Origin of the sequence: Polaribacter sp. Q13 (assembly GCF_016858305.2) — a bacterium.
Classification (GTDB): domain Bacteria; phylum Bacteroidota; class Bacteroidia; order Flavobacteriales; family Flavobacteriaceae; genus Polaribacter.
The window spans coordinates 3,364,950-3,480,292 of record NZ_CP074436.1 but is presented as its reverse complement, the minus strand read 5'-3'; the positions used below and the strand labels follow the sequence as shown (position 1 = coordinate 3,480,292).

At 32.0% G+C, this 115,343-nt stretch carries 91 protein-coding genes, 9 tRNA genes and 5 rRNA genes (1 of these 105 only partly in view); 55 read left to right on the top strand and 50 right to left on the bottom strand.

All coding sequences use genetic code 11. The features are described from left to right. The 10 genes from JOP69_RS14695 to JOP69_RS14650 all read right to left on the bottom strand — a co-directional run. A 23S ribosomal RNA gene (locus tag JOP69_RS14695) occupies positions 1 to 2,158 on the bottom strand (it extends 727 nt beyond the left edge of the window). Between the two features lie 191 nt (positions 2,159 to 2,349). Next, positions 2,350 to 2,423, bottom strand: a tRNA-Ala gene (locus JOP69_RS14690). Positions 2,424 to 2,506: 83 nt separating this feature from the next. Continuing rightward, positions 2,507 to 2,580 (bottom strand) — tRNA-Ile (locus tag JOP69_RS14685). Between the two features lie 84 nt (positions 2,581 to 2,664). Then, a 16S ribosomal RNA gene (locus JOP69_RS14680) occupies positions 2,665 to 4,182 on the bottom strand. Together the 16S and 23S rRNA genes with 2 tRNA genes alongside form the textbook arrangement of a ribosomal RNA operon. Before the next feature lie 1,468 nt (positions 4,183 to 5,650). Further along, the gene (locus JOP69_RS14675; protein ID WP_203395275.1) at positions 5,651 to 8,626 is read right to left on the bottom strand and encodes an AAA domain-containing protein; all 2,976 of its coding nucleotides are present in this window, start codon (positions 8,624 to 8,626) and stop codon (positions 5,651 to 5,653) included. 851 nt (positions 8,627 to 9,477) lie between these two features. Then, positions 9,478 to 9,587 (bottom strand): 5S ribosomal RNA (rrf, locus tag JOP69_RS14670). 173 nt (positions 9,588 to 9,760) lie between these two features. Further along, positions 9,761 to 12,645 (bottom strand): 23S ribosomal RNA (locus JOP69_RS14665). A gap of 191 nt (positions 12,646 to 12,836) precedes the next feature. Then, a tRNA-Ala gene (locus JOP69_RS14660) sits at positions 12,837 to 12,910 on the bottom strand. An 83-nt stretch (positions 12,911 to 12,993) separates the two neighbouring features. Continuing rightward, positions 12,994 to 13,067: transfer RNA gene (locus JOP69_RS14655), tRNA-Ile, on the bottom strand. 84 nt (positions 13,068 to 13,151) lie between these two features. After that, positions 13,152 to 14,669 (bottom strand): 16S ribosomal RNA (locus JOP69_RS14650). A 1,402-nt stretch (positions 14,670 to 16,071) separates the two neighbouring features. Between JOP69_RS14650 and thrS the strand changes: the two genes are divergently transcribed. The 10 genes from thrS to JOP69_RS14600 all read left to right on the top strand — a co-directional run bounded on the left by thrS (position 16,072) and on the right by JOP69_RS14600 (position 29,376). Next, the gene (gene thrS / locus JOP69_RS14645; RefSeq protein WP_203394901.1) at positions 16,072 to 18,012 is read left to right on the top strand and encodes a threonine--tRNA ligase; all 1,941 of its coding nucleotides are present in this window, start codon (positions 16,072 to 16,074) and stop codon (positions 18,010 to 18,012) included. A gap of 115 nt (positions 18,013 to 18,127) precedes the next feature. Beyond that, a complete protein-coding gene (infC, locus tag JOP69_RS14640; protein WP_165733851.1) occupies positions 18,128 to 18,646 on the top strand; it encodes a translation initiation factor IF-3 in 519 nt (172 codons plus the stop codon). 122 nt (positions 18,647 to 18,768) lie between these two features. Beyond that, positions 18,769 to 18,966: a 50S ribosomal protein L35 gene (rpmI, locus tag JOP69_RS14635; protein WP_105050637.1), complete on the top strand. Its 198-nt coding sequence runs from the start codon at positions 18,769 to 18,771 to the stop codon at positions 18,964 to 18,966. A 94-nt stretch (positions 18,967 to 19,060) separates the two neighbouring features. Next, the gene (gene rplT, locus JOP69_RS14630) at positions 19,061 to 19,405 is read left to right on the top strand and encodes a 50S ribosomal protein L20 (protein WP_068450935.1); all 345 of its coding nucleotides are present in this window, start codon (positions 19,061 to 19,063) and stop codon (positions 19,403 to 19,405) included. Positions 19,406 to 19,489: 84 nt separating this feature from the next. Continuing rightward, positions 19,490 to 20,068, top strand: coding sequence for a hypothetical protein (locus JOP69_RS14625; RefSeq protein ID WP_203394902.1), 579 nt, complete (start codon positions 19,490 to 19,492; stop codon positions 20,066 to 20,068). Positions 20,069 to 20,280: 212 nt separating this feature from the next. Beyond that, entirely contained in the window at positions 20,281 to 21,486 is a 1,206-nt protein-coding gene (glgA, locus tag JOP69_RS14620; protein ID WP_203394903.1) for a glycogen synthase, read from the top strand. Between the two features lie 4 nt (positions 21,487 to 21,490). Then, complete coding sequence (locus tag JOP69_RS14615) at positions 21,491 to 22,756, top strand: glucose-1-phosphate adenylyltransferase (RefSeq protein WP_203394904.1); 1,266 nt, start codon at positions 21,491 to 21,493, stop codon at positions 22,754 to 22,756. A 41-nt stretch (positions 22,757 to 22,797) separates the two neighbouring features. Further along, on the top strand, positions 22,798 to 24,735 hold the full coding sequence (locus tag JOP69_RS14610) for an alpha-1,4-glucan--maltose-1-phosphate maltosyltransferase (protein WP_203394905.1): 1,938 nt from the start codon (positions 22,798 to 22,800) through the stop codon (positions 24,733 to 24,735). A 51-nt stretch (positions 24,736 to 24,786) separates the two neighbouring features. Next, entirely contained in the window at positions 24,787 to 26,694 is a 1,908-nt protein-coding gene (gene glgB, locus JOP69_RS14605; protein ID WP_203394906.1) for a 1,4-alpha-glucan branching protein GlgB, read from the top strand. Positions 26,695 to 26,970: 276 nt separating this feature from the next. Beyond that, positions 26,971 to 29,376 carry a glycoside hydrolase family 31 protein gene (locus JOP69_RS14600; protein ID WP_203394907.1) on the top strand — a complete coding sequence of 802 codons (2,406 nt, stop codon included), beginning with the start codon at positions 26,971 to 26,973 and terminating at the stop codon, positions 29,374 to 29,376. Positions 29,377 to 30,797: 1,421 nt separating this feature from the next. On the opposite strand, the gene prfA is transcribed toward JOP69_RS14600, so the two are convergent. Then, a complete protein-coding gene (gene prfA, locus JOP69_RS14595) occupies positions 30,798 to 31,874 on the bottom strand; it encodes a peptide chain release factor 1 (RefSeq protein ID WP_203394908.1) in 1,077 nt (358 codons plus the stop codon). A 69-nt stretch (positions 31,875 to 31,943) separates the two neighbouring features. Between prfA and JOP69_RS14590 the strand changes: the two genes are divergently transcribed. Then, entirely contained in the window at positions 31,944 to 32,390 is a 447-nt protein-coding gene (locus tag JOP69_RS14590) for a hypothetical protein (protein WP_203394909.1), read from the top strand. An 84-nt stretch (positions 32,391 to 32,474) separates the two neighbouring features. On the opposite strand, the gene abc-f is transcribed toward JOP69_RS14590, so the two are convergent. Continuing rightward, positions 32,475 to 34,391 carry a ribosomal protection-like ABC-F family protein gene (gene abc-f, locus JOP69_RS14585; RefSeq protein WP_203394910.1) on the bottom strand — a complete coding sequence of 639 codons (1,917 nt, stop codon included), beginning with the start codon at positions 34,389 to 34,391 and terminating at the stop codon, positions 32,475 to 32,477. 75 nt (positions 34,392 to 34,466) lie between these two features. Between abc-f and JOP69_RS14580 the strand changes: the two genes are divergently transcribed. Further along, complete coding sequence (locus JOP69_RS14580; protein ID WP_203394911.1) at positions 34,467 to 34,856, top strand: DUF983 domain-containing protein; 390 nt, start codon at positions 34,467 to 34,469, stop codon at positions 34,854 to 34,856. Positions 34,857 to 35,000: 144 nt separating this feature from the next. Here the strand turns inward: JOP69_RS14580 and JOP69_RS14575 are convergent, their stop codons facing one another. The 7 genes from JOP69_RS14575 to topA form a co-directional block, all read right to left on the bottom strand. Then, complete coding sequence (locus JOP69_RS14575) at positions 35,001 to 36,065, bottom strand: FAD-binding oxidoreductase (RefSeq protein WP_203394912.1); 1,065 nt, start codon at positions 36,063 to 36,065, stop codon at positions 35,001 to 35,003. A gap of 290 nt (positions 36,066 to 36,355) precedes the next feature. After that, positions 36,356 to 37,210: a gliding motility protein GldN gene (gene gldN, locus JOP69_RS14570; protein WP_203394913.1), complete on the bottom strand. Its 855-nt coding sequence runs from the start codon at positions 37,208 to 37,210 to the stop codon at positions 36,356 to 36,358. A gap of 17 nt (positions 37,211 to 37,227) precedes the next feature. Further along, on the bottom strand, positions 37,228 to 38,754 hold the full coding sequence (gene gldM / locus JOP69_RS14565) for a gliding motility protein GldM (protein WP_203394914.1): 1,527 nt from the start codon (positions 38,752 to 38,754) through the stop codon (positions 37,228 to 37,230). A 45-nt stretch (positions 38,755 to 38,799) separates the two neighbouring features. Continuing rightward, on the bottom strand, positions 38,800 to 39,444 hold the full coding sequence (gene gldL, locus JOP69_RS14560) for a gliding motility protein GldL (RefSeq protein ID WP_203394915.1): 645 nt from the start codon (positions 39,442 to 39,444) through the stop codon (positions 38,800 to 38,802). A 29-nt stretch (positions 39,445 to 39,473) separates the two neighbouring features. After that, entirely contained in the window at positions 39,474 to 40,850 is a 1,377-nt protein-coding gene (gene gldK, locus JOP69_RS14555) for a gliding motility lipoprotein GldK (protein ID WP_203394916.1), read from the bottom strand. A gap of 105 nt (positions 40,851 to 40,955) precedes the next feature. Then, a complete protein-coding gene (locus tag JOP69_RS14550; protein ID WP_203394917.1) occupies positions 40,956 to 42,116 on the bottom strand; it encodes a formimidoylglutamase in 1,161 nt (386 codons plus the stop codon). Positions 42,117 to 42,152: 36 nt separating this feature from the next. Beyond that, positions 42,153 to 44,666 carry a type I DNA topoisomerase gene (gene topA, locus JOP69_RS14545; protein WP_203394918.1) on the bottom strand — a complete coding sequence of 838 codons (2,514 nt, stop codon included), beginning with the start codon at positions 44,664 to 44,666 and terminating at the stop codon, positions 42,153 to 42,155. A gap of 200 nt (positions 44,667 to 44,866) precedes the next feature. Here topA and miaB point away from each other — a divergent pair, with 200 nt between their 5' ends. From miaB to groL, 7 genes are all read left to right on the top strand, one after another. After that, positions 44,867 to 46,321, top strand: coding sequence for a tRNA (N6-isopentenyl adenosine(37)-C2)-methylthiotransferase MiaB (gene miaB, locus JOP69_RS14540; protein WP_203394919.1), 1,455 nt, complete (start codon positions 44,867 to 44,869; stop codon positions 46,319 to 46,321). Between the two features lie 180 nt (positions 46,322 to 46,501). Next, entirely contained in the window at positions 46,502 to 47,725 is a 1,224-nt protein-coding gene (locus JOP69_RS14535) for a sigma 54-interacting transcriptional regulator (protein WP_203394920.1), read from the top strand. Between the two features lie 234 nt (positions 47,726 to 47,959). Beyond that, on the top strand, positions 47,960 to 48,466 hold the full coding sequence (locus tag JOP69_RS14530; RefSeq protein ID WP_203394921.1) for an LptE family protein: 507 nt from the start codon (positions 47,960 to 47,962) through the stop codon (positions 48,464 to 48,466). Between the two features lie 66 nt (positions 48,467 to 48,532). Further along, positions 48,533 to 49,306 carry a tetratricopeptide repeat protein gene (locus tag JOP69_RS14525; RefSeq protein WP_203394922.1) on the top strand — a complete coding sequence of 258 codons (774 nt, stop codon included), beginning with the start codon at positions 48,533 to 48,535 and terminating at the stop codon, positions 49,304 to 49,306. Then, positions 49,303 to 49,635, top strand: coding sequence for a preprotein translocase subunit SecG (secG, locus tag JOP69_RS14520; RefSeq protein WP_203394923.1), 333 nt, complete (start codon positions 49,303 to 49,305; stop codon positions 49,633 to 49,635). The genes JOP69_RS14525 and secG overlap by 4 nt, the downstream gene beginning before the upstream one ends. A gap of 175 nt (positions 49,636 to 49,810) precedes the next feature. Next, positions 49,811 to 50,086 carry a co-chaperone GroES gene (gene groES, locus JOP69_RS14515; RefSeq protein WP_068449432.1) on the top strand — a complete coding sequence of 92 codons (276 nt, stop codon included), beginning with the start codon at positions 49,811 to 49,813 and terminating at the stop codon, positions 50,084 to 50,086. A 113-nt stretch (positions 50,087 to 50,199) separates the two neighbouring features. Beyond that, the gene (gene groL, locus JOP69_RS14510; RefSeq protein WP_203394924.1) at positions 50,200 to 51,831 is read left to right on the top strand and encodes a chaperonin GroEL; all 1,632 of its coding nucleotides are present in this window, start codon (positions 50,200 to 50,202) and stop codon (positions 51,829 to 51,831) included. Between the two features lie 105 nt (positions 51,832 to 51,936). On the opposite strand, the gene JOP69_RS14505 is transcribed toward groL, so the two are convergent. The 6 genes from JOP69_RS14505 to xrtF all read right to left on the bottom strand — a co-directional run bounded on the left by JOP69_RS14505 (position 51,937) and on the right by xrtF (position 57,121). Next, positions 51,937 to 52,869: a family 16 glycosylhydrolase gene (locus JOP69_RS14505; RefSeq protein WP_203394925.1), complete on the bottom strand. Its 933-nt coding sequence runs from the start codon at positions 52,867 to 52,869 to the stop codon at positions 51,937 to 51,939. A 23-nt stretch (positions 52,870 to 52,892) separates the two neighbouring features. Further along, complete coding sequence (locus tag JOP69_RS14500; protein ID WP_203394926.1) at positions 52,893 to 53,303, bottom strand: heavy-metal-associated domain-containing protein; 411 nt, start codon at positions 53,301 to 53,303, stop codon at positions 52,893 to 52,895. A 46-nt stretch (positions 53,304 to 53,349) separates the two neighbouring features. Beyond that, a complete protein-coding gene (locus JOP69_RS14495; RefSeq protein ID WP_203394927.1) occupies positions 53,350 to 55,593 on the bottom strand; it encodes a TonB-dependent receptor in 2,244 nt (747 codons plus the stop codon). Between the two features lie 120 nt (positions 55,594 to 55,713). Further along, positions 55,714 to 56,112: a hypothetical protein gene (locus JOP69_RS14490; protein WP_203394928.1), complete on the bottom strand. Its 399-nt coding sequence runs from the start codon at positions 56,110 to 56,112 to the stop codon at positions 55,714 to 55,716. A gap of 44 nt (positions 56,113 to 56,156) precedes the next feature. Then, complete coding sequence (locus JOP69_RS14485) at positions 56,157 to 56,588, bottom strand: exosortase F system-associated protein (RefSeq protein WP_203394929.1); 432 nt, start codon at positions 56,586 to 56,588, stop codon at positions 56,157 to 56,159. After that, positions 56,585 to 57,121, bottom strand: coding sequence for an exosortase family protein XrtF (gene xrtF, locus JOP69_RS14480; protein ID WP_203394930.1), 537 nt, complete (start codon positions 57,119 to 57,121; stop codon positions 56,585 to 56,587). Before xrtF ends, JOP69_RS14485 begins: the two co-directional genes overlap by 4 nt. A 50-nt stretch (positions 57,122 to 57,171) precedes the next feature. Between xrtF and JOP69_RS14475 the strand changes: the two genes are divergently transcribed. The 13 genes from JOP69_RS14475 to JOP69_RS14420 all read left to right on the top strand — a co-directional run bounded on the left by JOP69_RS14475 (position 57,172) and on the right by JOP69_RS14420 (position 68,282). Continuing rightward, positions 57,172 to 57,624 (top strand): GAF domain-containing protein, encoded by a 453-nt coding sequence (locus JOP69_RS14475; protein ID WP_203394931.1) that lies wholly within the window; start codon positions 57,172 to 57,174, stop codon positions 57,622 to 57,624. Positions 57,625 to 57,699: 75 nt separating this feature from the next. Then, positions 57,700 to 57,828: a hypothetical protein gene (locus tag JOP69_RS18755; RefSeq protein WP_284041576.1), complete on the top strand. Its 129-nt coding sequence runs from the start codon at positions 57,700 to 57,702 to the stop codon at positions 57,826 to 57,828. Positions 57,829 to 57,962: 134 nt separating this feature from the next. Next, positions 57,963 to 59,489: a bifunctional phosphoribosylaminoimidazolecarboxamide formyltransferase/IMP cyclohydrolase gene (gene purH / locus JOP69_RS14470; RefSeq protein ID WP_203394932.1), complete on the top strand. Its 1,527-nt coding sequence runs from the start codon at positions 57,963 to 57,965 to the stop codon at positions 59,487 to 59,489. Positions 59,490 to 59,567: 78 nt separating this feature from the next. Beyond that, positions 59,568 to 60,596, top strand: coding sequence for a rod shape-determining protein (locus JOP69_RS14465; protein WP_203394933.1), 1,029 nt, complete (start codon positions 59,568 to 59,570; stop codon positions 60,594 to 60,596). 19 nt (positions 60,597 to 60,615) lie between these two features. After that, positions 60,616 to 61,443 (top strand): rod shape-determining protein MreC, encoded by an 828-nt coding sequence (mreC, locus tag JOP69_RS14460; protein WP_203394934.1) that lies wholly within the window; start codon positions 60,616 to 60,618, stop codon positions 61,441 to 61,443. Continuing rightward, positions 61,436 to 61,939: a rod shape-determining protein MreD gene (gene mreD, locus JOP69_RS14455; RefSeq protein ID WP_203394935.1), complete on the top strand. Its 504-nt coding sequence runs from the start codon at positions 61,436 to 61,438 to the stop codon at positions 61,937 to 61,939. The genes mreC and mreD overlap by 8 nt, the downstream gene beginning before the upstream one ends. Beyond that, positions 61,939 to 63,825 carry a penicillin-binding protein 2 gene (gene mrdA / locus JOP69_RS14450; RefSeq protein ID WP_203394936.1) on the top strand — a complete coding sequence of 629 codons (1,887 nt, stop codon included), beginning with the start codon at positions 61,939 to 61,941 and terminating at the stop codon, positions 63,823 to 63,825. Before mreD ends, mrdA begins: the two co-directional genes overlap by 1 nt. After that, positions 63,806 to 65,086 carry a rod shape-determining protein RodA gene (gene rodA, locus JOP69_RS14445; protein ID WP_203394937.1) on the top strand — a complete coding sequence of 427 codons (1,281 nt, stop codon included), beginning with the start codon at positions 63,806 to 63,808 and terminating at the stop codon, positions 65,084 to 65,086. Before mrdA ends, rodA begins: the two co-directional genes overlap by 20 nt. A gap of 250 nt (positions 65,087 to 65,336) precedes the next feature. Beyond that, positions 65,337 to 65,690 carry a transposase gene (locus JOP69_RS14440; RefSeq protein WP_203394059.1) on the top strand — a complete coding sequence of 118 codons (354 nt, stop codon included), beginning with the start codon at positions 65,337 to 65,339 and terminating at the stop codon, positions 65,688 to 65,690. 124 nt (positions 65,691 to 65,814) lie between these two features. After that, the gene (locus JOP69_RS14435; protein WP_368377976.1) at positions 65,815 to 66,696 is read left to right on the top strand and encodes a transposase; all 882 of its coding nucleotides are present in this window, start codon (positions 65,815 to 65,817) and stop codon (positions 66,694 to 66,696) included. Between the two features lie 12 nt (positions 66,697 to 66,708). After that, positions 66,709 to 67,062, top strand: coding sequence for a transposase (locus tag JOP69_RS14430; RefSeq protein ID WP_203394059.1), 354 nt, complete (start codon positions 66,709 to 66,711; stop codon positions 67,060 to 67,062). A gap of 124 nt (positions 67,063 to 67,186) precedes the next feature. Next, entirely contained in the window at positions 67,187 to 68,035 is an 849-nt protein-coding gene (locus tag JOP69_RS14425) for a transposase (RefSeq protein WP_368377975.1), read from the top strand. A 22-nt stretch (positions 68,036 to 68,057) separates the two neighbouring features. Beyond that, a complete protein-coding gene (locus tag JOP69_RS14420; protein ID WP_203393863.1) occupies positions 68,058 to 68,282 on the top strand; it encodes a transposase in 225 nt (74 codons plus the stop codon). 214 nt (positions 68,283 to 68,496) lie between these two features. On the opposite strand, the gene rpsT (JOP69_RS14415) is transcribed toward JOP69_RS14420, so the two are convergent. The 5 genes from rpsT (JOP69_RS14415) to proS all read right to left on the bottom strand — a co-directional run bounded on the left by rpsT (JOP69_RS14415) (position 68,497) and on the right by proS (position 71,159). After that, on the bottom strand, positions 68,497 to 68,748 hold the full coding sequence (gene rpsT, locus JOP69_RS14415) for a 30S ribosomal protein S20 (RefSeq protein WP_105050263.1): 252 nt from the start codon (positions 68,746 to 68,748) through the stop codon (positions 68,497 to 68,499). Positions 68,749 to 68,786: 38 nt separating this feature from the next. Further along, positions 68,787 to 68,858, bottom strand: a tRNA-Glu gene (locus JOP69_RS14410). A 371-nt stretch (positions 68,859 to 69,229) separates the two neighbouring features. Next, a complete protein-coding gene (gene rpsT / locus JOP69_RS14405; protein WP_203394847.1) occupies positions 69,230 to 69,481 on the bottom strand; it encodes a 30S ribosomal protein S20 in 252 nt (83 codons plus the stop codon). Positions 69,482 to 69,514: 33 nt separating this feature from the next. Next, a tRNA-Glu gene (locus tag JOP69_RS14400) sits at positions 69,515 to 69,586 on the bottom strand. Between the two features lie 94 nt (positions 69,587 to 69,680). Further along, positions 69,681 to 71,159 carry a proline--tRNA ligase gene (gene proS / locus JOP69_RS14395; protein WP_203394846.1) on the bottom strand — a complete coding sequence of 493 codons (1,479 nt, stop codon included), beginning with the start codon at positions 71,157 to 71,159 and terminating at the stop codon, positions 69,681 to 69,683. Positions 71,160 to 71,314: 155 nt separating this feature from the next. Here proS and JOP69_RS14390 point away from each other — a divergent pair, with 155 nt between their 5' ends. From JOP69_RS14390 to JOP69_RS14370, 5 genes are all read left to right on the top strand, one after another. Continuing rightward, on the top strand, positions 71,315 to 72,595 hold the full coding sequence (locus tag JOP69_RS14390) for a hypothetical protein (protein ID WP_203394845.1): 1,281 nt from the start codon (positions 71,315 to 71,317) through the stop codon (positions 72,593 to 72,595). Between the two features lie 45 nt (positions 72,596 to 72,640). Further along, positions 72,641 to 74,026, top strand: a complete 1,386-nt coding sequence (locus tag JOP69_RS14385; RefSeq protein ID WP_203394844.1) for an OmpP1/FadL family transporter — start codon at positions 72,641 to 72,643, stop codon at positions 74,024 to 74,026. Between the two features lie 134 nt (positions 74,027 to 74,160). Beyond that, positions 74,161 to 75,066: a NifU family protein gene (locus JOP69_RS14380; RefSeq protein ID WP_203394843.1), complete on the top strand. Its 906-nt coding sequence runs from the start codon at positions 74,161 to 74,163 to the stop codon at positions 75,064 to 75,066. Between the two features lie 150 nt (positions 75,067 to 75,216). Then, on the top strand, positions 75,217 to 75,948 hold the full coding sequence (gene ubiE / locus JOP69_RS14375; protein ID WP_203394842.1) for a bifunctional demethylmenaquinone methyltransferase/2-methoxy-6-polyprenyl-1,4-benzoquinol methylase UbiE: 732 nt from the start codon (positions 75,217 to 75,219) through the stop codon (positions 75,946 to 75,948). Continuing rightward, positions 75,948 to 76,667, top strand: coding sequence for a porin family protein (locus JOP69_RS14370; protein WP_252191121.1), 720 nt, complete (start codon positions 75,948 to 75,950; stop codon positions 76,665 to 76,667). Before ubiE ends, JOP69_RS14370 begins: the two co-directional genes overlap by 1 nt. Positions 76,668 to 76,748: 81 nt before the next feature. On the opposite strand, the gene JOP69_RS14365 is transcribed toward JOP69_RS14370, so the two are convergent. Beyond that, entirely contained in the window at positions 76,749 to 77,480 is a 732-nt protein-coding gene (locus JOP69_RS14365) for an RNA methyltransferase (protein WP_203394841.1), read from the bottom strand. A gap of 69 nt (positions 77,481 to 77,549) precedes the next feature. Here JOP69_RS14365 and JOP69_RS14360 point away from each other — a divergent pair, with 69 nt between their 5' ends. From JOP69_RS14360 to JOP69_RS14330, 7 genes are all read left to right on the top strand, one after another. Beyond that, complete coding sequence (locus JOP69_RS14360) at positions 77,550 to 80,066, top strand: BamA/TamA family outer membrane protein (protein WP_203394840.1); 2,517 nt, start codon at positions 77,550 to 77,552, stop codon at positions 80,064 to 80,066. Positions 80,067 to 80,167: 101 nt separating this feature from the next. Next, positions 80,168 to 81,235, top strand: coding sequence for a class II fructose-bisphosphate aldolase (fbaA, locus tag JOP69_RS14355; RefSeq protein ID WP_203394839.1), 1,068 nt, complete (start codon positions 80,168 to 80,170; stop codon positions 81,233 to 81,235). Between the two features lie 164 nt (positions 81,236 to 81,399). Next, the gene (gene accD, locus JOP69_RS14350; protein ID WP_203394838.1) at positions 81,400 to 82,257 is read left to right on the top strand and encodes an acetyl-CoA carboxylase, carboxyltransferase subunit beta; all 858 of its coding nucleotides are present in this window, start codon (positions 81,400 to 81,402) and stop codon (positions 82,255 to 82,257) included. A gap of 194 nt (positions 82,258 to 82,451) precedes the next feature. Beyond that, complete coding sequence (gene rpsO, locus JOP69_RS14345) at positions 82,452 to 82,721, top strand: 30S ribosomal protein S15 (protein ID WP_203394837.1); 270 nt, start codon at positions 82,452 to 82,454, stop codon at positions 82,719 to 82,721. 279 nt (positions 82,722 to 83,000) lie between these two features. Next, positions 83,001 to 85,232 (top strand): polyribonucleotide nucleotidyltransferase, encoded by a 2,232-nt coding sequence (locus JOP69_RS14340; protein ID WP_203394836.1) that lies wholly within the window; start codon positions 83,001 to 83,003, stop codon positions 85,230 to 85,232. A gap of 120 nt (positions 85,233 to 85,352) precedes the next feature. Further along, positions 85,353 to 86,477, top strand: coding sequence for a 2-amino-4-hydroxy-6-hydroxymethyldihydropteridine diphosphokinase (folK, locus tag JOP69_RS14335; protein WP_203394835.1), 1,125 nt, complete (start codon positions 85,353 to 85,355; stop codon positions 86,475 to 86,477). A gap of 68 nt (positions 86,478 to 86,545) precedes the next feature. After that, the gene (locus tag JOP69_RS14330) at positions 86,546 to 88,057 is read left to right on the top strand and encodes an OmpA family protein (protein ID WP_203394834.1); all 1,512 of its coding nucleotides are present in this window, start codon (positions 86,546 to 86,548) and stop codon (positions 88,055 to 88,057) included. A gap of 361 nt (positions 88,058 to 88,418) precedes the next feature. On the opposite strand, the gene gldC is transcribed toward JOP69_RS14330, so the two are convergent. Further along, positions 88,419 to 88,751, bottom strand: coding sequence for a gliding motility protein GldC (gene gldC, locus JOP69_RS14325; RefSeq protein WP_203394833.1), 333 nt, complete (start codon positions 88,749 to 88,751; stop codon positions 88,419 to 88,421). After that, on the bottom strand, positions 88,751 to 89,710 hold the full coding sequence (gene gldB, locus JOP69_RS14320) for a gliding motility lipoprotein GldB (RefSeq protein WP_203394832.1): 960 nt from the start codon (positions 89,708 to 89,710) through the stop codon (positions 88,751 to 88,753). The genes gldC and gldB overlap by 1 nt, the downstream gene beginning before the upstream one ends. A gap of 59 nt (positions 89,711 to 89,769) precedes the next feature. Here gldB and nadE point away from each other — a divergent pair, with 59 nt between their 5' ends. Next, complete coding sequence (nadE, locus tag JOP69_RS14315; protein ID WP_203394831.1) at positions 89,770 to 90,558, top strand: NAD(+) synthase; 789 nt, start codon at positions 89,770 to 89,772, stop codon at positions 90,556 to 90,558. Here nadE and JOP69_RS18750 read toward each other — a convergent pair. From JOP69_RS18750 to JOP69_RS14290, 7 genes are all read right to left on the bottom strand, one after another. Then, positions 90,550 to 90,681 (bottom strand): hypothetical protein, encoded by a 132-nt coding sequence (locus JOP69_RS18750; RefSeq protein ID WP_302850187.1) that lies wholly within the window; start codon positions 90,679 to 90,681, stop codon positions 90,550 to 90,552. The genes nadE and JOP69_RS18750 overlap by 9 nt on opposite strands. Before the next feature lie 95 nt (positions 90,682 to 90,776). Continuing rightward, a complete protein-coding gene (locus tag JOP69_RS18745) occupies positions 90,777 to 90,908 on the bottom strand; it encodes a hypothetical protein (protein WP_261971860.1) in 132 nt (43 codons plus the stop codon). Between the two features lie 102 nt (positions 90,909 to 91,010). Beyond that, complete coding sequence (gene dnaG / locus JOP69_RS14310; protein ID WP_203394830.1) at positions 91,011 to 93,032, bottom strand: DNA primase; 2,022 nt, start codon at positions 93,030 to 93,032, stop codon at positions 91,011 to 91,013. A gap of 224 nt (positions 93,033 to 93,256) precedes the next feature. Then, positions 93,257 to 94,495 (bottom strand): ATP-dependent Clp protease ATP-binding subunit ClpX, encoded by a 1,239-nt coding sequence (clpX, locus tag JOP69_RS14305; protein WP_203394829.1) that lies wholly within the window; start codon positions 94,493 to 94,495, stop codon positions 93,257 to 93,259. 109 nt (positions 94,496 to 94,604) lie between these two features. Continuing rightward, positions 94,605 to 95,267: an ATP-dependent Clp endopeptidase proteolytic subunit ClpP gene (gene clpP, locus JOP69_RS14300; RefSeq protein ID WP_203394828.1), complete on the bottom strand. Its 663-nt coding sequence runs from the start codon at positions 95,265 to 95,267 to the stop codon at positions 94,605 to 94,607. Positions 95,268 to 95,430: 163 nt separating this feature from the next. Next, a complete protein-coding gene (gene tig / locus JOP69_RS14295; RefSeq protein WP_203394827.1) occupies positions 95,431 to 96,753 on the bottom strand; it encodes a trigger factor in 1,323 nt (440 codons plus the stop codon). A gap of 92 nt (positions 96,754 to 96,845) precedes the next feature. Next, positions 96,846 to 97,205: a phage holin family protein gene (locus JOP69_RS14290; protein WP_203394826.1), complete on the bottom strand. Its 360-nt coding sequence runs from the start codon at positions 97,203 to 97,205 to the stop codon at positions 96,846 to 96,848. Positions 97,206 to 97,623: 418 nt separating this feature from the next. Between JOP69_RS14290 and JOP69_RS14285 the strand changes: the two genes are divergently transcribed. The 4 genes from JOP69_RS14285 to JOP69_RS14270 are packed head-to-tail and all read left to right on the top strand — an operon-like array spanning position 97,624 to position 100,900. After that, positions 97,624 to 98,064, top strand: a complete 441-nt coding sequence (locus JOP69_RS14285) for a GNAT family N-acetyltransferase (RefSeq protein WP_215602609.1) — start codon at positions 97,624 to 97,626, stop codon at positions 98,062 to 98,064. Between the two features lie 47 nt (positions 98,065 to 98,111). Then, complete coding sequence (gene proC / locus JOP69_RS14280) at positions 98,112 to 98,918, top strand: pyrroline-5-carboxylate reductase (RefSeq protein WP_166384365.1); 807 nt, start codon at positions 98,112 to 98,114, stop codon at positions 98,916 to 98,918. A 1-nt stretch (position 98,919) separates the two neighbouring features. Then, positions 98,920 to 99,690 carry a glutamate 5-kinase gene (gene proB / locus JOP69_RS14275; protein WP_203394824.1) on the top strand — a complete coding sequence of 257 codons (771 nt, stop codon included), beginning with the start codon at positions 98,920 to 98,922 and terminating at the stop codon, positions 99,688 to 99,690. 10 nt (positions 99,691 to 99,700) lie between these two features. Next, positions 99,701 to 100,900 (top strand): glutamate-5-semialdehyde dehydrogenase, encoded by a 1,200-nt coding sequence (locus tag JOP69_RS14270; RefSeq protein WP_203394823.1) that lies wholly within the window; start codon positions 99,701 to 99,703, stop codon positions 100,898 to 100,900. Between the two features lie 384 nt (positions 100,901 to 101,284). Here the strand turns inward: JOP69_RS14270 and JOP69_RS14265 are convergent, their stop codons facing one another. The 3 genes from JOP69_RS14265 to JOP69_RS14255 form a co-directional block, all read right to left on the bottom strand. Further along, positions 101,285 to 103,093 (bottom strand): lysophospholipid acyltransferase family protein, encoded by a 1,809-nt coding sequence (locus tag JOP69_RS14265; protein WP_203394822.1) that lies wholly within the window; start codon positions 103,091 to 103,093, stop codon positions 101,285 to 101,287. 316 nt (positions 103,094 to 103,409) lie between these two features. Next, the gene (locus JOP69_RS14260) at positions 103,410 to 104,663 is read right to left on the bottom strand and encodes an aspartate kinase (protein WP_203394821.1); all 1,254 of its coding nucleotides are present in this window, start codon (positions 104,661 to 104,663) and stop codon (positions 103,410 to 103,412) included. Between the two features lie 126 nt (positions 104,664 to 104,789). After that, a complete protein-coding gene (locus JOP69_RS14255; protein WP_203394820.1) occupies positions 104,790 to 105,269 on the bottom strand; it encodes a GNAT family N-acetyltransferase in 480 nt (159 codons plus the stop codon). A 174-nt stretch (positions 105,270 to 105,443) separates the two neighbouring features. On the opposite strand from JOP69_RS14255, the gene fbp reads away from it, so the two are divergent. From fbp to JOP69_RS14230, 5 genes are all read left to right on the top strand, one after another. Next, positions 105,444 to 106,454, top strand: a complete 1,011-nt coding sequence (gene fbp, locus JOP69_RS14250) for a class 1 fructose-bisphosphatase (protein WP_203394819.1) — start codon at positions 105,444 to 105,446, stop codon at positions 106,452 to 106,454. 111 nt (positions 106,455 to 106,565) lie between these two features. Next, entirely contained in the window at positions 106,566 to 107,174 is a 609-nt protein-coding gene (locus JOP69_RS14245; RefSeq protein ID WP_203394818.1) for a superoxide dismutase, read from the top strand. Between the two features lie 507 nt (positions 107,175 to 107,681). After that, positions 107,682 to 107,753, top strand: a tRNA-Gly gene (locus tag JOP69_RS14240). Positions 107,754 to 107,768: 15 nt separating this feature from the next. After that, a tRNA-Leu gene (locus tag JOP69_RS14235) sits at positions 107,769 to 107,854 on the top strand. Between the two features lie 334 nt (positions 107,855 to 108,188). Further along, positions 108,189 to 108,274 (top strand) — tRNA-Leu (locus JOP69_RS14230). Positions 108,275 to 108,449: 175 nt separating this feature from the next. Here the strand turns inward: JOP69_RS14230 and JOP69_RS14225 are convergent. The 7 genes from JOP69_RS14225 to JOP69_RS14195 form a co-directional block, all read right to left on the bottom strand. Then, positions 108,450 to 109,304: a pseudouridine synthase gene (locus tag JOP69_RS14225; RefSeq protein ID WP_203394817.1), complete on the bottom strand. Its 855-nt coding sequence runs from the start codon at positions 109,302 to 109,304 to the stop codon at positions 108,450 to 108,452. A 38-nt stretch (positions 109,305 to 109,342) separates the two neighbouring features. Next, entirely contained in the window at positions 109,343 to 110,260 is a 918-nt protein-coding gene (locus JOP69_RS14220; protein ID WP_203394816.1) for a geranylgeranylglycerol-phosphate geranylgeranyltransferase, read from the bottom strand. Positions 110,261 to 110,264: 4 nt separating this feature from the next. After that, on the bottom strand, positions 110,265 to 111,191 hold the full coding sequence (locus JOP69_RS14215) for a mevalonate kinase (protein WP_203394815.1): 927 nt from the start codon (positions 111,189 to 111,191) through the stop codon (positions 110,265 to 110,267). A 54-nt stretch (positions 111,192 to 111,245) separates the two neighbouring features. Beyond that, positions 111,246 to 111,641: a toxin-antitoxin system YwqK family antitoxin gene (locus tag JOP69_RS14210; RefSeq protein ID WP_203394814.1), complete on the bottom strand. Its 396-nt coding sequence runs from the start codon at positions 111,639 to 111,641 to the stop codon at positions 111,246 to 111,248. A 24-nt stretch (positions 111,642 to 111,665) separates the two neighbouring features. Continuing rightward, on the bottom strand, positions 111,666 to 112,766 hold the full coding sequence (locus JOP69_RS14205) for a diphosphomevalonate/mevalonate 3,5-bisphosphate decarboxylase family protein (protein ID WP_203394813.1): 1,101 nt from the start codon (positions 112,764 to 112,766) through the stop codon (positions 111,666 to 111,668). Between the two features lie 28 nt (positions 112,767 to 112,794). Further along, on the bottom strand, positions 112,795 to 113,517 hold the full coding sequence (locus tag JOP69_RS14200) for a LytTR family DNA-binding domain-containing protein (RefSeq protein WP_203394812.1): 723 nt from the start codon (positions 113,515 to 113,517) through the stop codon (positions 112,795 to 112,797). A gap of 199 nt (positions 113,518 to 113,716) precedes the next feature. Continuing rightward, entirely contained in the window at positions 113,717 to 114,760 is a 1,044-nt protein-coding gene (locus tag JOP69_RS14195; RefSeq protein ID WP_203394811.1) for a sensor histidine kinase, read from the bottom strand. 207 nt (positions 114,761 to 114,967) lie between these two features. Between JOP69_RS14195 and JOP69_RS14190 the strand changes: the two genes are divergently transcribed. Continuing rightward, positions 114,968 to 115,306 (top strand): hypothetical protein, encoded by a 339-nt coding sequence (locus JOP69_RS14190; protein ID WP_166384335.1) that lies wholly within the window; start codon positions 114,968 to 114,970, stop codon positions 115,304 to 115,306. The last annotated feature ends 37 nt before the right edge of the window (positions 115,307 to 115,343 follow it).

Below are 115,343 nucleotides of genomic sequence, written 5' to 3'. Positions count from 1 at the left end.
AGCGACGCCGCTTCAATGTCTCCCACCTATCCTACACATTACTTATCCAAAGCCAATACTAAGCTATAGTAAAGGTTCACGGGGTCTTTTCGTCCCGCTGCGGGTAATCGGCATCTTCACCGATACTACAATTTCACCGAGCTCATGGCTGAGACAGTGTCCAGATCGTTGCACCATTCGTGCAGGTCGGAACTTACCCGACAAGGAATTTCGCTACCTTAGGACCGTTATAGTTACGGCCGCCGTTTACTGGGGCTTCATTTCAGATCTTCGCCGAAGCTAAACCCTCCACTTAACCTTCCAGCACCGGGCAGGTGTCAGGCCTTATACATCATCTTTCAATTTAGCAAAGCCCTGTGTTTTTGATAAACAGTCGCCTGGACCTTTTCACTGCGGCCCATCCGAAGATGGGCGACCCTTCTCCCGAAGTTACGGGTCTATTTTGCCTAGTTCCTTAGCCATGAATCTCTCGAGCACCTTAGAATTCTCATCCCAACTACCTGTGTCGGTTTACGGTACGGGTTCTTATAATCTGAAGCTTAGAGGTTTTTCTTGGAAGCCCTTAGGCACACTATCCAATTGTCCGAAGACGCTTGGTACTATCACACTTCACCTAAACCTGCGGATTTACCTACAAGTCTAATAGCTACATGTTTCAACGAACTATTCCGTCAGTTCGCGGTGCTTTCATTACTCCGTCACCCCATCGCAATTATAAGAAGTACAGGAATATTAACCTGTTATCCATCGACTACTCCCTTCGGATTCGCCTTAGGACCCGACTAACCCTCAGCTGATTAGCATCGCTGAGGAAACCTTAGTCTTTCGGTGTGGGGGTTTCTCGCCCCCATTATCGTTACTTATGCCTACATTTTCTTTTGTAACCACTCCAGCATACCTCACAGTACACCTTCTACGCTGATTACAATGCTCCCCTACCACTAACGTGTCTTTCAACGTTAATCCATAGCTTCGGTAATATGTTTATGCCCGATTATTATCCATGCAAAATCGCTCGACTAGTGAGCTGTTACGCACTCTTTAAATGAATGGCTGCTTCCAAGCCAACATCCTAGCTGTCTAAGCAATTTCACCTCGTTTTTTCAACTTAACATATATTTGGGGACCTTAGCTGATGGTCTGGGTTCTTTCCCTCTCGGACATGGACCTTAGCACCCATGCCCTCACTGCTGAGAAACATTTTATAGCATTCGGAGTTTGTCAGGAATTGGTAGGCGGTGAAGCCCCCGCATCCAATCAGTAGCTCTACCTCTATAAAACTTTTACTCAACGCTGCACCTAAATGCATTTCGGGGAGTACGAGCTATTTCCGAGTTTGATTGGCCTTTCACCCCTACCCACAGGTCATCCAAAGACTTTTCAACGTCAACTGGTTCGGTCCTCCACTGTGTGTTACCACAGCTTCAACCTGCCCATGGGTAGATCACTCGGTTTCGCGTCTACTACTACTAACTAAAGCGCCCTATTCAGACTCGCTTTCGCTACGGCTCCTTGACTTAATCAATTAACCTTGCTAGAAACAGTAACTCGTAGGCTCATTATGCAAAAGGCACGCCGTCACACCATAAATGATGCTCCGACCGCTTGTAGGCGTACGGTTTCAGGTTCTATTTCACTCCCTTACTTAGGGTTCTTTTCACCTTTCCCTCACGGTACTAGTTCACTATCGGTCTCTCAGGAGTATTTAGCCTTACCGGATGGTCCCGGTGGATTCATACAGGATTACTCGTGTCCCGCACTACTCAGGGTACCACTATCTAAAATTCGCTTACTTTTACGGGACTATCACCCTCTATGGTCTGTCTTTCCAAACAGTTCTAATTCACTTATCTTCGAATATCGTGGCCCTACAACCCCTCTTTTGCCGTAACAAAATAGGTTTGGGCTAATCCGCGTTCGCTCGCCACTACTAACGGAATCACTATTGTTTTCTCTTCCTCCGGTTACTTAGATGTTTCAGTTCACCGGGTTTACTCCTCTTACGAGGTGCCATGTCTTCAACATGCCGGGTTGCCCCATTCGGAAATCTACGGATTAAAAGGTATGTGCCCCTCCCCGTAGCTTATCGCAGCTTATCACGTCCTTCATCGTCTCTGAGAGCCTAGGCATCCGCCATACGCCCTTACTTAACTTATTGTACTTTTTGCTACAGTGTGTTGCCACACTATAATGAACTCTTTTATATTTTTATAAAAAAATTATTTGATTAGATATTACTCTAATCGTTCTCTATCTATTTGATTCTTACGATATCATTTTACCAATATGTCAATGAACTTGTGGCGAATCGCCACTGATAATTAAATCAGCAACAACTATAAGCCGTTGTGGAGAATATCGGAGTCGAACCGATGACCTCTTGCGTGCAAGGCAAGCGCTCTAGCCAGCTGAGCTAATCCCCCATTATGAAATTCAGAATAAATTCTAAATTATGAATGTAGAATCCTCTTACTTCCAGAATTTCCTTAGTACTTTTGCTTATTTGTAGTCCCGGGCAGACTCGAACTGCCGACCTCTACATTATCAGTGTAGCGCTCTAACCAGCTGAGCTACGAGACTATAATAGCTTAAAATACTTATATTATAAAATTAACAGCAAAGAGTAAAAATGACCTTTTTTTGTAACTCACCATCTTTCTCTAGAAAGGAGGTGTTCCAGCCGCACCTTCCGGTACGGCTACCTTGTTACGACTTAGCCCTAGTTACCAGTTTTACCCTAGGCGGCTCCTCACGGTGACCGACTTCAGGCACTCCCAGCTTCCATGGCTTGACGGGCGGTGTGTACAAGGCCCGGGAACGTATTCACCGGATCATGGCTGATATCCGATTACTAGCGATTCCAGCTTCACGGAGTCGAGTTGCAGACTCCGATCCGAACTGTGATATGGTTTATAGATTCGCTCTCTGTTGCCAGATGGCTGCTCATTGTCCATACCATTGTAGCACGTGTGTGGCCCAGGACGTAAGGGCCGTGATGATTTGACGTCATCCCCACCTTCCTCACTACTTGCGTAGGCAGTCTCGTTAGAGTCCCCAACTTTACTTGCTGGCAACTAACGACAGGGGTTGCGCTCGTTATAGGACTTAACCTGACACCTCACGGCACGAGCTGACGACAACCATGCAGCACCTTGTAATATGCCCGAAGGAAAAACTATCTCTAGTCCTGTCATACTACATTTAAGCCCTGGTAAGGTTCCTCGCGTATCATCGAATTAAACCACATGCTCCACCGCTTGTGCGGGCCCCCGTCAATTCCTTTGAGTTTCAGTCTTGCGACCGTACTCCCCAGGTGGGATACTTATCACTTTCGCTTAGTCACTGAGCATACACCCAACAACTAGTATCCATCGTTTACGGCGTGGACTACCAGGGTATCTAATCCTGTTCGCTCCCCACGCTTTCGTCCCTCAGCGTCAGTACATTCGTAGTAGACTGCCTTCGCAATCGGTATTCTGTGTAATATCTATGCATTTCACCGCTACACTACACATTCTATCTACTTCCAAATGACTCAAGTCAACCAGTATCAAAGGCAGTTCCATAGTTGAGCTATGGGATTTCACCTCTGACTTAATTGACCGCCTGCGGACCCTTTAAACCCAATGATTCCGGATAACGCTCGGACCCTCCGTATTACCGCGGCTGCTGGCACGGAGTTAGCCGGTCCTTATTCTTACAGTACCGTCAAGCTGGTATACATACCAGTGTTTCTTCCTGTATAAAAGCAGTTTACAACCCATAGGGCAGTCTTCCTGCACGCGGCATGGCTGGGTCAGAGTTGCCTCCATTGCCCAATATTCCTCACTGCTGCCTCCCGTAGGAGTCTGGTCCGTGTCTCAGTACCAGTGTGGGGGATCTCCCTCTCAGGACCCCTACCTATCGATGTCATGGTAAGCCGTTACCTTACCATCTAACTAATAGGACGCATAGCCATCTTTTACCAATAAATCTTTAATTAAATCCCGATGCCGGAACTCAATACTATGGAGCATTAATCTTCATTTCTAAAGGCTATTCTCCAGTAAAAGGTAGGTTCTATACGCGTTACGCACCCGTGCGCCGGTCGTCATCTGTGCAAGCACAATGTTACCCCTCGACTTGCATGTGTTAAGCCTGCCGCTAGCGTTCATCCTGAGCCAGGATCAAACTCTTCATTGTATATTTTAAATATTTTAATGAATAAGTTTCAAAAGAATTTACATTAAATTAATAATGTGGTTATTCTACTCTTTAATTACGCTGTCAATTTCAATATTTTCAATGAACTTTTAGGCTTCGCACTCATGTTTTCAAACACTCGTTATAAATCCTAACTTGTAGAAATGTTAGACTCGAACTAACTGATAATCTTTAACTATCATTCCAAACTTTCTCTGATCGTTTTTGCTGTATTCCTTAGCGGCTGCAAACATACAAACTATTTCTAATCTGACAATAAAAAAAAGAAACTTTTTTTTATTTGTTTTTTAACCTTAAAAAACCTGAACGTTTTGCCGAAAATTTCGGACTGCAAACATACAACTCTTTTTAATTATAATCCTAAGGAAATTGTTATTTTATTTTTAAATAAAATTTTGACACTCTACTTAGTTAAACTACTAATCCTTAATCTAATTACAACTCCTCAATGAACGTTGCTAACTTTCTGATATTCCTGTTAGCGGGTGCAAACTTACAACTCATTTTTATTCTGACAACTATTTTTTTACCTTTATTTTGGTTTAATTTTACATAAGGTTTTAAGAGGCTTGTTTTTAATGGTTTATAACTGAAGTTTTTTTGAGGTTGTTTTAAAGTTATTTTTCGGGTTTTAGGTTTTGGGGTAGTTTTGGAAGTGGATGATTGTTTTAAACACATAGAAAACAGAAATTGGATAGATGCCGGGTTTTAATGGAAATAAGTCGGTTGGGGATTGTTTTCTTTAGTGATTCTGCTGCTGCTCTTGCGTGTTTTGTCTTTGAAAGGCTCTTCGCTTGTTCTGAAAACTCCTCTTTTTTTGGTATAACGGTGTTTTATTTTGAATCTTTTGAGTTAAAATGAGACCTCACCAGTTACTTGAATTATAAATTTTGGCATAAACGATCTTCTTAAAGGTATAAATATCCTCTTATATATAATGTAGCGTGATTGGAAATATACTTAAACTGTAAAAGGTTTTAACTGAAATTAGATACAGACGAGTTGAAATTTTCTTATTACCATATAGAAACATAGTCACCATAAGTTTTATGAGATTATAAATTAAGGAGATAAAATTGAGCAACAGATTGCTTCGTGCCTCGCAATGACTCTCGATTACGCGTTAAATATCTATAATAGAACGAACCAAGTACTATTTTGTTTGTTCTGCCTCTTCTATAATTATTTCGTTGTCGTTTATTACAATAAAAAACTCCGTGTTAGGGATTGAAACGGCATCCTTTTTATGGTGGTATTGAAGCGGTAGCGAAAATAATACCTTAAAAAGATATAGTGCAAAGCCCGACCGCGCCTTTTTTGGCGTGGGAACACCCAATAAAAAAATAATCCTTTGAATTATTCCTTTATTGGGTGCTCTTTAATATATTGCTTGAAATGGATACGAAGCATTGCTCCTAACCTACTCAACATTATTGAGTATGCTAATTTAAGTAGGCAACTCAAACATATTTAAGTGCTTTTTTAATATTCCGGAGGGTGTGGTTTTGGTTTCATCAAAAATTCTAGTATCTCCGAAAAGAATAAAACTGTCTCTTGCTCTGGAAACCGCTACATTTAACATGTTTGGTTTATTATCTCTATCAAAAAATAGCACACCTTCGTCTTCATTACTATATACCGAACTAAATAGCACAATATTACGCTCTGCTCCTTGTAAGGCATGCACGGTACCTAATTTTATCTCGTTTACTTTAAAGCCAGATGCGATTAAGGCTTTGGAAAGCTCTGTTTTCTGACTTGCAAAGGGTGTAATTATACCTAAAATACTTTCTATTTTTTCTACGTTATAAGCTTTTTGTATTTCTTCTTTATGCATATTTAGCCATAAAATGATTGCTTTTACTTCATTCATGTTATGACGACTGTTAAATTTTCGTTCGCTATACCCTTCTACATGATATGCCATCATAGATGCAAATATTTGATCTTTGTGCGCTTTCCCTTTCATGGGTTTTAAAATACCATCGTATGCTAACTCATTACAAAAACCAATAATTTCATCGTTACATCTTCTATGCTCTAATAATAACAGACCATTTTCTTTTTTAGTTACTAATGGCGTTTCGTATTCGCAGGCGTTTTGTGCCATTTTCATGATACTTCCGCTAGAAGCTAAAAAACCAATATTGTTTAAATATTCTTTTTGAGCTAGATCTGTAATTATATTTTGATTGGTTAAATTACCGTAATCAATTTTTGGAGGAATAGACCAAATTGGTTCTATTTGTTTTAAATCTCCCACAACAATTGCTTTTTGTGCGAGTGAAAATATTGGGATACTAACTTCTGGTGTTACCTGGCCTGCTTCATCAATAATTAATAAATCTAGAAAATTGAATAAGGGCAAGTATTCGAAAATTGGTTTTCCGTTTTCATTTTCTCCTTGAAATTGGCTGAATAAAAAATGTGTTGGTGCTGTATATAAGGTTGCCACAAAACAAGGGGTAAGCATTGCTCTTCGCTTCCATTTTGCTATAACCGTTTTTTCTCCGGTTCCTTTTTCAGTTTCATTTAACAATACATCTTCTGTTTCTAAAATCCATCTTGCCTCCCAATAATGGGTTGCTAATAAAAAGGCTTTGTGTCGTAAACTTAAATCGATTTCATCGTAAAAAAAAGAATGCGTTTTATCTTTAGCCTCCATTTTTTCATATTCGAACTCCCACATTTGCTCTTCTGAAATAAAAGGGTAGCCTACAATATCATTGTGATGTTTCCAGTTTTTTAATTTTAAGTTTGACGACAATGCTAAATTAAAATCTACAATACATTTTTTAATAAAAGTTAGTGCTGTTTTATCACTAGCTAGTGTTTCTTTACTTACAATAAAAAGATGTTCTGAATTATTGGTGTTTTCTTCGGAATCTACTTTAAAATAACGTTGTATCTCAGTGATAAAAGTCTGTTCTTTAGAAAATGATTTTATCTTAACGATAATATCTCTCCATTCTTGTAATTTTGAAATTTTTATTACATTTTTTTGAATGTAATTTTCCTTATCGAGTAATAAATTGTTTACTTTTTCTATGGATGATAAATAATTTTGAGATATCTGAACTCCCTCCATTAAATTATCTTCTATCACAGAAATTTCTTCTTGAAGATGGTTACAAGCCTCTTCTAGTGAGTTTACCTGAAAACCAAAAAAATCTGAATACCTATTATAGTAAAAGTTCTTAGCATCATGTAAATAATTTTCATTTTCTAGATCGCACAATGTACCTTCATTACCAAACATATTTCCTTTAAGGTAATTGATGTTTTTTAAAGATTTTTCACTTTTAGAGTTTGATGGTAAATACGTAGCATAGCCATTAAAACCCGGAATCCAACGTTCGGCTAAATTCCCCATAGTACTTTTAGAGTTAATGAAACTATCTATAATATTGGTTACCGCCTGATTATTTGTGGAACACGCCAAAATAACTGGTGCATCTTCTCCGTTAATTGCCGCTCTAACCACTTCTGTAGCTACCAAACTTTGTAACAAAGTAGTTTTACCGGTTCCTGGAGGTCCGTTTACGGCTGTAATTCCATTTTCTTCTGCAGTTAAATAAGACAATAAGGTTTTACGTTGACTGATAGACAATGGAAACTCATTAGACATTTGCCCTAAATGCAAATGATTGTAATCTAAAAAACCTTTATCGGTAATAGGATCTCTTCGTTCTCTATTTCTTGGGTTTATTATTTTTGAAATTAATGGAAGCTCTTCTGTTTCATTTATTAAATTCTCATACAAAAAAAGAATACTTTTTGCTGCTGAAATTTTAGAACTTCTAGTAAAGTAGGTCGTTTTATTATTCGTTGTATATCCTTCTGCCCTATAATTATCTAAGCTTGTTGATGTAATTTCTGAAAAAATTAGATTTATATACTCCCAATAAGAAGCCCAATCTAATTCTTCCTCTTCTGCGACTTCTGGTTCTTCTATTTCTCTAGCTTCTGAAATTGTTTCTATGGATGAAAAAATAAAATCGTTTCCAACCTCAGCAACAGGTGCTAAATAATTACGAACAATTAAAGGAAATATTTCTCTTGGTGCAGATAATTGCCCCAAGCGATTTACTCTAGCCGTGATCCAAAAAGGATGAATTGTTTTTTGCTTAAACTTTGGGTCATCTGTTTGAAAATCTAACTGAAAAGGTGCTATAATAATTTCGGCATCGAATACTTTATGCCAATTATCGCTTTCTTTTTTGGAGAGACCCTTTATTCTATTAATTCTTTTTTCTTCCACATCAAGCATATCTGCCGCATTCTTAGCACTTATGCTTCCAGAACTTAAATCGCAATAATTTTGAAGAAATAAATTTTTGATTCTAGATATGTCTACAGCCAAGTTTTCACTGTCCGTTAAACTGCTTTTATAATAATTTAACCAGTTTTTTACGTTGCTCATGTATGTATTTAGAATTCGTAGTTAATGGATTTGAAAAAAGGGTGTGCGAATATATACTTTTAGTTGATTGTTTTTAGTGAAATGCCAACCATTATTTATTAACAAAATAGAATTAAATCGTTAGTTACTGAAGTCTAGGTTTTTAATTATAAAAACCACCTCTTTTTGTATTGACAGAGCTAATACCAAGCTTAAATAAGAGTAGCTTACGTATATAAGTTAACTAATGTACCTAGCAATAAAATCTTCGTTTAAAATATCTTCTAGCTTCATCAGTGTGTGAAAATTTAAAATTAATAAAAAATCTCAGACTAATTAATTAGTCTGAGATTTTAAAACTTACACACTTTATGAGACAGTGCTATATTAAAATAAAAAAGGAATGAATTTCACTAATCCCCTTTTCAATAATCAAATAAAAAATTTGCCACCCCACTAAAGAATGCTCTATCAATTCTGTAATTAAAAGCAAAGGTTCTTTTAATAATTCATAGCATAATTAATTACATGTATTGTACTTATTAAAAAAGATAACTAATAATCGGTTCCCATTTCATCATCAATTAATTCTTTATTAGTCTCATAAATTACATTCAAAATAAGTCGATTGTTAAATAACTTAAGCTCAACTTTTAATACTAAAATTAAAGCACTTAGATCTGCAATATGAAATTCTTTACTTTTTTAGACTCTCAAATATTTATGCCTAATTTCTAAATCCCCCACTTTTGGACTAGATCCATATAAACAAGAAATAAAGTACACCCGTCACTGATACAAAAAAAAAATTATTATATCTCGTTAAGTTTATCACAAAAAAAAACCTCAATTCGTAAGAATTGAGGTTTAAAGAAAGGCGGCGACCTACTCTCCCACATAAATGCAGTACCATCGGCGCGATTGGGCTTAACTTCTCTGTTCGAGATGGGAAGAGGTGAGCCCCAATGCTATAACCACCCTAAGATTTTCAGTATGCAGTGTTTTAGTATTCAGTTTTCAGTCTCAGTATAAATACTGCTACTGCCAACTGCTGACTATTTTCACTGCCAACTGTATAAGTTAACATATGGTAAAATAATATCGTTTTTTTCGTAATAAATAAAGAGTCTGTGCTCCCGCCTTTCGGCGGGAAGCGTACATAAGTCTATGGGTTATTAGTATCACTTGGCTATGACATTACTGCCTTTACACCTATGACCTATCAACGTTGTAATCTCCAACGACCCTTTAAAGAAATCTCATCTTGTGGTGGGTTTCGCGCTTATATGCTTTCAGCGCTTATCCCTTCCCGACGTAGCTACCCTGCTATGCTTCTGGCGAAACAACAGGTACACTAGAGGTCAGTCCAACTCGGTCCTCTCGTACTAGAGTCAGATCCACGCAAATTTCTAACGCCCACAGCAGATAGAGACCGAACTGTCTCACGACGTTCTGAACCCAGCTCGCGTGCCACTTTAATGGGCGAACAGCCCAACCCTTGGGACCTTCTCCAGCCCCAGGATGTGACGAGCCGACATCGAGGTGCCAAACCCCCCCGTCGATATGAGCTCTTGGGGGAGATCAGCCTGTTATCCCCGGAGTACCTTTTATCCTTTGAGCGATGGCCCTTCCATGCGGAACCACCGGATCACTATGCTCTTGTTTCCAACCTGATCGACCTGTATGTCTCTCAGTCAAGCACCCTTATGCCATTGCACTCTACGTACGGTTACCAAGCGTACTGAGGGTACCTTTAGAAGCCTCCGTTACTCTTTTGGAGGCGACCACCCCAGTCAAACTACCCACCAAGCACTGTCCTCATCTCTGAGTTAGACTCTAGATAAGCAAAGGGTGGTATTTCAAGGACGACTCCACAACGCCTAGCGACGCCGCTTCAATGTCTCCCACCTATCCTACACATTACTTATCCAAAGCCAATACTAAGCTATAGTAAAGGTTCACGGGGTCTTTTCGTCCCGCTGCGGGTAATCGGCATCTTCACCGATACTACAATTTCACCGAGCTCATGGCTGAGACAGTGTCCAGATCGTTGCACCATTCGTGCAGGTCGGAACTTACCCGACAAGGAATTTCGCTACCTTAGGACCGTTATAGTTACGGCCGCCGTTTACTGGGGCTTCATTTCAGATCTTCGCCGAAGCTAAACCCTCCACTTAACCTTCCAGCACCGGGCAGGTGTCAGGCCTTATACATCATCTTTCAATTTAGCAAAGCCCTGTGTTTTTGATAAACAGTCGCCTGGACCTTTTCACTGCGGCCCATCCGAAGATGGGCGACCCTTCTCCCGAAGTTACGGGTCTATTTTGCCTAGTTCCTTAGCCATGAATCTCTCGAGCACCTTAGAATTCTCATCCCAACTACCTGTGTCGGTTTACGGTACGGGTTCTTATAATCTGAAGCTTAGAGGTTTTTCTTGGAAGCCCTTAGGCACACTATCCAATTGTCCGAAGACGCTTGGTACTATCACACTTCACCTAAACCTGCGGATTTACCTACAAGTCTAATAGCTACATGTTTCAACGAACTATTCCGTCAGTTCGCGGTGCTTTCATTACTCCGTCACCCCATCGCAATTATAAGAAGTACAGGAATATTAACCTGTTATCCATCGACTACTCCCTTCGGATTCGCCTTAGGACCCGACTAACCCTCAGCTGATTAGCATCGCTGAGGAAACCTTAGTCTTTCGGTGTGGGGGTTTCTCGCCCCCATTATCGTTACTTATGCCTACATTTTCTTTTGTAACCACTCCAGCATACCTCACAGTACACCTTCTACGCTGATTACAATGCTCCCCTACCACTAACGTGTCTTTCAACGTTAATCCATAGCTTCGGTAATATGTTTATGCCCGATTATTATCCATGCAAAATCGCTCGACTAGTGAGCTGTTACGCACTCTTTAAATGAATGGCTGCTTCCAAGCCAACATCCTAGCTGTCTAAGCAATTTCACCTCGTTTTTTCAACTTAACATATATTTGGGGACCTTAGCTGATGGTCTGGGTTCTTTCCCTCTCGGACATGGACCTTAGCACCCATGCCCTCACTGCTGAGAAACATTTTATAGCATTCGGAGTTTGTCAGGAATTGGTAGGCGGTGAAGCCCCCGCATCCAATCAGTAGCTCTACCTCTATAAAACTTTTACTCAACGCTGCACCTAAATGCATTTCGGGGAGTACGAGCTATTTCCGAGTTTGATTGGCCTTTCACCCCTACCCACAGGTCATCCAAAGACTTTTCAACGTCAACTGGTTCGGTCCTCCACTGTGTGTTACCACAGCTTCAACCTGCCCATGGGTAGATCACTCGGTTTCGCGTCTACTACTACTAACTAAAGCGCCCTATTCAGACTCGCTTTCGCTACGGCTCCTTGACTTAATCAATTAACCTTGCTAGAAACAGTAACTCGTAGGCTCATTATGCAAAAGGCACGCCGTCACACCATAAATGATGCTCCGACCGCTTGTAGGCGTACGGTTTCAGGTTCTATTTCACTCCCTTACTTAGGGTTCTTTTCACCTTTCCCTCACGGTACTAGTTCACTATCGGTCTCTCAGGAGTATTTAGCCTTACCGGATGGTCCCGGTGGATTCATACAGGATTACTCGTGTCCCGCACTACTCAGGGTACCACTATCTAAAATTCGCTTACTTTTACGGGACTATCACCCTCTATGGTCTGTCTTTCCAAACAGTTCTAATTCACTTATCTTCGAATATCGTGGCCCTACAACCCCTATTTTGCCGTAACAAAATAGGTTTGGGCTAATCCGCGTTCGCTCGCCACTACTAACGGAATCACTATTGTTTTCTCTTCCTCCGGTTACTTAGATGTTTCAGTTCACCGGGTTTACTCCTCTTACGAGGTGACATGTCTTCAACATGCCGGGTTGCCCCATTCGGAAATCTACGGATTAAAAGGTATGTGCCCCTCCCCGTAGCTTATCGCAGCTTATCACGTCCTTCATCGTCTCTGAGAGCCTAGGCATCCGCCATACGCCCTTACTTAACTTATTGTACTTTTTGCTACAGTGTGTTGCCACACTATAATGAACTCTTTTATATTTTTATAAAAAAATTATTTGATTAGATATTACTCTAATCGTTCTCTATCTATTTGATTCTTACGATATCATTTTACCAATATGTCAATGAACTTGTGGCGAATCGCCACTGATAATTAAATCAGTAACAACTATAAGCCGTTGTGGAGAATATCGGAGTCGAACCGATGACCTCTTGCGTGCAAGGCAAGCGCTCTAGCCAGCTGAGCTAATCCCCCATTATGAAATTCAGAATAAATTCTAAATTATGAATGTAGAATCCTCTTACTTCCAGAATTTCCTTAGTACTTTTGCTTATTTGTAGTCCCGGGCAGACTCGAACTGCCGACCTCTACATTATCAGTGTAGCGCTCTAACCAGCTGAGCTACGAGACTATAATAGCTTAAAATACTTATATTATAAAATTAACAGCAAAGAGTAAAAATGACCTTTTTTTGTAACTCACCATCTTTCTCTAGAAAGGAGGTGTTCCAGCCGCACCTTCCGGTACGGCTACCTTGTTACGACTTAGCCCTAGTTACCAGTTTTACCCTAGGCGGCTCCTCACGGTGACCGACTTCAGGCACTCCCAGCTTCCATGGCTTGACGGGCGGTGTGTACAAGGCCCGGGAACGTATTCACCGGATCATGGCTGATATCCGATTACTAGCGATTCCAGCTTCACGGAGTCGAGTTGCAGACTCCGATCCGAACTGTGATATGGTTTATAGATTCGCTCTCTGTTGCCAGATGGCTGCTCATTGTCCATACCATTGTAGCACGTGTGTGGCCCAGGACGTAAGGGCCGTGATGATTTGACGTCATCCCCACCTTCCTCACTACTTGCGTAGGCAGTCTCGTTAGAGTCCCCAACTTTACTTGCTGGCAACTAACGACAGGGGTTGCGCTCGTTATAGGACTTAACCTGACACCTCACGGCACGAGCTGACGACAACCATGCAGCACCTTGTAATATGCCCGAAGGAAAAACTATCTCTAGTCCTGTCATACTACATTTAAGCCCTGGTAAGGTTCCTCGCGTATCATCGAATTAAACCACATGCTCCACCGCTTGTGCGGGCCCCCGTCAATTCCTTTGAGTTTCAGTCTTGCGACCGTACTCCCCAGGTGGGATACTTATCACTTTCGCTTAGTCACTGAGCATACACCCAACAACTAGTATCCATCGTTTACGGCGTGGACTACCAGGGTATCTAATCCTGTTCGCTCCCCACGCTTTCGTCCCTCAGCGTCAGTACATTCGTAGTAGACTGCCTTCGCAATCGGTATTCTGTGTAATATCTATGCATTTCACCGCTACACTACACATTCTATCTACTTCCAAATGACTCAAGTCAACCAGTATCAAAGGCAGTTCCATAGTTGAGCTATGGGATTTCACCTCTGACTTAATTGACCGCCTGCGGACCCTTTAAACCCAATGATTCCGGATAACGCTCGGACCCTCCGTATTACCGCGGCTGCTGGCACGGAGTTAGCCGGTCCTTATTCTTACAGTACCGTCAAGCTGGTATACATACCAGTGTTTCTTCCTGTATAAAAGCAGTTTACAACCCATAGGGCAGTCTTCCTGCACGCGGCATGGCTGGGTCAGAGTTGCCTCCATTGCCCAATATTCCTCACTGCTGCCTCCCGTAGGAGTCTGGTCCGTGTCTCAGTACCAGTGTGGGGGATCTCCCTCTCAGGACCCCTACCTATCGATGTCATGGTAAGCCGTTACCTTACCATCTAACTAATAGGACGCATAGCCATCTTTTACCAATAAATCTTTAATTAAATCCCGATGCCGGAACTCAATACTATGGAGCATTAATCTTCATTTCTAAAGGCTATTCTCCAGTAAAAGGTAGGTTCTATACGCGTTACGCACCCGTGCGCCGGTCGTCATCTGTGCAAGCACAATGTTACCCCTCGACTTGCATGTGTTAAGCCTGCCGCTAGCGTTCATCCTGAGCCAGGATCAAACTCTTCATTGTATATTTTAAATATTTTAATGAATAAGTTTCAAAAGAATTTACATTAAATTAATAATGTGGTTATTCTACTCTTTAATTACGCTGTCAATTTCAATATTTTCAATGAACTTTTAGGCTTCGCACTCATGTTTTCAAACACTCGTTATAAATCCTAACTTGTAGAAATGTTAGACTCGAACTAACTGATAATCTTTAACTATCATTCCAAACTTTCTCTGATCGTTTTTGCTGTATTCCTTAGCGGCTGCAAACATACAAACTATTTCTAATCTGACAATAAAAAAAAGAAACTTTTTTTTATTTGTTTTTGCTAGCTCTTAAACTAAAAAAATACTGAACGTTTTTGTCGAAAATTTCGGACTGCAAACATACAACTCTTTTTAATTATAATCCTAAGGAAATTGTTATTTTATTTTTAAATAAAAGCTTGACACTTTACTTAGTTAAACTACTAATCCTTAATCTAATTACAACTCCTCAATGAACGTTGCTAACTCTGTGTTATTCCTGTTAGCGGGTGCAAACTTACAACTCATTTTTATTCTGACAACTATTTTTTTACCTTTATTTTGGTTTAATTTTACATACGGTTTTAAGTGGTTTGTTTTTAATGGATTACAAGAGAAGTTTTTTTACGTTTTTTTTGAGAGTCTTAAGAGGTCTGTTTCTTTTGTGAATGGTAATCTCTTTTTAACACATAGGAACATAGAAAACTAAGGTTCGTTAGATGAGCACTTAAAATACCTATAGGTATTTGATGACATTTAGATTATTCTCATAACTATTGATTATGAATAAGGTTTCTTTGATTACTTAGACTTCTTTTTAATCTTCTAAATGAAGGCTCGAAATGTTTTTTTTTATTAAAAAGAGATTGAACGGACAATTTTAACCTTCTTTTCATTTTAAATTCCACAAGAAACACGTTTCTTAATCTTATAAATGGACTTTATATATAGCACAACAACTTTCGTTTTCTAATTAAACTACCTAAAAATAGATACTTAATGAGCCCTATATTTGTTTTGAATACATAGATTTAACTTGAAGGATGATTTACGGTATAAAGAAAATGCCTTGTACCTCTCACCACTCAACATGCTATGCATCGCAATGAATAGTGAAATTTAAAAATACATATAGGATATTATATTTGTTAGTTCTACTCTTTGTTAGATTATTTACTTGAAGCTTCTTAGAATAACTGAAGCCCATGTTAGGGATTGAAGCATTTGTTTGAGCTCTTTTTTATTTTTTATAAAAAAAGCGAGTGCGGAAAGCCCGACCGCGTCTTTTTTGGAGCGGGAACACCCAAAAAAAATAGATTCTTAATAAGTACATATATATATTGTGTGAAATATTGTTTTCTAATATCTTTGTATCCTCAAATATTATACATTAAATGATTAAAATAACTTTACCTGACGGAACTATTAAGGAGTTTGCTAAGAATAGCACTCCGATGGATGTTGCAAAAAGCATTAGTGAAGGGTTTGCTAGAAACGTAATATCTGCAAATTTTAACGACGTAACTGTTGAAACCACTACCCCATTAACCACGGATGGTTCTTTAATTTTATATACGTTTAATGATGCTGGTGGTAAGAAAGCTTTTTGGCACTCCTCTGCACACGTTTTAGCAGAAGCTATTTTAAGTTTTTACCCGAAAGCAAAGTTAACGATTGGTCCCGCTATTGATAATGGCTTTTATTATGATATTGATTTAGGTGAAGATGTTATTTCTGATAAAGACTTCCCTTCTATTGAAAAGAAGTTTTTAGAGATTGCACGTGGAAAACATGAGTTTTCTTTACGTTCTGTTTCTAAAGCAGACGCTTTGTCATTATATAAAGCAGAAAATAACGAATATAAAGTTGAGTTGATAGAAAACTTAACGGATGGAGAAATTACTTTTTGTGACCATAGTACTTTTACTGATTTATGTAGAGGAGGTCACATACCTAACACTGGGATTATAAAAGCTATTAAAATAATGAGCGTTGCTGGTGCTTATTGGCGCGGTGACGAAAAGAATAATCAGTTAACACGTGTTTATGGAATTAGTTTTCCGAAACAAAAAATGTTGACTGAATATTTAGCATTATTAGAAGAGGCTAAAAAACGTGACCACAGAAAATTAGGTAAAGAGTTAGAATTGTTTGCTTTTTCTCAGAAAGTAGGTGCTGGTTTGCCTTTATGGTTACCAAAAGGTACTGCTTTACGTAATCGTTTACAAGATTTCTTAAAAATTGCACAAAAGAAAGCTGGTTACGAAGAAGTAATGACTCCACATATTGGCCAAAAAGAACTATATGTTACATCTGGTCATTATGAAAAATATGGTGCAGATAGTTTTCAGCCAATAAAAACACCTAAAATGGATGAGGAGTTTTTATTGAAACCTATGAACTGCCCACATCATTGTGAAATTTATAACTTTAAACCTTATTCTTATAAAGATTTACCAAAACGTTTTGCTGAATTTGGAACGGTTTATAGATATGAACAAAGTGGTGAATTACATGGTTTAACTCGTGTTAGAGGTTTTACGCAAGATGATGCTCATATATTTTGTACACCAGAACAATTAGATCAGGAATTTAAAGACGTTATAGATTTAGTTTTATATGTATTTGGTTCTTTAGGTTTTGAAGATTTTACTGCTCAGGTTTCTATTAGAGATAAAAGTAACCCTGACAAATATATAGGAGATCCTGAAACTTGGGAAGTTGCTGAAAATGCAATTATAAGTGCAGCAACAGATAAAGGTTTAGATTTTGTGATTGAAGAAGGTGAAGCTGCCTTTTATGGTCCGAAATTAGACTTTATGGTTAAAGACGCAATAGGCAGAAGTTGGCAACTTGGAACCATACAAGTTGACTATAATCTACCAAAACGTTTCGATTTAACCTATAAAGGAGCAGATAATCAATTGCACAGACCTGTAATGATTCATAGAGCGCCATTTGGTTCTATGGAGCGTTTTATTGCGGTATTGCTAGAGCACACGGGAGGAAACTTCCCTCTTTGGTTAACTCCTGATCAGGTTATCTTATTGCCTATCAGTGATAAATATGAGAAATATTCAGAAAAAGTTTTAAAATCGTTAGAAAATTCCGAAATTCGCGCCCTGATAGATCACCGAAGTGAAAAAACGGGTAGAAAGATTAGAGACGCAGAAGTTAGCAAAGTACCATTTATGGTAATTGTTGGAGAAAAAGAAGAAGAAGAAGGAACCGTTTCTGTAAGAAAACATGGTGAAGGAGATCTCGGTACATTTACCATTGAAGAATTTATTTCTTTAATTAAAGCAGAAGAAAGTAAAACATTGAAGAAATTTTAATTAATTTTGAATTTCATCTAGAAAATAAAAAGGTTGGAAAACAACCATTAGTTAAACTTAAAATTTATAAGTCATAGCAATTCGTAGAAGCAGGTCAAGAAGACCGTTAAGAGTAATCAAAGAAGATCAACATAGAATTAATGAGAAAATAAGATATGTTGACGAAGTTCGTCTTGTGGGCGATAACATAGAAGTTGGTGTATATCCTTTAGATAAAGCTAAAGAATTAGCCAGAGAACAGGAATTAGATTTGGTTGAAATATCACCAAAAGCTAAACCTCCTGTTTGTAAAATTATTGATTACAAGAAATTCTTGTATGAGCAAAAAAAACGTGAAAAGGTTTTAAAATCGAAAGCTACAAAAGTGACGATTAAAGAAATACGTTTTGGACCTCAAACTGATGAGCATGATTATGAGTTTAAAAAGAAACATGCTCTTAAATTCTTACAAGAAGGTGCTAAGTTAAAAGCATTTGTATTCTTTAAAGGACGTTCTATTATATTTAAAGAACAAGGTCAAATTTTATTATTAAAATTAGCCCAAGAGTTAGAAGAATATGGTAAAGTAGAACAGTTACCAAAATTAGAAGGTAAACGTATGATTATGTTTATAGCTCCTAAAAAACTAAAATAAAAGAGTTTTTAAAGTTTAAAACTTCTTAGAGATTTTAAAGTTAGGTATTACTTAACTTTAAAACTTTATGAACTAATAACTTTAATACTAAAGATAATAAGCAAGTTAAAAACGAAGGAGAGATGCCTAAAATGAAAACAAAATCTAGCGCCAAAAAACGATTTAAAGTTACTGGTACTGGGAAAATCAAAAGAAAGCACGCGTTTAAAAGTCACATCTTAACAAAGAAGTCTAAAAAACGTAAATTAAAGTTAACTCATGATGGTTTAGTACATAAAGCAGATGAGTCTAACATTAAGCAAATGTTAAACTTAAAGTAAGTTTAACCAGGGAATTTAATTATTAACCATGGAGTTAGGCAAAACATAAAAAGTATTCTTAATTGAATCGCCTACTACAAAACACATTGAAATTATGCCAAGATCAGTAAATTCAGTAGCCTCAAGAAAAAGAAGAAAAAAAATCTTGAAGGCTGCAAAAGGTTACTTCGGACGTAGAAAAAACGTTTACACAGTAGCAAAAAATGCAGTTGAAAAAGGTATGCTTTATGCATACAGAGACCGTAAAAACAATAAGAGAAACTTCCGTTCTTTATGGATTGTGCGTATTAACGCTGCAGCTCGTTTACACGGAATGTCTTACTCTCAGTTTATGGGGAAAGTGAAAGCTAACCAAATTGAATTAAACCGTAAGGTTTTAGCCGATTTAGCTGTAAACAACCCAGACGCTTTTAAGGCAGTTGTAGAAAAAATAAAATAAATAATAATACTTGCTTATATTTAAAACCCAAACATAAAGTTTGGGTTTTTTTTTTATAAATTTACAGTTACATAAAAAACAACAATGAAATCACTTATAATTACCTTATTACTACTTACCGCAACTATTTCCTTTTCACAAGAAACAATTAATGAAGACTCTTCTCTTGATGGTCAATTTAACAGAATTAATAGAGTATCTACTAACTACCAATCTTATAAAGTAATTAGTAAAGACAAGTTTTTACAACTTAAACAAAACGTATTAGACTCTGTAAAATCATTAAAAAAGAAAATTTCTGAAAAAGAAAATTTACTAATTACAGAAAGAAATGGTATCAAAGAAACTAAAACACTTTTAGATAAGACCAAATTAGATTTAGATGCGGCTTTAATAAAAGAAAATTCTATTTCAGTTCTAGGCTTACAATTAAGTAAAACAACATACAACCTATTACTTTGGAGCCTTATAGTTATATTACTTTTAGCATTGTCCTATTTTATCTTTAAATTTTCTAAAAGTAATGTTCTAACAAAAGAAGCAAAGGATAATTTAGCTGATATTGAACAAGAGTTTGAAAAGCATAGAAAGAATACTTTAGAAAAAGAACAAAAACTTAGAAGACAACTACAGGATGAGATTAATAAACAGCGTAATAATTAGTTTTTAATCTATAATCCTTAAAATATTAAATTCATATTTTAAATTCTGATACTGATTTCATAGAAAGAATATTAAATAAAGGCTTAATATTATGATATTTTGTAGTATTTATGGCTTAAAAAAAATAACTACAATTATTTAGTTCATTAAATAGTATTTTGTTAACTTAGGAATTCAAAAAAAACCTAAACAAACTTAATTACTGAAATTTTATGAAAGCCCTTTTTTATACTCGAGAATTTCCTCCTTATGTATATGGTGGTGCTGGTGTTCATGTAGAATATCTTGCCGCAGAATTAGCAAAACTTATGCAGGTTGACGTAAGGTGTTTTGGAGACCAGAATGAAACCAACACCAACCCAACTGTAAAAGGTTTTCCATATGAGAACCCGATTTTCGACAATTCTGACGATAAACTTAAAGCCATATTTCAAACTTTAAGTACAGGTCTTCATATGAATGCTGAACCTATTGATGCAGATGTTATTCATTGCCATACTTGGTACTCTCACTTTGCTGGAATAGTTGCAAAACTTTGTTATGGAATTCCTTTAGTAATTACTACACACTCTTTAGAACCGTTAAGACCCTGGAAAAGGGAACAATTAGGGCGTGGTTATGATGCCTCTTCTTGGATAGAAAAAACAGCAATTGAAATGGCAGATGCTCTTATTGCCGTTTCTGAAGAAACCAAAGAAGATGTTTTAAAACATTTTAATGTAGACGAGAAAAAAATTAAAGTAATATATAACGGTATTAACTTACAGCAATATGTTACTACTTCAGAAACTGCTACGTTAGATGAATATGGTATTGATAAAAATAAACCTTATGTACTTTTTGTTGGTAGAATAACAAGACAAAAAGGAATTATACATTTAGTTAATGCTATAAAATATATAGATCCAGATACCCAGATAGTACTTTGTGCTGGTGCACCAGATACACCTGAAATAGGTGAAGAAATGAAAGCTGCCGTTAACGAAGTTAAAAAAACTCGTGAAAACGTAATCTGGATTGATAAGATGGTCACTAAAGAAGAAATTATTCAATTATACTCTCACGCCGATGTATTTTGTTGCCCATCTATTTACGAACCTTTTGGAATTATAAATATTGAGGCAATGGCTTGTGATACCGCTGTTGTTGCAAGTGCCGTTGGTGGTATTAAAGAAGTTGTTGTTCATGGAGAAACTGGCTTTCTAATCCCAGTAGAACAGCAAGACTCTGCACCTTTTGAACCTATTAATCCAGATAAATTTGCTAGAGATTTAGCCGATGGAATTAATACCGTAATTAACGATCCGGAGTTAAGAAAATCGATGGCTCAAAAAGGTAGAAAAAGAGTAGAAGAACATTTTGATTGGATATCTATAGCAAAGCAAGTAGAAGAATTATATAAATCACTAAAAAAATAAGGCAATGATAAACAATAAAGTACTCGGAATTATTTTAGGTGGAGGCCAGGGATCAAGATTATACCCTTTAACAAAAGATAGATCTAAACCTGCTGTACCAATTGCGGGTAAATATAGATTAGTAGATATTCCTATTTCTAACTGTATCAATTCTGATATAAAAAGAATGTATGTTTTAACGCAATTTAATTCTGCTTCTTTAAATGCCCATATAAAAAATACCTACCATTTTAGTTTTTTTAGTTCTGCTTTTGTAGATGTTTTGGCTGCTGAACAAACCATGAAAAGTGACAAATGGTTTCAAGGAACTGCTGATGCCGTAAGACAAAGTATGCAACATTTTTTAGCGAACGATTTTGAATACGCTTTAATTCTTTCTGGAGATCAACTATATCAGATGGATTTTAATGATATGATTCAAAAACACGAAGAAAGTGGTGCTGAAATATCTATTGCAACGTATCCCGTAAATGCTAAAGATGCAACTTCATTCGGTTTATTAAAAACTAATGAAGAAAATATAATTACTTCATTCATAGAAAAACCAGCAGCAGAGTTATTACCAAATTGGACTTCTGACGTAGGTAGTGAAATGAAAGCACAAAACAGAGATTATTTGGCTTCAATGGGAATCTATATTTTTAATAGAGATTTATTGATTAAATTAATGGAAAATCCAGATACCAATGATTTTGGAGGTGAAATTATACCACAAGCAATAGAAGAACATAAAACATTAAGTTATCAATATGATGGTTATTGGGAAGACATTGGTACTATAGACTCTTTCTTTGAAGCAAATTTAGGTTTAACAGATGATGTGCCTCAATTTAATTTATATGATGAAAAAGGTATTTATACTAGACCAAGAATTTTACCAACTTCTAAAATTTCTGGTTCTATTTTAAATAGAGCTGTCATTGGAGATGGATGCATTATTCATGCAGAAAAAGTAGAAAGATCTGTTATTGGTATTCGTTCTAGAATTGGTAAAAATTCTTTAATATCAAACACCTACATGATGGGTAATGATTCTTATGAAACTTTAGAAGAAATAGCAGAAAATAATATTGCTATTATGATGGGGATTGGAGAAAGATGTTACATACATAACTGCATTATAGATAAAAACTGTAGAATTGGTGATGATGTTAGAATTAATGGTGGCAAACATATAGAAAATGTAGAAACAGACACTTATATGGTTAAAGACGGAATTGTAGTAATTAAAAAAGATGCTACCATACCTAAGGGAACAAATATAGGATAGAATATTTTTTACTTTTTTATTATTTAAAATTAACCATATTAATGCAAAATCAAAGTAGAATTGTAGTAGAAAATATTGCTCCTCAAATAAACCAAGGAACAGTAAATATTAAACGAGTTGTAAATGAAATTGTAAATGTAACTGCAGACGTTTTAGTGGATGGTCATGATGTACTTCAGGCAAATTTATTATTTAAACATGAAAAAGATAGTAAATGGTCGGAAATTAGAATGACGCCAACCTTTAATGATGAATATACCGCTAGTTTTCAAACCACAAAACAAGGTTATTATTCATATAAAGTAGAAGGTTGGGTAGATTATGCATTAAATTGGCAACATGGTTTAGGAAGAAAAATTGATGATTGTCAGCATGTAAATTCAGAACTTTTAGAAGGAGCAGAACTTTTATTTACAATTATAGATACCGTTTCTCCTGAGGAAAAAGACTATTTACTACATTTAATATTCATATTTAAAAATAGTGAAACTTATACTGAAGCCATTAAACAAGCTGTTTCGGAGAGGTTAACATCTATTTTAAAAAAATATCCTGAGAAATCTTTAACTGAGACTTCTCCAGAATATAAAGTATACGTAGATAGAAAAAAAGCTCGTTTTAGTACTTGGTACGAATTTTTTCCACGTTCGGCTTCTGAACAAGAGGGCAAACACGGAACTTTTAATGACTGTCACAGAATATTACCTAGAGTTGCCCAAATGGGGTTTGACACATTATACTTTCCTCCTGTTCATCCTATTGGTGAAGTAAACAGAAAAGGAAAAAATAACACTACTGTAGCACAAGATGGAGATGTTGGGTCTACTTGGGGAATTGGTTCTAAATATGGAGGTCATAAAGATTTGCATCCAGAATTAGGTTCTTTAGACGATTTTAAAAATTTAGTAGCAAAAGCAAAAGAATTAGGCATTGAAGTTGCTATGGATTATGCTTTGCAAGCTGCACCAGATCATCCTTGGGTTACAGAACACCCAGATTGGTTTAAATGGAGACCAGATGGAACCGTGCAATATGCAGAAAATCCACCTAAAAAATACCAAGATATTCTTCCAATTTATTGGGAAAGTAAAGACTTTAAAAATCTTTGGCAAGAATGTTTAGACACCTTATTATATTGGATTGATTGTGGAATTAACGTATTTAGAGTTGATAACCCACATACAAAACCTTACTTCTTTTGGGGATGGATTATTGCAGAAGTTAAAAAACAGCATCCAGATGTTTTATTTTTAGCTGAAGCCTTTACCAGACCAAAAGTAATGCAACAATTAGCAAAACAAGGTTACACACAATCCTATACTTATTTTACTTGGAGAGATTCTAAACATGAATTGATTGAGTATATGAATGATTTAACAAAAACCGATCAAAAAGAGTATATGTACCCTAATTTCTGGCCAAACACACCAGATATTAATCCCTTTCACTTACAAGGTGCTCCAGAAAGCAAATACATACAACGTTATGCTTTAGCTGCTACTTTAAGTTCTAATATTGGAATTTACGGACCTGTTTTTGAACAAATGATAAGTGAGCCTATTCCTGGAAAGGAAGAATACTATATGTCAGAGAAATTTCAGCTTTGTCATTACGATTGGTTCAAAGAAAACAAAGTAACTACTTTAATTTCTAAAATAAATCATATTAGAAAAGAGCACGAATCTTATCAGCAAACAAATAATATTCAATTTTTAGAAACCGGTAATGATCAAATTATTGCTTTCTACAAATGGAATGATAATAGAACTAATGAAACCATAACAATTATAAGTTTAGATGCTTATAATTCACAATCCGGTTCGGTACAACTTCCGCTTCATGCCTTAAAAATTAATCATGGCCAGAAAATAGAAGTTGAAGATTTGGTAACAAGAAATTGCTACAATTGGTATAATGAATGGAATTATGTTGAGTTACATCCAACATTACCATTTCATATTTTTAAAATCAATAAGTAAGACTAAAAACCAAACAATAAACTAAAAAAATACATTAAAAAAGATAAACTTATGGCACAAACAAAAGTACACAGTCTTTTTACAGAATTTGATATTAGTCTTTTTCAGGCTGGTAAACATTATCGATTATACGAAAAATTTGGTTCTCACATTATCACTGTAGATGGTGTAGGAGGTACTTATTTTGCCGTTTGGGCACCAAGCGCAAAGTCCGTTGCTGTAATTGGAGATTTTAATTTCTGGCTAGAAGGAGAACATCACTTAAACGTACGTTGGGACGGTAGTGGTATTTGGGAAGGTTTTATTCCAAATATTGGTAAAGGAGCCGTTTATAAATATAAAATAAGAAGTAGTAATAATGATATCACTACAGAAAAAGCAGATCCTTTTGCAAGAAGATGTGAGCATCCACCAAAAACGGCTTCAGAAGTTTGGGAAGATGACTATTCTTGGAATGACGAAAAATGGATGAAAACTCGTAAGAAAAACAATGCATTAGATGCACCTTTTTCTGTGTATGAAGTTCATTTAGGTTCTTGGAAAAAGCAAATTGAAGAAGGTCGTTTTTTAAGTTACAGAGAGTTAGCTGATGATTTGGTTAATTATGTTGCAGAAATGAATTTTACGCATGTAGAATTTATGCCAATTATGGAATTTCCGTATGACCCAAGTTGGGGGTATCAATTAACAGGATATTTTGCTCCTACATCTCGTTTCGGTTATCCAGATGAATTTAAATATTTAGTGGATAAATTTCATGAAAAAGGAGTTGGTGTCTTACTAGATTGGGTTCCTTCCCACTTTCCATCAGACGATCATGGATTAGGCTACTTTGATGGGTCTCATTTATATGAGCATCCAGATAGACGAAAAGGATATCACCAAGATTGGAAAAGTTTAATTTTTAACTATGGTAGAAACGAAGTAAAAGCATTTTTAATTAGTAATGCAATCTTTTGGCTAGACCAATATCATGCAGACGGATTAAGAGTAGATGCCGTTGCTTCTATGTTATTCTTAGATTATTCTAGAGAAGAAGGAGAATGGGAACCAAATGAGTTTGGCGGAAGAGAAAACTTAGATGCAATTAACTTCATTAAAGAAATGAATACGGCTGTTTATGAAGCTTTCCCTGATGTGCAAACTATTGCAGAAGAATCTACTTCGTTTCCAAAAGTATCTAAACCAATCTATGATGGCGGCTTAGGTTTTGGAATGAAATGGATGATGGGTTGGATGCATGATACCTTAGATTATTTTGCAAAAGAGCCTATTTATAGAAAACATCATCAAAACGATTTAACATTCAGTTTAAATTATGCCTTTACAGAAAACTTTATGCTACCTCTTTCTCATGATGAAGTGGTATATGGTAAAAAAGCAATTGTAGATAAAATGCCTGGTGATGAATGGCAAAAATTTGCAAATTTAAGAACGCTATATAGTTTAATGTTTACGCACCCTGGAACAAAATTATTATTTCAAGGAGCTGAATTTGGACAAACAAGCGAATGGGATTTTGACGGAAGTTTAGATTGGCATTTATTAGATTATAAAGTACACAAAGGAGCACAGAATTTAGTAAAAGACCTAAACAAATTTTACAAAAAAGAACCTGCTTTACATGAAAAACAATTTTCTCATGAAGGTTTTGAATGGATAGATCATGGAGACCACGAAAACTCTGTATTATCTTATATTAGAAAAGGGGAAAATGAAAAAGACAATATTATTGTAATCTTAAACTTAACCCCTATTCCTAGAGAAGGCTACAGAATAGGTTTACCAAAAGCAGGATCCTTAAAAGAGGTTTTTAATAGTGATGCTGCTAAATATAATGGAACGGGTAACTTTAAGAACACAAAATTAACTTCAGAGAAGAAAGTATGGAATAATAGAAAGAATTCTATTGAATTAGATTTACCTCCTTTGGGTATGATTGCTTACAAGTACAAATAAAATTATATTACAAATCCTCTTTTTTTATCAATCTAGTATTCTGATAAAAAAAGAGGTTTATTTTTTTAAACTTCACAATAAAAGACTTCATATTTAAGACTTTAAGAAAAGTATACACAAATTAAAAAAGAAAATGTATTCTAATTATTTTTAAATAAATAAGCAATATTTTTACAACTAAATTAAACGAATACGTAATAGTATAAAAACAATCTTAAACAAGACTGTTTTACAAACTTTTACGACTTTTGCAAGTCAAAATAAACAACCAAGATTATGATTGTTAATACCGAGTTAGAACAAAAAGGAAACTTATTTCCTTCAGAAATAATAAGCTACAAGAAAGATGTAGATACATTATATTTTACAACATCCAACAACGTAATTTTACAACTTACTGTTGTAAGAGATAGTGTTATAAGATTTAGATACACTACAACTGGTAAATTTGAAAATGATTTTTCTTATGGAGTTACTATTCATGCTTCTAGAGGATATTACTTTCTAGATGTTACAGAAGACGAAACTCATTATATAGTTACCACTTCAAAATTAATCTGTAGAGTAGAAAAAAGTAGTTTACAAGTTAAACTTTATGATGCCCTAGACTTAAAACTAATTAATGAAGATGAAATTGGTTTTCATTGGGAAGAAAGCTATGAATATGGTGGAGACATCGTAAAAATGAGTAAAACTTGCCAGAGAGCAGAAAGTTTTTATGGGTTAGGAGACAAACCCGTAGATGTAAACTTAAAAGGTAAACGTTTTGAAAACTTTGCTACAGATTCGTACGCTTTTGGTAAGGATACAGACCCTATTTACAAAGCAATACCATTTTACACCGCTATACAAGGAGGTAAATCTTACGGTATTTTCTTTGACAATACTTTTAAATCTCATTTTGATTTTGCACATGAAAGAAGAAATGTAGCCAGTTTTTGGGCACAAGGAGGCGAAATGAATTACTATTTTATCTACGGTCCTCAAATGGAAGATGTAGTTAAAAATTATACAGATTTAACAGGAAAACCTCATGCGTTACCTCCATTATGGGCTTTAGGTTTTCATCAATGTAAATGGAGTTATTTTCCAGAAAGTACCGTAAAAGAAGTTACCAATACTTTTAGAGATTTAAAAATACCTTGCGATGCTATTTATTTAGACATTGATTATATGGATGGTTTCCGCTGTTTTACTTGGGATAAAAACTATTTCCCAGATCCTAAAAGGATGGTAAGAGAATTAGAAGAAGATGGTTTTAAAACCGTAGTAATTATCGATCCTGGAATTAAAATAGATTTAGAATACGATGTTTTTAAAGAAGCATTAGATAAAGATTATTTCTGTAAACGTGCCGATGGACCTTATATGAAAGGTAAAGTATGGCCTGGTGAGTGTTATTTTCCAGATTACACAAACCCAGAAGTTAGAGAGTGGTGGTCTGGTTTATTCCAAGAATTAATAGAAGATATTGGTGTAAAAGGTGTTTGGAATGATATGAATGAACCTGCCGTGATGGATGTTCCTAACAAATCTTTTCCAGATGATGTTCGTCATGATTTTGATGGAAACCCTTGTTCTCATAGAAAGGCACATAATATTTACGGAACTCAAATGGCACGTGCAACGTATCATGGTTTAAAGAAATATGCATATCCAAAAAGACCTTTTGTTATTACAAGATCTGCATATTCTGGTGCACAAAGATATACCTCTACCTGGATGGGAGATAATGTTGCTACATGGGAGCACTTAGCAATTGCCAATAATCAAGCACAAAGAATGGCCATGTCTGGTTTCTCTTTTGCTGGTTCTGACATTGGTGGGTTTGCAGAGCAACCACAAGGAGAATTATTTGCTCGTTGGATTCAATTAGGAATATTTCATGCTTTTTGTAGAGTACATTCTTCCGGAGATCATGGAGATCAAGAACCTTGGGTTTTTGGTGATGAAATTACAGATATCGTAAGAAAATTCGTTGAACTTAGATACCAATTATTACCTTATTTATATACTACTTTTTGGAATTATATAAATGACGGAACACCTATCTTAAAATCTTTAGTTCTATACGATCAAGAAGATACAGCTACACACCACAGAAGTGATGAATTTGTATATGGAGAACAAATTTTAGTTTGTCCAATACAAGAACCAAATGCTAAAGGAAGAAGAATGTATGTTCCTAGAGGTAACTGGTATAATTTCTGGACAGATGAACTTGTACAAGGAGGAAAAGAAATGTGGGTAGATGCAGACATAGACAGCATGCCTATCTTTATAAAAGAAGGAGCAGTAATCCCTAAATATCCTGTACAACAATATGTTGATGAAAAAGAATTTGATGAAATTACTTTAGACCTATATTATAAAGAAGGTAAAGAGTCTTCAAAATTATACGATGATGCTCATGATGGGTATGACTATAAAAAAGGAAGATTTAGTTTACGTACTTTTAAGGTAACAGGTAAAAAAGAAGAATTAATTATACAACAACACAAACGTGGAGACTTTAACGCAGGTTACACTAAATTTAATATTGTTTTTCATAATTTACCTTTCGAAATCACCTCTGTACAAATAGATAATGTACCGGTAACTTTAGATAACGTTACACTTGGAGATACTCAATCTATACTTATGGATAAAGAATTTACTGAGTTACATATATTAGGTAAATAAAAAATTGTTCTAACTGTTTTCAGTGAGTAATATCACTGAAAACAGTGAACTAAAAAACCCCATAAATGGGTATTGTGAGGTTTGTATTACTAACTTACATTTGTAACGTAAGTAATCTTTCCCCCAAACAAAACATACATTGTTTAAGATTTCTTAAATAATTATTCAAAACTAAAAGCGATTAAAGTTTAACTTTAATCGCTTTTTATTGTTATAAATATTATTAAAAAAAACCTCAAAACATAGTTTTGAGGTTTTACGTTTAACGCAACTCTATAAAATAGATCCTTTAGAACAAACTATAAATATAATTGTCACTTATTAAATTTAAAATATACTTATAAAATAAAAGTTTAAAGAATTATATTTATGCAAAATATTTTTTATCACCCCCTTTTCAGTCGACTTACTCACTGAAAACGGTGAACTAAAAAAACCCCATAAATGGGTATTGTGGAGTGTATAATACTGCCATACATTTGCAACGTAAGTAATCTTTCCCCCAAACATAACATACATTGTTTAAGATTTCTTAAATAATTATTCAACACTAAAAGCGATTAAAGTTTATCTTAACTTTAGTCGCTTTTTATTGTTATAAATACTATTGAAAAAAAACCTCAAAACATAGTTTTGAGGTTTTACGTTTAACGCAACTCTATAAAATAGATCCTTTAGAACAAACTATAAATATAATTGTCACTTACTAAATTGAAAATATACTTATAAAATAAAAGTTTAAAGAATTATATTTATGCAAAACATTTTTTATCACCCCCTTTTCAGTCGACTTACTCACTGAAAACGGTGAACTAAAAAAACCCCATAAATGGGTATTGTGGAGTATATAATACTGCCATACATTTGCAGTGTAAGTAATCTTTCCCCCAAACAAAACATACATTGTTTAAGATTTCTTAGTTATTTGAATTACTCAAAAAGCGGTTAATAGTTTATCTAAACTTTAATCGCTTTTTTTTTTGCTATAAATTTATAATCTAAAAATAAAAACCAAAAACTTTGTTTTAAGTTTTTATCTTTAAGACACCTCTGTAAAAATAGATACTTTAGATAAAGTAAAACCTTGCTAAACTCAAGATATAAGAAGTTTACCTAATTATTTAATAAGAAAAATAATTTTAGTTCTCCCCCTTTTAAGTTAATGCACTCACTGAAAACAGTGAACTAAAAAACCCCATAAATGGGTATTGTGAGGTTTGTGTTACTGACATACATTTGTAATGTAAGTAATCTTTCCCCCAAACAAAATATACATTGTTTAAGATTTCTTAAATATTTATTGAACACTAAAAGCGATTAAAGTTTATCTTAACTTTAGTCGCTTTTTATTGTTATAAATATTATTGAAAAAAAAACCTCAAAACATAGTTTTGAGGTTTAATGTTTATAAATTGAGAAAACTATATTCCGTCTCCTAATCCTTTTAATTTTTGAGTATTTTCAGCCAACATTAATTCATCAATAATTTTCTGAATATCACCATTCATAATATTAGGTAAATCATATAAAGACAAACCAATTCTATGGTCTGTAACCCTACCTTGCGCATAATTATAAGTTCTAATCTTAGCACTTCTATCTCCAGAAGAAACCATAGAACCACGTTTTAAAGCGTCCTCAGCATTTTTCTTAGCTAATTCCATATCATACAAACGAGAACGTAGTACTTTAAATGCTTTTTCTTTGTTTTTATGTTGCGATTTTTGATCTTGACATTGTGCCACCAAACCAGTAGGAATGTGTGTTAAACGCACTGCAGAATACGTAGTATTTACAGATTGCCCACCAGGACCAGAAGAACAGAAAAAATCAATTCTTACTTCCTTTGGATTAATTTCCACATCAAACTCTTCCGCCTCAGGAAAAACCATGCACGTAGCTGCAGATGTATGCACCCGTCCTTGTGTTTCTGTTTGTGGAACTCTTTGTACACGATGCACACCAGCTTCAAACTTTAAAATTCCATACACATCATTTCCTGTAACCTCAAACTGAATTTCTTTAAAACCACCATTGGTACCTTCAGAATAATCTACCGTAGAAACTTTCCAACCTTTACTTTCACAGTATTTTGTGTACATTCTAAATAAATCTCCAGCAAAAATACTCGCTTCATCACCACCTGCTCCTGCACGCAATTCTACAACTGCATTTTTAGAATCTTCAGGATCTTTAGGTATCAGTAATACTTTTATTTCATCTTCTAGTTCAGGAATTCGAGCATTGGCTTCGTCAATTTCCATCTTCGCCATTTCATTCATTTCTACATCAGAACCATCTGCAAGAATCTCTTTTGCTTCCTCTATATTGTTTGTTAAGGTTTTGTACTCATCCCCTTTTTTAACAACATCCCCTAAATCTTTATATTCTTTCATTAATTGCGCATAACGCTTCTGATCCATAATGATTTCTGGCTGAATAATTAAATCCGAAACCTCATCATAACGCTGCTTTACAATTCTTAATTTATCTAACATCTTCTGTCTTTTCTTGGAATGCGAATTTACAATTTTTATAGGTATATTTAAACAAAGCCAACTATTTTTATGAAATTACTATATATTGTCTTTTCTTTTTTACTCCTAACTTCTTGTCAGAAAGGAAAATCAAAAATAGTAAAACCCACTTTTCTAATCGGAGATTGGATTCGTGTAAATGACAAAGAAGGAAGTACCACCTATGAAACCTGGAATACAAACCTTAAAGGTTTAGGCTATACTTTACAAAAAAAAGACACAACTTTTAAAGAAACACTAAGTATTGTTACTTTAAAAAATACGCTTTTTTTAAAGGTTGAAGGTGTAAATGATGCTGCAACTTTCTTTAAATTCACTCAACAAACTGCTTCTTCTTTTGTCTGTGAAAACCCTAAAAATGAGTTTCCAAAAAAAATAAAATACCATATAAAAAACGATCAATTAAAAGCCATAATATCCGCAGATGATTTTAAAATAGAATTTGTTTTTGAGAGGTATAACTCAAAATTCTTATAACTATCTCATCACTTTTAATCATAAAAAAGCTCATTATTTATAAAATAAACAATGAGCTTTTTATTTTTTTAATAAAACCAAAAACTAGAAATCAGAAACTTCCGCTTCTACTTTTTCCCAAGCTTCCATTTTAGCATCTAATTTTGCTTTTTTAGCTTTGTATTTTTCAAAGAAATTTGGTCTAGCAGAAACTTCATCATAATTCTGTGCTAATTCTAAATCTATTTTAGCAATTTCTTTTTCTAAATCTGCTATTTCAGTTTCTATATTAGAAAGTTTATTTTTTAATTTCTTTAATTGTTTTTCTTGATCTCTAGATAATTGATGTGATTCTTTCTTAGAAGTATCCTTATCAACTTTAACAACCGTTCTTTTTTCTGCTTCTCTAAGGTTTTCTATTTTATGTTGCTCTAAGAAATAATCAATATCTCCTAAATATTCTTTTATCACTTTATCTTTAAAACCATATACAGTTTCTGTTAAACCTTGTAAGAAATCTCTATCGTGAGAAACTACAATTAAAGTACCATTAAAGTTTTTTAAAGCTTCTTTTAGTACGGTTTTAGAGGCAATATCTAAGTGATTGGTTGGCTCATCCATTATTAAAACATTAAAAGGTTGTAATAATAATTTACACAATGCCAATCTATTTCTTTCCCCTCCAGAAAGTACTTTTGCTTTTTTATCTACAGCATCTCCTCCAAATAAGAAAGAACCTAACATATCTCTAACGCGCATTCTGTTAGTATCCGTGGCAGCATCTTCCATAATTTCTAACACTGTTCTTTCTGGTGGCAATTCTTCCGATTGGTTTTGAGCAAAATACCCAACTTCTACATTATGCCCTAGTTTTAAATGACCCTGAAACGGAATTTCACCTACCATCATTTTTGCCAAAGTAGATTTTCCTTGTCCGTTTTGACCAACAAAAGCAATTTTACTATTTCTTTCTATTAATAAATCTACATCTTCTAAAACATGTTTATCACCATAGCTTTTACAAAGCTTTTCTGCTTCTACTATAATTTTACCAGGTTCTTTAGAAATAGCAAAACGCACATTCATTGCTTGGTTATCATCTTGGTCAACTTCAATCAATTCAACTTTATCAAGTTGTTTCATTAAAGATTGTGCCATAGATGCCTTACTTGCTTTGGCTTTAAATTTATTAATTAAGTGTTGTTTTTGTTTTATTTCTTTCTCTTGATTTTTCTGAGCCTGTAACTGCTTTTCCTTGATTTCTCCTCTTAATACTAAAAATTCAGAATACGGTTTTTTATAATCGTAAATCTGACCTAAAGAAATCTCAATCGTTCTGTTAGTAACATTATCTAAAAACATTTTATCATGCGATACCAAAACAATAGCTCCAGAATAACCTTTTAAGAAATTCTCTAACCAAATAATAGATTCAATATCTAAGTGATTCGTTGGCTCATCTAATAACAAAATATCATTATTTTGTAAAAGTAATTTGGCCAATTCTATACGCATTCTCCAACCTCCAGAAAAAGTATCTGTCTTTTTATCAAAATCTTCACGCTGAAAACCTAAACCTTGTAAAATCTTTTCGGTATCACCTTGGTAATTATAACCACCAAGTAATTCATAACGTTCTGTATTATCCGTTAAATCATGAATTAATTCAGTATAACCTTCACTTTCATAATCGGTTCTAGTTGCTAATTGCTCATTAATTTCATCAAGTTTTACCTCAATTTCTTTAATCTCTACAAATGCCTGATATGCTTCTTCTAAAATAGTTCTTCCTTCAACAAAATCAATATCTTGTCTTAAAAAGCCCATTCTAATATCTTTGTCAAAAGCCATCGTACCGCCACTACTTTCTATATCTTTAGAAAGCACCTTTAAAAGCGTAGATTTCCCTGCCCCATTTTTACCGATAAGACCAATTCTATCTCCCTTGTTTAATTTAAAAGTTATTCCTGAAAATAAATCAGTTCCCATAAAAGAAACCGATAAGTTGTGTACGTTTAGCATCTAATGTAATAATTGTTACTTAAAAAAAAGTTTAAAACTCTATATTTGCAAAAGTATACAAATTTATAGTCTATTATGTTTAAAAAGGGAACCAAGTTGTATAGTATTTTTAATGCTAAGTGTCCTAGATGTCATGAAGGTGAATTTTTTAAGTATAAATTTACGTTCAATCCCAATAAAGTAACCAAATTACATAACAATTGTCCTAAATGTAATTTAAAATACATGATGGAACCTTCTTTCTTTTATGGGGCTATGTACGTTAACTATGGTTTAACAGTGGCACTTTCTGTAGCTGTATTTGTAATAAGTAGTTTGTTTTTTGGATTAAACCTTTTACAATGTTTTGCGGCAATTGTAATTGCATTATTAGTATTAGCGCCTTTTAATTTACGTTTATCTAGAATTATTTGGATAAATATGTTTGTACATTTCGATAAAAAAGCAATTAAAAAAGAATCCTAAACGTATTTTGGGCGCTTTAACAGGCTTTCGCTACTCGCTTTTTTGTAAAAACAAAAAGAGCTCAAACAAACCGCTCTATCCTTAGCGCGTATTGCAGAACGATAAAGAAGTTATATTAAAACACCAAGCAACAAAAAGTAAATTCTATTTATTTAGCTTATCCTTCAAATGTTTAAAACGGACAATATCTATTTCTTCGTCTAAACGTTCATCATTATAAATATGATTAAACAGATTTTTAGCAACCGTTGGGGCAATCATTACACCTCGTGTTCCTAAACCATTTAAAACAATTAATTGTGCATAATCCGGGTGAATACCAACCAAAGGTCTTCTGCCAGAAACCGTAGGTCTTATTCCTGCAGATTGAGAAACGATGGTATAAGGTACATTAAGTACTTTCTTTAACTTTTCTACCAACTCTTCTTTTCCTTCTTCAGAAGGATCTGATGTTTTGTCTGTCCAATTAAATGTTGCACCTACTTTATAGTTATTGTCGCCTAAAGGCATTACAAAAAGAGTCGACTTTAATAAAAAATCGATATTTAATTCGGGAGCATGAATAGTTAACAATTCTCCTTTTGCTTCATTTATGGGTAAATAATTAAAATATGGGTTTTGTGTAACTCCAAAACCTTCACAAAAAACAATTTTTGAAGCTTCAATATCTTTATAAGAAATAGATTCTTCTTGAATATTTAATTCCTTATGTTTAAACTGTTCAAAACGAATGAAGTTTTCTGATTCTAAATAGGCTCTGTAGGATTGTATCAGTTTTTCGGTATCTATTCTACCTGTTTCGTTTACATTACCAAAACTAAAATCTGCTAAAACTCCGTTATAAGAATTAGTGTCTAATTTTGGATCTAAATAAGCGGTTAACTTCGGTTTATCTAAAGCACTAAACCAATTGTTTTGGTCTTCTACAGATTTAAAAGATTTCTTAATGACAAATTTTTGGTCTATAGTTATGTTTAGTTTTTCTTCTAACCTTTTATAAAAAGGAAGTGCAATATCCAATTGTTCTTTGGCATTCCAAACTGGAGTAAATCTTTTTAAAATTACTGGGTTATAAACACCACCTGCAACTAATGAAGAGGTTTGAGAATCGTCTTCAAAAATTAAAAACGTCTTTTTAGCAGCTATTAATTCTTCTGTAAAGGCCAAACCTGCTAATCCTAAACCAACTATTATATAATCTACTTTCATGTGATAAAAATACGTGAATTTGCAATAATTATTATGTTATTACAAAATTTTATTAAAATGTTTAGACCCGATTAACTCTACTTTTATATTTTATTGAATCATTGAATGCTTCGCTTTTGAACGGTGTGTTTTAGCTCTTTTTTAGTGTAAGTTTAAGTGAATTTTAAAGAATGAAAAATTTGTATTCAGAACAGGCAGTAAAAAAAATGCGTAGTGAAAGCTGGAATTAGCTTCAAAAAAAAACGTTCCAAAGATTTGGAACGTTTTTATATTTTAAGAATGGTAGAATTTTAGTAATTCCACATGTTCATTTCTCTGTTTCTAATATCTTCTTTAATTTTATTAGCTTCTAATAATTGGAATAAAGAATTACCTCTAACATAATCTGAAATAGCTCTATTACCATAAATATTTTCTTCTCTAACAATGGTACTGCTAAATCGTCTTGCATTTAACATGTGATCAAAAGAAATTGGTTGTGACGCATTTTTTGGATTGAATACTTTGGCATCATGTAAAACATCTCTTGCAGATGGATAAAAAATCCAAAATAACTCATACAATTGGTCATCTTCAATATCTTGCACACCTAAAGTCTGTACATCTTTACCCATTGGTGCTAATGCTAACAACCTGTATTTTAACTCACCTTGACGTTTATCAAAATACCACATTCCTTTCATCATATAGCCTTCTACATCTTGAGATTGAAGTCTAATAGTATCACTATACCCATTCTCTTCTCTTACACTAGACATTCTATTAGCTATTTCATTTTGGGTAATTTTAGAAGTAAAAAATGAATCTGAATATACCTCTTCTATTTTACCTTGTTTAATTCCTTTTATTAGAGTATCAAATAAAGATCTTCTGCCCGAAGAGATATTTGATTTATCGATAGGGAAATAATAAGGTAAATTAATCTTTTGATTTAAATCTACAAATTCCCAAACCACTTTAGACCATAACACATCTCTATCATCTACATATCCGTAGGCTAAAGGGGCATCATTATCGGCTGCAATTTGTTGCTCGTTTTTCTTTCCTATTTGATCTACTTTTTTAGCATTCAACAAACCTATTTGTGCGTTTATTGAACCACCAATCATCAAACCGAAAAATAATAGTAAACAATTTTTAAACATATTTTATTTTTTAACTTCTAGTTTGTTAATTCTATATTAACAGGTAATACTTTTTTAAGATTATACCCATTTGCCGTAGCTTTAATACCATAAATATTAATGATATCTCCCCTTTTTGCTTTAGACAATTTTTGTTTTGCCGCTGCATTTAAACTAGATCCATTTACAATAATTGTTAATTGACCTGGTACTTTAATTTTAAAACTTTGTACTCTAATATTTAAATCAAATTCAAAATCTGGTAATCCTGCTGCAATTGGTGCTGTAGATAAACCAGATTTTGGCATTCTTACAGTTCCATATTGTCCTCTTACAGACCCCATTGCTGCTGGTATGTCTTTAATTCTAAAAGTAGCTTTAGAGTTTACAGATTTGCCATTACTTAAAGTTGCGCTAACATTAATAGTAGCAACACTACCTCCTGCTGGTCTAATACTGTACTTACCTTTACCACCTGTTAATTTACCTCCACTTGCAGAAACCCTTAAGTTATGATCACTTACACCTGGTAACGAAACCGAAATAGGATTGTCTAAACCTCTATAAACCACATTCATTTTATCTGCAGAAACAACAGCATCTCCTGGTTGTGGAATTACAGAATAAGAACTTTCGAAAGGAACTTCTACTACTTCTCCATTTTGTGTAAAGGCAATCTTTCCTTTAATATCATGACTACCAACATTTCCTGCAGGCATATCAATAATTACTTGTCCTGATTGAATATTTTTATAATCTCTACCATTTAAAGTAACATTATCAGGAATCATAGTAGCATCATAACGACCTAAAACAATTTTACCCGTTACTTTTTCTCCTGCAAAATAAGCGTTCTTATCTAAAGCAACAATACCTTTATAGTTGTTTAAAGACAATGCCTCTTCCATTTTACCACCTAACAGATCAGCCACAATATCACTTTCTGTGTTTTTAATGTCTGCCTGCATCTGAGTTAAATTAGTTAAAGAAGCTACTAAAGGAAAACCTTTATATCTATAATCTAACCATTCAATCGTTTTACCATCTCTATTCACTACATCTTCTGTAGAAAATCTTTTAGCCAATATCGGAGCAAACTTACTATCTGAACCTAAAGCTTTAGTAACATCTGTTCTATAGCCATTAATTTTATCTAAAAACTCTTGACCTTCGGCTGTAAATTTATCTCCTTTAAAGAAATGTTCATCTAAAAAGGCCGTTTTATCCATAGATTCATAATCGTTTTTATCTTCGATTTCTGCCGTCATTTTAGATTTTAGCTCTTCTAAATAGGTATAAAAATCGGCTGAATAGCCTTTGATTTTTATTGCTTCTTTATTTAGTTTTGCAAATTTCGCAGCTTGTTCAGAAGCTTTCATTGCTAAATTAGCATAGGCTTCATTATTTTTTGCTGTTGTAGAAATATTATTTTCACTTAACTTTTCGTTCATAAAACCAAAAGCTGATAAAACTTCTTTACTCATGTTCATTGCTAACATTGCAATAAATACAAGATACATTAAGTTTATCATTTTCTGTCTTGCGGACATTTTTCCTCCTGCCATTCTAATTAGTTTTTTAAGTTAATTTTTATATTATTCAACTAATTATTATTTAGACATTGCAGAAAGCATACCACCATAAACTCCGTTTAAAGAAGATAAGTTTTTTGCTAAAGACTCCATTTGAATTTTTAATTTTTCTGTATTCTCTACAACAGCACCATTTAACTCAGATTGCCTAGTTGTATTTTCTACTTGTACTTTATATAAATTATTTAAAGTTTCCATTTGAACTGCCGCCATAGAAACTTGTTCATTATATTTATTCGTAGATGAAATAGATTCTGATGCAGCAGATAATCCCTCTGCAGCTCCTTGAAAATTTTTCATGCTGTTACCTAAACTTGTCATTAAAGAAGCATCTATATTTGCTTCTTTTAATAAATTATCTAGTTTTTGAGATAATAATCCTTGAGCTCCTGCTTCTTCTTTTTCGACTTTTTCAGCTTTAAATCTATCTTCTCCTAACTCAGGATATACTTTAGACCAATCAAAATCATCTTCTGGAGTATCAAACGCTGAAACTGCAAAAACCGCTGCTTCTACCAACAAACCAATTGTTAACATCATTCCTCCGGTAACAGGACCTAAACTCATGTGTTGAATTTTGAACAATGCTCCAACAATTACAACTGCTGCTCCCATTCCATAAATGAAATTCATTGTTTTCTTATAAGATTTTGACTGTGCCATAATTTATTTTCTTAGTTATTTTTTTTTAATTATTTGTTTGTTGTACCAATGTAGTTCTGTACAGTTCTAAAACCAATGTAGCTTCTTGCCGTATCTGCATATTCATAATCTCTAGAACTAACTTCTAAAAAGTATGCCACATCTTTCCATGAACCACCACGAATTATTTTTCTTTTATTTTTTCTATCTTCTACATTTGGGTTCATAGTAGAAGCCATATAGTAAGAAGATAAGTTATAAGCTGTATTTGTCCATTCAGAAACATTACCTGCCATATTATACAAGCCGTAATCATTTGCATTAAAAGATTTTGCTTCCATAGTATATAGTGCTCCATCTACCGCATAATCACCTCTTACAGGCTTAAAGTTTGCTAAAAAGCACCCTCTATCTGTAGTAGTACCACCTGTACCCCAAGGATAGGTTGCAAATTCTAACCCTCCTCTTGCAGCATATTCCCACTCTGCCTCTGTTGGCAATCTAAAATCTGGAACACCCGTTGAATTTTTCTTACTTCTTAAGAAATTATTTTTCTTCTTAGTTCTCCAATTACAAAAAGCAGTTGCTTGCCCCCAGTTTACCCCAACAACCGGATAATCTCCATAAGATTGGTGGTAAAAATAATCTTGGTGCATTGGATCATTATAAGAATAGTTAAAATCTTTTACCCAAACGGTAGTATCTGGATAGATATTTAATGTTTCAGTTTTTACAAAATCTTTTCTATTACCACCTTTTCTTGCAGCATTATCTCTATCAAACCAAGTGTATTTATATTTTAAGTATTTAACGTTAAAAGATCTAACCCCATCTACAGCTTCATCTCTAGGCACATATAAAGTATCCATTACCTCTACATAATCTGCATCCGGAAAATCTTCTTTATCCCAAATAATATCTGTATCCCAATTTAATGGTCTTATAGAATCTGAATCGAATTCTAAACTCGTGTAATTATCATACATGTACTTTTCATAAGCATTGGCTCCAGTTGTATCTTTTAATACCGCAAATGCATAATCATTAATACCACCAGAAGGAAGTTGTCCGTTTGGATCTGGAGTTCCCATCATAGATGCAAACTCTTGCTGATAACCAAGTCTAGTTCTTACAACAGAATCCCTAACCCATTGAACAAATTCTTTATATTCATTGTTCGTAATTTCAGTCTCGTCCATATAATATGGTCTTAAAGTAACTGTTTTGGTTGGTGAATTTATTGTACCAATAAGGTCTTCATCTTGTTTACCCATTGTAAAGGCACCCCCAGGAATTAACGCCATACCAAATGGTTTTTCTGAAAACCATTTTTTCTTCGATTTAACTCCTACCAATTCTCCTCTATCATTAGAGCCACAACTGTAAAAAACTACTATTAAAAGTGCAAATATTGCTGCTTTCTTCATATTTTAAAATGTCTTTACTATATAGTTCGTAAACCTATTATTTTTTTTGTTAAAAAACAATAAGCAAATTGCTTTTTAACGTTCTAATGCTCTATTCTTTTTTTACTACACTAATTTACGCATCGCTTTATACCATTTTTCTGGGATAATTTGCTTAGTTGCGTCTGTATAATCATTATATGTACATGGTATTAACGCATGTCTTTTGTATTTATTATCTGATAAAATTTTTATCTCTATCCACCATCTTCCAGATTTATTACTTTTATAAAATGTTAAAGGATCATCATCCTCTAATAAAACAGTGAATTTTTGATAATTTTCCTTTCCAGAAAACGGATAATCTTTTACTCTAAAATTAACTCCTTCAATAAAATACCAAATCATTTGCGCTATTAGGTGCGCCGTCTGATGATTGTTATCTAACTTAGAATTATACTCATAAATACCAAATGAAGATACCTTATCGCTTAGTCCCGCATACCTAGAAATAGCACAAATTTCTTCTCCATAAAAACCATTTGGAGAAGCATTATTATTAGCAGGAGCTTCACTTTGCCTTACAGAACCTAAATCTATAGAAACAATATCTGCATTTCTAAAAACGGGTTCAATATTTTCTAATTCTTTTGCTTTTCCTAATCTACAAGCATCAAAAAACAAATTATCTAACAACTGTATTTCTTCTTGCGAATTAAAATATGTCTGATAACCTACATTACTATAATTAAACAAGTTATTAGGTTCTTGCATAATTATTTTACTTAAATAAGACTGAGAAGTTAACGCGTCATCTAAATGACCTAAATCGAAACGACTATCTACAGCTGCAATATTAACGGTTTGTTCTAAAGCGTCATACGCTCTATAATTTACATAAGTTAAATCTTGACCTCCTCCAATAATTACAGGAATAATATTTTTCTTCAATAATTCTGTAATAATTTCTGAAACTGCAAAATAAGTATCTGTAACCGAATTTCCTTTTAATACATTTCCTAAATCTGCAATTTGAGTATTCCAATTACCAGGAAATAAATTGTATAATTTTCTTCGGATAAAATGTAAATTTTCTCCACATCCAAAATTATTTTCTGAGTTTCTGTCTTCTTGAACTCCTAAAATTGCAATTTGCACATTCTCTAGATCAGGCAAACCTTCTTCTTCTGTATGTATTCTAAAGGTTTTACCTAAACACAAACTAGATTGCTCTTCTAAATACGTTACAATAGATGCTGTTACTGGGCTTAAAAAGTCTTGGTTCATCAATTTTTAAAAATCAATTATAGTATTAGGAAACAATTATTTCTTTTTAGTCACTTTCTTTTTTACGACTTTCTTTTTTACAACTTTTTTCTTTGCTGCTTTTTTCTTCGGAGTTTTAGCTTCAATCATTTTAACCGCTTCTTCTTTGGTCATTTTTTCAATCTCTGTTGTTTTTGGCAACTCAATCTTAATTTTACCTTTTAAAACATTAAAACGCCCCCAACGTGCTTTTTCAACACGAATACCAACATCTTCCCAATTATGTAAAACTTTATCTATTTCTTTCTGCTTTTTAACTTCTATTAACTCAATAATATCGTCGTCAGTAAGATTATCGAAATCGTATTTTTTATTAACGTTGATAAATATATTATTCCATTTTAAGAAAGGTCCAAAACGGCCAACTCCTTTTTGTACAGGTAAATCTTCATAATGATAAATTGGCGCATCTGCTTTTTGTTTTGCAACAATCAATTCTATAGCCCTTGGCAAGTCTACTTCCATTGGATTTTCACCTTTATCTAAAGAAACAAACATGGTTCCAAAACGAATATAAGGACCAAAACGTCCGTTAGATACAATTACCTCTTCATCTTCATAACCTCCTAACGTTTTCGGAAGCAAGAACAATTCTAAAGCCTCTTCCAAGGTGATGGTTCCTAAATTCTGATCTTTATTTAAGCTTGCAAAAACTTTCTCTTCGTCTTCTGGTGCTCCAATTTGTGCAATTGGTCCAAATTTACCTAAACGTACTAAAACCGTTTTTCCTGTTTCTGGATGTTTCCCTAAAATACGTTCTCCACTTTCTCTTTCTGCGTTTTCCTTAACATCTTCCACCGTGTCATGAAACTTTGTATAGAAACCTTTAATCATTTCTATCCAATCTTCATTTCCTTCAGAAATATCATCAAAAGAAGATTCTACTTTAGCTGTAAAACCAAAATCTAAAACATTAGAAAAATTAGCAACCAAAAAGTCGTTTACTATATTACCGATATCCGTAGGTATTAATTTATTTTTATTAGAACCTGTTTTTTCAGTTAATGCTTCACTTTTTACAGCTCCATCAACTAAAATCATTTGTTCGTAATTTCGTTCTAACCCTTCGTCTTCTCCTTTTTCTACATAACCCCTTCTTTGAACTGTAGAAATGGTTGGCGCGTACGTAGACGGTCTACCAATACCTAATTCTTCTAATTGTTTTACCAAAGAAGCTTCTGTAAATCGGTAAGGTGGACTCGTAAAACGCTGTGTTGCGTTTATAAAAGAATAATTTAATGCTTCCCCTACTTTTAAAGTTGGTAGCATTCCTGCTTGTTCTTCCTCATCATCATCTTTCCCTTCTAAATATACTTTTAAGAAACCATCAAATTTTATCATTTCACCATTTGCAGTGAATATTTTTGAATTTTCAGAGTTTTCTATCTTAAAATTAGTTCTCTCTAACTGAGCATCACTCATTTGAGAAGCCAAAGTTCTTTTCCAAATTAAATCATACAATCTCGTTTGGTCATATTCTGTGGCTATAGCATGCATTTTCATGTTCGTAGGACGAATCGCCTCGTGCGCCTCTTGAGCACCTTTTGACTTCGTTTTAAAAACACGTTGTTTGCTATATTCTTTACCGTAATAATTAGTAATTTCTTCTTCGGCAGCGTTTCTTGCATCAACAGATAAATTTAAACTATCTGTTCTCATATAAGTAATTAAACCTGCTTCATACAAACGTTGTGCTACTTGCATTGTCTTTGCAACCGGAAAACCTAATTTTCTAGATGCTTCTTGTTGTAACGTAGACGTTGTAAATGGCGCTGCTGGAGATTTCTTTGCTGGTTTTTTGGTTAACTCGGCTATAGAAAAATCTGCATTTGCACACGATTTTAAGAAATTTTCAGCTGTTTTTTTAGTATCAAAATTCTTTGGAATCGTTGCTTTAAACGTTTTTCCTTCAACATTAGAAAACTCTGCAACTACTTTATAATGTGTTTCTGCATTAAATTCTTGAATGCTTCTTTCTTTTTCTACAATTAAACGAACTGCTACAGATTGTACTCTACCTGCAGACAAACCTCCTTTAACTTTACGCCATAAAACGGGCGATAATTCATACCCAACAAGTCTGTCTAAAACTCTACGTGCTTGTTGTGCATTTACCATATTATAGTCTATATCTCTTGGATTATCAACTGCTTTTAAAATGGCATTTTTTGTTATTTCATGAAATACAATACGTTTTGTATTGGCATCTACTAAACCTAATTGCTCTTTTAAATGCCATGCAATTGCCTCACCCTCTCGATCCTCATCACTTGCTAACCAAACAGTGTCTGCTTTCTTGGCTAAAGCTTTTAACTTTTTTACAACTGGTTTTTTATCATCAGAAATAATATATTTTGGACTAAAATCTCCTTCTACATCAATACCCAATTCTTTGGATGGTAAGTCTGCAATATGACCATAACTAGATTCTACTTGAAAATCTTTTCCAAGAAATTTTTCGATGGTTTTTGCTTTTGCTGGTGACTCTACAATTACTAAATTCTTTGCCATTTATCTCTCTTTTGTCGCTAAAACGCTTTAAAAACGTACTATTTTGGTTGCAAAAGTAGTCAGTTTTTTGTAAAAAAAAATTATTTCATCAATTTTCAACAAAAAAATATTAGAATTACTCTACTAATTTTTCTGCCAATTTGTCACAACAATATAAATTTGGTTGTATCTTTGCTCACCTTTAAATGATAAATTGAGAGATGGAATACGTAGAAAAAGTCATAGACGAGAAAATACAAGGGAAAGCTCTTGTAACCGAAAATAAAAAAAATAACACTAAAAAACTATTCATAGAAAGCTACGGCTGCCAAATGAATATGAATGATAGTGAGATTGTAGCTGCTATATTAGACAAAGAAGGTTATAACACCACTCAAATTCTAGAAGAAGCAGATTTAGTGCTGGTAAACACCTGCTCTATTAGAGAAAAAGCAGAAACCACGGTTCGTAAGAGATTACAGAAATACAATGCTGTAAAACAAGTGAACAAAAACATGAAAGTAGGCGTTTTAGGCTGTATGGCTGAACGCTTAAAAGAAAAGTTTTTAGAAGAAGAAAAAATTGTTGACTTGGTTGTTGGGCCAGATGCTTATAAAGATTTACCAAACTTACTAGAAGAAGTAAATGCTGGTAGAGATGCCGTAAATGTAATTTTATCTAAAGAAGAAACCTACGGAGATATTTCTCCGGTTCGTTTAAATTCTAACGGAGTTACTGCATTTGTATCTATAACCAGAGGTTGTGATAATATGTGTACTTTCTGTGTGGTTCCGTTTACACGTGGACGAGAAAGAAGCCGTGACCCGAAGAGTATTATAGAAGAAATTCAATCTATGGTAGATAGAAACTTTAAAGAAATTACACTTTTAGGTCAGAATGTAGATAGTTTCTTATGGTTTGGTGGAGGATTGAAAAAGGATTTTGGCAAAGCCTCTGAAATGGCACAAGCAACGGCTGTAAATTTTGCACAATTATTAGATATGTGTGCTACAGAGTTTCCGAAAACACGTTTTCGTTTTGCCACTTCTAATCCACAAGATATTAGTTTAGATGTGATTCACGCAATAGCAAAACATAAAAATATCTGTAAATATCTTCATTTACCTGTACAGAGCGGAAGCAATAACATGCTAAAAGCCATGAACAGACAGCACACGCGTGAAGAATACATCACTTTAATTGATAATATTTTTAAGATTGTACCAGAAATGTCTTTAAGTCAAGATATGATTGTTGGTTTTTGTGGAGAAACAGAAGAAGATCATCAAGATACTTTAGACTTGATGAAATATGTAAAATACGATTTCGGTTTTATGTTTACCTATTCGGAAAGACCAGGAACTTTAGCGGCTAAGAAAATGGTAGATGATGTACCTTTTGCTACAAAAAAACGCAGATTACAAGAAATTATTGATTTACAACAAGAACACGCTTTATACAGAACGCAACAACATTTAGGAAAAGTAGAAGAATTTTTAATTGAAGGTACTTCTAAGAAAAACCCGAATGAGTGGAAAGGTAGAAATACCCAAAATACGGTAGCTGTTTTTGATAAAGGAGATTATAAATTAGGAGATTTTGTAATGGTAAAAGTAGAAGATTGTACTTCTGCAACCTTAAAAGGAACTGTTATTGGGTATTCTGATAATAATTAAAACAGCCCATCCTTAATCCTTCCCAAAAGGAAGGAAACTGCTGTGGGTAAAAAGAGAGAGAGATAAGACTGATAGAGACAAGAACCAAGACATAATGTTTCTTGAATAAAAAGATTCTTGACTTAAAAAAAGTAAAAAGAAATAAGTGTTTTTCCCTTGGGGGAAATTAAAAGGGGCTATATGGAAAACTTACAAGCATTAAAACAACGTTTTGGAATTATCGGTAACGATATTCACTTAAATAGAGCTTTAGAAAAAGCCCTTAGGGTTGCGCCTACAGATATTTCTGTATTAGTTACTGGAGAAAGTGGAGTTGGTAAAGAAAATATACCAAGAATAGTGCATCAATTATCACATAGAAAACATGCAAAATATATTGCTGTAAACTGTGGTGCAATTCCAGAAGGTACTATAGATAGTGAATTATTTGGTCACGAAAAAGGATCATTTACAGGAGCAACACAAGATAGAAAAGGATATTTTGAAGTTGCAGATGGAGGAACCATCTTTTTAGATGAAGTGGGAGAATTACCTCTAACAACACAAGTACGTTTACTGCGTGTTTTAGAAAATGGCGAATTTATAAAAGTAGGTTCTTCTAAAGTTATAAAAACCAATGTTAGAATTGTAGCAGCAACGAATGTTAACATGCAATCTGCAATTCAGAAAGAAAAATTTAGAGAAGATTTATACTACAGATTAAGTACCGTAGAAATTCATTTACCTGCTTTAAGAGAGCGTAATGAAGATATTCATCTATTGTTTAGAAAATTTGCTGCAGATTTTGCTCAAAAATACAGAATGCCTTCTATTCGATTAGATGAAAATGCTGTAAAAGTGTTATTAAACTACCGTTTTCCAGGAAACATTCGTCAGTTAAAAAACTTAGCAGAACAAATTTCGGTTATTGAAGAAGAAAGAGTTATTTCTGGACTTAAATTGCAACAATACTTACCTAATAATAACGGCAATTTACCTGCTATTATAGGCGGTAAAAAGGATAATGATTTCTCTACCGAACGCGACATTATGTATAAAATTTTATTTGATATGCGTAATGACATCAACGATTTAAAAAAGTTGACGTTAGACTTAATGAAAAGTGGTAACGTAGAGGAAGTGCAAGAAGAACATCATCAATTAATTGAAAAGATGTACGAAAACAAAGATGCTCATAAATCTAATGTAGAAGTGATGAATATTCCACAAAACTCATCCGCAGAAAAAGATTATGATTTTATTGAGACGATTGAAGAAGACGAGTCTTTATCTTTACAAGACAAAGAAGTAGAAATGATTAAAAAATCTTTAGAAAAAAACAGCAATAAACGCAAGTTAGCCGCTAAAGAACTAGGAATATCCGAAAGAACTCTATACAGAAAAATTAAACAATACGATTTGTAAAAGAATGTGTAATTGTTTAAAAGTTGAATTGTTTAATTGAAAAAAACACGGACAGTTTGAGAATCAAAATTTTATAAAAGCGAAAAAATAACGTGCAGTTGTGTCATTTCGACCAGAGGGAGAAATCTCATAAAGCTTCATCGTTTTTGTTTTCTAAATTAAGAGATTTCTTTTTTTAGAAATTTTGATATTAAATTTATAACTTTAAATTAAAGTGAAACTATTTTTATAATTATGAAAAAAATACTCTACATAACATTATTCTCATTAAGCACTTTATTTTTTATTGCTTGCGGTGCATACTCTTTTACAGGAGGAAGTACTGGTGATGCAAAAACCTTACAAATAGATTTTTTCCCTAATCAAGCATCTTTAGTAGAGCCAACATTAAGTCAGCGTTTTACCCAAGACATGTTAGATTTATTTACAAGACAAACCAACTTAACAACAGTTACCTCTAACGGAGATTTATATTTTAGTGGAGAAATTACCGGTTACAGAATTACGCCAATGAGTGCTACTGCAGACCAAACCGCTGCTCAAAACAGACTTACCATAACGGTGAATGTTCGTTTTGTAAACAAACTTGTAGAAAAAGACGATTTTGAAAAACAATTCTCTTTTTATTCTGATTATGCTGCAGATGCACAACTTACCGGTGGAGTTTTAGAAGCTGCTTTAGATGAAATTATGGAACGATTAACACAAGATATTTTTAACGCTTCGGTTGCCAAATGGTAATTTAAAAAGTTGATAGTGCTCAGTTGCAGTATTCAGTAAAAAAAAGAGTTTATTAAAAAACAAGATTTGAAACCAGCTACTTTTATAGATTTAATAAAAAATAAAACCCAGGTTCAGGAAGTGGAAACTGCTGAATTAAAAACTGTTGTTGAAGAGTATCCGTATTTTCAAGCAGCTAGAGTTTTGTATTTAAAAGGTTTAAAAAATCAGGATAGTTTTAAATATAATAACGAATTAAAAGTAACCGCTGCTTACACAACAGACAGAACTTTATTATTCAATTATATTACTACAAACGACTTCAATAATAAGAAACCAGATATTCATCAACAAATATTTGAAAAAATATCGGAAGAAAAAACAGTAAAAATACCTTCTGAGATTATTGAAACTCCAATAGAAAAACCTATTGAAACCACAGAAAAAGTAATTGAAGTAAAAAAAGCACTAGAAATAGGAAAACCAATATCATTTTCAGCTACAGAAGATCATTCTTTTGGAGAATGGTTGCAACTGTCTGCAAAAAAACCAATTATTAGAAAAACTAAAATAATTGTTGAAAAAACTACTGAAAAAGAAGATTTAATAAACACTTTTATAGAAAACAACCCTAAAATTAAGCCTCTATCTAAAGACAAAATGGTAGCAGTTCCCGTTGCAAAAAACAGTCAAGACTCATTATTAATGACGGAAACTTTAGCTAAAGTTTATTTGGAACAAAAAAAGTATGATAACGCTATACAAGCTTATAGAATTTTAAGTTTGAAATATCCAGAAAAAAGTGGTTTCTTTGCAGACCAAATTAAAAGAATACAAATTTTACAAAAAAATAAATCATGAGTTACACAGCATTTTTAATTCTAATTTTGATTGTAGCCATTGCATTAATCTTAATCGTGATGGTACAAAATCCTAAAGGTGGAGGGTTATCTTCTTCTTTTGGAGGTGGTGGAGCACAATCTTTAGGTGGTGTACAAAACACTAACAACTTTTTAGACAGAACAACTTGGACTTTAGCAATTGCTATGTTTGCATTAATTTTATTAGCAAATTTTGCAATTCCAAGAAACGGAGAGAATAACTTTGAGTTAAAAAATACTTTAGATGGTATTGAAACTACAACTCCTGTGAACACTACAACTCCTGCAACTAACGATAGTTTAAAATAACTACCTGTTAGAAATAACTTAAAATGCCAACGAAAATGACACGTTGGCATTTTTTTATGCTTAAATTTTAACAATAAAATCAATCAAAGAAAAATTGTCAGTTTTATTGTAATGGCACAATTTCTGACTATTTACTGAAAGTAATACAATAAATTAATTATCTAAAAATATAACAATGGGATTAAACATTAAACCTTTAGCAGACAGAGTTCTTGTAGAACCTGCTCCAGCAGAAACAAAAACAGCATCTGGATTAATTATACCTGATAACGCAAAAGAAAAGCCACAACAAGGAACTGTTGTTGCCGTTGGAAACGGAAAGGTAGACGAGCCTTTAACTGTAAAAATTGGAGATACCGTTTTATATAGTAAGTATGGTGGAACTGATTTGAAGCTAGAAGGTAAAGATTATTTAATGATGCGTGAATCTGATATTTTAGCAATTATTTAAAAAGCTATTTGCTTTTGGCTATTCGCCTTTAGCAAAATCAAAAAAATAAAATTCATAGTAACTATTTTTAGCTAAAGGCAAACTGCTAACAGCTAAAATAAAAATTTAAAACAATGGCAAAACATATAAAATTTGATATTGAAGCAAGAGACGGATTAAAACGTGGAGTTGATGCTTTAGCAAATGCAGTAAAAGTAACTTTAGGACCAAAAGGAAGAAACGTAATTATTTCTAAATCTTTTGGTGCGCCAACGGTTACTAAAGATGGAGTTTCTGTAGCAAAAGAAATTGAGTTAGAAAATGAGCTTGAAAACATGGGAGCTCAAATGGTAAAAGAAGTTGCTTCTAAAACCAACGATTTAGCTGGTGATGGTACAACAACTGCTACCGTTCTTGCACAAGCAATTGTAAAAGAAGGATTAAAAAACGTTGCCGCAGGTGCAAACCCAATGGATTTAAAACGTGGAATTGACAAAGCGGTTGCTGCAATTATTGTAGACTTAGAAAAACAAGCTAAAAAAGTTGGTAATTCTTCTGAAAAAATTCAACAAGTTGCCGCTATTTCTGCAAATAACGATGCAGTAATTGGAGATTTAATAGCTACTGCTTTTGCCAAGGTTGGTAAAGAAGGTGTTATTACTGTTGAAGAGGCTAAAGGTATGGAAACATATGTTGATGTTGTAGAAGGTATGCAATTTGACAGAGGTTACTTATCTCCTTATTTTGTTACAGATGCAGACAAAATGATTGCAGATTTAGAAAACCCTTATATCTTATTATTTGATAAAAAGATTTCTAACTTACAAGAAATTCTTCCAATTTTAGAACCAGTTTCTCAGTCTGGACGTCCTTTATTAATCATTGCTGAAGATGTAGACGGACAAGCATTGGCTACTTTAGTAGTGAATAAATTACGTGGTGGTTTAAAAATTGCTGCTGTAAAAGCTCCTGGTTTTGGAGACAGAAGAAAAGCTATGTTAGAGGACATCGCTATTTTAACTGGCGGAACTGTAATTTCTGAAGAAAGAGGTTTTTCATTAGAAAATGCAACTTTAGATCTTTTAGGTACTGCAGAAACTATTACTGTAGATAAAGACAATACTACAATTGTAAATGGTTCTGGTAATGCAGAAGCTATTAAAACAAGAGTAAACCAAATAAAAGCGCAGATTGAAACTACAACTTCTGACTACGACAAAGAGAAACTACAAGAGCGTTTGGCTAAATTAGCTGGTGGTGTTGCTGTTTTATATGTTGGTGCTGCTTCTGAAGTAGAAATGAAAGAAAAGAAAGATAGAGTTGATGATGCTTTACATGCTACAAGAGCTGCCGTTGAAGAAGGTATTGTTGCCGGTGGTGGTGTTGCTTTAGTGCGCGCTAAAAGAGTTTTAGAAAAAATTACAACAGATAATTTAGACGAAACTACAGGTGTACAAATTATTAACAAAGCAATTGAAGCTCCTCTAAGAATTATTGTAGAGAATGCTGGTGGTGAAGGTTCTGTTGTTTTAAACAAAGTTTTAGAAGGTAAAAAAGACTTTGGTTATGACGCTAAAAATGATACGTACGTAGACATGTTAGAAGCAGGAATTATAGATCCTAAGAAAGTAACTCGTGTTGCATTAGAAAATGCTGCTTCTGTTGCCGGAATGATCTTAACTACAGAATGTGCTTTAGTAGATATTAAAGAAGATGCTCCTGCAGGAATGCCTCCAATGGGTGGTGGAATGCCAGGAATGATGTAGCCAGTAGCACTGGTGGGCAGGTTTTCACTCTTGCTTATTACATTTATATCAATAAAAAATCCGATAGATTAATTTCTATCGGATTTTTTTATTTCTATTTTATTACTACTTTTTTTCCCAAACTCTCACATAATCCACTTCCATAGCAGAAGGAAACTTCTTCTGCTCTTCTAAACTTGGTTTTGGCGGTACTGCAAATCCGTTACATTTAAAAATAGTATATGGATTTCTAATACCTAAAGAAAGCGCCACATTCATTGGCCTGTGCCAAAACTCATTTGCTTTTCTACCGATTTCTACTCCATCTACAAACCAAATAATTTCCTTTTCATTTACTTCACATCCATATATATGAAAATCATCTCTTGGATCGAATGACGCATGATTCTCATTTCTTTGCTTATCTCTATATTTATCATCATTTGGACGCATCCAAACGCGTCCCTTCCCTCCTTTTTGTCCATTAGAAACGATGGCATGTAAGTTATGATCTGTTATTCTTTCGTTCCCTGCTACTCTAGTTCCTCTTTGCGTAAGCTCTACAACATCAATTTCACTATACCTTACTTCTCCTTCTTTTACTAAAGAATCATCTATAGAACTATACATCCAAAAAGCAGGCGATAAACCAGGATACAATGGCGCTCCTTTAATACGCGCTTCATAATAACCATACACACTTTTTTTATATGATTTTAACATTCCTGAAGTAAAATACAAATCGAAATCTGGTGTAGATTTTTTAGTACAAGAATCAAAAAAACGTCTATCTGCTCCTTCATCATCAAAACGGGCAATAATTTTTAAACTACCATCTGAAAGAACTACGTTTTTCTCATTATCCCAGGTCCAAGTTTGCACATGCGTTGGGTTCTTCTGCCACTTTTTATAATCGACATTAAGCGCATCAAACTCATCTGAAACATCTTCTTTTAATGTCCATTTTTCTCCATCTTTAGAAGTAAATGGTTGTACTTTCTGAGAAACGGTATTAAAAGATATAAGCACAATCACAGAAAACAATAAACTTTTATTCATTATACGTTTTAATTATTATGAAATTAATTCTTTTTTTTCTGCTTTTTTAAATCACCCTGATGATCTAAAATAATTTCTTCATCTCTATATTTACAACAAGGATGTACAGAGTTGTATGCTTCTGTTGTTGCTACAACTTTTTTGTTATCTTCATCAAAAACATCATGACCAACTTTTAAAATATTTTGCTGAACAGTTTTAACATCTGTTTTACGTTCGTCCATAATTAAATTTAATTGATGTGAGCTAACATCCCAAAGGGCAAACTTTACTCCTTTTGTTTTTAAGGCTGCGGTTTCGATACGCTTTTTACACATACCACAAAGACCATCTACTTTAAAAGTAATTTTTGCATTCTTGTTCTTTTTTACTTCTTGTGATTGTGCTGAAAAACCAATCAAACATAAACTTAATACGAATAGTAATTTTTTCATTTTTATAATAATTTTTTTAAGTTAATACTTAATACAACGGGGTGGGTTATTTTATTTTAAATCTTAATCCTGTATAAAATGCTCTTCCAAAAATTGGAGAATACACAATGGTACTATCAAAATATGAACCAAAAGGATCATCACTAGCTAAAATAGGATTTTTCTGCTGAACATTCGTCAAGTTTTCTGCACCAACATACACTTCAAACTTATCTGAAAACACCTTTGTTATTTGTGAATTTAACAATTGATAAGAATCTGAATGTGTTGCTAACTGATATTGTACCGGATTAAATGCTGTATTTGGCAAACGTTGTTTACCGATACTATTAAAGGTAACATCAAATTTCCATTGAGAACCATTTTCTTCTGCAACAGTCTTATAAGAAAGGTTTGCAAAAAATCTATTTTTAGGTTGAATAGGTTTCTGCAAGATTCCACTTTTATAATCTGTAGTAATATCAAAATATTTATAGGCAGTTCTCAAATTAAAATTATCTACAAGATTATAACTCACTTCTACTTGAAAACTATTCGCAATACTTTTTCCATTTAAATCGTAAAAAGAAATTTCCTGTGGATTTTCCCAATCTACGATAACTTGATTTTTAAAATCTGTTCTATAATAATCAAAAGTGATATCTCCTTTTTGATTAAAAAGATTGAATTTCTGCATATAAGAAACTCCATAATTCCAAGCAATTTCTGGATTTAAACCATAAATATTTCCACCCGCATCATCAACTTTTATTTGTCTTGAACTTGCAAATAACTGTTGATTCTCAGCAAAAATATTAGCACTTCTTTTTCCTCTTCCTGCAGACATTCTCACCACACTATTCTCCCAAGGAACGTAGCGTAAATGCAAACGTGGAGTAATAAAAGTACCTAATAAATTGTGTGTATCAACTCTAACCCCAGCAGTAAAACTAAAATTATCTAAATTGTCAAAACCATATTCAAAAAAAGCGCCTAACGAATTTTCTTTTCTATCGTAATTATTAATATTTACCAACTCATCATATTTATCATACGTAAAACTAATTCCTGTTTTAAACTTATTTCGAGTATCGCCAATAATTGAATTGAAAATTAAATTAGAATACACACTTTCATGTTCTATATCATATACATTTAAACCAAAATACGAGTCTTGTTGATGATTGCTGTATGCCATTTGAAAACCAATACTTTGATAGGGTGATTCTGGAAAAACATAGCCTAATTTTGCTGAAGTTTCAAAACGCTTTGTATCAATTTCACTTCCCCAAGCATTTGTTGTTCCTTTATCTAAATCTGGATTAAAATTAAGTTGACCAGTTTGTTTTTCATCATTTAAATAACGAACATTTATAAAACTTACCCAACCTTTTTCGGCATCTGTATATTGCCAACGATTCATTACATTAATTTGATTTGCTAACGGATTGTCTAAAAAATTATCGTTGTTTTTATCAAACTTCTCCCCTCTGTAATTTCCATGAACATAGACACCTGTAGACCATTTATCGGAAACTTTCTGATTAAAATGTGTATTTAACTCGAGTCTTCCATTTAAAGAAGAATAGGCATTAACAAAGAATTTATTATCAGAAAAAGGTTTTACCAATTCTGCATTTATTTGTCCAGATATACTTTCATAACCATTAACAACGGAACCCGCTCCTTTTGTAATTTGAATACTTTCTACCCAAGTACCTGGAGTAAATGTGAGTCCAAAAACCTGAGAAGCTCCTCTTACTGAAGGTATGTTTTCTTGTGTAATTAACAAATACGGACTAGTTAAACCCAGCATTTGTATTTGTTTTGTTCCTGTTAAAGCATCAGAAAAACTAACATCTATAGAAGGATTTGTTTCAAAACTTTCTGCCAAATTGCAACAAGCAGCTTTTAATAATTCTTCTGAATTAACGGTAAACATATTTGCTGTTGACAAAAAAGATTTCTGAATTGCATTTCGTTTACTTTTAATAACTACTTCATCTAAATCGCCTTCTGGCGTAATAAAATGATGCACAGGCTTTAAACTTGTAACGGTTAAAGTATCTGTCTTATAGCCTAAATAATTAACTACTAATTTTTTATATTCTGGTTTGTAATCTATAGTAAACCACCCTTTTTTATTAGTAATTGCACTCACGTTTGTATTTAACCAATGTACAGTTACATCGGTAACACCTAAATTATCTTTAGGATTATTTTTATCCATAATCATCCCCTTAAATATTGTTTGAGAAAAGAGTATGACAGGAATAAATAGTAGAAAACTACTAAGTATATATTTTTTCATTGTATGTTTTAATTTTAATAAATATTGAATATTGCATTTTAAGATTTCCGTTTTCACGGGAACAACAAATTCAAAGCCTTTAAAGTGATAAAAATCACTATAAACGCTTTTTAATTAAAATCAAATTAAAAAAGATTGGTAAAAAATCTGATAATCTAAAGGAATCTCAGGTGGAGAAAAGTTTTTGTAGTAGGTTTTCTTAGATTTATTATCGACAAATAAATCATTGTAAGAAATATAAAATGCAGCTAGAAATTGTTGTTTTTCAAGATTAAAATCATCAATTTGAGTTTGCCTTAATTCCTCTTGACCTTTAATGTGATGAATTTCATCTTTACAACAGTTTTTCTTCTTAGCAACTTTTTGCATTTCCATGCCGCAATCATCAGCATGCCCCACAAAAGAAACATCCATTAAAAAATCTCCACAATAATGTTTTTCTACCGTAAAAGAAAAGGTAGAAAACAACACTAGAAGTGCTAACAAAAATGATGTTATTTTAGAAATAGTCTGTTTCATTGCTTTTGCAAATTTACAATAAGAAATTCTAAATTCATGCTAAATTATCTATTACTCAATTTTTGATAATAAAATGCTGGCAGTAATATTAATAAAAATAGCGGATGAATAATAAATCTACGGATATAAAAAGGTAATAAATAACCACTTTTAAATTGATCTTTAACTAAAAAGACAAAAACAACCATAAGAATCATAAATGCTATCATTAAGAAAAATCCAGAAAATTTAAGATAGTCTTTTCTTTCAAACAAAACCCAGATTAAACCTAATGTTATAACGGAATTCAATAGATATCGATACAGCATATTTATCATTAAACGCCAAACATCAATTTGCTCAATATTTTTATATAAATAATCATTTTTAAAATACAGCACTAAAGGATCATAAAATAACTTAGATGCAGTAGATCTTACAACAAAAAGTAGTAGAAAAAGTATTAAAACTAACGCTATTTTAATGTATTTGTTCATCTTTTAAAATTAGAAAACTTGTTAACCCACACAACCCACAATAAAAAAACAGCACCGTAAATAATTGCCGGAAAAACTAAATCATGCAAAAAACCAACCTTGTGTGGATATTTATAAATCATAACCGTAAGAAATGCAATTCTTAAAACATTTACAATATAGATAAAAACACTGCCAAAAACAGCAAACAAAAAAGTAGCTTTAAATGAACCCGAAAAGGCAATAATGAATGAAATAAATAGAATAATTAAACTTATAGAATTGCAACCCTCTATTACTCTGGCTGTATATTTCCCTTCTATTATTAATTTTACTGATACTTCTTTATCGTGCTGAACCGCATCTACATGATACCCCAAAAAAGTAAGTACTTTTACTGTTTGATTTGCTACAGCTGTTGTTATGGAGGCTGTTTTATAAATACCTTCTTTTTTTTGAGAATGTTGTAAGTAACTATTATAAATGGTTACTAATAAAAAGTAGGTTACAAAAAACTTAATCAGAAAAATGATAATGCTTTTATGTTTCTTCACAATAAATTTTAATTTAATTTAGCTCTTAATTTATAGAACGAATATACAAAATGAATATTGATATCTTACAACCACAAATAGACAAAATAATTTCATCGAACACCACAAAAGATGAAAAACTACAGGCAATTTGCAATTATCTAGAAAAAGAAATCTCCTATTATGATTGGGTAGGTTTTTATTTTAAAAACGGAGATAAAAATGAGTTAAAATTAGCGCAATATACTGGAGAAGAAACAGAACACACTATTATTCCGTTTGGTAAAGGGATTTGTGGGCAAGTAGCTGTTAGCAACGAAAACTTTATAGTACAAGATGTTTCTGCACAAGAAAATTATATTTCTTGTGGATGGAAAGTGAAATCTGAAATTGTAATACCCATTTTTGTAAATGGAGAAAATATTGGACAAATTGATATAGACTCACATACCGCAAATACATTTTCCGCAAAAGACGAAGCTCTTTTAGAGTATATTTGCAAAGAATTATCAGAAATACTTTAATTTTATTGTATTTTATTCAATTTATACTTAAATTTGATAAATATAATGTAATTTATATTTATCAAATTTAAAATAATGAGAAATCACAAATCAACAGCTACATTTTCTTCTAGAAACTCATCAATTAACCACAACACAAAAAACGAATCTATTTTAGATCATTTTATCGTTTGGTTTAGAGATTTTTTGGACAATGCAGAATAGTTGATTCTTATATTTCTGATTATAAATATTTCATTTAATATTTGTTGTTAATTACTTGCTATTTTTGTTACTATCTTTTATTGCCTTAGAAGATTGCTTTACCTAAATTTGCACGCTTAACAACACAACACTAAATGAGCACTTCAAAAACAATTAAATCCGCATTAATTTCGGTATTTCACAAAGATGGTCTAGAACCAGTTGTAAAAAAATTAAATGAATTAAATGTAACCATCTATTCTACAGGTGGTACAGAAAAATTTATTAAAGATTTAGGAATCAATGTAATTCCGGTAGACGAGGTTACTTCTTACCCATCTATACTTGGTGGTAGAGTTAAAACATTACACCCTAAAGTTTTTGGAGGAATTCTAAACAGACAAGATAATGAGAGTGATGTTGCTGAGTTAGCAGAATATAATATTCCACAAATAGATTTAGTAATTGTAGATTTATATCCGTTTGAAAAAACAGTTGCTTCTGGAGCTGCTGAACAAGATATTGTTGAAAAAATTGATATTGGTGGAATCTCTTTAATTAGAGCAGCTGCAAAGAACTTTAAAGATACCGTTATTCTTTCTTCTATGGATCAATACGAAGATTTTTTAAATACTCTTTCTGAAGGAAATGGAGAAACTACCATTGCTGAAAGAAAAAAATTAGCTGCAAAAGCATTTAATATTTCTTCTCATTACGATACTGCTATTTTTAACTACTTTAACGAAGATGAAATAGTTTATAAAGCAAGTGAACAAAACGCAAACGTTTTACGTTATGGCGAAAATCCTCATCAGAAAGGTTATTTCTTTGGAGACTTAGAAGCAATGTTTGATAAATTACATGGTAAAGAATTAAGCTACAATAATTTATTAGACGTTGATGCTGCTGTAAATTTAATTCAAGAATTTAAAGGAGAAACACCAACTTTTGCTATTTTAAAACACAATAATGCTTGTGGTTTTGCACAAAGAGAAACACTTAGTCAAGCCTATACAGATGCTTTAGCTGGAGACCCAGTTTCTGCTTTTGGTGGTGTTTTAATTGCAAATACAGAAATAGACAAAGAAACTGCAGAAAAAATTCATACTTTATTTTGTGAAGTTGTAATTGCGCCTTCTTTTTCTGATGATGCATTAGCTATTTTAAAAGGTAAGAAAAACAGAATTATTTTAATTCAAAAAGACGTTGCATTACCAACAACAACTGTTAGAACTTGTTTAAATGGTTCTTTAGTACAAGATAAAGACAGTATTACAGATCAATTATCAGATTTAAAGTACGTAACAAACAATAAACCTTCTCAAAGTGAGTTAGATGATTTGTTATTTGCTTCTAAATTGTGTAAAAACACAAAATCTAACACCATAATACTTGTTAAAAACAAACAATTATTAGCTGGAGGAACAGGACAAACTAGTAGAGTTGACGCGCTAAACCAAGCAATTGAAAAAGCAAATTCTTTTAACTTTAATTTAGAAGGATGTGTAATGGCAAGTGATGCGTTTTTCCCTTTCCCTGATTGTGTAGAAATTGCAGATAACGCAGGAATAAAAAGTGTTATTCAACCTGGTGGATCTATTAAAGACCAGTTAAGTATAGATTATTGTAATGATCACAATATATCTATGGTAATGACAGGTACAAGACATTTTAAACATTAACTTTTAATATGTATTTTACACTCAGAATTTTAGTAATTTTGTAAAAATACATCAAGAATAAAACAACAAATATATTTTATGGGTTTTTTCGATTTTATGACGGAAGATATTGCGATTGATTTAGGAACCGCAAATACTTTAATAATTCACAACGGTAAAGTGGTTATTGATAGTCCTTCGATTGTTGCAAGAAATAGGATTACTGGAGAAATTATTGCAATTGGAAAGGAAGCCAATTTAATGCAAGGAAAAACCCATGAAAATATTAAAACAATTCGTCCTTTAAAAGACGGAGTTATTGCAGATTTTGAAGCATCAGAACAGATGATTAAAGAGTTTGTAAAACAAATTCCATCTATTAAAAAACGTTTATTTCCACCTGCTTTAAGAATGGTTATCTGTATTCCTTCTGGAATTACAGAAGTAGAAAAACGAGCTGTTCGTGATTCTGCTAAACACATGAACGCAAAAGAAATCTATTTAATTTATGAGCCTATGGCTGCTGCAATTGGTGTTGGTATAGACATTATGGAGCCAAAAGGAAACATGATTATTGATATAGGTGGTGGTACAACAGAAATTGCTGTTATTGCTTTAGGTGGTATTGTTTGTGATCAATCTGTAAAAGTTGCAGGAGATCTTTTTACAAATGATATTATGTATTATATGCGTACGCAACACAACTTACATGTTGGAGAGTCTACTGCAGAAAAAATAAAAATCACCATTGGTGCCGCAACAGAAGATTTAGAAACTCCACCAGACGAAATGTTGGTTCAGGGTAGAGACTTACTAAGCGGAAAACCAAAACAAGTACAAGTTTCTTATAGAGAAATTGCAAAAGCACTAGACAAATCTATTTTAAGAATTGAAGATGCTGTAATGGAAACTTTATCTAAAACTCCACCAGAATTGGCTGCAGACATCTACAATACCGGTATTTATTTAGCAGGAGGAGGTTCTATGTTAAGAGGTTTAGATAAGCGTTTATCTAGAAAAACAGACTTACCTGTTTATGTAGCAGAAGACCCATTAAGAGCGGTTGTTCGAGGAACAGGAACTGCTTTAAAAGAATTAAAAAAATACAAAAATGTATTAATGAAATAGTAGCTTTTAAGTTCTAACAATGCAACAGATTATCTATTTTTTTCAGAAGTTTAAGTATTTTCTGTTTTTTTTATTGTTAGCGTTAATAGCACTAACGTTCACTTTTAATAACCTTAGTTTTCAGAAAAGTAAATTTATAAATTCTGCCAATGGTATTACGGGTGGTTTTTTCTCAACAATTTCTAATGCAACGGAATATGTAGGGTTAAAATCTGAAAATAAAATTTTATCAGAAGAAAACACACGTCTAAATAATCTTTTAGAAAAAAAGAACTCCTTACGTATTAGCACCGACTCAACAATTATAGATTCCTTAAAATATCATCAAAAATACACTTTTACAAACGCTAAGATCATCAACAATAGTTACAGTAAACAATTTAATTTTTTAACTATCAATAAAGGTAAACACCAAAATATAGATAAAGAAATGGCTGTAATTAATAGTAAAGGAATTATTGGCATCACTGAAAGCTCATCAAATAATTATACCCGTGTTCAATCTATTTTAAATAAAAATAGTGGTATAAACGCAAGGCTAAAAAACAGTAATTACTTTGGTACTTTAGGCTGGAATGGTCTAGATTATAAAACGGTACAACTTTCTGATATACCAAGACAAGCTCCTTTAAAAATTGGAGACACTATTGAAACTGATGGTAAGTCTACTATTTTCCCTGAAGGAATACCTGTTGGAACCATTTCTAAAATAAATAAAGGAAACACAGCCAACAATAAAGTAGATGTAAAATTATTTAATGATATGAGTAACCTCGGTTATGTTTATATCATTAAAAATTTAGATAAAGAGGAAATACAATCTTTAGAAACCGTAAGTAATGAATAAAAGTATAAATCAAATTTTATTTTTTTTATTCTTGCTGTTTTTGCAAGTTTTAGTCCTAAACAATATTAATTTTTTAGGCTATATAAACCCCTATCTTTATATAGCATTTGTATTTTTATATCCTGTAAAAGAAAATAGATTTTCTATTCTTTTTTTATCTTTTCTATTAGGTTTATTTGTTGATTTCTTTTCTAATTCTGGAGGTATTCATGCTTTTGCAACTTTATTTATTGCGTATGTAAGATTGTTTTTTATAAATGCATATTTTAGAAAAATACCTGCAGATTATCCTTTCTTCAGCTTAAAATCAGAATCTTTTGGTAAAGTTTTTAACTATGTAGTAACTTTAACAATAATTCATCATCTTATTTATTTTTCTTTTGCTAATTTTAGTTTTCAAAATTTATCAATGGTTTTATTTAACACATTATATTCAAGTGTTTTTACATTGATCTTATTTTTTCTAGGAACCTATATTTTTACTAAAACCGAATAATGCAAAGAAGTTTTTTACTTTATTTTTTAATTACACTTATTGGAATTATTTTTATTGGAAGACTTTTTCAATTACAAGTAATTAGAGGCGGCAACTATGATCCTATACATAATTCTGCCGTAAAAATTGAATACAACTACCCAGAAAGAGGTTATGTATATGATAGAAATGGCAAACTTTTAGTTGCCAATCAGCTTTCTTATGACGTTATGGTACAACCAAACCAGGTAAAACCGTTAGACACTATAGAATTTTGTAATCTATTAAAAATTAATAAAAAAGACTTTTTAAAAAGATTAGAGAAAGCAGACAATTATGCTCCTTATTTACCTTCTGTTTTTTTAAAACAATTAGCTAAAGAAGATTTTGCTTTTCTTCAAGAAAAACTACATAAATACTCTGGTTTTTTTATTCAAAAAAGAATCATTAGAAAATATCCTATTAATGCAGCCGCAAATGTACTTGGTTATATTGGTGAAGTAAATGAAACTTTAGCAAAAGAAAATGCCTACTACCAACCAGGTGAGTTAATTGGAAAAGATGGAATTGAAAGACAATATGAAGATTACTTAAGAGGGACTAAAGGGAAAAAATACCTACAAAGAAACAACTTAAATAAAGTTACAGGGTCTTACCTAAATGGTAAATACGATACGTTACCAAAAAATGGTAAAGACTTAACTTTAACACTAGATATAGACCTACAGCTTTATGCTCAAAAACTAATGACTGGTAAAAGAGGAGGAATTGTAGCCATAGAACCTTCAACTGGAGAAATTCTAGCACTAGTAACCGCCCCTAGTTACAACCCAAACATGTTGGTTGGTAGAAAACGATCTAAAAATTCTACCATCCTTTTTAATGACACCATAAGCAAACCTTCTTATGACAGGGGCTTATTAGCAGCTTACGCTCCTGGTTCTCCTTTTAAAATGATGAATGCTTTAATAGGCCTTCAAGAAGGTGTTATTACAGAAGAGACTGGTTTTAGATGTCATCATGGTTTTAGATACGGTAGCAGAGCAGGTGCTTTTATGGGATGCCATTGCGGAATTACGGGAAGGCCAGTACAACTAAAAGCAGCCATTGCAAGATCTTGTAACACTTACTTTTCTAACACTTATAAAAGAATTATAGAAAAAGACAACAATCCATCAGAAGGTTTAGATACCTGGCATAACCACATTGCTAGTTTTGGTTTAGGTGACTATTTAGGGTATGATTTACCTGCAGGAAGTCCTGGATTAATTCCTACCGGAAAATATTATGATGATATTTATAAATATTCTTGGAATGGTTCTACTACCATATCCAATGCTATTGGCCAAGGAGAAGTTTTAACAACCCCTATTCAACTTGCTAATTTTACAGCTGCAATTGCCAATAAAGGATATTTCTTTACACCTCACGTGTTAAAAGAAGTAAATAAAAACCATATTAAAGATCCTAAATATACAATTGCAAAAAAAACAACGATAGATAAAAAGTATTTTACTCCTGTAATTGAAGCCATGCGCGAAGTTTTTATAACAGGAACAGGGAGGTTTAATCAAGTAAAAGGAATTGAAATTTGTGGAAAAACCGGAACCGCAGAAAACTTTGCAAGAATAGACGGTCAAAAAATTCAACTTCCAGATCATTCAATTCTTGTGGCATTTGCCCCTAAAGAAAATCCTAAAATTGCGTTAGCTATTTTCGTTGAAAATGGTGGTTTTGGTTCTGCAATTGCGGCTCCAATTACCAGCCTACTTATAGAAAAATACTTAAACGGTAAAATATCTAAAGCAGACAAATATAGAGAGCAAAGAATGTTAGACTTAAGTTTAGAAGATATTTATGCTAAACTAAACCAAAAACCTAAAGAAATTGCGACAGGAACGGAATAACATTTTTGCAGAAATCGATTGGCTTTTAGTTTTTTTATTCTTTACCCTTGTTGGTTTTGGATGGATGAATATTTATGCCGCTTCCAAAACGGAAGAAAATCATCAAATCTTAGACTTTTCAACCAAATATGGAAAACAAATTCTTTGGATAGGTTTAAGCGTTCCATTAATTGTTATCATCCTTTTTTTTAATTCTAAATTTTACGAAAAATATTCTAGTATTTTTTACATCATCTCACTGTTTGTATTAATACTTCTTTTCCCTTTTGGAAAAGAAATAAACGGAGCAAAATCTTGGTTTAATTTTGGAGGAATGACTTTACAACCTTCAGAATTTGTAAAAGCTTTTACAGCCTTAGCGGTCGCTAAATTATTAAGTGATAGACAATACAATTTAAACTTAGTTAAAAACCAGATAAAAGCCTTTATCATTATTTTTACTCCAGCACTATTAATTACACTACAGCCAGATGCAGGTTCTGCATTAATTTATTTAGCCTTCTTTTTTGTGTTAAATAGAGAAGGTTTAACTCTAAATTATATACTTATAGGATCGTTGGTTATTATTGTTTTTATTTCAACTATCTTCTTCGGTTATATTTCTGTCTTATTCTTTTTATTAGCATTACTTACATTGGGTGTAATTTATGCCGTTTATAAAGGCGGTAATAGATTTATTCGTTTTAATTGGTATAAAGTTTTAGGCTTATACGTAATTACCACACTCTTTATATTCGGAACAAACCTTGTTTACAATAATGTTTTTAAACAACACCATAGAGATCGGTTTGAAGTTTTATTAGGCTTAAAAACAGATAAAACAAATATCGGGTATAATTCTTATCAATCTGAATTAACAATAAGCTCTGGAAGTTGGCTGGGTAAAGGATTTTTAAAAGGAGATATTACCAAAGGAGATTTTGTACCAGAGCAACACACAGATTATATTTTTAGTACTGTTGGAGAAGAATGGGGATTCTTAGGTAGTAGTTTTGTTATTATTCTTTTTATGTTGATGATGTATAGAATAATATACTTAGCAGAAACACATAACAATAAATTTGGACGAATTTACGGCTATAGTGTTGCTTCTATTCTCTTTTTTCATGTTCTAGTAAACATAGGAATGGTTATTGGCCTATTACCTACTGTAGGAATTCCATTACCCTTTTTTAGCTATGGGGGGTCATCTCTTTGGGGTTTTACCATCTTACTTTTTATCTTTATAAGGTTAGATGCTCATAAACACTACGATTGGTAAAATAGATCTATTCCTTTATTTTAAAGAAACTTTATTAATCAGAATCATCTAATCAAGCTAAATATATCCTTTATTGATTTTAATTGTTTGCATGCATTCTAAAATGCTTTTAAAGGACCATTTAGAGGTATTAGAAACATAGTATTCCTTTTCTTTAGACTAACTAATATTTACGCATACTACGGATCAACACAAAAAGTTGTGGAGTAAACTAAAAAAGAAGAACTTTGACTTTTAAATTCTTTCTATTTTGGATACTTCAATTGAACTTGCTAAATTATTACTACCAGAAATACTTATAGACTATTTTAAACTCACTAAACATGAAGTTAAAAATGGAGAACTACATTTCTATTTCACCGAATTGAATACGATTCCAGAAGAATTTAAAGGATTAAAATTAAGTTCTAAAGGCTTTTTTCCTGAAGCGACTATTCAAGATTTTCCAATCCGAGGTAAAAACGTTTTTCTACATGTTATTAGACGACGTTGGGTGGAAGAAAGTTCTAAGAAAGTAGTTGTAAGAGATTGGCAATTAGTAGCAAAAGGCACTAGGATTACTAGTGAATTTGCTGCTTTTTTAAAACAAATCAGTCAACAATAACGCCACAAGCACAAGTATCGTCGCTAACTTTTACGGAGTTAACCCAAGGAGCTTACAGAGACAATACAAAGATTATTTAAGTGATTTTAAGCTATGGAACCAAAAACCGCATGCTGAACAATGGTTGCTTTTTCCTAAAAATATTGGAAGTTATCTTTCCATAGATGAAACAGCATTTTCTAATGGAGATTTATATACTATCGTGACTAATAAAAATGCGAACGGAAAGAAAGGTGCTTTACTCGCTATGATTAAAGGTACTAAAGCTGAAGATGTTATTAGAATTCTTCATAAAATAGCTTTAAAACAACGGAAAAAAGTAATCGAAGTAACCTTAGACATGGCAGGAAACATGGGGTTAATCGTTAAAAAATCATTTCCAAAAGCTGTATTAGTTATAGATCGCTTTCATGTACAAAAATTAGCTTTAGATGCTTTGCAAGAAATAAGAATTAAACATCGTTGGGAAGCAATAGATAAAGAAAACGACGCCATAGAAAACGCTAAAAACAACTCCTTAAAATATGTTCCTGAACTACTACCAAATGGAGATACTCTAAAACAATTATTAGCTAGGAGTAGATATCTATTATATAAATCTAGTAACAAGTGGACTAACACCCAACAGGAAAGAGCTGAAATACTTTTTAAAAATTATCCAGATATAGAAAAGGCATATAATTTATGTCAAAACTTATCCTGGATTTATAATCAAACAAAAGATAAAACTGTTGCCTTAATTAGACTTGCTAAATGGGATGAAAAGGTAAGACAAGCAAAGTTTAAAAGCTTTAATAGCATTGCTAGAACAATGTCTGTACATTATCAGAATATACTCAACTATTTTGACAATAGAAGCACAAATGCTTCTGCAGAATCTTTTAATGCTAAAATTAAAGCCTTTAGAGCACAATTTAGAGGTGTTAGAAACATCAAATTTTTCCTTTTTAGGGATCAACACAAAAAGTTGTGGAGTAAACTAAAAAAGAAGAACTTTGACTTTTAAATTCTTTCTATTTTGGATACTTCAATTGAACTTGCTAAATTATTACTACCAGAAATACTTATAGACTATTTTAAACTCACTAAACATGAAGTTAAAAATGGAGAACTACATTTCTATTTCACCGAATTGAATACGATTCCAGAAGAATTTAAAGGATTAAAATTAAGTTCTAAAGGCTTTTTTCCTGAAGCGACTATTCAAGATTTTCCAATCCGAGGTAAAAACGTTTTTCTACATGTTATTAGACGACGTTGGGTGGAAGAAAGTTCTAAGAAAGTAGTTGTAAGAGATTGGCAATTAGTAGCAAAAGGCACTAGGATTACTAGTGAATTTGCTGCTTTTTTAAAACAAATCAGTCAACAATAACGCCACAAGCACAAGTATCGTCGCTAACTTTTACGGAGTTAACCCAAGGAGCTTACAGAGACAATACAAAGATTATTTAAGTGATTTTAAGCTATGGAACCAAAAACCGCATGCTGAACAATGGTTGCTTTTTCCTAAAAATATTGGAAGTTATCTTTCCATAGATGAAACAGCATTTTCTAATGGAGATTTATATACTATCGTGACTAATAAAAATGCGAACGGAAAGAAAGGTGCTTTACTCGCTATGATTAAAGGTACTAAAGCTGAAGATGTTATTAGAATTCTTCATAAAATAGCTTTAAAACAACGGAAAAAAGTAATCGAAGTAACCTTAGACATGGCAGGAAACATGGGGTTAATCGTTAAAAAATCATTTCCAAAAGCTGTATTAGTTATAGATCGCTTTCATGTACAAAAATTAGCTTTAGATGCTTTGCAAGAAATAAGAATTAAACATCGTTGGGAAGCAATAGATAAAGAAAACGACGCCATAGAAAACGCTAAAAACAACTCCTTAAAATATGTTCCTGAACTACTACCAAATGGAGATACTCTAAAACAATTATTAGCTAGGAGTAGATATCTATTATATAAATCTAGTAACAAGTGGACTAACACCCAACAGGAAAGAGCTGAAATACTTTTTAAAAATTATCCAGATATAGAAAAGGCATATAATTTATGTCAAAACTTATCCTGGATTTATAATCAAACAAAAGATAAAACTGTTGCCTTAATTAGACTTGCTAAATGGGATGAAAAGGTAAGACAAGCAAAGTTTAAAAGCTTTAATAGCATTGCTAGAACAATGTCTGTACATTATCAGAATATACTCAACTATTTTGACAATAGAAGCACAAATGCTTCTGCAGAATCTTTTAATGCTAAAATTAAAGCCTTTAGAGCACAATTTAGAGGTGTTAGAAACATCAAATTTTTCCTTTTTAGACTCTCAAATATTTATGCCTAATTTCTAAATCCCACAACTTTTTGTGTTGATCCATGAAAAGGTAAGACAAGCAAAGTTTAAAAGCTTTAATAGCATTGCTAGAACAATGTCTGTACATTATCAGAATATACTCAACTATTTTGACAATAGAAGCACAAATGCTTCTGCAGAATCTTTTAATGCTAAAATTAAAGCCTTTAGAGCACAATTTAGAGGTGTTAGAAACATCAAATTTTTCCTTTTTAGACTCTCAAATATTTATGCCTAATTTCTAAATCCCACAACTTTTTGACTTGATCCCTTTTTAGACTCTCAAATATTTATGCCTAATTTCTAAATCCCACAACTTTTTGTGTTGATCCCATACTACTAAATACTCACAACTTTTGGACTTGATCCATAACTACCCTCTTTAAATTTAGAGCAAAAAAAAAGCTCTGAATTTTCATTCAGAGCTTTTAAGTTTTAATGCTTTTAAAATCTTACATTGCAGCAACGTGCTTTGTTAATTTAGATTTTAAATTGGCTGCTTTGTTTTTGTGGATAATGTTATTCTTAGCTAACTTATCTAACATAGAAATAACTTTACCTAATTTAGTTTCTGCATCTTTTTTATCTTCTGCAGAACGCAAATCTCTAACAGCATTACGTGTAGTTTTATGCTGATATTTATTACGCAACCTTTTAGCTTCGTTACTTCTAATTCTCTTTAATGCTGACTGATGATTTGCCATAATTCTTAATTTATTTAGTTTTTTATATTAAAACTTTGTAGTCCGTACGGGAATCGAACCCGTGTTACATGGATGAAAACCATGCGTCCTAACCCCTAGACGAACGGACCAGAACAATTAAGAATATCCTAATTGCGGATGCAAATATACAATGTTTTTTAATTCCTGCAAGTAATCATAATAAAATTTACTATTTTTTTCAAAACAAATACTTAACGGTCCTAAATTAAAAGAAAAAAACACCTTAACATACTGATATAATTACATTTAATCAATATTTATATTTTCTTATAATCTTTCTATTAAGAAAAAGAAAATACCAAATATGTATTTCTTATAATAAGAAGTAAGTTCTTAATTTAGTTTTTAAAAAAACTAATACTATAAATCCATCAAATATTTTAAGTAAAAATGCTACATAAAACAAAAAAACTCTAAATATTACTATTTAGAGTTTTAAATTTTTAGCTATTAAATCTAATTACATTGCGCTTACGTGCTTTGTTAATTTAGATTTTAAATTAGCTGCTTTGTTTTTGTGGATAATGTTATTCTTAGCTAACTTATCTAACATAGAAATAACTTTACCTAATTTAGTTTCTGCATCTTTTTTATCTTCTGCAGAACGCAAATCTCTAACAGCATTACGTGTAGTTTTATGCTGATATTTATTACGTAACCTTTTAGCTTCGTTACTTCTAATTCTCTTTAATGCTGACTGATGATTTGCCATAATACCTTAATTTGTTTTTTTATTAAAACATTGTAGTCCGTACGGGAATCGAACCCGTGTTACATGGATGAAAACCATGCGTCCTAACCCCTAGACGAACGGACCAGAACAATTAAGAATATCCTAATTGCGGGTGCAAATATACAATGTTTTTTAATTCTCACAATAGTTTTCGAAAAAAAACATTTTTTTTTCGAAATTAATACGCTTTTGCAAAAAGCACCCTTCTAGAAGATGGCTTTCCTGTTAAAACACAGACACCTATTTCTTCTTTAGCATCATTAGGTATACATCTAATAGTTGCCTTTGTATATTCTTTTATTTTGTCTTCTGTTTCTTCTGTACCATCCCAATGTGCAGACACAAAACCACCAGTATTTTTTATAGCCTTTTTAAATTCTTTAAAATCGTCTACAACCGTTGTATGTTCTTTTCTAAAATCTATTGCCTTCTTGTATAAGTTATCCTGAATTTCTTCTAAAAGGTTTTCAATAAAAGAAACAGCATCGTCTTGGGCTACTATTTGCTTTTCAAAAGTATCTCTTCTTGCAATTTCTAAAGTTCCATTTTCTAGATCTCTATTTCCAATAGCGATTCTTACTGGCACTCCTTTTAACTCATACTCTGCAAACTTAGCTCCTGGTCTATAAGTATCTCTTGTATCAAATTTAACAGAAATTCCTTTTAATCGTAATTCTTTTACAATTACATTCATTTTCTCGGAAATTGCTGCTAATTGCTCATCTCCTTTATAAATTGGAACAATTACCACTTGTATTGGCGCTAATTTTGGAGGTAGTACCAAACCATTATCATCGGAATGCGTCATAATTAAACCACCAATTAAACGTGTAGATACACCCCAAGAAGTAGCCCAAACATATTCTTGTTTTCCTTCTTTAGAAGTAAACTTAACATCAAATGCCTTTGCAAAATTCTGTCCTAAAAAATGACTTGTACCTGCTTGCAAAGCTTTTCCGTCTTGCATTAAAGCCTCAATGGTATACGTATCATCTGCACCTGCAAAACGCTCACTATCCGATTTTGTTCCCTTAATTACGGGCATCGCCATAAAATTTTCTGCAAACTCCGCATACACATCTTGCATTTGCTTTGCTTCCACTACAGCTTCTGCTTTTGTAGCATGAGCCGTATGCCCTTCTTGCCATAAAAATTCTGCGGTACGTAAAAATAAACGTGTACGCATTTCCCAACGAACCACATTTGCCCATTGATTTATTAGTAAAGGTAAATCTCTATAAGACTGAATCCATCCTTTATAAGTATTCCAAATAATTGCTTCAGAAGTTGGTCTTACCACCAATTCTTCTTCTAATTTAGCTTCTGGATCTACTCGTAACTTTCCCGGATTATCAGGGTCATTTTGTAAACGATAATGTGTTACTACTGCACATTCTTTAGCAAAACCTTCTGCATTTTTTTCTTCAGCTTCAAACAAACTTTTGGGAACAAATAAAGGAAAATAAGCATTCTCATGTCCTGTTTCTTTAAACATTCTATCTAGTTCTGCTTGCATTTTTTCCCAGATGGCAAAACCATAAGGTTTAATAACCATACATCCTCTAACTGCAGAATTTTCAGCTAAATCTGCCTTCACTACTAACTCGTTATACCATTTGGAATAATCGTCGGCTCTTTTTGTTAAATGTTTACTCATAATCAAAAGTTTGGCACAAATATTGCACCCTTTATTGTGTAAATGTTTGTTAAAAATTCGTTATATTATACAAAAACAGGACAAAACTACTATAATTTAAAGAGTTTTAACTACATTTAATTGATAAAATAAGTATTCATCTAAATATATTCATTATGAAACCTCGATATATAAATTTCAAACTAAACCAACTCTTATTTTTACTAACCACTAGTTTAGTATTGGTTTCTTGTGGTACCTATCAAAGTGCTTATAATGATGATGGTATTTATGGCGATGAGACTGTAAATAGTAACAACAAGAAAGTTATCTATGCTAACGAGGATGAATATGATGATTACAACGATAATTATTTTTTAAACAAACTAAACAGCCTAGAAAATGTAGATAATAATGATGTTTTTACAGATGTTGATAATTATAATTCTGTAGACACTATTTATATTGATGAAGAAGATATTGATGAAACATTAAATTACAAAGCTAACCAACCTTGGGGACAAAATGACAATAACGATGTCTCAGTAAATATCAATGTAATTGAAAGTCCTTATTGGAATAATTATTATGGTTATAATTATTATGATACTTGGGGTTACAGAAACTGGAACTATAGAGGTTACGCTTGGAATTACAATCCTTATTGGCATCCTTACCATAATTATAATGCTTGGAATGTAGGTTTCTATTCTCCTTACTATTATCAACCTTATTATTACGGATACTCTAGCCCTTATAGAAATTATAACAATAGATACACTAATCGTACGTACAGAAATAACAATTACGGAAGAAGATCTACAAACAACACAACATATAGAAGAAATAGCTCCGTTAATTCTAGAAGTAGAACTGCTACAACAAGCAGAAGAAGCACATCTACCAATAGACAACCTACAAGTACATCTAGCAGGAGAAGTAGCACAACAACATCTCCTAGTAGAAATTCTACAACCAATAGAAGAAGCACCTCACCCACTAGAAGTTCTAGAAGCAGTTCTTCTACACGAAGAAGTTCTGGTACAAGAAGTAGCTCTGGAACTAGAAGTAGTTCTAGTACTAGAAGAAATAGCGCTAGTGTAAACAACAACACAAACACCAGAAATAACAAACAAGTTGTCGTTGTAAGAAGATCTTCTACGCCTAGTAGCTCTAGAAATTCTAACGCATCAACAGCAAGAAGAAGTTCAAATACCTCTACAAGAAGCACTAGCAGAACTACACCGCCTAGAAGCTCAAGTTCAACAAGAAATACGTCAACGAGTTATTCACCAAGAAGAAGCTCTACTACTACGTCTTCTAGCAGGAGTAACACATACACTCCTTCTACAAGAAGCTCATCTTCCTCTAGATCATCATCTACAAGAAGTACCCCTAGTAGAAGCAGTAGCAGCTCTAGAAGTTCATCTTCCAGTTCATCTAGAAGAAGAGGGTAGTGAATTAGTTTTATGTTCTTTAAAAGATTACAAACAAATATTAGTATGAAAAAATTTATAATAACAACGATCTTATTCGTAGCAACAGTTACGTCTTATTCTCAATCTTTAGGTTATCAAGATTTAGGCGTTTTATTTTCTCAAAATGATGATAACGGTTCTGCTCGTTTTACAGCTATGAGTGGTGCTTTTGGAGCATTAGGAGGAGATATTTCTTCAATGAGTGTAAACCCTGCAGGTATTGCTGTCTTTACAAATAGTTCTTTTACAGGAACCATTAATTCTAGAAATACAGATACAAGTGCCGCTTATGGAGACGCTAGCTTTAATGATAGAAAAAAAATAACAACTCAAGATCAATTTTTTAATCTTTCTCATGCTGGTGCAGTTTTAGTTTTTGATAGCGCATACAAATCCGATTGGAGTAAATTTGCAATTGGTTTTAACTATAGAATTACTAAAGATTTTGAAAACAGCTTTTCAGCTCAAGGAAATGAGGCCGTTACTAAATTCGACACAAATCCACGTGTTCAAAATACACTATATAACTACACAGATGGACAACTATTCGATACAAATTACAACGGAGAAACAACAGAGTTAAACATCGCTTTTTCATCAGTTCATAAAAACAAATTATATATAGGTTTAGGTCTTAATTTCTATGATTTAAATTTCACTCAACAATCTGTTTTAACGGAGTTAAATAGTGACGAAGATGGAAATATCCTTGACGTAGAATTATATCAAGAAAATCTTACATCAGGAACAGGTTTCTCTGCAAACGCAGGTTTTATTTATAAAGCAAATCAAAATTTTAGATTTGGTTTAGCTTATCAAACACCAACTTGGTATACAGAAATCTTACAAGACACAAATTACAACCAAGACAGCAATATTGATATTGGAGAAACAGCTTTTTTCCCGGATGAAGTTTACTCCTTTTCTGAAAACAATCCTCGTCAATTTATCTCTTATAAATTAAAAACACCGAGTAAAATAACCGCAAGTGCCGCTTTTATTTTCGGAAAAGATGGTTTAATCAGTTTAGATTACATCAACAGAAATTATAAAAACATAAAATTATCTAACGGTGATTTTACAATCGAAAATCAGTTTTTTGAAAACGAATTAAGAAATACACATTCTTTTAACATAGGTACAGAATGGCGTATGGATAGATTTAGCGTAAGAGGTGGTTATAAATTTGAGCAAGACCCTAATAAAGCTGCTTTGAGTTCAGATAATTTAAAAGGATATTCTTTAGGTGCAGGTTACAACTTTGGTAATATAAAATTAGACTTTGCTTTTAGCGACAACAATAGAACTGGTGTATATAATTTTTACTCAAACCTTATTACAGACGTAAATCCATCAGAAATAGAAATAGACAATAAAACAATTACAGCATCTATTAGCTTTAATTTGTAAACGAAAATAACACTCAATAAAAACACCGCTTGTAGATACAACTAATATCCGCAAGCGGGTTTTTATTTAACATATCAAAAACAATTCTATTTCCCTTTTTTCCCTTAATTTTGCAATTCAATTTTTTTAGCACCATGCAAGACGTAAAAATCACAATTCAAGAAACCACAAATAATACCATTATAAAATTTAATACCAATCAAATTTTAATAAATGGAGGAAGTTATGAATACAATAATATAGATGAGGCTAAAAACTCACCTTTAGCACAACAATTATTCTACTTACCTTTTGTTAAAAAGATTTTTATTACAGCAAATTTTATAGCTGTACAACGCTATGACATTCTAGAATGGATAGACGTACAAGAAGAAGTAAAAGAGCAAATTGAAGCTTATTTAAATGATGATGGAGTTGTTGTACAAGAATCTCCAATTTCTAAAAAAGAAGCCATTGAGGTATATGCAGAGGTTACTCCAAATCCTTCCGTAATGAAATTTGGAAGTAGCAAATCTTTAACTCAAACCGATGTTGAATATAAAAATATAGATGAGGCTAGTAAATCATCTCCTTTAGCGCAAGCTATTTTTAATTTTCCATTTGTAAAAGAAGTATTTATTTCTGATAATTATGTTTCTGTTACCAAATATGACATGGTAGAATGGAGTGATGTATTTGCAGAAGTAAGAACTTTTATTAGAGAATACTTAGTTGCTGGAAAAACCATTATTAAAGAACTTCCAACAGAAGAAAAAACAACATCAGAAAATAAAGTAGTTACACCACAAGTACAATTAGAAGGTATTTCTGCACAGATTTCTGATATTTTAGATGAATATATAAAACCTGCAGTAGCAAGTGATGGTGGAAACATTGCTTTCCGTGGTTATGATGAAGAACGAAAAATAGTACACGTGGTTTTACAAGGTGCTTGTAGTGGATGCCCTTCTTCTACAGCTACTTTAAAAAACGGAATAGAAAGTTTACTAAAAGAAATGTTACCAAATCAAATTAACGAAGTAGTAGCAATTAATGGGTGAAAAAGCCCCTTTGTCCTAAAAGACATTTCCCCAAAGGGGAAAAAAATAAAGGTTAAGGGAATACAGAATGTTAATTTTATATAAACAGAAAAACACAGTTGCTCACGCTATGAGTTTCCTCTCTTCGAGAGGATTAAGGTGGGCTTATTTATGTCAGCAGAAAAAATAAACCCTTACAAAGATTCTAAACTTGGCAAAAAAGAACAAGTTGCTCAAATGTTTGATAACATTTCTGAAAATTACGATGGTTTAAACAGAGTAATTTCATTAGGAATTGATGTTAAATGGCGTAAAAAAGTAGTGAAAATTGTTGGGAAAAATAACCCAAAACAAATTTTAGACATTGCTACAGGTACAGGAGATTTAGCTATTATGATGGCAGCTTTAAACCCTGACAGAATTGTAGGTTTAGATATTTCTGAAGGTATGCTAGAAGTTGGAAAACAAAAGATTGCCAAAGCTAATCTTTCTAATAAAATAGAAATGGTTGTTGGCGATTCTGAAGAAATGCCTTTTGCAGACCATACTTTCGATGCTATTACGGTTTCTTTTGGTGTAAGAAATTTTGCTAATTTAAATAAAGGGCTTAAAGAAATTGCAAGAGTTCTAAAACCAACAGGTGTTTTGGTTATTTTAGAAACATCTAACCCAGTTAAATTTCCATTTAAACAAGGGTATAAATTATATACTAATTTATTTTTACCTGTTGTAGGTAAATTGTTTTCTAAAGATAAAGTTGCCTATTCATATTTATCAGAATCTGCAAATTCTTTTCCTTTTGGAGAAGCTTTCAACAATATTTTACAAAAAAACGGGTTTACACATACAAAAGATACACCCGTAACATTTGGAGTTGCCACAATTTATACCGCAAGTAAATAATGATGAGTAAGAAATTTATAATATTCGGTTTTTTCCTATTAACTTCTATTGCTTTTTTTGCGCAAAAAGAAAAAGTAGAATACTTACCAACTTTTGATAAAGGACAAATACATTACGGTTTTTATCTTGGTTTAAATCAGAATGATTTTAAAATTAGTTACAATAATAATTCTGGAATACCAGATGCAAATATTACAGTAGAACCTTCGACTGGATTTAATGTAGGGTTAATTGCAGATTTACGTTTGCATAAAAATCTAAACTTACGTTTAGAACCAGGTTTAATGACCAACTCAAAGAAAATTTATTTTAATCATTTAAATACTCCTCAAGATAGTGTTAGAGAAGTGAGTTCCACTTACCTACATATTCCATTAATTTTTAAATTTAGTACAGATAGATATAAAAATATTCGCCCTTATGTACTAGCCGGAGTTTCTTACAACTATAATTTCTCTAGTAATGAAGCTAATCAAGATGATAATGAACAAAGTCAATTTAGAACAACTACACATAATTACATGTATGAAGTTGGAGTTGGTATAGACATTTACCTATACTACTTTAAATTCTCACCTTCTATTCGTGGTATTTTTGCTTTACCTAGTGAATTAAAAAAAGATAACCCTAGTTCTTTTGGAGGAAAGAGTAGTCCATATACAGCACCAATAAACTATATGGCAACTCGTGGAGTCTTTCTTACCTTGTCTTTTGAGTAAATATTATTATTTCACAAATAAAAACTCTATACCTACAACATTTTTAAAACCTTGTAAGAGTATTCTATCTAAGACTGTTAACTAAAAATTCCTCTTAAACTCGCTCAACAAAATTGCCGTTGCAGTGGCTACATTTAAACTTTCGGTTTCTTGAGTTTTACCAAATCTTGGAATAGAAATTTTATGAGTAATTAACTTTTTAATTTCTTCTGATACACCATTTGCTTCATTTCCCATTATCAAAACTCCTTGTTTTGGTAAACTTGTTTTGTACACATTTTCACCATCCATATCGGCAATAAAAGTTGGGTTTTGGGTTTCTGATAAGTATTCTACCAAATCTACATAACGAATAGAGATTCTAGTTAAAGACCCCATGCTTGCTTGCACTACTTTCTGATTGTAACAATCTACAGTATCTTTAGAGCAAATTAATTCATCTACCCCATACCAATCGCATAACCTAATAATAGTACCTAAGTTTCCGGGATCATTTATAGCATCTAAAGCAATTATTAAACCGCTATCTACAAGAGGTTTTTTATCAGGAATTTTAAAAATTCCTAAAACTTTATTAGGCGTTTTTAAATTGCTAATTTTCTTTAAATCAGCCTCTGAAATTCTAATTATTTGCGACTCAGAAATATCCGAAGAAAAGTCATCTGTACAAAAAAGAGTTTCAACCTCAAACGAAGAGTTTAAAAGCTCTTGCACCACTTTTATACCTTCCGCTATAAATAATTGATGCTTTTGTCTATACTTTTTTTGAGATAAACTTGTTATTAACTTAAATTGATTTTTTGAGATACTCATTAATTGATTGTAATTGGAAATAAACCGCCGAAAAATACTATTTTTGAATTTGATAGCACTGCTAAATTAATGAAAAAACTTTCTTTATCATTTTTATTCTTACTCATTTTAGTTTCATGTAATTCAACAAAGCATGTAGCGGAAGATGAACACATGCTTACTCAAAACTATATTTATGTTGATAGCGTTAGAAATAATGGTAATGATATACAAAAATACATACTACAGAAACCAAATCCAAAGTTTTTAAATTTACCCATTGGTTTGTATTTTCATAATATAGGAAATCCTAATAAACCTAAAACACCATCTGAATGGGGTAAAAAAAATCCTCATTCTTATAATTTTATAAAAAATATTTTTTCTGAAAAGCAAAGTATTGCCTACGCAAAATCTTTTATAGGGATAAATAAATGGTTTTTAAATTATCAAGGTCCCGTTATTGTTAATAATAGAAAAGTAAAAAATACAGAAAACAACTTACTAACATATTACAAAAATCAAGGTTTTTTTAAAACGAAGGTAACCTCAGAAATAGATAGAGATTCTATTAGTAAAAAAGCAACAGTTGCCTATAGAATAACCAAAGGAAAACCAACACTTTTAGATACCATAAACTTTAAAATAGAATCTCCGGTATTAGATTCTATTTATAAAAGCGCCAACACACCATCCCTATTAAAATCTGGAAATCAATACAACGACATTACCTTTAGAAATGAAGCGAGCAGAGTTTTAAAACTTTTTAGAAACAACGGAGTTTATAATTTTAATGAATCTGCCTTAGGTTTTTATGTAGACTCAACAAGAACAGACTATAAAACAAATGTAGATTTCTTAATCTCTGGAAGTCAATTAGAAGAAGAACAGCACGGTCAATATATAAACAAACCTTATCAAGTACAAAAGGTAACCGAAGTAAATGTTTATACAGATTATTCTTTTACAAGAAAAGGAGAACCTTATTTAGATTCCATAAACTATAAAGGCATTCAGTTTTTAGCACATCGTAGAAACAAATTCAACCCAAAATACTTATCGCAATCCATTTTTTTAAAACCCGGAAGTGTCTATAAAGACACCTTAAGAAACTTAACAAGAAATCATTTAAAATCACTTAACAACTTTAAATCCACCAATATAGAATTTATACCAATTGCCGGAACAGACGATGAATTAAAAATGCTTGTAAAGTTATCACCTATAGAAAAATACACTTTAGGCTTAGAAACAGAAATAACACATTCTAATATTAGAGAAATTGGTACTTCTGCTAAGTTTTCTATCACCAATAGAAACGCGTTTAGAGGAGCCGAATTACTAAAACTATCTGTTTTAGGCTCTTATTTTAATTCAAATAATGGTCCTGGTTGGGAGGTTGGTGCAGATGCTTCTTTAGAAATACCAAGACTTATTGCTCCTTTTGGTTTAAACAAATTGGTTCCTAAAGAAATGTCTCCTAGAACTTTATTTTCTATTGGCTCTAGTTTTCAAAAAAACATAGGTTTAGATCGACAAACATTCACTTTTTTGTCTGACTACAGATGGAAATACAATGCAAAAAAAACAATTCAATTAGAAATTTTAAATACGCAATACATTCAAAATTTAAACATTAATAGTTATTTTGACATATATAGCTCTGAATTCTCTAACCTAAACGATGTTGCCGAAGCTTATGATATCGCAAAGAATATTACTAACATTACCAATTATCCACTTTCTACAGATATAAACACACAAGTACCAGAAGCGTTAGATTTTATGAAAAAGGTAGCTAATGACACTAGCTTTAAAACTACAAATTCTGAAGAATACAATACGGCTTTAAATATTTTAAATAGGTATAATATTATAACATCAGATTTTTTAATACCTGTGCTATCCTATTCCTTTACCTATAATAATCAAGTAAATTCTAGTGACAATAATTTCTCTTTTTTTAAAATAAGACTTTCAAATTCGGGGAATGTTTTAGGATTAATATCTAAAGAAACGAATGCTAACGATAAAAAAACATTTGCTAAAATACCATTAGCACAATACTTTAAAACAGACATAGAGTACAAAAAGTTTTGGGATGTTGGTGCAACTTCAGTATTTGGAATTAGAAGTTTTTTAGGTGCAATTATCCCTTATGATAATTCTGATATTCCTTTTACAAAAAGTTATTTTGCAGGAGGTTCTAATGACATTAGAGCTTGGCAAACTTATGAATTAGGTCCTGGAAATACAAATAGCGGTTTAGAGTATAATGTTGGTAGTTTAAAATTTTTAACAAGTGCAGAATATCGATTTAATGTAGTTAGCAAGCTAAAAGGAGCCTTATTTATTGATGCCGGAAATATCTGGGATATTACAGGTTCTAGTTTTGTAGAAGATGCATCAAAATTTAATAACTTATCGTCCTTAAAAGATATTGCTGTCGGTTCTGGATTTGGAGCAAGATTCGACTTTAGTTTTTTAATTTTACGTTTAGACGTAGGCTTTAAAACCTACGAACCCTATTTAACTGGCAATAAATGGCTTAAAAACTACAATTTTGCAAATGCTGTTTATAATATTGGTATTAACTACCCCTTCTAAAATTGTAATAAAACCTATAACGTTTTCGTTATTTTATACTTAGATTCATCGGTATTTTTAGTACTTTTGATGAGTAATTAACGATTAAAATATACAAAAAGATGAGTCATAATATAAAACCAGGTGTTGCAACTGGATCAGAAGTACAAGCTATTTTTAAATATGCAAAAGAAAAAGGATTTGCTTTACCAGCAGTAAACGTTATTGGATCTGACACTATTAATGGTGTTTTAGAAACAGCAAGAGATTTAAATGCTCCTGTAATTATTCAGTTTTCTAATGGTGGTGCACAATTTAATGCTGGAAAAGGTTTATCTAATGAAGGTGAAAAAGCTGCAATTGCAGGTGGTATTGCTGGTGCAAAACACATACATGAATTAGCTGTAGCTTATGGAGTTCCTGTTATTTTACATACAGACCACTGTGCAAAAAAATTATTACCTTGGATAGACGGATTATTAGATGCTTCAGAAAAACATTTTGAAGAAACTGGTAAACCTTTATATAGCTCTCACATGATAGATTTATCTGAAGAGCCTATTGAAGAAAATATAGCAATTTGTAAAACATATTTAGCTCGTATGAGTAAAATGGGTATGACTTTAGAAATTGAATTAGGTATTACAGGTGGTGAAGAAGATGGTGTTGACAATAGTGATGTTGATGAATCTAAATTATATACACAACCAGAAGAAGTTGCTTATGCTTACGAAGAGTTATCTAAAGTAAGTAGTAATTTTACAATTGCTGCAGCCTTTGGTAACGTTCATGGTGTTTACAAGCCAGGAAACGTAAAATTAACTCCAAAAATCTTAAAAAATTCTCAAGAATTTATTACTAAGAAATATGGTGTTGAAGAAAACCATATCGATTTTGTATTTCACGGAGGATCTGGTTCTTCTTTAGAAGAAATTAGAGAAGCTATTGGTTATGGTGTTATTAAAATGAACATTGACACTGATATGCAATATGCTTTTATGAGCGGAATTAGAGATTATATGGGTAAAAATGCAGATTATTTAAAATCTCAAATTGGAAGCCCTGATGGACCTGAATCTCCAAACAAAAAATATTACGACCCAAGAAAATGGTTACGTGAAGGTGAAGTTACTTTTATTACACGTTTAAAACAAGCATTTTCTGACTTAAACAACGTAGATACTTTATAAAAGATATCTCTAAAATACTTTTTAAAAGCACTTTGACTAAAATCAAAGTGCTTTTTTTATGAGTTTAGAGATCAAAAAGGATACTTTTAAGAAAAAACTTTTACATTTGCGGTTCTAATTTTTTTTACATAAATTTAGAAATAACCTAAAACACAACAACAAGTATGGCTTGGTTTAAAAGAACGGATAAAGGAATACAAACTTCTACAGAAGATAAAAAAGATACTCCAAAAGGGTTATGGTACAAAACACCTAGTGGAAAAATAATAGATACAGAAGAATTAAAAAGAAACTTATATGTAAGTCCAGAAGACGGTTATCATGTAAGAATAGGTAGTAAAGAATATTTCGAATTATTTTTTGATGAAAATAAGTTTAAAGAATTAGACCCAAATCTTACCTCTAAAGATCCTTTAAAGTTCGAAGACACAAAAAAATACCCAGAAAGATTAAAAGCCGCACAAGAAAAAACCAAATTAAAAGATGCTGTTAGAACGGCTGTAGGAAAATCTTTAGGAAAAGACCTTGTAATTGCAGCAATGGATTTTGCTTTTATTGGTGGATCAATGGGATCTGTTGTTGGAGAAAAAATAGCAAGAGCTATCGATTATTCAATAAAAAATAAAATTCCATTTTTAATGATTTCTAAATCTGGAGGTGCAAGAATGATGGAAGCATCTTTATCTTTAATGCAAATGGTAAAAACATCTGTTAAATTAGCGCAATTAGCAGAGGTAAACATTCCTTACATATCTTTATGTACAGACCCTACAACCGGTGGTACAACTGCATCTTACGCTATGTTGGGAGATATTAATATTGCAGAACCAAATGCATTAATTGCTTTTGCAGGACCAAGAGTTGTAAAAGATACTACAGGTAAAGACTTACCAGAAGGTTTTCAAAAATCTGAATTTGTCTTAGAACACGGTTTCTTAGATGCAATTTACGAACGTAAAAATTTAAAAAAACAGATTAATTTGTATATCGACTTAATACAAAATATACCTGTTAGAGCATAAAACAACTCGTTACTATAAGCTCTTAAAACGAAGTAATCTTTTTATTACAAACAATTAAAAAGATTACTTTACATCTCTTAGAGAGATGAATAATGTGTTCTTTTTACTATTCCAAATTAAAAAAATAATTATATCTTTGCAGCTTCAATGAAATTATCATTGATGTACATAATAATCATTTAAATAATATTGGAATGTATTTAACTAAAGAAGTAAAAGAAAGCATCTTCGAAAAACACGGTAAAGGAAAAAACGATACTGGTTCTTCAGAAGGTCAAATCGCATTATTTACGCACAGAATCAACCATTTAACTGGGCACTTAAAAAATAATCGTAAAGATTATAACACAGAGCGTTCATTAGTAATGTTAGTTGGTAAACGTAGAAGTTTATTAGATTATCTAAAGAAAACTGATATTGTAAGATATCGTGCAATTATCGCAGAATTAGGAATTAGAAAATAATTCTTACAAAAAGAGGCTCTATAAACGTGCCTCTTTTTTATTTTAAAACCTATTTAGTTTATTACAAATGCTAGGTTTTAATCCCACGAAAGTGGGAAACTAAAAAGTAATTTATTCTGACTAACAAACAGAATCTATATAAAAAGGTTAAATTAATTAACCACATTTCTGCGAAGGCAGAAAAAAAAATCAAAAATAGTAACAGCATTTTTGAATTTCCATTGCAACAACGTACAACAACACAACAACAAACAAATTAAAAATTTAGAATTTAAATTTATGATTCCAAAAGTATTTAGAGAGGTTATAGACCTTGGAGATGGTAGAACTATCTCGTTAGAAACCGGTAAATTAGCAAAACAAGCACACGGTTCTGTTGTTGTTCAAATGGGTAAAGCAATGTTATTATGTACGGTAGTTTCTAACTACAAACAATCTGACGTTGATTTTTTACCACTAACAGTAGATTATAGAGAAAAATTTGCGGCTGCAGGTCGTTATCCTGGTGGTTTCTTTAAAAGAGAAGCAAGACCTAGTGATGGAGAAGTATTAACAATGCGTTTAGTAGACCGTGTTTTACGTCCTTTATTCCCTAAAGATTACCATGCAGAAGTACAGGTAATGATTCAATTAATGTCTCATGATGAAGATGTTATGCCAGATGCATTAGCAGGTTTAGCGGCGTCAGCAGCTATTCAATTATCAGATTTCCCTTTCGAATGCCCTATCTCTGAAGCTAGAGTTGGTCGTATCAACGGAGAATTTGTTATCAACCCAAACAGAGCACAATTAGCAGAATCTGACATCGACATGATGATTGGAGCTTCTGCAGATTCTGTAATGATGGTTGAAGGTGAAATGGATGAAATTTCTGAAGAAGAAATGGCAGATGCAATTAAATTTGCCCATGAAGCTATTAAAGTTCAGTGTGCTGCTCAAGTTGCATTAGCTGAAGCTTTTGGTAAGAAAGAAACCAGAATATACCAAGGAGAAAGAGAAGATGAAGAATTAGCAGCTAAAATTAATGAACTTACATACGATAAGTGTTATGCAATTGCTAAAAAAGGAACTTCTAAAGTAGAACGTACTAATGCTTTTGCAGACATAAAAGAAGAAGTAAAAGCAGCATTTACTGAAGAAGAATTAGCTGACTATGGTGATTTAGTTGGAAGATATTTCAATAAATCTCAAAAAGCAGCAGTTAGAGAATTAACTTTATCAGAAGGTTTACGTTTAGACGGACGTAAAACAACAGATATTAGACCAATTTGGTGTGAAGTAGATTACTTACCATCAGTACACGGTTCTTCTATCTTTACTCGTGGAGAAACACAAGCCTTAGCAACTGTAACTTTAGGAACTTCTAGAGATGCAATGAAAATAGATATGCCATCTTACGAAGGTGAAGAAAATTTCTATTTACACTATAACTTCCCTCCTTTTTGTACAGGTGAAGCTAGACCATTAAGAGGAACATCTCGTAGAGAAGTTGGTCATGGTAACCTAGCACAACGTGGATTAAAAGGAATGATTCCTGCAGATTGCCCTTATACAGTAAGAGTAGTATCTGAAGTATTAGAATCTAACGGTTCTTCTTCTATGGCAACTGTTTGTGCTGGTACAATGGCATTAATGGATGCAGGTGTTAAAATGATAAGACCAGTTTCTGGTATTGCTATGGGATTAATTTCTGACGGAGATCGTTATGCTGTTTTATCTGATATTTTAGGTGATGAAGATCACTTAGGAGATATGGATTTTAAAGTAACAGGTACTTCAGAAGGAATTACAGCATGTCAAATGGACATAAAAGTAAAAGGTCTTTCTTACGAAATTTTAGTAAATGCACTAAAACAAGCAAGAGATGGTCGTTTTCATATTTTAGGTAAAATTACAGATACAATTGCTGCTGCAAATGAAGAAGTAAAAGCGCATGCTCCTAAAATGGTGAATAGAAGAATACCTAATGAATTAATTGGTGCTTTTATTGGACCAGGAGGTAAAAACATTCAAGAATTACAGAAAGAAACAGAAACTACAATTGTAATTACTGAAGATCCTGTAACAGAAGAAGGAATTATCGAAATTTTAGGAACTAAACCAGAAGGAATCGAAGCAGTTATTGCTAAGATTGAGTCTATGTTATTTAAACCAGAAAAAGGTTCTGTATATGAAGTAAAAGTGATCAAAATGTTAGATTTTGGTGCTGTTGTAGAATATACTGAAGCTCCCGGTAACGAAGTTTTATTACACGTAAGTGAATTAGCTTGGGAACGCACAGATAATGTTTCTGATGTTGTTAAGATGGGAGATATTTTAGATGTAAAATACTTTGGTTTAGACCCAAGAACACGTAAAGAAAAAGTTTCTAGAAAAGCAATTTTACCAAAACCAGAAGGTTTTGTTGAAAGACCACCAAGAGATGATAAACGTTCTGGTGGACGTGATAACAGAGGTAGAGACAATCGTAGAGACGATAGAAAACCTAGAGCTCCTAGAAAAGAAGAGTAAATATTTTACTGAACTGGTTTCAGTATCTAAAAATAGTATTAAAAATCGCCAATTAATTTTGGCGATTTTTTTTGTTTATAGGGGTTTTGTAAAATGCTTTTATTTTCTTTGCACTCAACAATGAACATACAACATACTACATATTTATCATTAGGAACAAACCAAGGAAACAAACTTGAAAACCTACAAAATGCCATTAACTTAATAGCTGACGATATTGGTGGTATTCTAAAAATATCTTCCATTTACAAAACACCTTCTTGGGGATTTGATGGAAATGATTTCTATAATATTTGCATTAAAGTTTCCACCAATCAACAACCAGAAGCTTTAATGAGTTCTTTATTAAACATAGAAAATGAACTAGGTAGGCAACGATCTACAAAAGAAGGCTATCAAGATAGAAATATAGATATTGATATATTGTTATTTGAAGATCTTATTATCTTCTCTAAAACTTTGATCGTTCCACATTCAAAAATGTTACAGCGTAAATTTGTACTAATTCCTTTGTCTGAAATAGCCCCAACAGTAATACATCCCATAGAAAAAAAACAAATTTCAATATGTATACAGGGTTGTGACGATACATCTGAAATTATAAAAGTGAATGAAGCACTAAAAAGACCAATCCCTATATCTGAAAAATATAACTATATTGCTATAGAAGGAAACATTGGAGCAGGCAAAACAACTTTAGCAAATCTAATCTCTACAGAGTTTAATGCTAAAACCGTTTTAGAGCGTTTTGCAGACAACCCTTTTCTACCAAAATTTTACGAAGACAAAGAACGCTATGCATTTCCATTAGAGATGAGTTTTTTGGCCGATAGATATCAACAACTCACAGATGATTTAGCACAATTTGACTTATTTAAGAACTTTATTATATCAGATTACTATATTTTTAAATCTTTAATTTTTGCCCAAGTAACATTACAAAAAGAAGAGTACTTACTGTATAGAAAAATGTTCGATTTAATGTATAAAGAAATTACAAAACCAGATTTATATATTTATTTATTTCAAAATACAGAACGACTCTTAGAAAACATTAAAAGAAGAGGCAGAGACTATGAACAAAAAATTGAACCGGCATATCTAAAAAAAATTCATAATGGATATAAAAGTTTTATTAAAACAGAAAAAAATCTAAATTCACTAATAATAGATGTGTCAGAAATGGATTTCGTAGCTAATAAAAAGGACTATCTTAAAATTATTAACACAATTAAGCATTTTTAAAAAAATAATATTATATTTTTGCGGGATCATTCCCCCATTATAGTTAAAAACAAAAATTCAAAGTAAAAATGAGGAGAATTATATTATTTATTCTATTTAGCAGTTTTATAATTGCACAATCATTCGGTCAAAAGAATGAAAAAAATATTATATACAAAGACAGTACTGAAGTAAAAGGTAGTGATATTATAAAAGAAAACAATACCTGGGCAATAGCTGGTGGTTTCAGTAATTTCATTATGCATGGAGATTTACGTTCAATTGGTACTAGTGATGATACCAACTACTGGAATTTTGGGGGTTATGTTTATGTAGATAAAATGTTTAACCCAGTATTAGGACTTGAATTTAAAGCCACTTACACTAAAATGTCCGGTGGAGCTCAATATTTCTCAAATACGTACGATCTTAAGTATGTCCCAACCACAGTTAATAGAGATAACATGAAATTTGAAGGTACTGCCTATGGTGCCGAATTAAATTTAATAGTAAGTTTTTCTAATCTTTATAGAAGACAAGCTAGAAAATGGAATGTTTCTGGATATTTTGGTGTTGGATATCACCAATACGATTCTGCTTTATTTGATAGAAACTCTGATGGATCTTACACTAAGATTTCAGATGCAGATTTTGGATATAACCCAGAAAGAAATAGCGTATCTGAAGCAAGTTCAATCTATTTATCTGCACAACTAGGTATAAAAAGAAAATTAAGCAGACGCTTAGATCTAGAATTTAGAACTGGTATGTATTTCAACCATGAAGATCATTTAGATGCTGCGATTTCTAACAAACAAAATTGGGAAAACTTTTTTGTAACGAGCCTAGGTGTAGTTCTAAAATTAGGAAAGAAAAAAGAATATATTATTTGGGTTGCCGACAAGCCTGCTGGAGCAGAATTTAAAATCATTGATACAGATAATGACGGTGTAATGGATCAATTAGATGTAGAACCAAACACACCTATAGGAGCGATGGTTTATGGTAATGGTCAGGCTATAGATACAGACGGAGATGGATTACCAGATTACAAAGATAAATGTCCACTAGAATATGGTCCTATATCTAATGAAGGTTGTCCTTTAAATGTTGATACGGATGGAGATGGAGTTATGGATGCTAAAGATTTATGTCCAAATACACCTGGTCCAGTAGAAAACAAAGGTTGTCCTAAACAAGAAGTAGTACCACCTGTTAACATTACACAACAAATTGGGTTGTTAGCAACAAGTATTTACTTTGATACTAATAAAGATGTAATTAAATTAATATCTTATAGTACTATTGACCAAATCGTTATGTTAATGAAAAAAATACCAGATGTAAGGTTTGTTATTGAAGGTCATACAGATGATAGAAATAGTGATAGATACAACTTGTACTTATCTCAAAGAAGAGCAGAAAGTGTAAGAAAATACATGATAAGACAAGGTATTTCTAGCGAAAGATTAGAACCAAAAGGATATGGTGAATCAAGACCTAAATTCTCTAATGATAATGCTGGAGGAAGACAACTAAACAGAAGAGTTGAAATTAAACCAATAGATGCTATTGGGACTGTAGAAAGAATTGATGAATAATTAATTAATCACAATCTAATTCAAAAAAAGAGGCTACTTAATGTAGCCTCTTTTTTTTTATAACACTGTCTCATAATAAACCAACGACACTCACAATAAAGTATAAACAGAAAACTAGTATTTCACTAAAAAATTTAGTAAAAAAAAGACCTATATAGCTTTATCTATATTTTTAAGTTGCTAAATTTACCTCATCAAAATACATCTATAAATAACAAAAAACCGGGTATGTCGTATTCGTTTCTGTTTAAGAGATTTCTTTATAGAATCTAACAATTAAAGCCCATTAGAATAACTTAAATAAAAAAGGGTTGTCCAAATTAATTTGGACAACCCTTTTTTATTAAGTAATAATTTTCTCTTACTTCAACTCTAACTTCTCTGCAAAATAAGCACAAAAATCACGCATCGTAGCACTCATCTTCTGATCATCTGTGGCACGTTCAAAAGTATCTGCCATAGATACTAATGTTTGATGATAGAATTGCTTCATTTCATCTACAGGCATGTCTTTTGTCCATAAATCCATACGTAAAGTATCTTTTTTCTTATGATCCCATACAGATATCATAATAGCTTTAGACGCTTCATTATTTATATCTCCGTCTTTTGCTGTCCAAGAAATTTCTTCTGGAACTTTGTTTTCATCCAAACCAATTTCAAAATTAATTTGTGAATTATGTTTTACTGACATTATTTTTTAGGCTTGTATTTTGATCTTTTGAATAACTCTTCAGGATCAATTATTAATAATTCTTGCAAAGATACATCATTATTTTGCATATAAGACCTTACTATTTTCCATCCTAACCATACCCCTATTCTTCCTGGAGATTCATTATCATTCTTTAAATAAAACTTAGAAAATGGAGCATTCTCTAAAAATCGTTTGTTCAATTTTGTATCTGTACTAAACAACAATTTTCGTTCTATAAAATATTTCCAAATATCTTCTTCATTATAAAGAGTCCAATCCATGTTTTCACTTGAATATCCTATTTTTAATTTATCTGGAACAGCAGGTAAATACATATCTAATAAGTACATTTTTTTTCCTTCCTGAATCATTTTTGATAAAAAACTTCGAGTAGGTAATGGAACAACTTGCTTATTAATTATTGAATTTGCTACATCCACAATAATATTTTCTTTATTATTATTTTCTTTAATATATTTAGGGTAGTCTGAATAGAATCGATGCGTTTTCCCTAAATAAGCATCTAAAGAAATAAATAATAAACTATCTGCATAAATTACTCTACTATTGTAATCTATATTAGATATAATAGTAACCACATTGGGCGCTTTAAAATTGGTGTTATAATATTTAACATGCTTAAAAAGTGATGCTAATTGTGATTTTAGCACAGGAATATTCTTATATAATTTTTGAGTTTCTTTAAATAACTCTTGTTCATCTTTATTAGCTATTTTAGAAATAGCCAAACTATCTGTAAATGATTTTGGAAATAAATAGGGATATTTATTTTTAAGGTTAGGCAATTGATTAGCGGTGGTATTGTAAAAATCTACCTCGTACCTTTTTATCGAAAAATCAATATTTGTTGTAGAAACATCAATTTCTGTGTTTTTTTTATCAGTACATGAAAAAAACATCCATAAAACCATTAAATTCACAAAATAAAATCTCATATTATTTGTATCTTAGTCATTAGATTTAAGAACGTTAAAAATACTAAAATAGTTTATCAATGAAGACGGAAAAGGTTGCCGAGTACATCATAAAATGGTTAAAAGAATATGCTGAAAATGCAAAAGTAAAAGGATTTGTCGTTGGAGTTTCTGGTGGAATTGATTCTGCCCTTACTTCTACACTATGTGCAAAAACAGGTTTCCCTACTTTATGTGTAGAAATGCCTATTCATCAAGCACCTAGTCAAGTTACTAGAGCACAAGAGCATATTGCTCAATTAAAAAATAATTTTAGCAATGTTTCTGATGTAAAAGTAGATTTAACTTCAACATTCGAAGATTTTAAAAATGTAGTGCCAAATGCAGCACCATCTGCAAAAGTAGATTTGTCTTTAGCCAATACAAGAGCAAGACTAAGAATGACAACTTTATATTATTTAGCAGGTTTACATAGTTCTTTAGTAGCAGGAACTGGTAATAAAGTTGAAGATTTTGGTGTTGGATTTTACACAAAATATGGTGATGGAGGTGTAGATTTAAGCCCAATTGCAGATTTAATGAAATCTGAAGTATATGAATTATCTGAATTTTTAGGTGTCCCAAACTCAATACAAAAAGCACAACCAACAGATGGTTTATTTGGAGATAGTAGAACTGACGAAGACCAAATAGGAGCTTCCTACGACGAATTAGAATGGGCAATGAAAATGCAAAATAATGGAAAATCTGAAAATGATTTTTCAGGAAGAGAACAAGAAGTCTTTAAAATTTATTCACGATTAAATAGAATTAATCAACATAAAATGATTCCTATTCCTATTTGTGAAATACCAAAAGACTTACAATAAATTAGCAGCTAACATTAATTTTTTAATTCTTACAGAAGCTCTTTTTTTAGAACCTTTTACTATCTCAAAAGGCAGTAATACAATTAGATAGCTTATTTTTAATAATTGAGCAATTTTTTTCATTTTAATTTCCTTATCTATTTATAAGAAACCTAATTAATAAAAAAGTCACATATAAAACTATATGTGACTTTCTTATACTTTATAAAATAATAAGATTACAATAGGTTTGCTGCAACCATCATTTTTTTAATCTTTAAATACGCTCTTTTCTTAGAACCTGATGAGATTTCAAATGGTAATAATAGAAATAATTGAATAATTCTTAAAAATTGTAATAATCTTTTCATAACACTGAGGATTTTCTTTTTGCAAGTGCAATATACAAAAAATCTATATGATTATAAATTATTACTATAGGGATAAACACCCTATTTTACAATTTGTTAATATTAAACTACTCTATTCAGCTTTTCAAAGAGTCTCATTTTCAAGCTTGTATAATTTCTAATAACCTCTAAATCAATTGGCCCGCCCTGGTTTGATATTGCCTCACTCATCAATTCGTCAATCTTTTCCCCTATCAAAACTCTCCTTAAATTATAAACCACATCGTTAACATCTTTGGCTAAAACTTCTAAAGCAGACTTCACTTCTATGTTCTGCCCTTCCCAATTACTTAATTGTCTACTAGGGTTTTCTTTCTCCATTAAAATGGAAGTTACAATGGTAGATATTTCTGTATTTTTATGATTAATTAAACCATCAATATCTAACTTTTCTAACTGATTTAACTGATGAATAATTTCTGTGTAAATCTCTTGAAAAAGTTCATTAGAAAATTCTATTTCATCTTCATGTAAATGCACATAAATTTCTGCGGAAACCGTATTCTCATATTTTCTTACATCTATTTTTTCTTTTCCATTATCATCAACATGCAAAACCTCTTCGGTAAATTCTACTTCTTCATTTCCATATAAAAGTAAAATTTTAATAATCTCATTTTCTAAAATTGAAAGCTGATCTATTTTCTGAGACGCAATTGCCCCCCCTTTAACCAATCCCATTTTGGTAGTTTGGTCTTGCTCTTTAAAATACTCTGGTGGAGGCTCATTTGGGTCTTGCTGCGGACTGTATTGTTGCCTACTTGGTTTGCTTTTTTGTTGCAGACCTTTTTTTAATAACTGTGCTAATTCACTAAATAATACACGCTCCGAAATATCCATAATTCTAGAACATTCTTGCACGTACACTTCTCTTTGAATTCCATCAGGTATTTTAGATATACTTGTTACAATATCTCTAATTACTCCGGCTTTTTTTATAGGATCGTTGTTAGAATCTTTTAATAAAAGTGATACTTTAAAGTTGATAAAATCTTGTGCAGATTCCTCTAAATAAACTGCTAATTCTGCATTTGAATTGGCTTTAGCAAAACTATCTGGATCTTCTCCGTCTGGAAACTGAACTACTTTTACGTTCATTCCTTGTTCCAAAATTAAATCGATACCACGAATAGAAGCTCTAATTCCAGCTGCATCACCATCAAAAAGTACAGTAATGTTTTTTGTTAATCTATTTACCAATCTTATTTGATCTGGTGTTAAAGCCGTACCAGAAGATGCAACTACATTCTCTACCCCTGATTGATTAAAGGAAATAACATCTGTATACCCTTCTACCAAGAAACAGTTGTCTTGTTTTGCTATTTCTTTCTTTGCTTGGTATAATCCGTAGAGAATTTTACTTTTATGGTAAATATCACTCTCGGGTGAATTTAAATATTTAGCTGCTTTTTTATCGGAAGTTAAAATTCGTCCTCCAAAACCTAAGATTCGTCCCGACATAGAGTGTATTGGAAACATTACACGTCCTTTAAAACGATCGAACTGCTTATTTTCTTTTACAATTGTAAGTCCGGTGGATGCTAAAAATTTTAAGTCGTAGCCTTTCTTTAAAGCGGCATTTGTAAAATTATCCCACTCGTCCATACAATATCCTAATTCGAACTTTTTAATGGTTTCGTCTGTAAAACCACGTTCTTTAAAATAAGACAATCCTATGGCTTTCCCTTTATTAGAAGTAAGCATTAAATCATGAAAATAGTCTTTAGCAAAATTAGACACCATAAACATACTTTCACGTTCATTCATCTGCGCTTTTTCATCATCCGTTTGCTCGCTTTCTTCTATTTCTATATTGTACTTTTTGGCCAACCACCTTAAGGCTTCTGGATAAGTGTAATGCTCATGCTCCATTAAAAAGGAAACTGAGTTCCCTCCTTTTCCTGTAGAAAAATCTTTCCAGATTTGTTTTACTGGAGACACCATAAAAGAAGGTGATTTTTCATCTGTAAACGGACTCAAACCTTTAAAGTTACTTCCTGCTTTTTTAAGCACTACAAATTCTCCAATAACCTCTTCTACTCTTGCAGATTCGAAAATGCGGTCTATGGTACTTCTTAATATCATTGAATTTTGATTAAAAGGTAATACAAATATAATAAGAAGTTTTTTTATAAAAATAAAGACCTCACAGGTTTTAAAAACCTGTGAGGTCTGAAAATACATTTTACAAACTTCCTTTTTTAGTTGGCTCTAAGCGTTAAGGATTGAGCTATTGTTTGAGCTCTTTTTTGTTTTTACAAAAAAAGCGAGTGCGAAATCCTGACCCTTGTGGTAACGCCCAAAAAAAATTAAGAAGCTGCCTTTAATTTCTTTAATGTTGTATTAGATAATTTTGCTTCTGCATATGCTTTGGTTACATTTAGTTCTTTTTCGTTAGAACTTGGTAAATCGAACATTGCATCTGTAAAAATTGCCTCACATAAAGAACGCAAACCTCTTGCTCCTAATTTATATTCTACCGCTTTTTCTACAATATAATTTAGAGCTTCTTCGTCTATAGAAAAGGCCACATCATCCATTGTAAATAACTTGGTATACTGTTTTATAATAGCGTTTTTTGGTTCTGTTAAAATAGACCTTAATGTTTTTGCATCTAAAGGATTCATGTAGCTTAAAACTGGTAAACGTCCAATAATCTCCGGAATTAAACCAAAAGCTTTTAAATCTGAAGGAATAATGTATTGCAACAAGTTTTCTTCATCTACTTTGTCATCATCTAAAGAAGCTCCAAAACCTACAGCTTGCATATTTAAACGCTTGCTAATATATCTTTCGATTCCAGAAAAAGCACCACCTGCAATAAATAAAATCTCTTTAGTGTCTACTTCTATAAATTTCTGCTCCGGATGTTTTCTACCTCCTTTTGGCGCAACATTTACAACAGTACCTTCTAATAATTTTAATAAAGCTTGCTGTACTCCTTCACCAGAAACATCTCTTGTTATTGATGGATTGTCTCCTTTACGAGCAATTTTATCTATTTCATCGATAAAAATAATACCTCTTTGCGCTTTTTCTACATCGTAATCTGCAGCTTGTAATAATTTACTTAAAATACTTTCTACATCTTCACCAACATACCCAGCTTGCGTTAAAACAGTGGCATCTACAATAGCAAAAGGAACGTTTAACATTCTTGCAATTGTTTTTGCTACTAAGGTTTTTCCGGTTCCGGTTTCTCCAACTAAAACAATGTTAGATTTCTCTATTTCTACATCGTCTTTATCGTCTTTGGTTTGTAGTAATCTTTTGTAATGATTATAAACCGCTACTGCCATTGCTCTTTTAGTTTCTAATTGACCAATAATGTATTGATCTAAAAACTCTTTAATTTGCAAAGGTTTCTTTAGCGTTAAATCTTTAGATAAGTCGCTAGATTTTCCTTCAGAAATTTCTTCCTGAACAATACCGTAGGCTTGTTCTATACATTTATCGCATATATGAGCATCCATACCTGCTATTAACAAGTCTGTTTCTGCTTTTTTTCGTCCGCAAAACGAACATTCTAAATTTTCTTCTTTCGACATTATATTTCGCTTTTCGCTTTTGGCTATATGCTTTTGGCACATAGCCTTTTGCTTTAAAAATCTATCTTTTGCTATTGGATAATTGCAAAAGGCTAATAGCTTTAAAAAATTACTTTTTTCTAGCTAAAACTTCATCAATCATTCCGTAAGCTTTTGCTTCATCGGCTTTCATCCAATAATCTCTATCAGAATCGTCATGTACTTTTTCTACAGTTTGACCAGAGTGGTGTGCAATAATATCATACAACTCTCCTTTTAACTTTATAATTTCTCTTGCAGTAATTTCTATATCTGAAGCCTGACCTTGTGCACCTCCTAAAGGTTGGTGAATCATAACTCTAGAGTGTGGTAATGCAGAACGTTTACCTGCTGCTCCTGCACACATTAAAACGGCTCCCATAGAAGCTGCCATACCTGTACAAATTGTTGCTACATCTGGCTTAATAAACTGCATAGTATCATAAATACCTAAACCTGCATAGACACCTCCACCTGGAGAATTGATATAAATTGAAATATCTTTATTAGCATCTACACTTTCTAAAAACAATAACTGAGCTTGAATAATATTTGCTACTTGGTCATTAATTCCTGTTCCTAAAAAGATAATTCTATCCATCATTAAACGAGAAAAAACATCCATTTGCGTAATGTTCATTTGGCGCTCTTCCATAATATATGGCGTTACACTACTTGTAATCTTGCCATAATAGTTGCTGTTAATTCCGTGATGTTTTGTTGCGTATTTTTCGAACTCTTTTCCGTAATCCATTATTATGATGCTTTTTTAAGTTTAATACTGTAAATATAAGAACTATTTCTTACTATGTTGTTTGGGTTTGTCGCTAAAAAAACCTGAATCTAACAATTCAGGTTTTCTATTTTTATTCTCTGCATAAAAAACAGAGTGTAATACTGAAAACAGTCTGAGACTGTTATTTATAAACCTCTTTAATAAAATCTTCGTAAGAAAGCTCTTTCGATTTAAAATTCATGTTCTCTTTGTAAAAAGTCAATAATTTATTGCTTATTAATTGAGATTGTAATTTTTGAGCTTCTTCTTGGTTTTGTAAGATTCTACCAGCAATATCATCCAATTCTTGTTCTTCTGGATTTGTATTACCAAATTGCGCCATTTGCGTACGGATAAATCCTTTTGCATAGTCTACCAATTCTGTATAATCTATTTTGATGTCATTATCTTTCATAACCTTTCCTTCGATTAATTGATAACGTAACCCTTTTTCTGATTTTTCAAATTCTGCAGTAGCTTCATCTTCTGTTAAAGGCTTTTCTCCTGCTGTTCTTAACCATTTTTTTAAGAACTCTGATGGTAAATCAAACTTTGTATTTTCTACTAAATGTTCTGTTACGGCATTTAATAATTGTTGATCTCCTTGTTGTTGAAATTGCTTTTCTGCGTCTTCTTTAATTTTTTCTCTTAATTCAGATACAGTAGTTACACTTCCGTCAGCAAATAATTTATCAAACAATTCTTTGTCTAAATCTGCTGGTTCTGTTTTTGTAATTTCTTCTACAGTAAAAGAAACTGTAATATCTAAATCGTGAATTACATCATGCTCAACACCTAAAATGTGTTGTAATCTATGCGCATCTTCAAATAGGTCTTTTGTACCTAACTCAATTACATCACCAACTTTAGCACCCACTAATTTAGCTATGTTGTCATCACCATTTAGGTCTTTTATGATAAAGGTAGATTTTTTGTTAATTTCGTTTTCTTCATTTACAAAAGTACCTGTAATATTTGCTTCTTCAGTTGCAATATCTATTGCACTTACTTTACCGTAACGAGTTTGAATGTTCTTAACTTCTTCGTCAAGTAATTCTTCTGTTGCAACAATATTATATTGTGTAACTGCCTCTTTTGCTTTTAAATCTACATCAAAAACAGGCGCCAAACCTAGTTCAAATTCAAAAGAAAAAGAATCTGCATCCCAGTTAAAATCTTCTTTCATTCTAGGTAAAGGATTACCTAACATTTCTAATTTTTCTTCTGCTATAAATTTATTTAAAGATTCTTGTAAAAGCTTGTTTACCTCATCTATCATAATAGATTTACCATACTGCTTTTTAATCATACCCATTGGTACATGTCCTTTTCTAAAACCAGGAACATCTGCCTTTTTACGGTAATCTGTTAATAAATCTGATACTTTTGCTTGATAATCATCTGCAACGATATCTACTTTTACAACTGCGTTTAACGCATCAATGTTTTCTTTTGTAATATTCATTTCTTGTTCTTTTATCTTGAAAAATCGAGTGCAAAATTAATGATTTTAATTGATTGCACAAATGTTAAATACTTCTAATTCAGTATTGTTATTTAGTTTTGTATGGTTTTATTATCTTCTTTTAATAATGAAAATAATGCCGATCTAAAAATAGACAGTAAAATACTGAATAATAAGGCATAGAAAAAACCGGTAACGGCAAAACCATCTACTAATTTATCTGCCAATAATACAATACAAGCATTAATTACAAAAATAAACAAACCAAATGTAACAATGGTTGCGGGTAATGTAAAGAAGATTAAAAGTGGTCTTACAAACATATTTAGCAACGAAATAACCACTGCAACAATAATTGCCGAAGTATAACCTGCTACCGAAATACCTGGTAAGATATTAGCTAAAACAATTACTGCAATAGCCGTTAATAATATTTTTAAAAAGGTTTTCATACTCTATAATTTGGTTGGTTAAAAGCGAAAACTATACCAAATGAAAAAGACTGCTTTTTTGTCATGCTTTCAATATTATTTGGTTTGTTGTAAGATTAATATCCCTTGAACTTCGCTCACTGAATTTTCGATAAAACAGAATTAGACAATATAAAACTCTAAAACAAGATTTTTCCTTATTAAACCTATATAATTTGATAGTGGTAAATGCTTTTTATACCTTTGCAGAATGAAAATAAGGATACACAAACAGCGTAACTTTAGAATATTCAACTTTAATTTTTTAGTGTTTAAAAACCAACCTAAAAAATTCATACCTCCTCACCCTTTTCTGTAAATAAACGCACTGCCGTTTAACTTCTTTTTTTAGCTTTTCACTACTTATCGTTTTAGATAAATCAAATCAATAGAAATAATGATGATGATTAAAACTTTTGACGCCTTTACGAGGATGTCCTACATAAATATTAATAAAATTTCAAAATTTTTACACAAGCACTTAGAAGACGACTGTAAAGAGGACAAAAGTGCCATTCGTAAATCACTTTTATATGCTGCCAAAGAAACATCTAATCTAGGTGGCTATGCATTTATTATAGAAGAAAAAGACAAAATAATTGGAGCAATTATAGTTAATAAAACAGGCATGAGTGAATATCAATCTGAAAACCTTATTACCTACTTGGCAGTTCATAAAGAATATAGAGAACAAAAAATTGCTACAAAACTAATAAAAGAAGCTACTAACTACTGTAACGGAAATCTTTCTTTAAACATCAATAGAAATAATAATGCCATTGAATTATTTAAGAAAAACGGATTTGAATCAGAGAAAATTCAAATGACATTGTACAAATAATACACATAATAAAAATCAAAAATAATAGTAACACTTAACACAAAAAAATGAAAATATTAGTAATTGGAGCAGGAAACATGGGGCTAACGTATGCTCAAGGAATGTCTAAATCTAGATTGTTAAAGAAAAAAAACATCATGGTTTTAGATAAATCTGCAGAAAAGCTAGAAGAGCTAAACGGAATATCTCACTTCGATGCATTTGAAGAACTAGGAGACTGTGTGCCAAAAGCAGACATTATCTTTATTGCCGTAAAACCATACCACGCAGAAAACTTGTTTAAAGCGTTAAAACCATTTACAAAACCAGGTCAGGTTATTGTATCTATTATGGCCGGTGTTAATATAGAAAACATTAAAAAATATTCTGGATTAAACAAAATAGTAAGAGCAATGCCAAACCTACCAGCACAAATAGGTAAAGGTTTAACGTCTTACGTAACATCTGAAGAAGTATCTAGGTTAGAAAAATTAACCGTAGAAAGTTTATTAGACACCACTGGTAAATCTATGGAAGTTACCAGCGAAAAATTGATTGATGCTTCTACAGGAATTTCTGGTAGTGGACCTGCGTATGTATTTTACTTTATGCAAAGTATGATGGAGGCTGCCTTAAAAATGGGCTTTTCTAAAAATGATTCTTCTGTTTTGGTAAGTCAGACTTTTACTGGTGCTATCGAGTTGTTTAACCAATCTAATTTATCGCCAAATTCTTGGATGGAAAAAGTAGCTTCTAAAGGTGGTACTACACGTGCTGCGTTAGATTCTATGGAAGACAATAATGTAAATGAATTAATTAAAGACGCCGCTTTTGCTGCTTTTAACAGAGCTGTAGAAATGGGTAAAGAAAATTAAAATGTACAAAGAAAGAATAGTAATTAAAGTAGGTACCAACGTAATGACAAACAGAGATAACAGAATTGTTAGACCTGTTTTAAGACGTTTGGTAAAACAAGTTGCAGAATTATACGAACGTGGTATTATTTGTATTTTAGTTTCTTCTGGGTCTGTAATTGCAGGTAAAGAAATTCTAGGAGAATCTAGTATTGAAAATGAAACTCAAAGAAGACAAGTCTATTCTGCTATTGGACAACCAAGAATGATGCGCCATTACTACAATATTTTTAATGATTACGGAATGAAATGTGCTCAGGTTTTACCAACAAAGAGAGATTTTACTCCTGGTGTTCACAGACAGAATATGATAAATTGCTGCGAAGGTTTATTATCTGAAGGTGTAATTCCTATTGCTAATGAAGACGATGCTGTTTCTGTTACCATGTCTATGTTTTCTGACAATGATGAGCTAGCTAGTTTAATTGCACAGTTAATAAATGCAGATAAATTAATTATTCTAACAGATATTGACGGACTATACACAGGGCATCCAGAAGCAGAAAGTAGTAATTTAATTACCAACGTTAATCCGGATGAAGATTTAGATAAATATATAAAAGATAGCAATAAAAAACCAGGTGAAGGTAGAGGCGGAATGGGTTCTAAGTTAGATTATGCCCAAGAAGCAGCATCTAACAATATCCCAACTTATATTGCAAACGGAAAAAGAGATAACACCATTATTGATATTATTGACGGAAAGTCTGTCGGTACAAAAGTGGCACTTTAAAACCTACCAAATGAAATTATTAGATACAACCATTAAAAATAACGTACTAACAAGCATGACCAAGATTCTTGATGAAAATCGAGAAGCCTTATTAAAAGCAAACAAAAAAGATTTAGAGGCTTTTAATAAAGAAGATCAGGCAATGTTTGACCGCTTAATTTTAAACGATCAAAAAATTGATGGAATGATAAAAGCCATCAATGACGTTAAAGCGCAAGAAGACCCAGTAAATCAAATTATTAGTGATATTACTTTAGAAAACGGATTAAAAGTAACTAATAAAACGGCGCCATTTGGTACCATTATGATTATCTATGAATCGAGACCAGATGCTACCGTAGAAGCTGCTGTTTTAGCCTTTAAATCTAACAATAGAATTTTATTAAAAGGAGGGAAAGAAGCCTTATATAGTAATAAAATATTAGTCGATTTTTGGCACCAAGCATTAACAGAAAATAATCTAAGTGAAGATTATATAAAGTTCTTGCAAATGGACAGAACAGAAACGCAAGAATTTTTAAAAAACCCAACAGAACAATTAGATTTAATTGTACCAAGAGGTGGAGAACGCTTAATTAACTTTGTAAAAGAGCATGCAACGTGTGCCGTTTTAATTAGCGGAAGAGGAAATAATTTTATGTATGTTGATGAAAGCGCCGATTGGAATAAAACCTTAGCGGTAATTATCAATGCAAAAACAGCTAAAATTTCTGCTTGTAATGCGTTAGATAAAATTCTTATCAATAAAAACATAGCAGGTTACGAGTCTAAATTAAAAGACTTACAAGCTGTTTTAAAAGAAAGAAATGTAACTATTTTAGTTGATGAAAGCATTAAAAAAGTATTAACAGATGAGACTTTAATTCTGGATGCTAACGTTTGGAAAGAAGAGTTTTTAGCTTTAAAATGTTGTATTGGTGCCGTAGAAAATCTAGACGAAGCTACCAAAATGATTAATAAATATTCAGGTGGACATTCTGCAGCAATAATGACAACTAATGATGAAAATGCAGATGATTTTATGCAACAAGTAGATTGTGCTGCTGTTTATAAAAATTCATCTACAAGATTTACAGATGGTGGACAATTAGGTGTTGGCGCAGAATTAGCAATTAGTACAGACAAATTACACCACAGAGGTCCGTTAGGATTAAAGAAATTAGTAACCAATAAGTACTATATTATTGGAGATGGTAATGTGCGTGTGTAAATTTATTTAATGAACGTTCGCTAACGTTTGGGTACCGAGTTTAAACTTGATAATACTCAATTCACGTTAGCGAAAAAACCCAATACGTTTGTTTATCCCTTTTAAGGAAGTCTGATAAAGATAACAAAACACAAACTGACCACTGTAATGCCATTCCTCCTGTCGTTGAAACAACAAAACTAGATGAGAAAAGCACTAAATATTATGTTTTGTTACTTCTACCTTTTAAAGGAAACTTGGCTATAAAAATACAACCATCACTTATGTATAAACAAGCCCGCGTTAGGGATTGTAGTGAAAAGCCCACAGGGAGGCACGACCGAGGACTTGTAACGGAAAGCCCGACCCTTTTTGGGAAACGCCCAAATTATTAAAAAATCTTTTTTATTTATTCTGCAATTCTGTAGCCTTGCGCTCTAACTCTGCCTGAAACTCTTCCATAACGGGTTTTACCGTGCTATCTGGTATGTCTGCCACTTTAATATACATTAATCCGTCTACGGCATTGTTAAATTTAGGATCTACATTAAACGCAACCAATCGTGCATTTTGTTTTACGTACTTTTTAATAAGTACCGGTATTCTTAAAGCTCCTGGTTCTATTTCGTCGATAATTTTATCGAACTTTTGCATATCTGCTTTAGTAGCATCAAACACAAAATCTTTATCACCGTCTTTTAATTTTACTTTGTATTCTTTCTTAGGATGAATGTATTGTGCAATATATGGATCGTAATAATGAGATTTCATAAACTCGATCATTAACGATTTTGAGAAATCTGAAAATTGATTACTTATAGAAACACCACCCATTAAATACTTATATTCTGGATAACGTAGCGTTACATGTACAATTCCTTTCCATAACAAAAATAAAGGCATTGGTTTTTGTTGATATTCACCAATAATAAAAGCTCTACCCATTTCTATGGTATTGTCCATCATTTGATGCAATTCTGGCTCTATCCTAAACAAGGTTTGAATATAGAATCCATTAATTCCATACTTTTTAAAAATCTCTTTCCCAAGACCCATTCTGTAAGCTCCTGCTAAACAGTTTGCTTCTCTATCCCATAAAAACATGTGATAATAATACTTATCGTATTTGTCTAAATCGATAGATTTATTTGTACCTTCACCTACTTCTCTAAAAGTAATTTCTCGTAATCTACCAATTTCATGAATTAAATTAGGAATCTCTTTTGCGTTGGCAAAAAAGACTTCATAATTCTTACTTTCTAACAACCTACCATCTCCTGCTCTTAATGCATCTACTTCTTTGATAAATAAATCTGGATTTTTTTGAGGTGCTATATTTTTGGCTGCCTTTTTAGGTATTTTTAAATTCTGAGTAGAAATTAATTTATGCGCCTTTTCAAAAGGGTTTGCCAACATATAGGTTTTTTTTCTGATAAACTCAGAAAAAGCAGCAATCTCCTTATACTCATTTTGGTCTTTTACAGAAATCGGTTTTCCTATTCTTACTTTTATTACTCTTCCTCCCTGAGATATTACTTCTGAAGGTAATTTTGCAGTTCTTAAAGTATCTGAAATTTTTGATAAAAAGTAAAAAAGGCGACTGTTCTTTGCATGAAAATAAATAGGAATTACGGGTACATTCGCTTTTTTAATAAATCGCACAGCTCCTTCTTCCCAAGGCTTATCTACATTTAATCTACCATCTTTATAAGTAGAAACTTCTCCTGCAGGGAAAATCCCCAAAGGGTTCCCTTCTTTTAAATGTGATAATGCACTTTTAATTCCGGCTACACTAGATTTTGCATCCTTTCTTGTTTCAAAAGGATTTACTGGCATTACATAAGGTTTTAAAGGTTCTACTCTATGTAATAAGAAATTTGCTATAATTTTATAATCTGCTCTTTTTTCTATTAGTAGTTTTAATAATAAAACACCATCTATACCACCCAATGGGTGATTAGAAACAGTAATAAAGGGTCCGTCCTTAGGAATTCTTTTTAAATCTTCTTCCGGAATTTCAAATTTGATATTACAATCATCTAAAATTCCGTTTAAAAAATCTAAATTAGACTTGTTTTTATTCTTATCGTAGATTTTATTAATAGCAGAAATGCGAAGTATTCTTAAAAGAATCCATCCTACAAAAGTCCCTAAAAAACCAAATTTCTGTAAACCAACAACTTGCGCAATTTCTTTAGATGTTACTAATGCCATAAATTATAATTAGACGTAGCTACAAACATACTAAAAAATAAATATTGAATTACTAAATTGTTATTAAAACAATACAAAAATAAGAATTTCGTAAATTGAATTTTATATCCCTATTTTTAAGAAACAAAAAAGAGGCTGTCTAAAAAACAACAACCCCTGTCATGCTCAACTTATTTTCAGCATCTTTACTTACTAAAATTCAAATTTCAAAAGAATCTGAAATAAATTCAGATTGACAAAAATTCACTTTTTAGACAGCCTCTTTTTTTTGAACAGTCTGCTAGTTATAATAAAACTACAATGCGTTTTAAACCGATTAATAAGATGCTAAAACTATTTGATTTGTTTCTTTATTTACTTGTGTTAATAAAGAAGTTCCTTTGGCCTCGATACTTGCAACAGCTTCTTCATTAAAATGACGTACTGTAAACAAATCTACCCCTTTTTGAACATCAATTTTAAACTGAGTTTTTAACTCTTCATAAAAAGCATCGAACTTATTAAATTTATTATCAATACAAACAGAAAAACTAATAGCAGAATTTTGAATTAGGTTTACTTTTAGCTGATATTCGTGTAGTTTTTGAAAGATATAACTGATATTATTTTCTACCATAAAAGAGAAATCTAAAGCAGAAATAGAAACCAATATTTGGTCTTTCTTTACAATAAAACAAGGTATAAAAGGTTCTAACATTTTTCCTTTAGAAACTCTTGTACCTGTTTCTTTAGGATTCACAAAAGAACGCACCAATAACGGAATATCTTTTCTTTCTAAAGGTTGTAATGTTTTTGGATGAATTACAGAAGCTCCGTAAAATGCCATTTCTATAGCTTCTTCATAAGAAATCTGCTCTAATAAAGTTGTGTCTGTAAAAACTCTTGGATCTGCATTTAAAACTCCTGGCACATCTTTCCAAATAGTTACATTTTCGGCATCTAAACAATACGCAAAAATACCGGCTGTATAATCAGACCCTTCTCTACCTAAAGTAGTGGTGTTTTCTGTATCATTAGCAGCAATAAAACCTTGGGTTATATTTAGTTTAGATGCATCTAATTTTTTACTAATTAGTTCTTGTGTTAAGTTCCAATCTACTTTTGCATCTCTATAATTACTATCTGTTTTTATGTAGTTTCTAACATCAAACCAGTTATTTTCTACACCAATTTTGGTTAAATACGCACTTACTATTTTGGTTGATAAAAGCTCTCCAAAACAGATAATTTGATCATAAACATAATTATATCTCTGTGAAGTATTTCTTGCCAAAAACCAACTTAACTCCCCTAAAAGGATATCTATTTCTTTATAAATTTCATCGTTTTTATCAAACAAATCATTCATTAAATTTTTATGAAAATCTTCTATAATACCTAAGTTTTCAGACAACTTATCTGTCTTGTTGTAATATGCATCTATTACTTCTTCAAAAGCATTCGTTATTTTTCCCATTGCAGAAATTACAACTACTGTATTTTCCGTCCCTTCGCTTTGTAAAATCTGAGTTACATTTTTTACACTTGCTGCATCTTTTACAGACGCTCCTCCAAATTTAAAAATTTTCATTTCTAATTATTAATTTAAATTATTTTTAACAAAAATTACTAAGTAAGTACTACACAACTCACTTGCGACTTCTCTTACCACATTGAATTTGAGGAAATATAGCCTATGATTTTATGTGGTAAATTTTTAATTGTTTTGAATAAATTTAGTTAAGTTTTCTTTATTCATTTGCACCACAGACCAATCACTTAAATAAGTGGCTCCTGTACTTTTATAAAATTCTACAGCATTGGTATTCCAATCTATTACTTCCCAAGCAACTCTATTGTAATTATTATCGTGTGCAAATTTTAAAACAGCTGTATATAGCGCTTTTCCCGCACCAATTTTTTGCTTACTTTGTGTAACTATTAGATCTTCTAAATGAATAGACTTTCCTTTCCAAGTAGAAAAACGCTCATAAAACAAGGCAATACCAATAATTTTATTCTCTTGTTCTGCAACAAACACTTTAAACTGAGGATTCTTAGAAAAACCATCTTTTATTAAATCTTCTACCGTAATTTCTACCGCATCTGGCTCTTTCTCAAAAACAGCCAACTCTGTAATTAAATTCAATACAGATTGCATGTCTTTTTCCTCTCCTAATCGTACTATAAAATCCATTTTATATAAATTTTAGTCAAAGATAGTTTTTTTCATATCTACTAAAAATATTTAAATATTTTACACAGTTATTTTTGATTTGTTTAAATTTTTGAAGAAAAATTAAACAACTAAAACGTTGTAGTAACTTTAAAAAAATTAGATATTTGTTACAAAAATAACATTATAGGTATCATGGCATTACAAAAACAAACTTTAGGTGAATTTATTATTGAAAATCAACATGCTTTTAAATATAGTTCAGGAGAGCTTTCTAGTCTCCTCAACTCTATACGATTAGCAGCAAAAGTGGTGAATCACGAAGTAAATAAAGCTGGTTTGGTAGACATTATTGGTGCGGCAGGAGACACAAATATACAAGGTGAAGATCAACAAAAATTAGATGTTTACGCCAACGATAAGTTTATACAGACTTTAACAAGAAGAAATATTGTTTGCGGAATAGCCAGCGAAGAAGAAGATAGTTTTATTTCAATTAATAGTATCGATGAAAATAATCAAAATAAATACGTTGTTTTAATAGACCCTTTAGATGGTTCTTCTAATATTGATGTAAATGTTTCTGTAGGTACCATTTTTTCTATTTACAGACGTATTACTCCAACAGGAACTCCTGTACAATTAGAAGATTTTTTACAAAAAGGAAGTGAGCAGGTGGCAGCAGGGTATGTTGTTTATGGTACTTCTACCATGATTGTGTACACAACCGGAGATGGTGTTAATGGTTTTACCCTAAACCCAGCTATTGGTTCTTTTTACTTATCACACCCTAACATGCAATTTCCAGAAGATGGAACTATGTATTCTGTAAACGAAGGAAATTATTTAGATTTTCCTTTAGGCGTAAAAAAATATATTAAATATTGTCAGGAAGAAGAAGGAGACAGACCTTATACTAGTAGATATATTGGATCTTTAGTTTCTGACTTTCATAGAAATATGATTAAAGGAGGAATTTACATGTATCCAAAAGGTTCTAGAAACCCTAACGGTAAATTACGTTTACTATACGAATGTAACCCTATGGCTTTTATTGCGGAACAAGCAAATGGTAAATCTTCTGATGGTTACACTAGAACTATGGATGTACAGCCTACAGAATTACACCAAAGAGTTCCTTTTATTTGTGGTAGCATAAATATGGTTGAAGAATTAGAAGAATTTATGCAGAAATACGGGGAATAAATCTTCTTTATACCGTAATAAATTATCAGAACATAAATTTCTTGTAAAACCATCCATTTATGGTTAATTTTACAATCGTAAATAATACACTAACTTTAAAATATATAAAAAATGGCTTTTCAATTACCAGAATTAGGATACGCTTATGATGCGTTAGAACCAAATATTGATGCAAGAACTATGGAAATTCACCATACAAAACATCACCAAGGTTACACAAATAACTTAAACAACGCAATTGCAGGAACAGATTTAGAAGGAAAATCTATTGAAGATATTCTTACTAATTTAGATATGAGCAATGGAGCTGTAAGAAATAATGGTGGTGGTTTTTACAATCATTCATTATTTTGGACTGTATTAAACCCAAACGATAGAGGTTATTTATCTGGTGAATTAAAAGATGCTATTGAAGCTGCTTTTGGTACCAAAGATGATTTTATTGCAGCTTTTTCTAAAGCAGCAGCTACTCAATTTGGTTCTGGTTGGGCTTGGTTATGTGTTTTACCAGGAGGTAAAGTAGAAGTTTGTTCTACACCAAACCAAGACAACCCATTAATGCCAGGTGTTACTTGTGGCGGAACTCCTATCTTAGGATTAGATGTTTGGGAACATGCTTACTACTTAAACTACCAAAATAGAAGACCAGATTATATTAATGCATTTTTTAATGTAATTAACTGGAACGAAGCTGAAAAACGTTACGCAGCAGCAAAATAAGGCAACGCAGTTACTTTAGGTATCTCACTCAGATGTAAAATTCTGAAATAAAAAAATAAGATTACTCAAAATCTATACATAAAAAAGGCATCCTAAATTTTAGGATGCTTTTTTATGTATACAACACACACTTTCTTACCAAGATTTAAAATTCCTAAACTTACTTTCTATTATTAAGTCTTAATTTATAACTATCAATTATAAGCACACCGTTACAACACCTTTTGTTAAAAGATAAAAACAATACATAAAACATATTACCTTCTTTAAAAACGTCTCTTTCACGATGAAAAGTTAATTAGAAAACATTTTATTATTATAAATTACACCAGCTATATTATCTTTTTTTAGTAACAAAAAAAAGGGTTCATTTTATCAAAAAAATATTTGATTTAAAAATTCAAAAAAATTAAATAAAAATTTGCCAGAACAATAAAAGATATTATATTTGCACCGCTCTTAGGAATAAGGGTAATTAAAAAGAAAAGTTCTTTAAAAATAACGACTGCGAAAGTAGCTCAGGGGTAGAGCATCACCTTGCCAAGGTGGGGGTCGCGGGTTCAAATCCCGTCTTTCGCTCTATTCTATTACCATGCTGAAGTGGTGGAATTGGTAGACACGCTGGACTTAAAATCCAGTGGTCAGTAATGGCCGTGCGGGTTCAAGTCCCGCCTTCAGTACAATAACCGTTGTTAATCTTTTGATTTTCAACGGTTTTTTGCTTTTAACCCCAGCCGCTCCTCACCTTTTTTTTTTTAAAATTATAAAAAATAATTCGTAATAACATTTAACTATTTTTAAGATAATACTCATTTTAATCAAATGATAATTAACACATTAATAAAAATTACAATAATTATTATTAATTTTTTCTTTAAATGTTGTAGATTATCATTAAAGGTGGTATCTTTGCAGCCCTTAGAAACAAGGACAACAGTAAAAAGATCTTTTAAATAATACAGAAAGTAAGTTTTGATTAAAATATCAATTTTTACTTTATATAAAAATTCCAATGCTGAAGTGGTGGAATTGGTAGACACGCTGGACTTAAAATCCAGTGGTCAGTAATGGCCGTGCGGGTTCAAGTCCCGCCTTCAGTACAATAACCGTTGTTAATCTTTTGATTTTCAACGGTTTTTTGATTTTACCAACTTTTTTTTTCGGAACTTTTTTATAGAAGTATTATTCTTTTTCTATCAAACACAACTCTCCAAAATAATATTCGTAAAAATTAGGCATAAAAAAATCCAGCTAAAAGCTGGATTTTTAATTATTTTATTTCATTATCTGAAGATTGGTAATCTCTAAGTTCGTTAACTCTCTCCATCTACCTCTCGGTAAGTTTCTTTTTGTTAATTCAGCAAAAATAACTCTATCTAGTTTATTTACTTTATAACCTACGTGTTCAAATATTTTACGCACAATTCTATTTCTACCAGAATGTATTTCGATACCTATTTCAGACTTTGGCTGTCCATCTACATAAGAAACCGCATCAATAAATACTTTTCTACCTTCAATAATAACCTCTCCACGTAATTTCTCTAAATCTCTTAACTCTAATTTTCTATCTAAAGAAGCGTGATATAGTTTACGAACATTATGTTTTGGGTGTGTTAATTTTTTGGCTAAATCACCATCATTAGTAAACAACAACAAACCAGTAGTGTTTCTATCTAATCTTCCTACAGGATAGATTCTTTCTTTTGATGCATTTGCAATCAACTCCATTACTGTTTTTCTACCTCTATCATCATCCATTGTGGTAATGTAGTTCTTAGGCTTGTTCAGTAAAATATATCTTTTTTGTTCTGGTGTTATAGAAGTCCCATCAAAACGAACAATATCGTCTGGCTGTACTTTATACCCCATTTCTGTTACTAGCTTTCCATTTACCTCTACACTACCGTGTTCTATATACGTATCTGCTTCTCTACGAGAACAAACTCCAGAATTTGCAATGTATTTGTTTAAACGGATTCCTGTTGCGTCATTAGACTTTGGAGCCTCTTTAATTTTGGTAAAAGTTTTCTTCGGAGTCTTTCTAGCTAAAGGCTTGCTTTTTCTACTAAGTGGAGTACTTTTTTTACCTTCTTGTCGTCCTCTCGACGAGTTTTTATTTGAATTCATTACTTTAAAAAATTTTTGCAAAAATACGCAAAAAAAGCTTAATTCAATCTATCTATTACTTTTTCTACAATTAGTTCTGGCTTTATAAAAATTAAAGAAAAAACACCTATTAAAAGCAAGATTTTCAAAACATTATGCATCATTCTATATTGTTTCGTTTCTGTTGAATTCCACAAATAAAACCCTAAAAAAATCAGCACCATTAATGCAAAATAAAAATAGAATCTCATATAACTTAATGCTGGATAACTAAACAAAATTACCACAGGAAATAATGTTAAAACCAATAAGAATATTGATAACTGTTTTGTCTTTTTTTCTCCATAAAAGACAGGAAAAGTCTCATAATCATTTATTATTGCACCTTTCATATTCTGTAAATCTTTTAGTAATTCTCTTACCATAAGTACTAAAAACAAGAAAACGGCATGTACAAAAATTATTTTTGAAAAATTTTTAAAATATACAAAGACCGCAAAAAAAGGCAAAATTGTAAGCACTGTAGCAGAAACCAATCCTGTAAATGGATACTTTTTAAGCTTATGGGAATAGAACCAAATAGCAAAAATATAAATTGCAAAAAACAACGCTGCTCGTCCGGAAATTAATAGACCAAAAATAAAACCTAAAAAATTTAATGTAAAATATAATTTTAACTTGACAGACTGTTTTACATAATTATCTATACCTGTTTTTAGAGGACGATTTATTCTATCTACTTGAACATCATAAAAATTATTGATGATATAACCAGCTGCAACAACACATATACTTGCTAAAATGATGTATAACAAATCAACATCAAAAACAATACTTCTAAGTTTTTTTTGGGGTGAAAATATAAAAATAGCCGCTAAGTATTGCGCTAAAACAAGCACAAGAATGTTGTAACCTCTTATAACAGAAAGTAAGCTAAAAAATTTAAAAATGATTCTTTTGGCTTTAAAACTAATCATAAAATTAGAATCTATAAACTAATTCTAATTTATAGTTTTTAAGGCTTTTTTGAGCTTTTTCATAATCTTCAGTAAAACCTAAAATGTAACCACCACCACCAGAACCACAAAGTTTTAGATAGTAATCATTTGTTTTAATTCCGTTTTCCCAAACTTTATGAAAAGCATCTGGAATCATTGGTTTAAAATTCTTTAAAACAATTTTAGACAATGATTTTACATTACCAAACAAAGATTTTACGTTTCCTCCTAAGAAATCTTCAATACAAGCATCTGTTGTTGTTGCAAATTCTTCGCTAATCATTTTTCTAAAACCTTCGTTTTTCATCTTATTCATAAAAATGTTCACCATAGGTTCCGTTTCACCAATTTGTTCAGAATCTAATAAGAAAACAGCTCCTTTTCCTTGTTTTTGAGAAGGAATACCTGCAGGCTCTACATTGTCTTTAGAATTGATTAATATTGGTAAACTTAAGTAGCTATTTAAAGGATCTAAACCAGAACTATTCCCATGAAAAAAAGATTCCATTAAAGAAAAAATTTGCTTTAATTTTAATAACTTTTCTCTCGTTAAGTTTTCTAAAACGGTTATTTTATCGTCTGCATATTGATCATAAATAGACGCAACTAAAGCACCAGAACTACCAACTCCATACCCTTGTGGTATAGAAGAATCAAAATACATTCCGTTTTCTATATCTCTCTTTAAATCCTTTAAATTAAAGGAAACTAAATCTGTAGTTAAGGTAGTTAAATGTTTATAAAAACGTTCTAAATTTTGATTGGAAACTTTAGGGCTTCCACTTAAATCGACTGAAGTTTTTAAAGCTCCTCGGTATGCATTAAACGGAATTGCTAACCCTTTAGAATCTTTTATGATTCCGTATTCTCCGAAGAGAAGGATTTTAGCATAAAATAATGGTCCTTTCATTTTTCTTTTTTATAGTGTTGCAAAAATACGAATTAATATATTAACAAAACATTATTAAAAATTCTTGTAAAAAGTTTTCCAGACACCAACTTTTTCTCCTTTTGTGTATTTTCCTTTTTCCTTATTCTTTCCGTTCTTATAATACGTTTTCCAGACACCGTCCTCTAAACCATCGACATAGGTTCCGGAAGTTCTTAATTCGCCAGATTCATAAAATTCAGAAAAGACTCCTTCGAACTTGCCTTTAGAGTAGCCTATTTTCCTAAAAACTTTACCACTTTTATAAAAATAAATTACTTCTTTAGCATTACTAGAATTTACTGTATAATAAACAGATTTAGCTTGGTTTGTCTCTTTTAACTGCCCATCTAACCAAGTGGTTTTTTGTGCAGAAATAGATACTGTAAAAAGAAAAATTATTATGGATACTAACTTTATAAAAGCGTTCATTTAAATTGTTTTAATTCTGATAAATTACATTTTATTAGCGCCAAGTCCAACAGTATCATAAATATAGTGATTTTTCTGACAGTATTTAGAAAGTTCATTTTCTATAAAATGATTTACTTTTTCTTTTTCATTCTCCGGATACAAAACATGCACATTGGCACCTGCATCTAAGGTAAAACAAATATTACTATTATTTTCAGTTCGGTATTCCCAAATTTTATTAATAATCTCTAATGTATTTGGTTTCATCAAAATAAAATATGGATTGCTAGTCATCATCATAGCATGCAATGTTAACGCTTCACTTTCTACCAAATTAACAAATGCTTTAATATCTCCGTTTTGAAGAATTTCTGACATTTTACTCAAGTTATCGTTTGCTTGGGTAAAACGACTTTCTGCATACGGATGCTCATGCATTAAATTATGACCAACGGTACTAGAAACTTGTTTTTCTCCTTTATCAACTAACAAAATTGCATCTTGATAATTATCAAAAACCGGATGCACTTTATAAGGAAATTGTACACCAAACAAATCTGAACTTCCTTCTATTTCTGGATGATTTCCCCAAACAACCATCGGTCCTTCTATACTTCTACTTGCACTTCCAGAACCTAAACGTGCTAAAAAAGAGGCTTTTTTATTGATTTCTTTTGCTGATAAATCAGGATTTAATTCAGACTCCAAACTCATCAAACACATTGCAATAGCACTTAATCCACTTGCAGATGATGCAATTCCGCTAGAATGCGGAAAAGAATTCTCTGAATTAATGGTCATTTTATAATCAAAAATATACGGACAATATTCTTGTATTCTTTTAAAGAATTCTGCAATTTTTGGTTTGAATGCGTCTTTTTGTTTTCCTTCAAAAAACAAATCGAAATCTACTACTTTTTCAGATTCTGAATCAAGTTCTGAATTACGCTTACGCATAAAATCAATCGTAGTAATGGTATGACAATTATTTAACGTAAAACTAATAGAAGCATTTCTTGGTATTTGCGGATTGCTCTTTCCCCAATATTTTACCAATGCAATATTACTAGGTGTTTGCCAGGTAAAACTTGCTTTTTCTACTGAATTAGTATTTGCTTTCGAAATAAATTGTGCTGTATCCAAACGTCTTAATTTTGCACCAAAGATAAAACTATTTCAAAGAATTTTCAGTTAACTTTTTAAGTACATTTTCTTTGTAGGTTCTACTAATAGGAATGGCATTTTTTTCAATTTCTACCAACTCATTAGTGTACGAATCTGTTTTATTTAAATTGATAATATAAGACCTATGAATTCGTAAAAATTGATGCGAAGGTAATTTTACTTCTAAATTAGAAATGGTTTCTCTGGTTACTAAAACCTTGTCTTTTGTGTAAATCTTAATATAGTCCGATAAACTTTCTACATACAGAATTTCATCAAAAATAACTTTTACCATTTTACGATCTGATCGCACAAAAATATAGTTATTCTTTACTGCTGTTTCTTCAATATCAACCTTAGGTTTTATTGTTACCTTAGTTTCGAAAAACTTATTTATTGCTTGTAAAAATCGATCGAATGCAATTGGTTTTAATAAATAATCTACTGCTTGTAAATCGAAACCATCCACCGCATATTCTCTATATGCCGTTGTAAAAATGATCTTAGATTTTTTGTTGATGGATTTTGCCAACGACAAACCTGATACATCAGGCATATTAATATCTAAAAAGAATAAATCTATATTTTGTGTGTTTACAATTTCGAATGCTTCCATGGCATTTTTACAGCTTTTAACTAAAGTTAAATTCGGAATTTTAGCTACAAAAGTTTCTATTATTTTTCTTGCGACAGGCTCGTCATCAACAATAACACAAGTAATTTGATTCATTTTTTAGCTATTTATTTTTAGATTAGAAAGTATAAGATTTCTCGTCATTCGTGCCTTTTTCTGTCGAAAAGACAAACTGGGTGAAAAAAACCTCCAAAACTTGTCACTTCGAACAGCGAGAGAAGTCACATTAAATTGATAACACAACGATTAGCAACCTTATGTAATTTCTCCTAAAAGTCCGAAATGACAATCTCTATTAAAATTCAATTTTTAAAGACACTTTAAATGCATCTTTTTTATCTATAATTTTTAGTTGATGTTTCTTCGGATATAACATTTCTAGTCTTTTTTTAATATTCTCTAAACCAATTCCGGCATTTATATCTTCTTTTTCTTTGGATGAGTTTTCTATTCCAAAAAACAAAAAATTAGCATCTATTTTAAGATGAATATCAACTTTTAAAATTCCATTAGCAGTAAAACCATGTTTAAAACTATTTTCTACAAACGGAATTAATAACATCGGTGGAATTTGCAAATTATCATTTATATTTTCCTTTTTAAAACTCACTTTTAAAGTATCGTGAAAACGCATTTTCTCTAAAGAAATATAGTCCTCTAAATGATTTACCTCTTCTACTAATAGCACTTTTGGCTTTTCTACTTGATATAAAATGTAATCTAGTAAATTAGATAATTTTAAAATCATTTCTGGCGCTTCATCCGCTTTAGTGATAGCAAAACCATAAATAGTATTTAAAGAATTAAACAAAAAATGCGGATGAATTTGCATCTTTAAAAACTTTAATTCTTGCTCCTTTAACTCTAACTTAGTTTGTAAAAATTTGTTTTCTAAAGTCTTTTTTTCATCTAAAGATTTATAACTGTGTTTTAATATTTTTAAACCACTTGCCAAAACAACTATAAAAAAAATACAAACCAAAATTACAGCAGGATTTGTAGTTAATGCTGGCATTTTTTGAAATTCTAAATTAAAATAAAACACAAACCCAACTACTTCTATCATTAAAATAGTTGTAGCAACAAAAACACCTGAATAAATAGTATAAAGAACAAATTTCTTATATTGTTTTTTTAATAAATATTTAGGAATTAAATCATATACAAAAACATACGCAGTAATTAATGTTACAATACTTAAAAGAGAAGAAAACCAAAATAAAAAAGCTTTGTTTGATGAACCTACACTAAAAAAACTTTTGAAGAAAAACCAAACAAGCATCCAACATAAAAAATGTATTGGTATTTTTTTTAAGACTAAAATCAGTTCTTTTTGCATATGTTACAAAATAAAAATAAAGATTTAATTTTTAGGATAATTAGCGACGGATTACTTATTTTAATCTCTAAAAAGCAAATTTGACACTTTTTATACTAAAACTACCTATTTTTTGTAGAAACCAAGTAAAAAGGATTCATTCATCTCAAATATATTTTAAGAACAAACATTACCAATATTTTTGAAACGAATTTAAAAACTTATATTATGAAATATATTATCGATGGAGGCAATACATTTATGATTCCCTTAATTATTCTTTTACTTTTAACACTTTTCTTAGTCATGAAGGGTTTTAAAATAAATTCAGAAAAAAATAGGGAACTCATTAAATCCGTCAGTTTATTTGCACTTGTATTTGGTTTTTTAAACCTTTTTATTGGTTTGTACCAAATGTTTACTATGATTGCAATAGCGAATGATGTATCTCACCAGGTCTTAGGAATAGGCTTAAAATGCGAAATTACACCAGTTATATTTGGTTTTATCATTTTTCTTATTGGCAGATTAGGTGTAATTGCACTTACTTGGATGAAAAAAGAATAAACAAAAAAAACAGTTTTAGTAAAAACAAATTAAAAAC

Coding starts and splice junctions, on each gene's coding strand:
- JOP69_RS14675 (WP_203395275.1), bottom strand. CDS start 8,626: ATGAGCAACGTAAAAAACTGGTTAAATTATTATAAAAGCAGTTTAACG.
- mrdA (WP_203394936.1), top strand. CDS start 61,939: ATGCAAAGAAGTTTTTTACTTTATTTTTTAATTACACTTATTGGAATT.
- JOP69_RS14495 (WP_203394927.1), bottom strand. CDS start 55,593: ATGAAAAAATATATACTTAGTAGTTTTCTACTATTTATTCCTGTCATA.
- JOP69_RS14360 (WP_203394840.1), top strand. CDS start 77,550: ATGAAAAAACTTTCTTTATCATTTTTATTCTTACTCATTTTAGTTTCA.
- JOP69_RS14625 (WP_203394902.1), top strand. CDS start 19,490: ATGAAATCACTTATAATTACCTTATTACTACTTACCGCAACTATTTCC.
- gldN (WP_203394913.1), bottom strand. CDS start 37,210: ATGTTTAAAAATTGTTTACTATTATTTTTCGGTTTGATGATTGGTGGT.
- rpsO (WP_203394837.1), top strand. CDS start 82,452: ATGTATTTAACTAAAGAAGTAAAAGAAAGCATCTTCGAAAAACACGGT.
- JOP69_RS14475 (WP_203394931.1), top strand. CDS start 57,172: ATGAATATTGATATCTTACAACCACAAATAGACAAAATAATTTCATCG.
- rpsT (WP_105050263.1), bottom strand. CDS start 68,748: ATGGCAAATCATCAGTCAGCATTAAAGAGAATTAGAAGTAACGAAGCT.
- gldK (WP_203394916.1), bottom strand. CDS start 40,850: ATGAAGAAAGCAGCAATATTTGCACTTTTAATAGTAGTTTTTTACAGT.
- JOP69_RS14330 (WP_203394834.1), top strand. CDS start 86,546: ATGAGGAGAATTATATTATTTATTCTATTTAGCAGTTTTATAATTGCA.
- rplT (WP_068450935.1), top strand. CDS start 19,061: ATGCCAAGATCAGTAAATTCAGTAGCCTCAAGAAAAAGAAGAAAAAAA.
- fbp (WP_203394819.1), top strand. CDS start 105,444: ATGGCATTACAAAAACAAACTTTAGGTGAATTTATTATTGAAAATCAA.
- JOP69_RS14225 (WP_203394817.1), bottom strand. CDS start 109,304: ATGAATTCAAATAAAAACTCGTCGAGAGGACGACAAGAAGGTAAAAAA.
- JOP69_RS14530 (WP_203394921.1), top strand. CDS start 47,960: ATGAAAAAAATACTCTACATAACATTATTCTCATTAAGCACTTTATTT.
- rpmI (WP_105050637.1), top strand. CDS start 18,769: ATGCCTAAAATGAAAACAAAATCTAGCGCCAAAAAACGATTTAAAGTT.
- JOP69_RS14245 (WP_203394818.1), top strand. CDS start 106,566: ATGGCTTTTCAATTACCAGAATTAGGATACGCTTATGATGCGTTAGAA.
- JOP69_RS14340 (WP_203394836.1), top strand. CDS start 83,001: ATGATTCCAAAAGTATTTAGAGAGGTTATAGACCTTGGAGATGGTAGA.
- groES (WP_068449432.1), top strand. CDS start 49,811: ATGGGATTAAACATTAAACCTTTAGCAGACAGAGTTCTTGTAGAACCT.
- miaB (WP_203394919.1), top strand. CDS start 44,867: ATGGAATACGTAGAAAAAGTCATAGACGAGAAAATACAAGGGAAAGCT.
- JOP69_RS14380 (WP_203394843.1), top strand. CDS start 74,161: ATGCAAGACGTAAAAATCACAATTCAAGAAACCACAAATAATACCATT.
- thrS (WP_203394901.1), top strand. CDS start 16,072: ATGATTAAAATAACTTTACCTGACGGAACTATTAAGGAGTTTGCTAAG.
- abc-f (WP_203394910.1), bottom strand. CDS start 34,391: ATGCTAAACGTACACAACTTATCGGTTTCTTTTATGGGAACTGATTTA.
- gldC (WP_203394833.1), bottom strand. CDS start 88,751: ATGTCAGTAAAACATAATTCACAAATTAATTTTGAAATTGGTTTGGAT.
- mreD (WP_203394935.1), top strand. CDS start 61,436: ATGAATAAAAGTATAAATCAAATTTTATTTTTTTTATTCTTGCTGTTT.
- JOP69_RS14485 (WP_203394929.1), bottom strand. CDS start 56,588: ATGAACAAATACATTAAAATAGCGTTAGTTTTAATACTTTTTCTACTA.
- JOP69_RS14270 (WP_203394823.1), top strand. CDS start 99,701: ATGAAATTATTAGATACAACCATTAAAAATAACGTACTAACAAGCATG.
- gldL (WP_203394915.1), bottom strand. CDS start 39,444: ATGGCACAGTCAAAATCTTATAAGAAAACAATGAATTTCATTTATGGA.
- JOP69_RS14490 (WP_203394928.1), bottom strand. CDS start 56,112: ATGAAACAGACTATTTCTAAAATAACATCATTTTTGTTAGCACTTCTA.
- proS (WP_203394846.1), bottom strand. CDS start 71,159: ATGAGTAAACATTTAACAAAAAGAGCCGACGATTATTCCAAATGGTAT.
- JOP69_RS14290 (WP_203394826.1), bottom strand. CDS start 97,205: ATGAAAACCTTTTTAAAAATATTATTAACGGCTATTGCAGTAATTGTT.
- JOP69_RS14465 (WP_203394933.1), top strand. CDS start 59,568: ATGGGTTTTTTCGATTTTATGACGGAAGATATTGCGATTGATTTAGGA.
- JOP69_RS14610 (WP_203394905.1), top strand. CDS start 22,798: ATGCAAAATCAAAGTAGAATTGTAGTAGAAAATATTGCTCCTCAAATA.
- JOP69_RS14210 (WP_203394814.1), bottom strand. CDS start 111,641: ATGAACGCTTTTATAAAGTTAGTATCCATAATAATTTTTCTTTTTACA.
- secG (WP_203394923.1), top strand. CDS start 49,303: ATGAGTTACACAGCATTTTTAATTCTAATTTTGATTGTAGCCATTGCA.
- JOP69_RS14215 (WP_203394815.1), bottom strand. CDS start 111,191: ATGAAAGGACCATTATTTTATGCTAAAATCCTTCTCTTCGGAGAATAC.
- prfA (WP_203394908.1), bottom strand. CDS start 31,874: ATGTTAGATAAATTAAGAATTGTAAAGCAGCGTTATGATGAGGTTTCG.
- JOP69_RS14200 (WP_203394812.1), bottom strand. CDS start 113,517: ATGAATCAAATTACTTGTGTTATTGTTGATGACGAGCCTGTCGCAAGA.
- JOP69_RS14255 (WP_203394820.1), bottom strand. CDS start 105,269: ATGGATTTTATAGTACGATTAGGAGAGGAAAAAGACATGCAATCTGTA.
- groL (WP_203394924.1), top strand. CDS start 50,200: ATGGCAAAACATATAAAATTTGATATTGAAGCAAGAGACGGATTAAAA.
- fbaA (WP_203394839.1), top strand. CDS start 80,168: ATGAGTCATAATATAAAACCAGGTGTTGCAACTGGATCAGAAGTACAA.
- purH (WP_203394932.1), top strand. CDS start 57,963: ATGAGCACTTCAAAAACAATTAAATCCGCATTAATTTCGGTATTTCAC.
- JOP69_RS14195 (WP_203394811.1), bottom strand. CDS start 114,760: ATGCAAAAAGAACTGATTTTAGTCTTAAAAAAAATACCAATACATTTT.
- JOP69_RS14615 (WP_203394904.1), top strand. CDS start 21,491: ATGATAAACAATAAAGTACTCGGAATTATTTTAGGTGGAGGCCAGGGA.
- folK (WP_203394835.1), top strand. CDS start 85,353: ATGAACATACAACATACTACATATTTATCATTAGGAACAAACCAAGGA.
- JOP69_RS18755 (WP_284041576.1), top strand. CDS start 57,700: ATGAGAAATCACAAATCAACAGCTACATTTTCTTCTAGAAACTCATCA.
- JOP69_RS18750 (WP_302850187.1), bottom strand. CDS start 90,681: ATGAAAAAAATTGCTCAATTATTAAAAATAAGCTATCTAATTGTATTA.
- proB (WP_203394824.1), top strand. CDS start 98,920: ATGTACAAAGAAAGAATAGTAATTAAAGTAGGTACCAACGTAATGACA.
- JOP69_RS14285 (WP_215602609.1), top strand. CDS start 97,624: ATGATGATTAAAACTTTTGACGCCTTTACGAGGATGTCCTACATAAAT.
- JOP69_RS14370 (WP_252191121.1), top strand. CDS start 75,948: ATGATGAGTAAGAAATTTATAATATTCGGTTTTTTCCTATTAACTTCT.
- tig (WP_203394827.1), bottom strand. CDS start 96,753: ATGAATATTACAAAAGAAAACATTGATGCGTTAAACGCAGTTGTAAAA.
- JOP69_RS14385 (WP_203394844.1), top strand. CDS start 72,641: ATGAAAAAATTTATAATAACAACGATCTTATTCGTAGCAACAGTTACG.
- JOP69_RS14500 (WP_203394926.1), bottom strand. CDS start 53,303: ATGAAAAAATTACTATTCGTATTAAGTTTATGTTTGATTGGTTTTTCA.
- JOP69_RS14260 (WP_203394821.1), bottom strand. CDS start 104,663: ATGAAAATTTTTAAATTTGGAGGAGCGTCTGTAAAAGATGCAGCAAGT.
- JOP69_RS18745 (WP_261971860.1), bottom strand. CDS start 90,908: ATGAAAAGATTATTACAATTTTTAAGAATTATTCAATTATTTCTATTA.
- proC (WP_166384365.1), top strand. CDS start 98,112: ATGAAAATATTAGTAATTGGAGCAGGAAACATGGGGCTAACGTATGCT.
- gldB (WP_203394832.1), bottom strand. CDS start 89,710: ATGAGATTTTATTTTGTGAATTTAATGGTTTTATGGATGTTTTTTTCA.
- JOP69_RS14600 (WP_203394907.1), top strand. CDS start 26,971: ATGATTGTTAATACCGAGTTAGAACAAAAAGGAAACTTATTTCCTTCA.
- JOP69_RS14590 (WP_203394909.1), top strand. CDS start 31,944: ATGAAATTACTATATATTGTCTTTTCTTTTTTACTCCTAACTTCTTGT.
- JOP69_RS14220 (WP_203394816.1), bottom strand. CDS start 110,260: ATGATTAGTTTTAAAGCCAAAAGAATCATTTTTAAATTTTTTAGCTTA.
- JOP69_RS14265 (WP_203394822.1), bottom strand. CDS start 103,093: ATGGCATTAGTAACATCTAAAGAAATTGCGCAAGTTGTTGGTTTACAG.
- JOP69_RS14505 (WP_203394925.1), bottom strand. CDS start 52,869: ATGAATAAAAGTTTATTGTTTTCTGTGATTGTGCTTATATCTTTTAAT.
- rpsT (WP_203394847.1), bottom strand. CDS start 69,481: ATGGCAAATCATCAGTCAGCATTAAAGAGAATTAGAAGTAACGAAGCT.
- mreC (WP_203394934.1), top strand. CDS start 60,616: ATGCAACAGATTATCTATTTTTTTCAGAAGTTTAAGTATTTTCTGTTT.
- clpP (WP_203394828.1), bottom strand. CDS start 95,267: ATGGATTACGGAAAAGAGTTCGAAAAATACGCAACAAAACATCACGGA.
- JOP69_RS14390 (WP_203394845.1), top strand. CDS start 71,315: ATGAAACCTCGATATATAAATTTCAAACTAAACCAACTCTTATTTTTA.
- gldM (WP_203394914.1), bottom strand. CDS start 38,754: ATGGCAGGAGGAAAAATGTCCGCAAGACAGAAAATGATAAACTTAATG.
- JOP69_RS14190 (WP_166384335.1), top strand. CDS start 114,968: ATGAAATATATTATCGATGGAGGCAATACATTTATGATTCCCTTAATT.
- clpX (WP_203394829.1), bottom strand. CDS start 94,495: ATGTCGAAAGAAGAAAATTTAGAATGTTCGTTTTGCGGACGAAAAAAA.
- nadE (WP_203394831.1), top strand. CDS start 89,770: ATGAAGACGGAAAAGGTTGCCGAGTACATCATAAAATGGTTAAAAGAA.
- glgB (WP_203394906.1), top strand. CDS start 24,787: ATGGCACAAACAAAAGTACACAGTCTTTTTACAGAATTTGATATTAGT.
- topA (WP_203394918.1), bottom strand. CDS start 44,666: ATGGCAAAGAATTTAGTAATTGTAGAGTCACCAGCAAAAGCAAAAACC.
- JOP69_RS14550 (WP_203394917.1), bottom strand. CDS start 42,116: ATGAACCAAGACTTTTTAAGCCCAGTAACAGCATCTATTGTAACGTAT.
- glgA (WP_203394903.1), top strand. CDS start 20,281: ATGAAAGCCCTTTTTTATACTCGAGAATTTCCTCCTTATGTATATGGT.
- JOP69_RS14580 (WP_203394911.1), top strand. CDS start 34,467: ATGTTTAAAAAGGGAACCAAGTTGTATAGTATTTTTAATGCTAAGTGT.
- accD (WP_203394838.1), top strand. CDS start 81,400: ATGGCTTGGTTTAAAAGAACGGATAAAGGAATACAAACTTCTACAGAA.
- JOP69_RS14535 (WP_203394920.1), top strand. CDS start 46,502: ATGGAAAACTTACAAGCATTAAAACAACGTTTTGGAATTATCGGTAAC.
- JOP69_RS14575 (WP_203394912.1), bottom strand. CDS start 36,065: ATGAAAGTAGATTATATAATAGTTGGTTTAGGATTAGCAGGTTTGGCC.
- ubiE (WP_203394842.1), top strand. CDS start 75,217: ATGTCAGCAGAAAAAATAAACCCTTACAAAGATTCTAAACTTGGCAAA.
- JOP69_RS14365 (WP_203394841.1), bottom strand. CDS start 77,480: ATGAGTATCTCAAAAAATCAATTTAAGTTAATAACAAGTTTATCTCAA.
- dnaG (WP_203394830.1), bottom strand. CDS start 93,032: ATGATATTAAGAAGTACCATAGACCGCATTTTCGAATCTGCAAGAGTA.